This window comes from Streptomyces sp. SP18BB07 (assembly GCF_036322545.1).
In the GTDB taxonomy this organism is placed as follows: Bacteria; Actinomycetota; Actinomycetes; order Streptomycetales; family Streptomycetaceae; genus Streptomyces; species Streptomyces deccanensis.
In genome coordinates, this window is the sequence record NZ_JAQYWT010000348.1 from 1 (window position 1) to 115343 (window position 115343).

Below are 115343 nucleotides of genomic sequence, written 5' to 3' on the forward strand. Positions count from 1 at the left end.
CCACCCGGTCCACCAACCCCGGCGGATACACCCAGGTCAGAAGACCAAGACCCGATAAGTCAGACGCACTCGCAGCCACACCAACCACCCCCGGGACCCACTGCCAACCAGCCTACGCCCACGGCAAAAGCAACGGCATTGCCCCTAGGGCCGGCTCTCGGTCAGGTACATCCCGGCGGCCTGGTCGACCAGTTGTCGCAGGGCCGGGAGGTAGGTCTCGTCGCCGCCCAGTGCGTCGAGGACGCGGTGCGCGTCGTCACGGAACGCCGCGAGGTCCTTCTCGAAGCGCCGCAGCACGGCGGGGGCGAGCAGCAGGGAGCGGAGGCGCGCGCGGGCCTGTTCGGAGTCGCGCGCGGCGCGTCCGAGTTCCGCGATCCCGTCCCGGGAGCCGGGGGACGTCTCCTCCAGGGCGCAGGCGAGGAGGTAGGTGACCGTGCCGTTGCGCAGGTCCTCGTCACGGCCGGAGAGCAGGTCCTCCTGGTCGTTGAAGAGCTGCCAGAGGATCCCGAACACATCGCCGAACTCCCGCCACAGTTCGGTCCGTTCGGTCCCGGCGCCGGAGAGGATCGCGGCCATCGCCGTGATCATTCCGAAGGGGGCGCCGGACTTCCCGCGATAGGCGGCCACGACCGCGTCGCACGAGGCGTTCGCCAGGTCGCCGCGCAGATCGCGCAGTTGGCCCTCGACGGCGTCGATCCAGCAGTCGACGATCTCCCGGGTGAGGGCGTTGCGCACCGCGTCCGGCACCGACTGGGCCTGCACGACCCTGATGGGCAGGGCCTGTCCGCTGAGGACGGACGCCAGCAGTGCCTCGTCCGTGCCGAGCCCGGCGGGGGTGTGCGCGCCGTGGCCGTCGGCGAGGTCGTCGAGGTAGCAGGCGGAGGTCCACCACAGGACGTGCACGGCCGACAGGGGGACGGCCGGTCCCGGGGCCCCGGTCTCGGAGCCGTGCACCAGGAGCGGGAGCACGGACAGCGGGTATTTCATCTGCTGGTGGCCCAGCAGCCCGGATATGGATCTTCGGACCGCCGCGGACGACGGGCCGAGACCCTCCAGGGCGCCGGCGATCTCCGCGTCGATGTCCGACGCGACCTGTCTGTGCAGCTCCACATAGGAAAGTGTGGTCATCTGGCGTCCTCGTCCTCCGTCGCAAAGGGAACCGAAACCGCCGTCGCCACCAGCCCCCGCCGGACGGTCCAGCGTCCGTGGAAGAGACCGACACGACGGCCGTCCACCACCGGTCCTGGCACGAGGAGTTCGGCGCGCAGCCCGCCGGAGCGGCCGTCGGGGTCGACGGTCAGCTCGATGTCGGCCTCCGAGAAGTCCAGCCACCGCCCGGTGAGCGGGAACCACGCCTTGTAGACGGACTCCTTGGCGCTGAAGAGCAGCCGGTCCCAGTGGACCGAGGGGTGGTCGGCGGTCAGACGGCGCAGCCGCTCCTCCTCCGCGGGGAGGGCGATCGCCGTCAGGACGCCCTCGGGCAGGGCGTCGTGGGGTTCGGCGTCGATGCCGAGGGAGGCGAGATCGACGGCACGGACCAGGGCGGCGGCGGCGTACCCCTCGCAGTGGGTCATGCTGCCGGTCAGACCGTCCGGCCAGCCGGGAGCGCCGCGCTCGCCCGGCACTATCGCCCGCGGGGCGACCCCGAGCTTCTCCATGGCCCGCCGGGCGCAGGCACGAACGAGGGTGAACTCGCGGCGCCGCTTCGGCACCGCCCGGGCGATGACCGCCTCCTCCTCGGGGTACAGCTCGACCCCCTCGACGGCGGCGGCCGCTTCATGGGCGTGCGCCTCCACGACCACGACCGCTCCCGGGAGCAGTTCCTCGATCACCGGCTCCGACCTCCATCGGCAGAATGCGGCGCAGCCTGCCCGGGGGTTCCGGACGCGGTCGCCACTCGCGGGGGTATCCCACGGACACCTCTTCGAAGCGGACCCCGTCCAGCCAGGTGGTCCGCGGGATGTGCAGATGGCCGTAGACCATGACCTCGACGTTGAACCGCCGGTGCCAGTCGGCGGTCAGCTCCGTGCCGCACCACATGGCGAACTCGGGGTACCACAGGACGTCCGTCGGGTGCCGGTCGAGGGGGTAGTGGTTGACCAGCACCTTCGGCAGGTCGGCCGGCAGTTCGGCGAGCCTGCGTTCGGTCTCGGCGACGCGTGCGCGGCACCAGTCCTCGCGGCTCGGGTACGGGTCGGGGTACAGCACGTGTTCGTCGGTGCAGACCACTCCGGTGCCGTGCGCGTACTCCAGGCCCTCCGCCTTGGTGGCGCAGCCCTCGGGCAGGAACGAGTAGTCGTACAACAGGAACAGCGGCGCGATCACCACCGGGCCGCCGGGGCCCTCCCAGAGGGGGTAGGGGTCCTCTGGGGTGACCACGCCCAGCTCCCGGCAGAGGGCGACGAGATGGTCGTACCGTTCGACGCCCTTGTACGGGACGGTCTCGCTGGGGTGGGTCCACAGTTCGTGGTTGCCGGGGACCCAGACGACCTTGGCGAAGCGGTCGGCGAGTGTGCCGAGCGCCCAGCGGATGTCGGCGACCTTCTCGGAGACGTCGCCGGCCACGAGCAGCCAGTCGTCGTCGCTCTCCGGGCGCATCCGCTCGACCAGTGCGCGGTTCTCGGGATAGCCGATGTGCAGATCACTCACGGCCAGCACATTTCCGTGACGGCCGACCCTCGACTCCACCCGCGCTCCCTTCCGAACACCGAACATCAACACGAGAACACAGGTGCACACCTGCGGACAAGACCGACCTGCCGAGCCGTTGACCCTCTCTCCGGGGAGGCCGTCGGCACGTCCGGGCGCTCCGCCCGAAACGCCGTCGCACGAGGATTAACACGCGCGTGACAGAAACATGGGCCCCAGTGGCCGTATGATCCGTCCTACACCACCGCCACGCCCCTCCTTCGCGTACGGCGGTTCGGCGTACCTCCATCCCCCCTGGCCGGGCACGGCCTGCTTCGCCCTGCCCGCGAACCTTGGAAAGGCGGCCTGCATGGTCTCTCGCGTACGCGTCTGGCTCAACCGCACGTACGCGGAGAATGTCTTCTTCATGGATCAGCTGCGGCATAATCCGCACGCTCGTCCGGTGGACATCCATGCCACGCACGGCGACGCCGACTCCCCCGTACTGGCCGCCGCCGACACCGCCGACCTGGAGCCCGAGGGCCTCTCCCCCGCCGCGTACGTGGAGTACGCGCTGGACCAGTGCGCCAAGCGCGGCATCGACGTGTTCGTGCCCCGGCTGCACCAGGCGGCCCTCGCCGCGCACCGCGAGGAGTTCGCCGCCGTCGGTACGGCCCTGCTGGCGCCGGGCGCCGGGGCCATCGAGGTCTTCGAGGACAAGGTGACCGCGTACGAGGCGGTCCGGGAGCACGGGGTGCCGGTCCCGCCGTGGTTCCGGGTGACGAACGCCGACGAACTCATCGCCGCCGTGGAGGAGTTGGAGGCCGGGGGGCACAGGGCGTGCTTCAAGCCGGCCTCCGGGGCCGGTGGCGTGGGCTTCCGTGTCGTCACGCGCACCCCCTTCTCGCTCGATCACCTCAGCGGCTTCCCGAGCCCGTACGTCCAGCTCGACATGGTCGTGGAGGCGGTGCGGGCGGCCGAGGAGCCGGTCGACTGGATGGTGATGCCGCGGCTGGAGCAGCCGGAGGTGTCCGTCGACTGCCTCACCGGGCCCGACGGGCGGGTCCGGATGGCCGTGGGCCGTACCAAGAACGGCCGCCGGCGCGGATTCACGCTCCACCCCGCCTGGATCGAGCCGGCGCGGCGGATCGCGGAGCGGTTCGGGCTGCACTACCTGACGAACATCCAGTTCCGGATGTACGGCGACGAGCCGGTCCTCATGGACGTCAACACGCGTCCGGCGGGCGGGCTGCACCAGCTCGCGTTGTGCGGGATCAACGCGCCGTGGGCCGCTGTGCGGTTGGCGCTCGGCGAGGAGCCGGGGGAGGTGCTGCCGACGCGGTTGGGGCAGGACTACACGGTGGTGTCGGGGCCGCGGCCGGTGCGGCCGGTGTCGTTGCCGCATCAGGTGGCGGAGGTGCCGGTCGCCGAGGTGGCCGTTGCGGTGGATGCGCGGCCGGTGGCTGTCGCGCCGCCTGTGGCGTGCAAGCCGACCGCCGCGGACCGGCCGCTCGCCGTCTGAGCCCCTCGCCCCCGCCGCCCCATCCCCAGGGGCTGCGCGCCCCTTCGACCCCCGCGTCAAAGACTCGGGGCTCCGCCCCGGACCCCGTTCGCGCAGTTCCCCGCGCCCCTGAAAGGGGCGCGGGGAACTGCGCGAGAAGCCCCACCGGGCGGACGGCTGGGGGGCGAAGGGGCGGGGTCAGTAGCCCCAGGCCGTGGCCAACTCCTGGAGGCGGGGCGGGAGTTCCGCTGTCGGGTCCGCGGGGCGGGCCGGTTGGATGCGGCCGGACTTGATCGTGGTGGACCAGTCACCGAGTTGGGGGCGGAAGGCGCCATGGTCCTGCCTGCCGTAGTCGAGCATCCCCGCCTCCCACTCCACATCCAGGTACTCACAGATGCCCCGCGTGACCTTCTCCGGCTCCGCCGTGAGCTCCTCGTACCGGATCACGTGCACGGGAAGGTTCTGCCGCGCCTCCTCCAGCTTCTCGCTGTAGGCGAGGACCTCCGCGCGGATCGCCTCGTGGTCCGGGTCGGTGCGGCGGCTCGTGAGGGACTGCACCACCGCCCCGGGGTGACGCAGCAGCAGCAGGTAGCGGGCGTTCGGCCAACATCGGTGCAGCCGGGGCCAGATCAGCGTGTTGGGCGGGGTCTTGTCGACGATGACCTGCTTGCCGCTGCGGGTGAGCTCGTGGTGGAGGATGCGGTCCCACAGGACGTGCTCCAGCTCGGCCTTGTCGAGTTCGAGCGCCTTCATCGCGTCCGCGGTGAAGTCCCGGGAGAGATGGACGTGGACGGTCCGCAGGTGCATCTCGTGCGGGGCGCGGATCTGGCTGTGGCTGTTGAGGATGACCCGCAGCAGCGTCGAGCCGGAGCGCACCGAGGACAGGACGAACACGGGGGCGTCCACCAGCCGGGTCGCGCGCGGGGCGACGTACGGCGCCTCGGCGGGCGCGGCGTCGGTCCGGGGCGCGGGCACGGCGTTCAGCGGCTTGCGCGGCGGGCTCACCGCCTCGGCGATCAGCCTGCCACGGCGCCTGAGCCCCTTGCCGATCGCGGACATGCGCGGATCTCGCACGATGACACCTCACAACTTTCTTCGCACTGTCGCGTTGCCCCGTATCACAGGGGCAGTGGGCGAATTCCAGGTGTCGTGGAGGGAACGTACAGTGGTCGCGGCGGGCGGTGCACCCGCCGCGACCAGCCGATTTACCGGTTCCTCAATTCTTCGTGGGAAGAACCGCCAGCCGCAGCGTCTGCACCTCGAACGGGCGCAGCGTCACCGGGACGCCGTCGCCGTCCGTGGCCGCCTCCGACAGCGGGCGCTCCAGCAGGTCGGTGAGCTGGGCCCCGGCGAGCGGGAATCCGGTGCGCAGGACGCCCCGGGCCCGGCCGCCGCTCGACTCGTAGATGCGGACCACAACGTCGCCCGAGGCGTCGTCGGCGAGCTTGACCGCCTCGACGGTGACGCCCTCGCCCTCCACGGACACCACCGGTGAGGGTGCGCCCGCCGCGTCCGCGACGCGCAGCGGCAGGTTGAGGGCGTAGCCCTCGGCGACCGCGTCCTCGATGCTCGCGCCGGGGAGGAGCGAGTACGTGAGGCGGTGCCTGCCCTGGTCGGCCTCGGGGTCCGGGATGCGCGGGGCGCGGACCAGGCTGAGGCGGACCGTGGTGGTCGTACCGCCGTCCTCGCGGACCGTGCGGGAGACGTCGTGGCCGTACGTCGAGTCGTTGATGACCGCGACGCCGTAGCCGGGCTCGCCCACGTGCACCCAGCGGTGGCCGGAGACCTCGAAGCGGGCCGCCTCCCAGCTGGTGTTGGTGTGGGTGGGGCGCTGGATGTGGCCGAACTGGATCTCGGCGGAGGAGTGGGCGGCGCGGACGTCGATCGGGAAGCCGGCCTTGAGGAACTTCTCGGCCTCGTGCCAGTCGATGTCCGTCTCGAAGTCGATCCGGGGGCTGCCGGCGCGCAGGGTGATCGTCTGGGTGATGCGCGAGCCCTTGCCGAACGCGCGCTCGACGCGGATGGCCCCGAGGAGGGGGTCCTCCTCGACCACGGTGATCGCATCGGCGTCCAGCAGGTCCGTGTAGCGGTTCCTGTAGTGCTTGTCGACGTCCCAGGCGTCCCAGTAGTTCGGGAGGTCGGTGTGCAGGCGCAGCAGGTTGCCCTTGTCGCCGAGGACCTCGCGGTCGGCGACCAGGTCGCGGACCGAGGCGAGGGTGCCGTCCTCGGCGATCTCGACCCGGACCAGGCCGTTGTCGAGGACGCGGCCGGAGACGGTGACGGGGTGCGGGGGTTCGGCGGGGGTGAGGGGCGCGCTGCCGTTGGCGGGGACGGTGACGTACGCCGGGGCGCCGGCGGTCGAACGGACCACCTCGGCCCGGTCCCGCGGACTGGTGTTGAAGACGCGCGCGTCACCCGCGCCGAGCGCCGCGACCGCCTCGGCCGTCAGCTCCTCCAGCTCCTTGGCCACCCGCGCGTACTCCGCCTCCGCCTCGCGGTGCACCCAGGCGATCGAGGAGCCCGGCAGGATGTCGTGGAACTGGTGGAGGAGGACCGTCTTCCAGAGGCGGTCGAGCTTCTCGTACGGGTAGGTGTACTCCGGCGCGTGGAGCGCGGCCGTCGTCGCCCACAGCTCGGCCTCGCGCAGCTTGTGCTCGCTGCGGCGGTTGCCCTGCTTGGTGCGGGCCTGGGAGGTGTAGGTGGCGCGGTGGAGTTCGAGGTACAGCTCGCCGTTCCAGACGGGGGCGTCCTCGTACTCGGCGCGGGCCTTGGCGAAGAACTCGTCGGGGTGTTCGACGACGACCTTCGCCGAGCCCTCCAGGTCCGCGAGACGGCGGGCCCGCTCCATGATCTCGCGGGTGGGGCCGCCGCCGCCGTCGCCCCAGCCGAAGGGCGCCAGGGAACGCGTACCGGCGCCCTTCTCCTGGTAGTTGCGGACCGCGCGGTCCATCTCCTCGCCGCTGAAGCGGGCGTTGTAGGTGTCGACCGGCGGGAAGTGGGTGAAGATGCGGGTGCCGTCGATGCCCTCCCACCAGAAGGTGTGGTGGGGGAACCTGTTGGTCTGGTTCCAGGAGATCTTCTGGGTGAGGAACCAGTCGTTGCCGGCGAGCTTGGCGAGCTGCGGGTACGAGGCGTTGTAGCCGAAGGAGTCCGGCAGCCAGACGCCCTTGGTCTCGATGCCGAAGTGCTCGATGAAGAACCGCTTGCCGTGGACGAGTTGGCGGGCGATGGCCTCGCCGCCGGGCAGATTGCCGTCCGACTCGACCCACATGCCGCCCACCGGCACCCACTGGCCCTTGTCGACGGCCTTCTTGATCCGCTCCCACACCTGCGGGTAGTTGTCGCGCACCCACTCGTACTGCACGGCCTGGGAGCAGGCGAAGATGAAGTCCTCGTACTCGTCGGCCAGCGCGGTGACGTTGGAGAAGGTCCGGGAGGTCTTGCGCTTGGTCTCGCGGATCGGCCAGAGCCAGGCGGAGTCGATGTGGGCGTGGCCGACACCGGAGACGGTGTGGGCGCTGGCGTGGGCGGGCTTGGCGAGGACCGGGGCGAGGATCTCGCGGACGGCGGTGGCGCTGCCGGAGACGTCGTCGAGGTCGACGGCGTCCATGGCCCGGTCCAGGGCGTGCAGGATCTCGTGGCGGCGGGGCTCGTGCTCGCCGAGGTGGACCATCAGCTCGCGCAGCACCTGGAGGTCCAGGTCGAGGTGGAAGACCTCCTCGTCGAGGATCGCGATGTCGGCGCGCCGGAAGGTGTAGAGCGGCTTGTCGCCGGCGGTGAGGATGTCGCCGAGCGGCGTGATCTTGGAGAAGTTGTCGGCGAGGATGTCGGGGTTGGAGGCCGCCTCGACCAGGTAGTCGATGCTCTCGCCGCCCCGGACCGGGTTGCCGATCGGCACGTACTGGTTGAGCGGGTTGACCGCCTTCAGCGGGGTGCCGTCGGCGAGGTGGACCAGGGCCTCGGCCTGGTTGCCCGGCCAGTCGCCGACGAAGCCGAGGTCGATGACGGCCTCGACGCGGCGGCCCGCCCACTCGGCGGGGACCTGTCCGCGCATCCGGAACCAGGTGGTGCCCCACGGCGGTCCCCAGGGGGTGTCCATCGCGAACGGGGTGTACGAGGCGGCCGCGGCCTCCTCGAAGGGGACCGGTTCGCCCGGCGCCTGCCAGGCCTCTACCTCGAAGGGCACGGAAGCGGCGTAGATCGCGGGCTTGATGCGTTGGGTGTGGACGCGCTCTACGCGTTCCTCGATCCGGCGGCGTTCGTCATGCATGTGAGGTCTCCAGAGAGGGGGGCGGAGCAGAAAGCGGAGGGAGCGGGTGGGGAGGCCGAGGGCGGTAAGCGCTTTCCGGGCGGGAGCCTACTTCAGGTAGCCCAGGCCAGGGTGCACGGCCGTGTAGCCCTCGACCAGACGGCGGGCGACGTTGACCGAGTCCACCAGGGGGTGCAGGGCGAAGGCCTTCACGGCGGTCGTACGGGAACCCGCCTCGGCCGCCGCCAGGACCTCGCGCTCGACGGCCTTGACCGCGCAGACCAGGCCGGTGGCGTGGTCCGGCAGGGGCGCGACGGAGACCGGGTGGGCCCCGTTGGCGTCGACCAGGCAGGGCACCTCGATGACGGCCTCGGTGTCGAGGGTCGTGAGGGTGCCCTGGTTGCGGACGTTGAGGATGAGGGTGGTGCGCTCGTCGCGGGCGATGGCCCGCATCAGGGCGAGGGCGACCTTCTCGTAGCCCCCGGAGAGGTCGTCGGCGTCGCGTTCGCCGGCGCCGGCCGTCTCCCGGTTCTCCGACATGTAGGTGGCCTCGCGCTCGGCGCGGGTGCGGTCCCAGGCCTTGAGGGCGTGGGCGTCGGGGCGGCGCATCTCCTCGTAGAAATGGGCCTGTTGGTCCTTGAGGAAGGCGCCGCGGGTCTTCTCGACGGCCTGATAGGCGCGGACGGCCTCGCGGTTGAAGTAGTAGTAGTGCAGGTACTCGTTGGGGATCGCGCCGAGGGACTGGAGCCAGTCGACGCCGAAGAGCTTGCCCTCCTCGAACGAGCCGAGCAGGTCGCGGTCGGCGAGGAGGCGGGGCAGTTCGTCGCGGCCGGCGATGTGCAGACCGCGGACCCAGCCGAGGTGGTTGAGGCCGACGTAGTCGATCCAGGCCTCGGCGGGTTTCGCCGCCCCGAGGACGCGGGCGATGCGGCGGCCGAGGCCCACGGGTGAGTCGCAGATGCCGATGACGCGGTCGCCGAGGTGGCGGGACATGGCCTCGGTGACCAGACCGGCCGGGTTGGTGAAGTTGATGACCCAGGCGTCGGGGGCGAGGCGGGCCACGCGCCGGGCGATGTCCACGGCCACCGGGACGGTGCGCAGACCGTAGGCGATGCCGCCGGCGCCGACGGTCTCCTGGCCGAGGACGCCCTCGTCGAGGGCCACGCGCTCGTCGTTCGCGCGGCCCTCCAGACCGCCGACGCGGATCGCGGAGAAGATGAAGTCGGCGCCGGTGAGGGCCTCGTCGAGGTCGGTGGTGGCGGTCACCTCGGGGGCGTCGGGGACGTCCGCGGCCTGCTCGGCGAGGACGCGGGTGACGGCGGAGAGCCGCTCGGCGTCCAGGTCGTGCAGGACGACATGGGTGACCCGGCCCTCGGCGCGGTCCCCGAGGAGCGCCCCGTACACGAGGGGCACCCGGAATCCTCCGCCGCCCAGAATCGTCAGCTTCACGCAACTACCACCTTTGCCGATCGTGCGTTTGTGCGGGCCGTTCGGACACTGCTCGTCCGGGCCGTCCCGCCACCGTGCGCGGGAGGGGCCCGACACGTGTCAGCCTCCCCACCCCGGGGGCGGTCATGGCGTGACCACTTCGACCCCCGCCTCCTCCAACGACGCGCGGGTGCTCTGCTCCACCGGCCCGTTGGTGACGACGACGTGGAGGTCTCTGGGTCCGCAGACCTTCGCCATCCCCGTCCCGGGGAACTTCGCGGAGTCGGCGAGCAGGACGACCCTGTCGCTCGCCCTGATCATCGCGCGTTTGACGGGGACCTCGACGACGGTCGTGTCCATCACCTGTCCACCGGGGCGCACTCCACTCGTACCGAGGAAGAGCCAGTCGGCGTGGAGTTGACGGAGGTTGTCCTCGGTGAGGAAGCCGACGAGGGAACGGTACTCGCGGCGGACCATGCCGCCGAGCAGCACCAGTTCGATGCCCTCGTCGTCGGCCAGCTCCTCGTAGACCACCAGATTGCTGGTGATCACCGTGAGGCGGCGGCCGTGCAACTGCCGGGCCAGGCGGTAGGCGGTGGTCCCGATGTCGAGCAGCACGGACTGGCCGTCGTGGACCATCGACGCGGCCTTCGCCGCTATCGCGTCCTTCTCGGCCACCCGCACCTCGGCGACCTCGGCGAAGGGCTGGTCGCCCTCGTCCACGACCGCGCCGCCGTGCACCCGGGTGAGCAGCCCCTCCTCCTCCAGCCGGACGAGGTCACGCCGGATGGTGGCGGGGCTCACACCGAGCTGTTCGGACAGGTCGGTGACCGCCGCCGGCCCGCCAGATCGCAGGGCCCGCAGGATGAGTTGGTGTCGTCTCTCTGCCAGCACGCGCTGAACAGTACTCGTCATTCCCAATCAAATCCATGCTCACTTCTGCTCGACTCTTGCCAAACCTCTCGGAGGCGCGCACGATCTGTGCACCGAAATTGAAGACTTTTGAAGAGTGATCTTCGAAGGGCTTCGCATGTCTCGACGAGAGGGTGCACGCGTGGACGACGACCGGCCCGACGTGCTGCTGACCGGGCTGCTCTTCTACGACCTCGTGCTCACGGGGCTGGGCAGGCCGCCCACACCCGGCGAGGAGATCTGGACCGACGGCATGGGCTGCGGTCCGGGCGGCATCGCCAACCTGGCGGTGGCCACCGCCCGTTTCGGCCTGCGGACCTCGCTGGCCACGGTCTTCGGCGACGACTACTACGGCCAGTACTGCCGTGAGGTCCTCGCCGGGCAGGAGGGCATCGACCTCTCCCTCTCGCGCACCGCCGACGGCTGGCACACCCCCGTCACCGTCTCCCTCGCCCTCCCCCACTCTCGGCTTCGCTCGAGCGGGGGGACCCCCATCCACGACCGGGCCCTGGTCACCCACGGCCAGGAACCGCCGTACTCGCAGGACGTCCTGATGGGCGACCCGCCCGAGGCGCGCACGGCGCTCGTGCACATCGAGGCCGAGCCGCGCGAGTGGCTCGCCAAGGCCGCCGCGAACGGCACGCTCGTCTACGCGGACGTCGGCTGGGACCCCACCCAGCAGTGGTCGCGCGACCTGCTCGACCAACTCGCCCTGTGCCACGCCTTCCTCCCCAACGAGACCGAGGCGATGGCCTACACCCGCACCGACAGCGCGGTCGCCGCGCTCGGCACCCTGAGCGAGCTGGTACCGGTGGCCGTGGTGACCCGCGGCGGCGAGGGCGCGGTCGCGGTGGACCAGACGACCGGGGAGTACGCGGAGGTGCCGGCCCTGGACGTCGACGTGCTCGACGCGACGGGCGCCGGCGACGTCTTCGGCGCGAGCTTCGTCGCCGCCTCCCTCGGCGGCTGGCCCCTGACGGAACGGCTGCGGTTCGCCGTCCTGTCCGCCGGGCTCTCCGTGGGCCACCACGGCGGAGGCCTCGCCGCGCCCGGCTGGTACGGCGTCGAGCGCTGGTGGCGCTCGCTGACCGACCCCGAGCTGAAGAAGGCCTACGGCTTCCTCGCGGACCGCATCCCCGCCGACGTCGGCCCACCGGTGCACCACGCCCCGGTCACCCCGCCCGCGCGGCCCCACTGACCCCACGCACCAAAGCCCTGAAGTACCACGAACAGGAACAAACAGGAGTGACCCGTGGACCTTTCTCGTAGAGGCTTCCTCCAGGCCGCCGTGTTCACCGCGGCCGCCTCCGGCCTGACCGTCGCCTGCGGCGGCGGCTCCGATTCCGGCGGCACCAAGAACGGCAAGAACCTCACCATGTGGTACTGGGGCGGAGCCCTCAGCGACAAGGTGGTCGCCGAGGCCAAGACGCACTTCAAGAGCCAGATCAAGCTGACCAGTTCCTCCATCGGAGGCGACTTCAAGCAGAAGCTCACCACCACGCTCGCGGCGGGCGGCTCCTCCGTGCCGGACATCACCGGCATCAAGGGCGAGGACATCGCCTCGTTCCTGCCCAACGCGGACCGCTTCCTCGACCTGAACGACCTGGGCTTCAAGAAGCTCTCCTCCCAGTACCTGGAGTGGAAGACCAAGCTCGCCCAGACCGAGGACGGCAAGCAGATCGGCTTCCCGATCGACATCGGCCCCACCGCGCTCTTCTACCGCGCCGACCAGTTCGAGAAGGCGGGGCTGCCCTCCGACCCGGCGAAGGTCGCCGCCGAGGCCAAGACCTGGGACGACTACTTCGCGCTCGGCACCGAGTTGAAGAAGGCGCTGCCCGGGACCTTCCTCATCAACAACATGGGCTCGGTGTTCAGCATCGCGGTCGGCCAGGGCACCAAGCGGTTCATCGACCAGGACAACCACTTCATCGGCGACCAGGACCACATCCGCGCCGCGTGGGACCACGCGATCCGCGCCTACACGCTCGGCATCGACGCCAAGATCAACGACCAGAGCTGGAACGCCGCCATCGGCAAGAACCTGACCACCGAGGTCGGCGCCGCGTGGCACGCGCTGGACATCGAGTCGGCCGCGCCGAACACCAAGGGCAAGTGGCGGGTCTGCGCGACCCCCGGCGGACCGGCCAACCAGGGCGGCTCCTACCTGACCCTGCCCAAGCAGTGCCGGAATCCCGAAGAGGCGTTCAAGATCATCAGCTGGATCCTCAGCCCGGAGAACAACGCCAAGAGCTTCGCCGACGCCACCATCTTCCCCGCCTCCCCGGAGACGTACGCGATGCCGGCCATGACGGGCCCCGACGCCTTCTTCGGCGGGCAGAAGATCATCGAGGTCTTCGGTCCGGCCGCCGAGGCCATCCCCGTCAGCTACGAGGCGCCCGCCGACTCCGCGGTCATGGCCCCCTTCATGGCCGAGCTGACCAGCATCGAGGCCAAGGGCAAGAAGCCCGACGACGCCTGGAAGGACGCGGTCTCGCAGGCCAAGCAGATCGCCAGGCGACAGGGGGTGAACTGAGGTGTCGTCACCTCCGGTGACCGGTCCCGCCACGGTGCCCGAGCACCGTGGCGGGCCGGGCCCGGCCCGCTTCCGCCCGCGGCGCACCCCGCCCGCGGGCGTCGCTCGGCCCACACGTCGCGGGGTGCTGTCGTACTGGCGGCAGTACCTCGCGATCTCGCCCTTCTATCTGATCTTTCTCGGCTTCTCCTTCGTCCCCGTCTTCTATTCGCTGTACCTGTCCTTCCAGCGCTACGACGGGCTGGGCACCAAGCAGTTCGTGGGTCTGCAGCAGTTCGAGTTCCTCTGGAGCGACCCGGTCTTCTGGCTGTCCATCCGCAACACCCTGATCATCTGGGTCCTGTCCACCGTGCCCACGCTCTTCGGCGCGCTGGTGCTGGCGACGCTGCTGCACTCGGTGCGCCGCTTCAAGGGCTTCTACCGCATCGCCCTCTATGTGCCCAACGTGACGTCGATCGTCGCCGTGGCGATCTTCTTCGGCGCGGTGTTCAGCAACGACTTCGGTCTGGTCAACGCGATCCTGGGCACGGTCGGCATCTCCCCCGTGCCGTGGCTGAGCAACCCGTGGCTGATCAAGGTGGTCATCGCACTGCTGATGACATGGATGTGGACCGGCTACAACATGATCATCTATCTGGCCGGCCTCCAGGCCATCCCGCAGTCGGTCTACGAGGCGGCCAGGATGGACGGCGCCGGACCGATCCGCACGTTCTTCCAGATCACCATTCCGATCATGCGGCCGATCATCCTGTTCACCGTCGTCATCTCGACCATCAACGGTCTGCAGAGCTTCAGCGAACCCCAGGTGCTCTTCGCCAGCAACGCCGCCAACCAGAACCTCGGCGGGCCGGGCCAGGCGGGCCTGACCACCCTGCTGTACTTCTACCAATCGGCCTTCCTCGACAACGACTACGGCTACGGCGCGGCCATCGTGTGGGCCTTCTTCGTACTGATCATCGTGCTCGTCGTCATCAACTGGCGCATCGTGCAACGAGGGAGGAAGGCATGACGACCGCCACCACGCCCCGGCCGGCCACGGCCGCGAAGCCGAACCCGGGCGCCGGGCGGCCGCGCCGCCCCAAGGGCCTGTCCCCGCACCTCTTCCTGGTCCTGGCCGTCGTGATCTCGATCTTCCCGTTCGTGTGGACGATCGTGATGGCGACCAACACCACCCGGGACATCTACAAGAGCCCGCCGAAGCTGACCTTCGGCTCGCACCTGCTGGAGAACATCCGGGGTGTGCTCGACACGGTCGACTTCTTCGGGTCGATGCTCAACACGATCGTCATCGCGAGTGTCACCACGGTCCTGGTGCTGCTCGTCGACTCCCTGGCGGCCTTCGCCTTCGCCAAGTTCGAGTTCCCGGGGCGCAAGATCCTCTTCGCCACGCTCCTGGTGTTCATGATGCTGCCGCTGCAGCTGGCCGTCCTGCCGCAGTTCATCCTGATGTCGGAGATCGGCTGGGTCGGCATGCTCAAGGCGCTGGTCTGGCCCGCCCTCTCCAACGCCTTCGGCATCTTCTGGCTGCGCCAGTACATCGAGAACGGGGTGCCCGACGAACTGCTGGACGCGGCCCGCATCGACGGCGCCGGGTTCCTCCGGCAGTACTGGAACGTCGCGTTGCCGATGATCAGGCCCGCGATGTCCTTCCTCGCCATCTACGCCTTCGTCGGCGCCTGGAACGACTACGTCTGGCCGCTGATCGTGCTCACCAACCCCGAGCACGTCACGCTCCAGGTCGAGCTGGCCCAGCTCAACGTCGGCCACAGCACCGACTACAGCATGGTGATGGCCGGTGTGCTGATGGCCTCCCTCCCCCTGGTGATCGTCTTCGCCGTCTTCGCGCGGGGCTTCATCGCGGGGGCCACCGAGGGCGCGGTCCAGGGCAGTTGAACCGCGGTACGGCGGCAGGTGGGCCGGTGGCGGGACGGAGGAGCGCGGTGGTGGACACCGAGGGCGACGGGCGGCCGGGACGCGGCAGGGTGCTGGTGGTGGGCATGGACGGGGTGCGCTTCGACCGGCTCGCCCGCTCGGCGGCCACGGCACCGGTGCTGCACGCCCTGATGGCCGCGGGCGCCCACGGCCGCGGTCTGCTGCCCTACGGCGAGGTGGACGGCCAGGCCGAGGGCGGGCCGTCCACCAGCATGGCCTACACCGACTCCGGCCCCGGCTGGTCGAGCGTGCTGACCGGAGTGTGGCCCGACCGGCACGGAGTGACCGGCAACGACTTCGCGGGCGCCGACTACTCCCGTCACCCCGACTTCCTCAGCCGCGCCGTCGCCGCCCGCCCCGGTCTGCGTACGGTGGCCGCGGTGTCCTGGCCGGAGCTGGTCGATCGCGGTGCCCTGGGCTCCACGATCGGTGAACGCGTGCGGTACGACGGGGAGTCGGACGGCTACGAGACGGCGGACCGGCTCGTCGCCGACACCGCCGTGCGCCGGATCGCCGAGGACGACCCGGACGCGCTGTTCGTGTACTTCGGCGCCACCGACGAGGCCGGCCACGCCACGGGACCGCTCAGCCCGGCCTACGACCGGGCCCTGCTCGCCCAGGACTCCCACCTCGGGCGGCTGCTGGACGCGATCGCCGCCCGGCGCTCGGCCCCCGGCCGCGCGAACGAGCACTGGACGGTCCTGGTCACCACCGACCACGGCCATCTCGACACCGGCGGCCACGGCGGCGACACTCACGCCGAACGCGAGGTCTTCGTCATCCTCGCCGAGCTCGGAACGGCCGTAGGACCGGGGACGGCCGTAGAGCCGGGGACGGCCCCTGCGGAAGACGCGGGCAGCGCGACCGGCGAGCCCGGCGCCGGCGGTCCGGGCGGCGCGTCGGCGACGGCCGGCACAGGCGGCAAGCCCGGCACGGGCGGCAAGCCGGCGACCACCGGCGCGGGTGGCGAGTCCGCGACCACCGGCACAGGCGGCAAGCCCGGCACGGGCGGCAAGCCGGCGACCACCGGCGCGGGTGGCGAGTCCGCGACCACCAGCACAGGCGCCAAGCCCACGACCACCGGTGCGGGTGGCGAGGTCCGGGCGATCGGCGCGGTCACCACGACCCGCACGGGCGGAGCCGCCTGGACCCCCCGCGCCTCCCCAACCCTCCGCGCGCCCCGGGCCCTCGGCGGGACCCCGCTGGACTCCCCCCGCCTCATCGACATCGCGCCCACCGTCCTGGATCGCCTCGGGATCCCCCTCGATCCCGCCTGGGAGCTGCCGGGGCGTGTGCTGCCCCGGACGGTTCCCTCTCCCCCGCCCCTCCCGACTTCGGAACGGTCATGACCGACGCACTCTTCGCCCTGCGCCCCTGGACCTCGCCCGAGACGACCTCCTGGGGGCGGCTGCCCATGAACGCCGTGGACCGGCGTGCGGGGGCGGTGTCGCTGGACGGCCGGTGGCGGTTCCAGCTGCTGCCGTCGCCCGAGCGGGAGCCCGGGGCCGCCTGGTCCTCGGCCGAACTCCCCGGCTCCTGGGCCCTCGACCTGGCGGAGGACCCGCCGCAGTACACCAACGTCCGTATGCCGTGGGGCCAGTTCCCGCCGGACTGCCCGCCCGAGAACCCGACCGGGGTCTACGAGCGGGAGGTCGACATCCCCGCCGAGTGGGCCGGGCGCCGGATCGTCCTGCACGTCGGCGGCGCCGAGAGCGTGCTGCTCGTCCATGTGGACGGGCGGCCGGCCGGTGTCTCCAAGGACTCCCACCTGGCCGCCGAGTTCGACCTGTCCGGACTGGTCCGGGCCGGGGCGCGGGCCACCGTGCGGCTCACCGTGGTGAAGTGGTCGGACGCCTCGCACATCGAGGACCAGGACCAGTGGTGGCTGGGCGGCATCACCCGCCCGGTGCTGCTGTACGCCACCGATCCGCTCCATCTCGCGGACGTGACCGTGCGGGCCCACCGCGACGGGGAGCTGCGGGTGGACTGCCGGGTGCGCTCGGCGGCGGGGGCGGCGACGGGCGCGCTGCCGGCCGGGTGGTACGTCAGCGGGGACCTGGACGGTCTGGAGCTGTCCCAGGACCGCGAGTTCGACCGGCGGGGCGTCGAGGACGAGCGGGTCTCCGACTTCCTCGGCGAGGCCCGGCTGGGCACGGTCGTCCCCGACGTGCGCACCTGGAACGCCGAGACCCCCGAGCTGTACGAGCTCACCGTCCGGCTGCACCGCGCCGACGGCACCGTGGCCGACACCTCGCACCACCGGGTCGGCTTCCGCGACGTCGAGATCCGGGGCCGGGACCTGCTGGTCAACGGCGAGCGCGTCTACATCCGGGGCGTGAACCGGCACGACTTCCATCCGCTGACGGGACGGACGGTGTCGTACGAGGACATGCGCGCGGACCTGCTGACGCTGAAGCGGTTCGGCTTCAACGCGATCCGCACCTCCCACTACCCGGGCGACCCCGCCCTCTACGACCTCACCGACGAGCTGGGCTTCTACGTGGTGGACGAGGCGGACATCGAGTCGCACGACCACGCGCACGAGATCGCCGACGACCCGCGCTATCTGAACGCCTTCGTGGACCGCGTCTCCCGCATGGTCCTGCGGGACAAGAACCATCCGTCGGTGATCGTCTGGTCGCTGGGCAACGAGTCCGACTACGGGGCGAACCACGACGCGGCGGCGGGCTGGCTGCGCCGCCACGACCCGACCCGGCCGGTGCAGTACGAGGGCGCGGCGAAGCTGGACTGGGCGGCCACGGACGACGCCTCCGACATCGCCTGCCCGATGTACGCGCCCATCGAGGACTGTGTGGCGCATGCGCTGTCGGGCGAGCAGACCAGGCCGCTGATCCAGTGCGAGTACTCGCACGCCATGGGCAACAGCAACGGCACCCTCGCCGACACGTGGGCCGCCATCGAGGCAACCCCAGGTCTTCAGGGCGGGTTCATCTGGGAGTTCTGGGACCACGGCATCCTCCAGCGTGTGAACGACGGACGACCGGCCGGGCGTGGGGGCACCGGGCTGTACGAGAACGGAGTCGCCGGACCCGGTCTGCGCTGGGCCTACGGCGGCGACTTCGGCGAGACGATCCACGACGGCGCCTTCATCGCCGACGGTGTCGTTTTCCCCGACCGCACTCCCAAGCCGGTGATGTTCGAGCACCGGGAGATCGCCGCCCCGGTGCGGCTGTCCGTGGAGGGCGAGGGCACCTGGCGGGTGCTGCGGGTGCACAACCGGCAGCACTTCCGCGACCTTTCGTGGCTGGCCGCCGAGTGGGAGTTCGCGGCGGCCGACGGCGGCACGTGGACGGTGCCGGCCGAGCTGCCCGCCGTACCGCCCGGCGGTTCGGCGGTGATCGACCGGCCCGAGGTGGCGGGCGGGGCCGGCGAGATCTGGCTGACGCTGCGGGTGACGACGGCCGACGACGAGCCCTGGGCGCCGCGCGGCACCGAGGTGTGCTGCCCGCAGGTCCAGTGGTACCCGGCGGAGGAGGGCGAACCGGTGGTGGGCGCCGAGGAGGACCTCGGGCACATCCCGCCGCCGGAGACGGACCCGGACGGGCTGCTGCGGCACCCGCTGCTCGCCTCCCCGCCGCTGCTGAGCCTGTGGCGGGCGCCGACCGACAACGACGTCCTCGGCGGTATGGCCGAGCGCTGGCGCGACCTGGGTCTGGACCGCATGGAGCGCGAGCCGGTCGCCGTGGAGCGCAAGGGGTCCACCGTGCGGGTCCGCTCCCGCTGGACCACGGGTGCGGGCGTCGTCGAGCACGAGCAGGCGTTCACCGCGCTGGTGGACGGCCGGGTGCTCGTCGAGGAGACGGCCGTGCTGCCCGAGGAGCTGACGGACGTGGCCCGGGTCGGCACGGTGTTCGAGACCGTCGACGGTCTGGACGACCTCGCCTGGTACGGGCAGGGCCCCTGGGAGAGCTACCCGGACCGTGCGGCCGGGGCGCCCGTCGGCCACCACTCGGCCCCCGTGGACGCGTTGTTCACCCCTTATCTGCGGCCGCAGGAGAGCGGGGGCCGGCACGGCGTACGGCACTTCACGCTCTCCGGGGACGCCCATGACCTGGCGGTACGGCTGGACGGACCCCGGCAGGTCTCGGTCACCCGCCACCGCGCGGAGGACCTGGCGTCCGCCGCGCACCACGACGAGCTGGTGCCCCGGCCCGGTTGTGTGGTCCGCATCGACGCGGCGCACCGGGGGCTGGGCACCGCCTCGTGCGGTCCCGACACCTCACCGTCGTACCTCGTCCCCCCGGGCGTCCACCGCTGGTCGTGGACGCTGCGGGCGCTCTGAACCACGAACCCTTACGGAGTCACTGTGTGCACCTCGCACGAACCGGGGCAGGAGTCTGCCCAGGCCCGCTCGGGCAGACGTAACTTCCTGCGGGCCACGGCCCTGCTGGGCGCGGCGACGGCGGTCTCGCTGCCCGTCGTGGCGCAGGCGGCGCCGGAGCCCTTCAGGCCCGATCGCACGAGCCGTCGCTTCACGCTCGCCGTCATGCCCGACACCCAGTATCTGTTCGACGGGCCGAGCATCGACAAGGCGCCCGTCGAGGCGTCGCTGAAGTACCTCCTGGAGCACGGTGAGGAGGAGAACATCGTGTTCCTGTCGCATCTCGGGGACCTCACCCAGAACGGCACCGCGCAGGAGATGGGGGCGATCGGCCAGGCCTTCCGGCTCCTGGACCGCAAGGGCGTCGGCTACAGCGTCCTCGCGGGCAACCACGACGTGCGCTCGTCCACCGACGATCAGCGCGGCCCGACGCCCTACCTGGATGTCTTCGGGCCCGCCCGTTCCAAGGGCGGGCCGAACTTCGGCGGTGCCTCGCCCGACGGCTACAACTCCTTCCACCTCTTCGAGGCGGGCGGCCGGCAGTGGATGGTGCTGGCCCTGGACTGGCGGCTCTCCGCGAAGGGCTTCGCCTGGGCGAAGGACGTCCTGGCCCGGCACCCGAGGACCCCGGTCGTCCTCACCACGCACGAGCTGGTCGACGGGGACGACTCCCTGTCCTCGTACGGGCAGACGCTCTGGGACCGGCTGATCCAGGACCACGACCAGATCTTCCTCACCCTCAACGGGCACTACTGGCCGGCCGCGCGAGCGACCCGGAAGAACGCCGCCGACAACGATGTCCATCTGCACCTCACGAACTACCAGAACCGGTACTTCGGCGGCGCGGCGATGATCCGTCTCTACCGCTTCGACCTCGACCGGAACACCATCGACGTGGAGACGATCTCCCCGTGGATCCTGGGCCGGGCCGCGAAGGGGCTCAACGAACTGGAGCGGCAGGAGAGCGAACTCTCCGGCGACGCCGACCGGTTCACGGTCGAGATCGACTTCGAGAAGCGGTTCTCCGGTTTCGCGCCGGTGCCCGCCCGTGCGGCCCGTCCGGCGTCGAAGATGCTGATACCGGGCACGGTCGCCTACTGGCGGTTCGACGGTCAGCAGGACGGGGCGAAGGTCGGCGGCACGGTCCCGGACCGCTCAGGGCACGGCAACGACCTCACGCTGGTGACCGTCGGCGGCGGCGCCCTCACCTGGTCCGCCGACCACCACCCGGACCAGCCGGGCCACGGCAGCCTGGAGTTCCACGGCGGCAAGCCCCCGCTGACGGGCGCGTACCTGCGAACGGTCGACGGGGCGCCCCTCAACTCGGCCACGTTCAGGGACGGTTACACCATCGAGGCGTTCTACCGGCTGCCCGCCGACTGGAACCCCTCGAACCACGCCTGGGCGGGGCTCCTCGGCCGGACCGGCACGGGCGGCGCGGCGGGCAAGACCGCCGACGACCCGGACGAGCCGCTCGCCACGCTGTCGCTGTCGAACGACCGGGAGCCGCAGTGGGCGGTGCGCCCGCTCAACCAGCAGGGCATCGCGACCAACTGGGGTCAGGAGACCCCGCTGGAGACGTGGTGGCACCTCGCGGTCGTCAACGACGGCAGGCACACCACGCTCTACGTCCAGGGCTGCCCGGTCGTGCGCAACCCGAAGGCCACCGCCGTCGGGCTCACCTCCGTCGGCCTGCCCTGGATCCTCGGGGGCTACGAGTACGCCGGGAAGATCGACCAGATCCTGCACGGGCGCCTCGGTGACGTCCGCGTCGTCGAACGGGCACTGCCCGTCAAGTCGTTCATGAATCACTGAGACGCGAAGGAACCGCAGACCATGTCCGACCTGTCCGGCACACCCGAACAGCAGCTGCCCGCCTGGGCCGATCCGTCCGTCTCCGCCACCGACCTGGACGCGCAGGGGGTGTCGCGCCGTGGACTCCTGCGGGGCGCGGGCCTGTTCGGTGCCGCGTTCGCGATGGGCGCGACGGGCGCCCTGACGACTCCGGCCGCGGCCGGGTCCCGTCCGTACGGCGGTGAGGACCCGCGGCTCGCCTATCTCGTCGGCGACCATCACATCCACACCGTCTACAGCCACGACGCCAAGTACACGTTCTCCCAACTCGCTTCGGCGGGCGCGACGTACGGTCTCGACTGGATGGTGTTCACCGAGCACTCCAACTTCGGGCACGCCGACTTCGGGGCCGCGCTGGAGCACCAGGAGATCCTCCGGGCCCGTGCCGAGAACCCCCGCCAGCTGATCTTCCAGGGCCTGGAGTGGTACATCCCGGGCGCCGAGCACTGCACGGTCTTCACCACGCCCGGCCGGCACGAGGTCGACCTGCTCACCCGTTTCGAGAGCGCGTACGACGGCAAGCTGCTGGGCTACACGGACGGTTCCGTCGGCGGCGCGGACACCGCCCGCAACGAGGCGCACGCGGTCAAGGCGATCAAGTGGCTGGCGCAGCAGCGGCGTTCGGGCTACGTCGACGACGTGCTGGTCCTCGCCAACCACCCCTTGCGCCTCGGCATCGACTCCCCGCACGAGCTGCGCAACTGGCGCGACGCGGCGCCCGAGATCATGATCGGCATGGAGGGCGCGCCCGGCGCTCAGGGCGCGGCCATCCCCGGCTGGCGCGGGGCGACCTCGATGCGCGGCGAGTACGAGAACAAGCCATCGGCCCAGTCCTGGCCCGGTTATCCGGCGGAGGCGTACCTGACGTACGGCGGCTTCGACTGGTCGACGGCGACCGTGGGCGGGCTCTGGGACGCGATGCTGGCCGAGGGCAGGCTGTTCTCGATCACCACCAACTCCGACGCCCACCGGATCGTCTTCGACACCTGGAAGAACGGTGACTGGCCGGCCGGGCAGAACTTCGACAACACGGGCAAGCTGCCCGACCCGGTGAACACCGACACCCCGCAGCCGGGCAGCGACTTCTGGCCCGGCCAGTTCAGCCGCACCCACGTCGGCGTCACCCACCACGGATACCGCTCGGTGATGGCGGGCCTGCGCGCGGGCCGCGTCTGGCTCGACCACGGCCACCTTCTGGACGGCCTGGACGTCCGGGTCAAGCGCGACCGTGACCACGGCCGGGGTGTCACCCTGGGCGGCCGGCTGCGCGTCCGCAAGGGCGAGAGGCTCACGCTGACCGTGACGGTGACGACCGCGTCCCGCGCCAACCCGCAGGGGATCCTGCCGGAGTTGGCCCATGTGGACGTCATCCGGGGTGCGGTGCGCGGTCCGGTGACCGACCGGGACGTCTGGAAGGCCCCGGACACGAGGGTCGTGCACACCAAGGACGTGAGCGGTCGCAAGGGCACGTACACCCTGCGCGTCCCGGTCACGGCGGGCGACGAGTCCTTCTACCTCCGCCTGCGCGGCAGCGACGGCAAGCGGAACGGTGCCGGCTACCTGGGCGCGTCCGTGGACCCGCACGGCCCGATCCCCCACGAGCCGGGCAACGGCGACCCGTGGGAGGACACGTGGTTCTACTCGAACCCGATCTTCGTGGACGTGGTGGGAGGCTGAGCGAGAGCGCCCCTTCAGGGGCGCGGGGAACTGCGCGACCGGCCACGACGGACGCGCGGTTCCCCACACAGCCTTACGCGTAGAAGCGGGACAGGCTCTGCAGCACGGCCGCCGGCTTCGGCGCCCCCTCGATCTCGATCGTCCCGTCGACGGTGATCTGGACGCCGCCCGGCACGTCCTCCACCGACGCGAGCTTGCCGACGAGGCGGATCTTCGACCCCACCTTCACCGGCGACGGGAACCGCACCTTGTTCAGGCCGTAGTTGACCTTCGTCGAGACGCCCTCGACGTCGAGCAGCTCGGTGAAGAGCGGGATGAACAGCGACAGGGTCAGGTACCCGTGGGCGATCGGCGCGCCGAAGGGGCCCTCGGCCGCCTTCTCGGGGTCGACGTGGATCCACTGGTGGTCCCCGGTCGCGTCGGCGAAGGTGTCGATGCGCTCCTGGGTGACCTCGATCCACTCGCTGGTGCCGAGGTCGCTGCCGGCGAGCTTCTTGAGCTCGTCGATGCCGTTGACGGTGATGCTCATAGGGCGTTCCTTAGCTAAGAGTTGGTGCCGTAGCGCTTGCGCACCCGGGCCTTGAGGAGCTTTCCGGAGGCGGTGCGGGGCAGCTCGTCCGCGATCACCACCGACTTCGGGATCTTGTACTTGGCGAGCCGCCCGGCCAGCGAGGCCAGCACCTCGTCGGCGTCCAGGACGCAGCCCTCCCGGGGCACGACCACGGCTCGTGGCACCTCGCCCCACTTGTCGTCGGGGACGCCGATGACCGCGCACTCGACGATGTCGGGGTGGCCGAGGAGCTGGTCCTCGATCTCGGCGGGGTAGATGTTCTCGCCCCCGGAGATGATCATGTCCTTGATGCGGTCGACGATGAAGACATAGCCGTCCTCGTCGACCCGGGCCGCGTCCCCGCTGCGGAACCAGCCGTCGGCGAACACCGCGGCCGTCTCCTCCGGCAGACCCCAGTACCCGGGCATGACGTGCGGGCCGCGGACGACGACCTCGCCGGGCTCGTCGACGTCGACCGGGGTCATGTCGGGCCGTACGACCCGTACATCGCTGAAGAAGTGCGGGACGCCCGCCGACCCGGCCTTGCTCACGGCGTGCTCGGCGTCGAGGAAGAGCGTGCCGGGGGCCGCCTCCGTCATGCCGTAGCCCTGGAGGAAGGTGAGCCCGCGCTCCTGGAACCTGGCGATGAGCGGGGTCGGGACCGGGGAGCCGCCGCAGGAGAGCATCCTGAGCGAGGACAGGTCGGCGTCGGCCCAGCGCGGGTGCCGGGCGATCTGGTCGAACATGGTCGGCACGCCGAACATGAAGGTGATCCGGTGCCGTTCGATCAGGTCGAAGGTGGCCTCCGGCACGAAGGCCTCGACCAGGACGCAGGTGCCGCCCTTGAGCAACACGGGCAGGGTGAGCATGTTCAGCCCCGCCGTGTGGAACAACGGGGCGGAGACCAGGGCGCGTTCGTCGGTGATGACGTCCTGGTCGACGAGGACGTTGACGGCGTTCCAGGTGATGTTGCCGTGGGTGAGCATCGCGCCCTTGGGGCGGCCCGTGGTCCCCGAGGTGTACATGATGATGCAGGTGTCGTCGGCGGTGACCGGCTGGTCGATCGGCTCGGCGCCGGCTCCCGCGAGCAGCGCCTCGTACTCGGTGCCGATCTCCACGAACGTGCGCACGTCGGTCTCGCCGCCCGGCAGTCCGGCGACGAGTGCGGTGAACCCGGCGCCGTACACCAGTGCCTTGGCCCCGGAGTCCGCCAGCTGGTAGGCGATCTCGGGGCCCGCGAGGCGGGTGTTGAGCGGGACGAAGACCGCGCCGAGGGTGCCGGCGGCGAACAGCGTCTCCAGGTACGAGGGGTGGTTGGGCCCCAGGTAGGCGATGCGGTCGCCGCGGCGTACGCCGGAGGCGCGCAGGGCGTGGGCGAGGCGTGTGGTGCGCTCGTACAGCTCCCCGTAGGTGAGGCTCGTGTCGCCGTGGATCAGCGCGGTGCGCTGCGGGGTCTTGCGGGCCCGGCGGGCGGGCCACGACCCCAGTCCCTCATTGCGCATGTCTGTGCCCCTGTCCGTCGTTGCACATGGGGAGGTCCATCTGCGTCCTCTACGGTTTCGTCAGGCCGAGCAGGCGGGCGGCGTTCTCCTTGAGGATCTTCGGCTTGACCTCGTCCTTGATCGACAGCTTCTCGAAGTCGGCGAGCCAGCGGTCGGGGGTGAGGACGGGGTAGTCGGAGCCGAAGAGCACCTTGTCCTTGAGGAGGGTGTTCGCGTACTGCACGAGCTGCGGCGGGAAGTACTTCGGCGACCAGCCGGAGAGGTCGATGTGCACGCCCGGCTTGTGCGTGGCGACCGCCAGGGCCTCGTCCTGCCAGGGGAACGACGGGTGCGCCAGGATGATCTTGAGGTGCGGGAAGTCGGCGGCCACGTCGTCCACGTGCAGCGGGTTGGAGTACTTCAGGCGGATGCCGCCGCCACCAGGGACGCCGGCGCCGATGCCCGTCTGGCCGGTGTGGAAGAGCGCGATGGTGCCCGTCTCCTCGATGACCTCGTACAGGTCGTACGCCACCGAGCGGTCGTTGGGGAAGAAGCCCTGGATGCTGGGGTGGAACTTGAAGCCCTTGACCCCGTACTCCTCGACCAGCCGGCGGGCCTGCTTGACGCCGGCCTTGCCGCGGAAGGGGTCGATGGAGGCGAAGGGGATCAGGACGTCCGCGTTGGCGGCGGCGGCCTCGGCGACCTCCTCGTTGGGGACGGGCTGGGTGCCGGTCGCGGACTCGGCGTCCACCGTGAAGATCACGGCGGCCATCCTCCGCTCGCGGTAGTAGGCGGCCGTCTCCTCCAGGGTGGGCTTGCGCTTGCCCTCGACCTTGAAGTACGCGGAGGAGGCGTCGTGGAGGTCGTCGTCCAGGGAGGAGTTGCCCTTGGAGGACACCTCCGCGTGCGTGTGGACGTCGATCGCGACGAGTTCCTCGACGTTCATGGCCTCGCTCATCACGCCTCCGGGATCTTCGGGGCGGGGATGCCCACGGTCTGCGGCTCGGCGCCCAGCGAGGTCGGCCAGACATCGGCGAGGGCCTCGGGGGTCCAGCCGCCGTTCGCGTACGCCGTCTTGATCTCCTGCGGATGCGACCAGAGTGCCACCTTGTCGCCGCCGATGCCGATGGCCTGGCCGGTGACTCCGCGCGCCGCCTCGGAGGCGAGGAACGGGATCAGGGCCGCGCAGTCCTCGGGGGTGCCGAAGCCCTCGCCCTTGCGCAGGAAGTCCGGGAACGGCTTGCCCTCGCGCAGGGCCTCCACGTACGGGGCGAAGACCGGGATGGTCTCGGTCATGGCGGTGGCGGCGACCGGGATGATCGCGTTGACGGTGATGTTCGCGCGGCCGAGCTCCATCGCCCAGGTGCGGGCGAAGGCGGCGATGCCGGCCTTGGCGGCGGCGTAGTTCGTCTGGCCGAAGTTTCCGCGCTGGCCCGCCGGGGAGCCGACGAGGATCAGGGAGCCGCCCTCGCCCTGTTCGCGCATGCGGATCGCGGCGGCGCGGGCGCAGGTGAAGGTGCCCTTGAGGTGGGTGGTGATCACCGCGTCGAAGTCGTCGTCGGACATCTTCCACAGCACCTTGTCGCGGAGGATGCCCGCGTTGGTGACCAGGATGTCCAGCCGCCCGAACTCCTCCACCGCGCGGCCCACCAGACGGTCGGCGGCCTCGGTCGTGCCGACCGGGACCACCTCGGCCACGGCCTTGCCGCCCGCCTCGGTGATGGACTTCACGGCCGCCTCGGCCACGGCCTCGTCGATGTCGTTGACGACGACGGAGGCGCCGGCGGCGGCGAGGGCCTGTGCGTAGGCGAGGCCCAGGCCACGGCCACTGCCCGTGACGACGGCGACCTTGCCGGTGAGATCGATGCTGGACACGAGTGGGTCCCTTCGAGTGGCGGAGCGCTTCGAGGTCGGAGTGCGGCACCTCGGTGTCGCGGTGCGGCTTCGAAATCGAAGTTAAGAGCAATAGTTGTTGACGTCAATAGTTGTTGTTCCCCGGGCGGTGCGTCATGCTGGGGCGGTACGTACGCGCCGCCCCTGCTCGGGGCCTCGACCAGGGAGCCCGCCATCGCCCGCCAGCAGACGCAGGACGCCGCCTCGATCGACGCGCACGAGCCGTGGATGCGCGGGCTGCACGCGGACACGGGCTATCTGCTGTACCGCCTGGGGCTGCGTTCCGGGCAGCTGTTCAACTCGTCCCTCCAGGAGTCGGGGCTGAGGCTGCGGCACTACGCGCTGCTGCGCTTCCTCGCCACCTCCCCGGGCGCGCTCCAGCGCGAGCTGAGTGCGACGCTCGGCTACGACCCGAGCGCGATCGTCGGGCTGGTGGACGACCTGGAGAAGCTGGGATTCGCCGAGCGGCGCCCCTCACCCGACGACCGCCGCAGCCGTATCGTCGTGCTCACCGAGGACGGCCGGTCCTTCCTCCGGGACACCGACGAGGCCGGACAGCGGGTCTCCGACGAACTGGTGGAGCCCCTCGACGCCGCCGAGCGCGAGACGCTCCACGCGCTGCTGCAGAAGATCGCCGAGGCCGGACTGGGGTGACGCCACGATGCCGATGACCACCGACGCGCTCGCGGGAGCCGCCCGCTCCGCCCCCGACCGGCTGCTCGCCGTGCTGGCCGCCTTCGACCACGACCACCCGGCGCTCTCGCTGACCGACATCAGCCGCCGGGCCGGGCTGACCCTCACCACGGCCCACCGGCTGGTCGGCGCGCTCACCGAGTGGGGCGCGCTGGAGCGCGACGCGGGCGGGATCTACCACGTGGGGCTACGGCTGTGGGAGCTCGCGGCGCTCGCCCCGCGCGGGCTCGCCCTGCGCCAGATCGCGCTGCCGTACCTGGAGGACCTGTACGAGGCGACGCACGAGAACGTGCAGCTCGCGGTCCGCGACGGGGACGAGGTCGTCTACATCGAGTGGCTCTCCGGACGCTCCGCCGTCGGCGTCCACATCCGGGTCGGCGCACGCTGGCCCCTGCACGCCACGGGCGTGGGTCTCGCGCTCCTCGCCCACGGTGACACGGCCTCCCAGGAGGCCTACTGCCAGGGACCGTTGGCCTCCTTCACCCCGTACACCATCACGGACGGGCCCCGCTTGCGCCGCGTGCTCGCCGAAGTACGGCGCACGGGCGTGGCGGTGAGCAGCCGTCAGGTCACCGAGGACGCCCTGTCGGTGGCCGCGCCGGTGCGCGGGCCGGGCGGGGCCGTGGTGGCCGCCGTGTCGGTCGTGGTGCCGCAGGCGGGCGCCCAGGTACCGGTGTTGACGCCGGCGGTACGGGTGGCGGCACGCGGGATCTCGCGGGCCCTGGGCTGGCAGCCGGACGCGCCCCGTCGGGGGTCGCTGATCCCGGGCCGGGGGACGACCGCCTCCTGACGAGAAGGCCGGCCGCTCGGCGGGCATCTCGCCGCGCCGCTTCCGGCTCCCGAGGGGCCGGCGTGCGCCGTCCTGACCGTCCGCCTCCCGGCCGTCTACTTCCCGACCGACGCCTGCGCCACGTACGTCACCGCGGCCCCCGCGTGGGTGGCGGTGCCCCGGGCGGTGAGCCACCCCTGGCCGGCGTCGGCGGCGGGCGTGACCTCCCAGCGGGTGACGAACCGTCCGCCGGGGCGGATGCGGTCGGCGGTGACCGTGCCGCGTGCGCGCACCTGCCAGCCGTTGGGCGCGGCGAGGGCGAGGCGGGCGGCGGTCCAGGGGCGGGCGGAGCCGTTGGCGAAGGTCGTGGTGACGAGGAACTTGCCGCCCCGCCGGGTGACTTGGAGGGTGACGCCGTAGGGCTTGCGCCGGTAGTCGTCCACCCAGGAGGACCGCATCAGCCGGACCAGCGCGTCGGCCCGGGCGGGCCGGGCCGACGCCAGGTCGTTCCGCTCACCGGGGTCGCGGGCCAGGTCGTACAGCTCGACCTGCCATCGGTCGTCCGGCGCCGTCCGGTCCTGGCCGGGGGCGAACCGCACCGCCTTGAGGTCACCGCGCCGCACCGCCTCGGCCAGCCGTCGCGTCCGGCCGCCGTCGACCCGGTCGGCGCGCGGGGTGACGCCGCTGTGGTTGCGGTAGAAGTACAGGTGGCCGTGGCGGGCGGCCTCGGCGCCGTCGGCCCGCAGCAGGGAAGCCGCGGAGAGCCCGTCGATGTCCGAGGGGGCGGGCGCGCCCGCGAGTTCGGCGAGGGTCGGCAGCAGATCGATCAGCGGGGTCGGACGGTCGGTGGTACCGGCGGGGACGCGCTGCGGGGACCAGGCGATGAGGGGGACGCGGATGCCGCCCTCGTACAGGTTGCGCTTGTAGCCGCGCAGCGGGCCGTTGCCGTCGAAGAGGTCCGGGTCGGTGCCGCCCTCCTCGTGCGGGCCGTTGTCGCTGGTGACGAGGACGACGGTGCGCCGGTCGATGCCGTGCTCCCTGAGCCGGTCGACGAGGGCGCCGACCAGGGTGTCCAGACCGGTGACCTGCGCCGCGTGGGCCTTGTTCGGGCGGGTCCAGGGCTCGTCGGCGTACGCGCCGAGGTCCGGGGCGAGGCTCGGGGCGTGCGGCACGGTCGGGGCGAGGAACAGCAGGAACGGCTGGTCCTTGTGGGCGTCGACGAAGCCGAGGGCCCGCTCCTCGATGAGGTCGGGGGCGTAGACCTCGCGGGCGCCGTCCCGGTTCTCGGGGATCTCCTGCTTCTCGCCGTTGTCCCAGAGGTACGTCGGGTAGTACTCGTGCGCGTGCCTGTGCGTGAGATAGCCGTAGAACTGCTCGAAACCACGGGAGTTGGGGTGGCTCGGCTGGTTCGGGCGCTCCGGGCCGAAGCCCCACTTGCCGATGAGCGCGGTGCGGTAGCCGAGGGCCCGCAGCGCCTCGGCGAAGGTGAAGTCCCGCTCGGTCAGCGCGCCCTGGCCCCCCGGGCCCCAGGGGTTCTCGCGGACGGTGGCGTGGCCGCTGTGCAGCCCGGTGAGGAGGGAGCAGCGGGAGGGGGCGCAGACCGGGGCGGCGGCATAGGCGTCGGTGAAGCGCAGACCCTCGGCGGCCAGGGCGTCCAGGCGCGGGGTGTCGATCAGTTTCTGGCCGTAGGAGCCGAGTTCGCCGTAGCCGAGGTCGTCAGCGAGGACGACCACGAAGTTGGGGCGCTGCGAGGGGGTGCGGGCCGCGGGCACGACCGGCGCGGACGGCCGGCTGTCCTCGGGGTCGGCGTCTTCGTGGGCGCCGGCCTTGCGTCCCTCGTGCCCGACACAGCCGGCCGCCGCCCCGGTCGCGCCGACAGCGGCGGTCCCGGCGAGAAAACGGCGGCGGCTGGGCATGCGAACTCCTGGGTGATGATCGGCGGGTGGTCGTGGTCCGATGGTGGACGGGCACCCGGAGCAGAACCATGCACAGGGCATGAACAGCTTGTTGCGGCAGGTCGGCGGAAGTCGCGACGACCGACTGCGCGCCCCCGCCCCTGGAGAGGGGGGAATGCGGGGCTCTGGTTCCATGGTCCGCGGGTGATCTTGCCAGATGCCCGTGACATGCTGTTACCGCCCCCGGAGAAGTCCCGGGGCCGGTGACAGGTGATGCCGCCGATTCGGTTGTGCCGTGGGGCGTTCAGGCCGACAGGCCCTCGTAGGCGGCCGCGAGGATCATGAAGCCCCGCTCGTCGCCGAGACCCCCGTCGATCATCTGGTTCATCATGTACGCCACGGTCATCCGGGCGTCCAGGTCGACCACGACGAGCGAGCCGCCCCAACCGCCCCAGAAGCAGGTACGGGGGTTGGGCAGTTGCCCGCCGTTCAGGCCGTAACCCATGCCTTGACATGCTCCTCGCCCTGAAGGGCAGGGATTCTGGCCTTCTCGACTGGTTGCCGTGCCGCTACGCGGCACGGTTTCCGGTCGGGAATCCGTGGCTTCCTGTTTCTTCGCGCTGTGCCGGGATCGCTCCCGGTCTTACCGGCGCTCCGCAGGCCGATACCGCCAGTCCGGCGGCCGTCTTCACGTTGATCGCGGCATTGACGTCCCGGTCGTGGACCGCGCCGCAGGCGCCACACGTCCACTCCCGCACGTTCAAGGGCTTGGGCCCGTCCACCGCGCCGCAGGTCGAGCAGGTCTGCGAGGTCGGCTCGAACCGGCCGATCGTGACCAGAGTGCGGCCGTACCGCTGCGCCTTGTACTTCAGCATGCCGATGAACGAGGACCATCCGGCATCGTGCACGGACTTGGCCAGCCTGGTGCGCGCCAGTCCCGCCACCGACAGGTCCTCCACGGCGATCCCTTGGTTCTCGGAGATCAGCTTCGTGGAGAGCTGGTGGTGGAACTCACGGCGTGCGTCGGCGACCTTGGCATGAGCGCGGGCGACCTTCAGGCGGGCCTTGACCCGGTTCCTGGATCCCTTCTGTTTGCGGGACAGCTCGCGCTGAGTCTTCTTCAGCTTCTTCTCCGCCCGGCGCAGGAAGCGCGGGGAGTCGATCTTCGTGCCGTCGGACAGGACGGCGAAATGCGTGAGCCCCAGGTCGATGCCGATGGTCTGGTCGGACTCGGGCATCCGGGCGGCGTCGGCGGCGGGGTCGGTGTCGATGACGAAGGACGCGAAATACCGGCCGGCCGCGTCCATCACGACGGTGACCGAGGAGGGGGTGGCGGGCAGCGCGCGGGACCACTTCACCTTCACCGGACCGATCTTCGGCAGGTTCAGCCGGCCGCTGTCGGTGATGCTCCAGCGGGCGTTGGCGGTGAACCGGACCGACTGCCGGGCGTCCTTGCGGGACTTGAGGCGGGGTGCACCCAGTTTCGGGCCCTTGCGGGTGCCCTTGAGGGAGGCGGAGAAGTTGCGGTAGGCGGTCTCGGCGTCCCGCAGGGACTGCTGCAGGACGACGGCGGAGACCTCGCCCAGCCAGGACCGTTCCGCTGTGCGTTTCGCCTCGGTAACCAGCCTCCTCGACAGCTCTCCGGCCGTGGGGAACGGCTGCCCGGCCCAGCGGGCGTCCTCGCGGGCGCGGACCGCGTCGTTGAACACGACACGGGCGCACCCGAACGCCTTCGCCAACGCCCTCTGCTGGCCGGGGTCCGGGTACAGACGGAAGCTGTACCGGAGCTGCATGACGATCACATTAGGGAGGTCGCACACGCGTCACCAGAGAGAACGTGCGAACGAATCATCACCCTGACTTTCCCGCCCCCGCCGCCAGCGCAGCATCCGGCTCCGCCGGAACAACGCCGCGACGCTCCGCGTCACCGTCACCAGATTCGCATCACCCCCGGCGTGAACGCCGGGGCACTGCGAATGAATGCCCGTAGCGGGCCGCATCGGGCGGAGCCATCGAATGTGACCGGATCAACGGGGGATCCGACGCGGAACGCTCACCCGTCCGCTCCGGCTCTCCGGCGCCCCAGGTCGGGCGGCCCCGCGCCGATCGCCTAGGCTGATCCGTACGGGGCTGTCGTACGGACAAGAGCGCGAGGGGAAATGCCGCTGAGGGACGACGATCCCACCGTCATAGGCGGATACGTCCTGGAGGACCGGCTCGGCTCGGGCGGCATGGGGGTCGTCTATCGCGCCCGGTCCGCGTCGGGGCGACTGGTCGCGATCAAGCTGGTGCACGCGCAGTACCGCGACGACGAGGAGTTCCGCTCCCGGTTCCGTCAGGAGGTCGCGGCGGCACGGCGGGTGAGCGGGGCGTTCACGGCCGCCGTGGTGGACGCCGATCCCGAGGCGGCCAGGCCCTGGATGGCGACGCAGTACGTCCCGGGTCCGACCCTCTCCGATCTGGTGCGCGAGGAGGGGCCGCTGCGCGGCGCCCGGATCCGGGGCCTCGCGCTGGGGCTCGTCGAGGCGCTGCGCGACATCCACCGGGCGGGGGTCGTGCACCGGGACCTGAAACCGGCGAACGTCCTGATGGCCGAGGACGGCCCGCGCGTCATCGACTTCGGCATCTCGCGTGCCGGCGACAACCTGCCGCTCACCGTGACCGGACGGGTGATCGGCACGCCGCCGTTCATGTCACCGGAGCAGCTGCGCTCGCCGAGGGACGTGACCGAGGCGTCGGACGTGTTCTCGCTGGGGTCGCTGCTGGTGTACGCGGCCAGCGGGCACAGCCCGTTCAAGGCGGAGAGCCCCTATCTGGCGGGCTACCAGGTCATGTTCGAGGCCCCGAAGCTGGACACGGTGCCCGAACCGCTGCGCACCGTCGCCGAACGCTGCCTGGACAAGAACCCGACGGCCCGCCCGGACCTCACCGAACTGCACGGCCTGTTCCTGGAGTTCGTGACCTCCCCCGCCACGACCGGCGCCACGGCCACCGGCACGCCGGGCGCCGCGCCGACGCCGGTACCGGAGACGGGCACGGGCACGGGCACGGGCACGGGCGAAGAAGCGGATCTGGAGACCTACCCGGACAACGCCGGCCAGGCGGGCACCGGCCCACGGGACGCCGCTCGGGCCGACGACGCGACCGCGAGCGACCGGCAGCCGGAGCGTCGACCCACGGACGGCGGTTCACCGGACCGTCGCCCGGCCGGCGGACGCGGCCCCCGCCCGCGCCGCGGACGGCGGTTGCTGCTCGTCGGGCTCGGCGCCGCCCTGACCGTCTCCGCGCTGAGCGCCGCGCTGCTCCTCTACCCGGGGGCCGAGGACACCTCGACGGCGTCCGGCGACGGCGGCGCCGTCGACTACCGTTCCGCGTCGCTCCCCGAGGGCTGGCGGCCGTGGCAGACCCGGCTGCGGGCCGACAGCGGCCTTCCCGCCGACTACATCCCGGTCAACTACGACGATACGGGCTGCCGGACGGACGGCACGGACCTGTACTGCGGCGGTACGGGCTTCCTCGTCGCGAAGGTGGACGCCGCCACCGGCGAGACGGGATGGCGGTACGGCCAACTTCCGCAGACCGCCCGGCCCATCGGCGTACGGGACGGCCTGGTCTTCGTCTACACGGAACCCGACAGCACGCAGCGGCGCCTCGTGGCCCTGGACACCCGCACCGGGAAGGAGCGGTGGTCCCGGCCCATCAGCGCGAGCGAGGTGGCGCCCCTCTACGACGGCGGCGTGCTCACCCTCGCACCCGACCACTACGACGTCATCGCCTACGACACGGCGGGCAAGGAGCTGTGGCGGACGTCCGAACCCGCCGGGATCAACTGCGTCCCCTCGGTGCTCGGCGACGCCCCCTACGAACTGTGCTGGGAGGGCGACGACTTCCTCGACACCCAACCGTTCACGCTGGTACGCCTCGATCCGGACGACGGCACCCCGCGGGCACGCACCCCGCTGCCCAAGAAGTCGCTCGCCCTGGGCGCCGTCGACGGACGGCCGCTGTTCCTGAAGGCGGAGACCACCGAGGAGGTCTACCAGGCGGGGTACGAACGGCCGTACGACGCGTTTCTGCGGGTGGACCCGGACACCGGGAAGGTCACCCGGATCCCGCTGAAGCGCGCGCTGCGCGGCGCGGCGACGCTCGTGGACGGGGTCGTGTACTTCGTGCGGACCAGCGGCTCGGTCACCGCCGTGTCGGCGACGAGCGGCAAGGTGCTGTGGGAGCGGACCACCGACATGGAGAACCTGTCCGCTCCGGTGGTGTCGGCGGCCCGTGACGAGATCTACTTCGCCAACCGCTTCGGCCGGCTGCTGGCCCTGGACAGCAGAACGGGCGCCGAGGTGTGGCGCACGGACGCGCTCGACGACCCGGGGGACATCGCGACCGAGACCCCGCCCCGGGTGCTGCTCGTGGACGACGCGATCGTGGCCACGGCCGGGAACATGGCGTTCTCGGTGAACCCGGACGAGCCGATGACGACCGGGTCGACCGTGTCGACCTTCGGCGACTGACGGGCCGTCATGGCGCCGGACCGACGAGGCACACCGCGTCGGGCCGACGGAGGCCATCGCCCGGCGCGGCCGGTCTTCACATCGTGAACTCGTCGCTTCCGCAAGGACTTTCTCCGCTTTAACTCTTGACGCCCGCAGCGCCGGAGCGCACATTGACCGCACGCTCTTCTCTGAGAGCGCTCTCAGGACGGGACTCCACGGAGCGCTCCCCCACCCGCGCTTTTCACTCCGTACACCGAAGAGGCCGCCATGAGTGAAACACCCGGCACACCCGACACCGGAACACCCGTAGGACGTCGCCGCCCGCTCCGGCGCGCGTTCCTCGCCGTGGCCGCGGCGCTGGCGCTGGCCACGGCGTGGGCGACGACCGCGCAGGGCGCCGCCCCCACCCCGCCCGCCGGCTGGACGCAGGTCTTCGTCGACGACTTCAACGGCACCGCGGGCACCGGCGTCAACACCGCCAACTGGCAGTACGCAACCGGGACTTCGTACCCGGGCGGCCCCGCCAACTGGGGCACCGGCGAGGTCGAGACGATGACGAACAGCACCGCCAACGTCTCCCTCGACGGCAACGGCAATCTCCGCATCACCCCGATCCGGGACGCGGCCGGCCGCTGGACCTCGGGCCGGATCGAGACCAACCGCACCGACTTCCAGCCCCCGGCGGGCGGCAAGCTGCGGGTCGAGTCCCGGCTCCAGATGCCGAACGTCACCGGGACGGCCGCCGAGGGCTACTGGCCGGCGTTCTGGATGCTGGGCGCGCCCTACCGGGGCAACTACCAGAACTGGCCGAGCGTCGGCGAGCTGGACATCATGGAGAACGTGCACGGCCGCAACCAGGTCTGGGCCACCATGCACTGCGGCACCAACCCCGGCGGCCCGTGCAACGAGACGACCGGCATCGGCAACTCCACCGCGTGCCCCAACACGACCTGCCAGTCCGGGTTCCACACGTACACCATGGAGTGGGACCGCTCGGTGGCCCCGGAGACGATCCGGTTCTCCGTCGACGGCACCCAGTTCCACTCGGTCAACGCGAACCAGGTCGACGCGACCACCTGGACCAACGCCACCAACCACGGGTTCTTCATCATCCTGAACGTGGCCATGGGCGGCGCCTTCCCCGACGCGTTCGGCGGCGGCCTCGACGGCGACACCCGCTCCGGTGTCCCGATGGTCGTCGACTACGTGCAGGTGCTGTCGGCCGGCGGGGGCACCACCACTCCGCCGCCGACGGGGTCCCGGGACGCGTACAGCGCCATCCAGGCCGAGTCGTACAACGGTCAGAGCGGCACCCTCACCGAGACCACGACCGACAGCGGGGGCGGCCAGAACATCGGCGCCCTGGCCAACGGCGACTGGGCGCTCTTCCAGAACGTGAACTTCGGCTCCACGGCCGCGACGCAGTTCGTCGCCCGGGTGGCCTCCGGCGCCAGCTCGGGGGTGAGCGGCCTGGTCGAGGTCAGGCTCGACAGCCGGTCGAACGCGCCGGTCGGCAGTTTCTCGATCGCCAACACCGGCGGCTGGCAGTCCTGGCGGACGGTGCCCGCGAACATCAGCCGGGTGACCGGCACCCATGACGTCTATCTGACCTTCACCAGCGGTCAGGCGCAGGACTTCGTGAACGTGAACTGGTTCAACTTCGGCCGCTGACAGGCGGGTTGTGCGAGGGGCGGACTCCACGGCGGTGGAGTCCGCCCCTCGCCGCCTGTCATCGCATCTCCGCCCGGAACGCCACCGGTGCGGTCCCGGCGTGCAGGTGGAAGAACTTGGAGAAGTTCGCCGCGTCGGGGAAGCCGACGGCGGCGCCCACGCGGCCGATCGGCAGGTCCGTGTGGGCCAGCAGCCGCTTCGCCTCCAAGACGACCCGCTTGTCGATGAAGCCCTTCGGGGTCTCGCCGGTCGCCGCGCGGACCGCGCGGACGAGGGTGCGGCGGGAGTAGCCGAGGGCGTCGGCGTAGGCGCTGACGCTGTGGTTGACGGCGAAGTCCCGCTCGACGGCGTCCCGGAAGCGGGTGAAGGTGGAGTCGTCGAGCCGGTGCGCCTCCTCCGTGGCGCCGGCGGCGAGATGGGCGAGGCGCAGCAGGAAGGCCGTCAGGGAGTGCCGCAGGACGGCGGTGTGCAGGGCGGGCGGCAGGGTGACGGTGTCGACGTACTCGCGTTCCAGCTGGGTCAACGAGGCGCGCAGGCCCGCGAGTTGGGCCTCGTCGGGGCGGAGCAGCGGCGGCAGGTCGTAGCGGTAGAGGCCGGTCGTCTCGACGGTGGCGCGGGGCAGGAAGCCCGGTTGCATGGTGAGCACGGTCCCGCGGTACTCGGTGGCACGTGAGAAGCGATGCACCTGCCCCGGCCGGATCCACAGCAGCTCGCCCGCCCCCGCCTCGTGTTCGGTGAAGTCGATCATGTGGTGCACCGGGCCGCCGTCGAACAGCATCACCACGTGGAAGTCGATGCGGTGGACCCCTTCCAGGGGTATGTCCGCGTGCCAGGGGCCTCGGCCGTCCATCGGGCCGATCCGCATACCGACGCCGGAGAGGCCGCGGTCGACGGGGAACGGGAAGGTCTTGATCCGGTCACCGTCGGGGAAGTCTCTGTCCGTCATGTCCTCGCCGTCGCGTCGTCGGTGTCCCAGTTTCACCGAAGGCTGGCACACCACCACCTCGCCCCATAAAAGTCAGACTTTTACTTTTGAAGACGCCAGAGATTTTCCGCCGTCTCATCGAGGACTTCTTGAAGATGAACTGGACAGAACTCGACCGACGCGCCGTCGACACCGCCCGCCTGCTGGCCGCCGACGCCGTGCAGAAGGTCGGCAACGGGCACCCGGGCACGGCGATGAGCCTGGCGCCCGCCGCGTACACGCTCTTTCAGAAGGTGATGCGTCACGATCCCGCCGACCCGGAGTGGACCGGCCGCGACCGCTTCGTCCTCTCCCCCGGCCACACCTCGCTGACCCTCTACACCCAGCTGTACCTGGCCGGGTACGAGCTGGAGCTGGACGATCTCAAGGCGTTCCGGACGCACGGTTCGAAGACGCCGGGTCATCCGGAGTACGGGCACACCGCCGGGGTCGAGACCACGACGGGTCCGCTGGGCCAGGGGGTCGCCAACGCCGTCGGCATGGCGATGGCCGCCCGCTACGAGCGCGGTCTGTTCGACCCGGACGCCCCCGAGGGGACCTCGCCGTTCGACCACACCGTCTGGACGATCGTCTCCGACGGCGACCTGGAGGAGGGCATCTCCGCCGAGGCCTCGTCGCTGGCGGGCCATCAGAAGCTGGGCAATCTGGTCTTCCTGTACGACGACAACCACATCTCCATCGAGGGCGACACGGCCACCGCGTTCTCCGAGGACGTGCTGAAGCGGTACGAGGCGTACGGCTGGCACGTCCAGCGGATCGAGCCGGCGTTCAACGGCAACGTCGACGTGCACGCCCTGTACGACGCGCTGCTGGCAGCGCGGGAGGAGACCTCGCGTCCCTCGATCATCGCGATGCGCACGATCATCGCCTGGCCGGCCCCGGGCGCCCAGAACACCGAGGCCGCGCACGGCTCCGCGCTCGGCGAGGACGAGGTCGCGGCCACCAAGCGGGTCCTCGGCTTCGACGCGGACAAGACCTTCGACGTCGCCGACGACGTGCTCGCCCACACCCGCCGCGCCCTCGACCGGGGCGCCGAGGCGCACGCCGCCTGGGACAAGCGGATCGCCGAGTGGCGCGCCACCTCCCCCGAACGGGCCCGGCTCTTCGACCGGGTGGTCGCGGGCCGCCTGCCCGAGGACTGGGAGCGGGCGCTGCCCGACTTCGAGGAGGGCTCGTCCGTGGCGACCCGGGCCGCGTCCGGCAAGGTCCTCCAGGCGCTGGGCGCGGTGATCCCCGAGCTGTGGGGCGGCTCCGCCGACCTCGCCGGGTCGAACAACACCACCATCGACAAGACGTCGTCGTTCCTGCCGGCGGGCAACCCGCTCCCCGAGGCCGACCCGTACGGCCGCACGATCCACTTCGGCATCCGTGAGCACTCCATGGCCGCGGAGATGAACGGCATCGCGCTGCACGGCAACACCCGTGTCTACGGCGGCACGTTCCTGGTGTTCTCCGACTACATGCGCAACGCCGTGCGCCTGTCGGCGCTGATGCAGCTGCCGGTGACGTACGTGTGGACGCACGACTCCATCGGTCTCGGCGAGGACGGTCCCACCCATCAGCCGGTCGAGCACCTGGCCTCCCTGCGGGCCATCCCCGGACTGAACCTCGTCCGCCCGGCCGACGCCAACGAGACGGCGATCGCCTGGGCCGAGATCCTGAAGCGGCACACCACGAACCCGGCCCCGCACGGGCTGGCACTCACCCGCCAGGGCGTGCCCACGTACGCACCCGACTCCCGTGCGGCGAAGGGTGGTTACGTACGGGAGGAGTCCTCGACCGCGACCCCGGAGCTGATCCTGATCGCCACCGGCTCCGAGGTGCAGCTGGCCGTGGCCGCGCGGGAGCGGCTGGAGGCCGAGGGGGTCGGCACCCGGGTGGTATCGATGCCGTCGGTGGAGTGGTTCGAGGAACAGCCGCGCGCCTACCGCGAGAGCGTGCTGCCGCCGTCCGTGAAGGCCCGCGTGGCGGTCGAGGCGGGGATCGGTCTGACCTGGTACCGCTACGTCGGTGACCACGGCCGCATCGTCTCCCTCGAACACTTCGGCGCCTCCGCCGACGCGAAGACCCTGTTCGCCGAGTACGGCTTCACCGCCGAGAACGTCGTCGCCGTGGCGAAGGCCGTGCTCGCCCGCACGACGCGGCCCGACGCCGTCCACGGCTGAGAAACGCACCTGAAGGAAGATGATCACTGTGACCACCGAAGCGACCGTGGCGGCCGCCGACGGCCGGGGCTCCGACCGCCCGGACCTCGCGGTGAGCAAGTCCTCGAACAGCAAGGGAGTTGATGGGGAATGACCGCCGAGTGGCTCAACCCGCTCCGGGACGCGGGCGATCGCCGGCTCCCGAAGATCGCGGGCCCGTCCGGGCTCGTCATCTTCGGGGTGACCGGCGACCTGTCCCGCAAGAAGCTGATGCCGGCCGTGTACGACCTGGCCAACCGGGGTCTGCTGCCGCCGGGTTTCTCGCTGGTGGGGTTCGCCCGCCGGGACTGGGAGGACGAGGACTTCGCGCAGATCGTGCACGACGCGGTCCGCGAGCACGCCCGCACCGAGTTCCGCGAGGAGGTCTGGCAGCAGCTCGCCGAGGGGATGCGCTTCATCCCGGGCGACTTCGGTGACGACGACGCGTTCAAGCGGCTCCGCGAGGCCGTCGAGGAGCTGGACGGCTCGCGGGGCACCGGCGGCAACTTCGCCTTCTACCTCTCCGTGCCGCCGAGCATGTTCCCGAAGGTCGTCAAGCAGCTCAAGAAGCACGGTCTGGCCAGTCCGCCCGAGGGGTCCTGGCGGCGCGCGGTCATCGAGAAGCCGTTCGGTCACGACCTGGCCAGCGCCCGCGAGCTGAACGCGGTCCTGCACGAGGTGTTCGACCCCGAGCAGGTCTTCCGCATCGACCACTACCTCGGCAAGGAGACCGTCCAGAACATCCTGGCGCTCCGCTTCGCCAACCAGATGTACGAGCCCATCTGGAACCGGAGTTACGTCGACCACGTACAGATCACCATGGCCGAGGACATCGGCATCGGCGGTCGCGCCGGGTACTACGACGGCATCGGCTCGGCCCGCGACGTCATCCAGAACCACCTGCTCCAGCTGCTGGCCCTGACCGCCATGGAGGAACCGGCGGCCTTCGACGCCGAGTCGCTGCTGACCGAGAAGCTGAAGGCGCTCAAGGCCGTGCGGCTGCCGGAGGACCTGGGCCGGCACACCGTGCGCGGCCAGTACGCGGGCGGCTGGCAGGGCGGCGAGCAGGTGCTCGGCTATCTGGAGGAGGAGGGCATCGACCCGTCCTCCACCACCGACACCTACGCGGCGGTCAAGCTGGGCATCGACAACCGCCGTTGGGCGGGCGTCCCCTTCTACCTGCGCACCGGCAAGCGGCTCGGCCGCCGGGTCACCGAGATCGCGGTCGTCTTCCAGCGCGCCCCGCACTCGCCCTTCGACTCCACGGCCACCGAGGAGCTGGGGCAGAACGCGATCGTCATCCGGGTGCAACCGGACGAGGGGATGACCGTGCGCTTCGGTTCGAAGGTGCCGGGTACCTCGATGGAGATCCGGGACGTCACGATGGACTTCGCGTACGGCGAGTCGTTCACGGAGTCCAGCCCGGAGGCGTACGAACGGCTGATCCTTGATGTGCTGCTCGGCGACGCCAACCTCTTCCCCCGCCACCAGGAGGTGGAGGAGTCCTGGAAGATCCTCGACCCGATCGAGGAGTACTGGGCCAAGCACGGCAGGCCCGCGCAGTACGCCTCGGGCGGTTGGGGGCCCGCGGAAGCGGACGAGATGCTCGCACAAGACGGACGGAGCTGGCGCAGGCCATGAAGATCGACCTGACTGACACCACGGCAAGCAAGATCAACAAGGCCCTGGTGCAGGGCCGCCGGGCCATCGGCACGCCCGCCGTGGGCATGGTCCTCACGATGGTCATCGTGACGGACGAGGAGAACGCGTACGACTCGATCAAGGCCGCCGAGGAGGCCTCGCACGAGCACCCCTCGCGCACCCTGGTCGTCATCAAGCGGCACGCCCGCACCCCGAAGGACCGCACCAAGTCGCACCTGGACGCCGAGGTGCGGGTCGGCGCCGACGCGGGCACCGGCGAGACGGTCGTGCTGCGGACCTACGGCGAGGTGTCCGACCACGCCGACTCCGTGGTCCTGCCGCTGCTGCTGCCGGACGCGCCGGTGGTGGTGTGGTGGCCGGTGGACGCGCCGCGGAACCCGGCGAAGGACCCGCTGGGCGCGCTCGCCCAGCGCCGGATCACCGACATGTACGCCGTGGAGACCCCGCTCGCCGCGCTCGAACAGCGGGTCACGTCGTACACCCCCGGCGACACCGACCTCGCCTGGACGCGGCTCACGCCGTGGCGCTCCATGCTCGCGGCCGCCCTCGACCAGGCCAAGGAGACCATCACATCGGCCGCCGTGGAGAGCGAGGCGGACAACCCCAGCGCCGAGCTGCTGGCCCGCTGGCTGGAGGCCCGCCTGGGCGTGTCCGTCGAGCGCGTCCTGACTGCCGGACCGGTCGTCACGGGTGTGCGGCTCGGCACCGCGAAGGGCGAGGTCGTCATCGACCGCCCCGAGGGCCCGCTCGCCACGCTCACGCTGCCCGGCCAGCCGTCCCGCACCCTCGCCCTGAAGGTGCGCGCCACCTCCGAGTTGATCGCCGAGGAGCTGCGCCGCCTCGACGCCGACGAGATGTACGCCGTCGCCCTGCGCGGCGGCGGGGGCGACGGGCAGACCGCCGCCGATGACTGACACGCCTCTGCTCGACTCTCGTATGGAACAGGTGAACTGACATGGCAACGATGCAGCTGGGTCTCATCGGTCTCGGCAAGATGGGCGGCAACATGCGCGAGCGGATCCGCCGCGCCGGCCACACCGTCGTCGGCTACGACCGCAACCCCGAGGTGTCCGACGTGGGCAGCCTCGCCGAACTGGTCGAGCGCCTCGACGGGCCGCGTGTCGTGTGGACGATGGTCCCGGCGGGCGGTGCCACCCAGTCCGTCATCGACGAGCTGGCGGAGCTGCTGTCGCCGGGCGACACGGTCGTCGACGGCGGCAACTCCCGCTGGACGGACGACGAGAAGCACGCCGCCGAGCTGGGCGCCAAGGGCATCGGCTTCGTCGACGCGGGTGTCTCCGGGGGTGTGTGGGGTCTGCAGAACGGCTACGCCCTGATGGTCGGCGGCGACGAGGAGCATGTCGAGCGGCTCCAGCCGATCTTCGAGGCGCTCAAGCCGGAGGGGCCCTACGGCTATGTCCACGCCGGCAAGGTCGGTGCCGGCCACTTCTCCAAGATGGTCCACAACGGCATCGAGTACGCCATGATGCAGGCGTACGCCGAGGGCTGGGAGCTGCTGGAGAAGGTCGAGTCGGTCGACAGCGTCCGCGAGGTCTTCCGCTCCTGGCAGGAGGGGACCGTGGTCCGCTCGTGGCTGCTGGACCTCGCCGTCAACGCCCTCGACGAGGACGAGCACCTGCAGAAGCTGCGCGGCTACGCCGAGGATTCCGGTGAGGGCCGGTGGACCGTCGAGGCCGCCATCGACCACGCGGTGCCGCTGCCGGCGATCACCGCGTCGCTGTTCACCCGGTTCGCCTCGCGCCAGGACGACTCCCCCCAGATGAAGATGATCGCCGCACTGCGGAACCAGTTCGGCGGCCACGCGGTCGAGGCGACGGAGAAGTAGCGGCAGCTCCGGTCGGACGGTTCCCCCGCGCCCCTCGGGTGCGGGGGAACCGGACGTTTTCGAGCATTGTCGACAGATGTGTACATGGCGTGAACTGTCGCTGTGACCGGAACGCCTCCACCGGTAGCGTGCGGCCCCTGTCCCGTATGCACGGCGTGCGCATGAGCGCGCGTGCGTACGCGGCGCGTCCGTAGGGGGAAACGGCGATGGCAGAGACAGGGCGGCGCGATCAGCGGTACGAGCGCTACGACGGGGGCAGCCCCGAGGCCGAGCGGCTCGTGTTCGAGCGGTTGGCCCGGGAGCTGATGGAGGTCCAGGTCAGGAACCGGCGGGCCGGGGGCGGAGGGATCGCACGGGCGTTCCACGCGAAGGCTCCGCTGGGGGTGGAGAACGCCCGGCTGCGGTTCCACGACGATCTGCCGGTGGCGTTGCGGATCGGTTTCGCGCAGCCGGGCGCCGACTATCCGGCGACCGTCCGGCTGTCCAACGCGAGCGGGATCCGGCAGGGGGACGGTTCGCCGGATCTGCGGGGCGCGGCGGTGCGGGTGCGGGTGTCGGAGGGGGTGAGCCACGACCTGCTGGCGACCAGTTTCCCGGTGTCGCACGCGCGCGACGCCCGGGAGTTCGTGGCGTTCGCCAAGGCGATGGCGGGGGCACGCACTCCGTTGCGGAAGGCGTTCGGGCTGTTCCTGAAGCTGCCGTTGGCGGTGGGGCTCAAGGCGGCGGCACGGATGCGGCGCAATGTGACGGCTGCGACCCGACGGCCCGTCAACTCACTTGCCACCGAGACCTATTGGAGCCGGGGCGCGATTCTGTGGGGCGAGGCCGGGCCGGTGCGGTACCTGTTGCGGCCCGCGCCCGGTACACCGGCGGCGGCCGCGCCCGATCGCCGGGACCCGGACTTTTTGCACCGGGAGCTGACACGCCGGCTCGGGCAGGCGGACGTGGCGTTCGACCTGTGTGTGCAGCGGTACGTCGACGAGCGGCGCACACCGGTCGAGGACGCGGCGGTGGAGTGGAAGGACGCGGTGGCGCCGGCGGTGCCGATCGCCCGGCTCACGATCCCCGCACAGGAGTTGGACGGGGCCGAGGCGCGGGCGGCGGCGCGACGGATCGAGGACCTGACCTTCAACCCCTGGTACACGACCGATGATTTCCGGCCATTGGGCAATATCAACCGCGCGCGCAAGGCCGCGTACCGGGCGAGTGGTGCACACCGTCTCGGGGAGCGCTTCGTCACCGCGGAACCCTTGCGCAACAAGCTGCTCGGCCGTCTCGTGGGCCCCGCCCTCGGGCTGCTGAACCGTGCCGTGCCGTGGCACCGGCTGCCGTTGTCCCTGAGCCTGCTGAACCTGGTGTTCCTGAGGAGGGCGCTGCGCCGGCTGAACCTGATCGACACCGAGGTCCGCGAGGCCCCGCCGAAGGCCCAGCCCGTGCCGGAGCCGGTCCCGGAGAGGCTGCGCACGGAGCGGTCGTACGACGGGACGTACAACGATCTGTCGGAGCCGGCGATGGGCGCGGTGGGGGCCGCCTTCGGGCGGAATCTGAAGCCTGACTACCGGCCGGACACCTTCGACACACCGAATCCGGTGACGGTCAGCAGGCAACTGCTGTACCGGGAGAGCTTTGTGCCGGCGACCTCGCTCAATGTGCTGGCGGCGGCGTGGATCCAGTTCCAGGTGCACGACTGGGTGAACCACCGGCGGTACAGGACCGGCGACCGCAGTGTCGAGGTGCCACTGCCGCCCGGCTTCGACGGGCACTGGCAGAACGTGCCGGGCGGGCCGACCGAGCGGGTGATGCGGTTCGCCGAGAACGAGGGCCTGGAGGTGCCCGGCCGCCCGCCGATCCTGTTCGCCAACTCCGCCTCGCACTGGTGGGACGGCTCCGAGGTGTACGGCGAGAACGAGCGCACCGCGCGGTTCCTGCGCGAGCCGGACGGGGGCGCGAAACTCCGCCTGGAGGACGGCCATCTGCCGGGCGGGACGAACGGCGTCCCACTCACCGGCTTCAACGAGAGCTGGTGGATGGGGCTCAGCGCGATGCACACCCTCTTCGCGCGGGAGCACAACGCGGTCTGCGACGCGCTGCGCGCGGAGTACCCGTCGATGAGCGAGGAGAAGGTCTACCAGACGGCTCGGCTCGTGGTGTCCGCGCTGATCGCGAAGATCCACACCGTGGAATGGACGCCGGCGATCCTGAACACCGAGGCGATCGACCTGGCGCTGCGCACCAACTGGTCGGGCCCGCCGAGGAACTGGCTCAACCAGCTGGGGCTGTGGCTGTTCGAGGCGCACTCGCTGACCGGCATCCCGAAGACGCTGCCGGACCACCACACGGCGCCGTACTCGCTGACGGAGGACTTCACCACCGTCTACCGCATGCATCCGCTGATCCCGGACGAATTCGAGCTGCGGGAGCACCAGTTCGGGCGGCGGCTGGAGACGGTGGGCTTCCTCGACATCCAGGGCGGGGCGGCCGAGGCGCAGATCCGCAAGACGGGCCTCGCGAACGCGCTGTATTCGTTCGGCATCGCCCACCCCGGCGCGATCACCCTGCACAACTTCCCGCGCTCGCTCCAGCGTTTCGAGCGGGACGGGGAGATCATCGATCTGTCGGTCGTCGACCTGGTCCGGACACGCCGGCGGGGGGTGCCGCGCTACAACGACTTCCGGGCCGGGCTGCACCGGGGGCGGATCCGTTCCTTCGAGGAGCTGACCGGGAACCCCGAGACGCTGGCCCGGCTCAAGGACGTCTACCGGGACGTCGACGAGATCGACACCGTGGTCGGGCTGTTCGCGGAGAACCCGCCGGAGGGCTTCGGCTTCAGCGACACCGCCTTCCGGATCTTCGTCCTGATGGCCAGCCGGCGGCTGCAGAGCGACCGGTTCCTGACGGTCGACTACCGGCCGGAGGTCTACACACCGCTCGGCATCGACTGGGTCGAGCAGGGCGGCATGAACACGGTGCTCCAGCGCCACTGCCCGGAGCTGGCACCGCTCCTGCCCCGCGACGCGAGCGCCTTCGCGCCGTGGCGGACGGTGCCCACGACGGGCAACACCGGTACGAGCGACACCGGCACGGGCGACGGCGGTACGAGCGACGGCGGTACGAGCAACAGCGGTACGAGCGACGGCGGTTCAGCATGACGCCGTGACACGACGGCCCGGGGTGGCGTGACGCCCCGGGTCCGATCCACAACGGGGGAAACACGCATGACGTTCACCGACAACCACTCCGAGCTGCCCGGAAACCCGGAGCTCTCCGCGATACCCGGGGCGGGCGAACAGCTCGCGCTCCGGGAAGAGCCCGGCACGACCACGGGCGCCACCCACCCGGGGCTCGCCGACCTCTTCGACCGTCCGCTGCTGCGGACCGTGTGGCGCCGCCGCACCCACCGCGTGAGCCGGGGGGCCAGGGTGTCCGCCGGGACCATGACCTACACCTCCCGCAACGCGGCGCAGCCCCTGACCGAGCTGGAGGAGGCGGTGCTGATCGCGATCACCGGCACCACCGGCCTCACCATGCCCGACCGGCCCTTCGAGGACCCGAACGACGGCACCCCCATCATGTCCAAGCCGAATCTGACGATGGCGGGCCGTACGGCGGGCAGCCCGGACAACGCGCAGGGCACCCACTTCTTCCTCGTCAACGACTCGGGTACCTACTTCCTGCGCAGGCTCGCACCGGCACCGGACGAGCCGTTCGACGCCGAGACGCTGATGGCGCGGGCACGCGAGGCGAAGGTGAAGGTCCTGGACCACCGCCTCGACGTCGCACCGGACAAGCGGGACTTCCCTGCGTACCTGGACTCCAACCGCTTCCTGTCCAACCTGCCCGGAACGACGCTGCTGTTCCCGGTGGTCGACCTCTCCCACCAGTACGTGAACGCGCTGATGTATCTGCTCACCCAGCCGGACGGGGCCCGTCCGACCCTCGTGGACGACCGCAACTTCTACCGCGCCGCCGGGGTGCGCAAGTGGGTGCGGAACGGGTTTCTCAACGGGGACCTGAAGCTGCCGCTCGGCGCCCTCGGCCCCATGCGCACCCAGATCGAGGCGGATCTGCTGCTGCAGAACCTGATGCTCACGGCCGAGGCGATGGGTCTGGGCGCCTGGATCCACGCCACCATCAATCCGCAGATCGCCCTCGGCGACCCGAAGTTCTCCCGGGCGTACGGCAGGATGCTCGGTTTCGACTTCGTCACCCCGCGCTGGCGTCCGGCCGACATCTGGCGCTGGCACATCCCGCTGCCGAAGTACGCGAAGGTCCGCTCGCACCCGGTCCGGCTCCCCTCCCCCGACGGCGGCGCCCCGCTGATCGCCGCCGCGTGCCCGCCGGTTGTCGGGAGCATGTCGGAGGCGGTGGAGGGAATCGTCCGGGAGAAGTTCGGCCGCGGCGGCGTCTACACCGACCGGGACGTCTTCGCCCGGATCTACCGGGAGGACTACGGGCAGCGCTATCTCACCGAGGCCAGTGAGTACGAGGAGCGGGTGGTCGAGTGCGCCCGGGACATCTGCGAGTACATCCTCCGCACGCACGGCCGCTTCCCGGCCCACACGGACGCGATCCATGTCCCGGGCGTGTGGCTCCAGGTCCACCACGTGGAGAACGAGTACTACGAGCGGTTCTTCACGAACGGCCTCACGGACGCGCACCGCGCGCATGCCGGAGCCTGGGGCCACTAGGCGTGGTTGACAGGTACAAGCATCGCGGGTGAGATTCCCGTTGATGATGATCAACGATCTGACGGCGGCCGAGCGGCGGGTGTGGGACGCCTTTCCGCTCGGCGCGGCGGTGGACTTCGCGGCCGGGGACCTCACCACCGTCGAGGAGGGGGTCATCGCCGACGGCACCGACTGGGGTCCCGAACGGACCGTCCGGGCACGGGTGTTGCGGGCGTTGCTGCTGACCGCTCCCCAGGAGGAGGGCGAGGTCGCCGCCCTCAAGATCGAGGGTGCCCGGATCACCGGCCGGCTGGAACTGAAGTACGCGACGGTCGAGAGCGTCGTACGGCTGAGCGGCTGTCACTTCGACGAGGTCCCCGACTTCTCGGGCGCGCACTTCAACTATCTGAATCTGTCCAAGTCCACGCTGCCGGGCCTGCGTTCGGCGCGGGCGCGCGTCGACGGCGGGCTGCGGCTGACGGGGTGCCGGTTCCGGGGGCCGGTGAAGCTCACCGGGGCGCAGATCTCCGGGACCCTGTTCATGGAGCGCGCCGAGTTCACCGCCTCGGACGGGGAGCCCGCGCTGCGACTCAACCAGGCCGAGATCGGGGAGGAGTTGTGCGCTCCCGGGATGCGCGCGGACGGTGAGGTCCGGCTCGGCGGCGCCCATGTCGCCGGCAAGGTCGACCTGCGGCGCGCCCGGCTGCACCGGCCCGGCGGCACCGCCCTCGGCGCGGAGACCCTCGCCACCGAGTCCGATGTCGTCCTGCGCCACGCGGACGTGCGTGGACAGGTCGAGCTGCGTGGGGCACGCGTGGGCGGCTGGCTGGAGCTGTCCTACGCCCGGTTGTCCAACCCCGGCGGCACGGCGCTGCGGGTGAGCAGCAGTGTCATCAGCGAACTGTGGCTGCGCGAGGGCCCGCCGGTGGAGGGCGTCCTGAATCTGCGCCGCGCCCAGATAGAGGTGCTGTTCGTGGAGCCGGACAAGCTGCCGGACCAGGTCCTCCTGAACAGCCTCACCTACACCTCCCTGATCCCGCACGTGCCCGCCGAGCGGCGGCTGCCGATGCTGGAGCGGGACGGGGAGGGGTATCTGCCTTACTCCTACGAGCAGTTGACCGCCGCGTACCGCAGGATCGGCGACGACGACGCCGCCCGGCGTGTCCAGCTCGCCAAGCAGCGCCGGCATCGCGCCACGCTCCGCTGGCACGGGCAGCTCTGGGGGTACGCCCAGGACGCCACCGTCGGCTACGGCTTCCGTCCGCTGCGCGCGGCGATCTGGCTGCTGTCGCTGATGGCGGTGGGTTCGGTGGCGTACGCGGTGCGCGCGCCCAGCCCGCTCAAGGCGGACGAGGCACCGGAGTTCAACCCGGTCTTCTACACCCTCGACCTGCTCCTGCCGATCATCGACTTCGGGCAGGAGCGGGCCTACGCGCCCGAGGGCTGGTCGCAGTGGCTGTCGTACGTCCTCGTCATCACCGGCTGGATCCTGGCGACGACGGTCGTCACGGGGGTGACCCGCACGGTCAGCCGCCAGTAGCCTCCGGCTCCCCGTCCGTTCCCCTCATCCGACCGGTCGTCGCACGTGCTGGGCGGCGAGGCGCACGGGCGCGTTCTGCGCGCCGTAGCCCTGGTACCCGGCGTCGCGCTGGACGAGTTCCAAGAAGACGCGGCCGACGGTCTCGGTGTAGCAGTGGCGGAACGCTCCGTCCGCGTCGCGGTCGTAGAGGATGCCGAGTTCCCGGTACGTCTCCAGCTCGCCGTCGGCGAACTCGAACCGCGCGGCCAGGTCGTCGTGGTAGTTCGCGGGGACGGCCAGCAGCCGGCCCCCGGCCGCGCGGAAGGCGCGGGCCGCGGCGACGACGTCGTCCGTGGTGAGGGCGATGTGCTGGGCGCGGGCCGCCTCGTCGGTCGGGGCGGGGCCGACGCTGAGGGCGATCCGGACGCTGCCGTCGTCGTTGGTCACCGGACGGCTGCGGAACAGGCCGTACGGGTCGGCGACGTCGATGCTGTCGCTGGCGTGGAGGCCGAGCACCGTGCGGTGGAAGAGGGCCGCCTCGTCGAACTGGTGCCAGGGCTGGGTGAGGGCGAGATGGTCGACGCGACGGACGTGACGCGCGGGCTCGGGGTGTGCCACGGGACGGAAGTCCCCGGTCCAGCTGGGGAGTCCGGGGCGGTCCGTGGCACAGAAGAAGAGTTCGGTGCCGTCGGGCGCGGCGACCGCGTCGAGCGGCGCGTCCTCGGCGGCCCGGCGGCGCGGCAGCACCGGCGCGAGCAGGGCCTCGGCGCGGCGGGCGGCGCCGGCCGGGTCAGGCGATTCGAGTCCGACGGCAGCGAGTTGGGTGCCGTCGCGCCGGGCGGCCGGGCCGGTGTTGACCAGCACCCGTGCCTCGCCCTGCTGCCACAGGTCGACCGGCTTGCTGCGGTGGCGTGCCGTGCGGGCGAAGCCGAGCGCGCCGAGCAGCGCGGCCACGGGTTCGGCGTCGGGGGTGACCAGTTCGGCGAAGGCGACGCCGGTGGGCACCACCCGCTCCGGCAGCGCGGCGATACCGGCCGCCTCCTGGAGCATCAGCAGCGAACGGTGGGCGTCCACGGCGGTGGGGCCCGCCTCGGCCTGCCGGAAGACGTCGTTGAAGACCTCCAGCGACAACGGCCCGTCGTATCCGGCCGCCCGCACATGTCGGACCAGCCCGGTGACGTCGAGGCCGCCCTGCCCGGGGAAACAGCGGTAGTGGCGGCTCCACTGCAGTACGTCCATCGCCATCAGCGGGGCGTCGGCGAGCTGGAGGAAGAAGATCTTCTCACCCGGGATGTCCTCGATGCCCTTGGGATCGGAGCCCCGGGCCAGGATGTGGAAGCTGTCCAGGCAGGTCCCGAGCGCGGGGTGGTCGGCCGCCTCCACGATGCGCCACGCGTGGTCGTACGTACTCACGTGCCGGCCCCACGCCAACGCCTCGTAGGCGACCCGGATGCCGAACTCCTCGGCGAGCGCCGCCAGTTGGCGCAGATGGTACGCGGCGAGCGCGTCGTCGTCCTCGGCGAGCGGATGGACGCTGGAACAGACGAGGACGGTGTCGCAGCCGAGCCGCCCCATCAGCTCGAACTTGTGCCGGGCCCGCCGCAGGTTCCCCGCGAACACCTCCGGCGGCACGGCCTCGATGTCCCGCATCGGCTGGTAGAGATCGATGCTCAGCCCGAGATCCGCACAGCGGGCCCGCACCTCCTCCGGCGTGAGCGGACTGGCCAGCAGATCGTTCTCGAAGATCTCCACCCCGTCGAACCCGGCCCGCGCGGCAGCGGCGAGCTTCTCGGTGAGCGACCCACTGAGGGAGACGGTGGCGATGGATGTACGCATGGGCAACTCCTTGCAACAAGGTCACGCCCCTGTAAGGGGCGCGGGGAACTGCGCGACCAGCCACGACGGGACCCGCGGCCGACACACCGGACCGGCCGTCGCGGCGCTTAGTTACGCGCTCCGGCGACCCCGGCCAACTCACCGATGTCCGCCAACATCCGCGAAGTGTCCGGCTCGCACCCGGTGAACAACCGAAACGCGTCGGCCGCCTGGAACACCGCCATCCCACCCCCGTCCAGCGTGGCGCAGCCCAGCCCCCGCGCGACCCGCAACAGCTCGGTCTCCAACGGCCGGTACACCACCTCCGCCACCCACAGCCCGGGACGCAGCAGCTCCGCAGCGAACGGCAGCCCGGGGTGGGCGGCCATCCCCGTCGGCGTCGCGTGGACGACCCCGTCGGCCGCCCCCAGCAGCACCGGCAGCGCGTCCGGCGTCGCCGCGGCGGCCCGACCCGGGCCGAAGTGGCGGTTGAGGGAGGTGGCGAGGTCGGTCGCCCGCTCGGGCATCGCGTCGACGACGGTGACGTGCTCCGCGCCGAGCGTGAGCGTGGCGTGGGCGACCGCCGCGCCCGCGCCACCGGCGCCCAGCTGGACCACCTTCTCCAGCGGGACGTCGGGCAGCCCGCGCGCGAAGGACGCGGCGAAGCCGGTGACGTCCGTGTTGTGCCCGACGGCGCGGCCGTCCTCGAAGACGACCGTGTTGACCGCGCCGAGCGCGGCGGCCTGCGGGGCGAGCCCGTCGAGGTGCTCGATGACCAGTTGCTTGCACGGGTGGGTGATGTTCAGCCCGTCGAAGCCCAGGTCACGGGCGGCGCGCACCAGGTCCCCCACCGCCTCCGGCCCGACGCCGAGGTCGTCGACGTCGATCAGCCGGTACAGATAGCGCAGGCCCTGCCGGTCGGCCTCCCGCTCGTGCAGGGCGGGACTGAGGGACGGCCCGATGCCGGACCCGATGAGGCCGACGAGATACGAGTCCTTGGCCACGGCGGCCCTCCCGCGAGATCTAATGTACGAACTAGTACGTTAGTAATAGCAGCCGCTCCCTCCCGAGGGAAGACCGTCGTCGCAGCTCCTAGAATCACGGGCACCGGCCGCACTCGCCCGAAGGAACCCGATGACCAGCGTCGAAGAACCGGCACGACCGAACGGGCGCATCCGTGACGCCGCCCGCACCAAGGCCGAGATCCTCTCCGTCGCGACCACGGAGTTCGCCCGTTCGGGGTTCGCCGGGGCCCGGGTCGACGAGATCGCCGCCCGCACCCGCACCACCAAGCGGATGATCTACTACTACTTCGGCGGCAAGGAGCAACTGTTCACCGCCGTGCTGGAGCGGGCGTACTCGGTGATCCGGCAGCAGGAACAGGAGCTGGACGTCGAGCACCTGGACCCGGTGGCGGCCATCCGCAGGCTCGCCGAGGTGACGTTCGACCACCATGAGGCGCACCCCGACTTCATCCGCCTGGTCAGCATCGAGAACATCCACGAGGCCGAGCACATCGCCTCCTCCGAGATGCTCGCCAAGATCGGCTCGCCGGCGCTGGACGTGATCCGCCGGATCCTGGAGTCGGGCCAGGAGTCGGGGCTGTTCACCGCCGACGTCGACGCCGTCGACCTGCACGCGATGATCAGCGCGTTCTGCTTCTTCCGGGTCGCCAACCGGCACACCTTCGGCGCCCTCTTCGGCCGCGACCTGATCGACGCCGGACGCCGCGACCACTACCGCCAGATGCTCGGCGACATGGTGATCGCCTACCTGACGGCGGACCGCGCGGCGGACTGAGGCCCGCGGGGCGGGGCGCACGGGCAGGGCGCACGGTCTCGGTCGGGTCTCGGCCGGAAGATCCTCCGGCGCCACCTCTTGACACCCGGGAAACGTCGGCGCAACATCCGTAGCCAACCGCTACTAACTATCCAGTGCGTTAATTAGCCGGGTAGCACCCGGCACGGCCGCCCCGTCACCCCAGGGGCCGGCTCCTCCCCCCGCTGTGATTCGCCCCGCCTCGCCTTGCCTTCCTCCGCTTCACCCCCCTCTCATGGGGGAGATCCCTCGAAGGAGCCACGCCGTGTCCGTCCCCGCCGCACCTCCCGGCCAGCCCAAGAAGGCCGCCACGGCCGCCTGGATCGGCAGCGCCCTGGAGTACTACGACTTCTTCATCTACGGCAGCGCCGCCGCCCTGATCTTCCCGACGGTCTTCTTCGACGAGTCCGACCCGGCCACCGCGACCCTGCTCTCGCTGGCCACGTTCGGTGTCGCGTACGCGGCGCGGCCGATCGGCGCGCTGTTCCTCGGGCACTACGGCGACCGCGTGGGCCGCAAGAAGATCATGGTCTTCACACTGATCCTGATGGGCCTGTCGACGTTCCTGATCGGCTGCCTGCCCACCCGCGACCAGGTCGGCACCCTCGCCCCCGTCCTGCTGGTGATCTGCCGCGTCCTGCAAGGCATATCGGCGGCCGGTGAGCAGGCCAGCGCGAACTCGATGACGCTGGAACACGCGCCGTCGGAGCGCCGCGGCTTCTTCACCAGCTTCACCCTGAGCGGCACCCAGGGCGGGCAGCTCCTCGCCACCCTGGTCTTCATCCCGATCGCCGCGCTCCCCGAGGACCAGCTGCTCTCCTGGGGCTGGCGCGTCCCGTTCTGGATGAGCATCGCCGTCGCCGTCGTCGGCTACGTCATCCGCCGCACCCTGGACGAGACCCCCGCCTTCACCCAGCAGACCGAGTCCGAGGGCGTCGCCAAGCTGCCGCTGGCGATCCTGCTGCGCGAGCACTGGGCGGACGTGCTCCGGGTGATCGCGGGCGCGCTGGTCGCCTCGGTCTCCACGATCTTCACCGTGTGGGCGCTGGCGTACGGCACGAGCGAGTCGGTCGGCCTGTCCCGTTCGTCGATGCTGTGGGTGGGCGCGCTCGCCAACCTGGTCGCGCTCGCCGCGATCCCGCTGTGGGCCACCCTCTCCGACCGCATCGGCCGTCGCCCGGTGTTCCTGATCGGCGCGGCCGGCAGTGCGGTGATGATGTTCGTCTATCTGTGGGCGATCTCCACCGGCGCCTACCCGCTGGTCCTGGTCCTCGGCATCGTCACCTTCGGTGTCGTCTACAGCGCCGCGAACGGCATCTGGCCCTCCTTCTACGGCGAGATGTTCTCCACCCGGGTCCGGCTGTCCGGCATGGCCATCGGCACCCAGATCGGCTTCGCCGTCGCCGGTTTCGCCGTCACCTTCGCCGCGCAGATCGCCGGTCCGGACGGCGACGACTGGTTCGCCGTGGCCCTCTTCACCGCCGCCCTGTGCGTCCCGCCGGTCCTCGCCGCCCTCACCGCCCGCGAGACGCACAAGATCCCGACCGAACTCCTCGGCACCCGCACGCCGCACGAGAAGAACGACCGGGAGCGCGTCGCGGCCTGAGCCACGCCCCGGTCCCGCCCCGAGTCCCCGGGCGCCCTCACGGGTGCCCGGGGACTCCCGCGTGGGCGCCGGGGGCTCCCGCACGGCGCGAGTGCGCCCCCGGGCGAGGGCACGCGCAGCCCAGCGGGGATGATGATCGCACCGCCGCGACCATGCGGCGCCGTACCGGGGGGATGACGTGCAGCGCGGCGAGGACCCTTACAGAGCCACCCCGCCTCCCTGGCAGGGATGGCCTCCGGCCGAGACGAGCCGACGGCGCTGGCGGATCGCCCTGCTCGTCCCGGTCGCCGGCGCGGCGGGGTGCGGCGTGCTGTTCCTGCTCGGGATCGGTATCTCCTTCGGGCTGGTGATCCTGAGTGGTCTCGCGCTCCCCGTACCCGGCGGCAAGCCCCTGACCATGAGCACGGCCGAGATCACGGGCACGTGGGTGGACGAGGGGGGCGGGCGTCTGGTGCTGAAGGAGGACGGGACGTTCACCTCGACCGAGATCTGCGGCGACTTCGACGACAACGACGACCACGGCTTCGACGACGTCGTCGCCCCGAACCCCGGCACGGGCACCTGGGAACGGGACACCCGCAACGGCGTCGGCACGGACGACCCCGTCTCGACGGTCCGCCTCACCTTCACACCGGGCGGGGTATGGGGCGAGTACGAGACGCGAGGCACGAAGAAGAACCCCGACCTGTGGACGTACATCGGCGACCCCGACGAGAAGAGACTGTGCATGCTCGAACGCGCGGAGACCTCCGGCTGAGGTGCCCGGCGGTGCCGGCCGACCGACGCCGGTCGGCGGCGGGCTCAGCCGCGGTGCAGGACCCGCAGACGATGCGGTGCCGCCGGATCCCGGTCGACGACCTGGACCGGCGCCTCGGCCCACTGCCACACACCGACGCCCGGTACCCGGGAGAAGCTGATCCGGCCGCGCGTTCCCTCGACCGTGACGTGCGGCCAGGACGCGGCGACGCTCGCCCGGTCCGTGCCGTACGAGCGCATGGCCTCGGCGAGGACCGCGACCGTGTCGTAGCCCTCGAAGGCGACGAAGGAGGGCGCTTCGCCCAGCCGATCGCTGAGGGCCGTCCCGACCCGTGAGCCGAGGGGACCGACCCGGTCGAGGTCGTAGCTCAGGAACGGCACTCCGGCACCGTCGTCCCCCAGTGAGGTCACCCAACTGGCGAGCTCCGGCTGCCCGGCCGGAGCGCCGATCAACACCTCGGCGAGCCGGCGGTCACGGCGGACGGCCCGGACGATCGGCACCGCCGGGTGGGGATGGCCGACCAGCAGGAGCAGGGCCGTCGCGCGCTGGTCGGCGAGCGCGTCGCACACACCGGCGGGGGTGAGCGCGCCGCTGTCGATCTCGTCGACGGTGCCGCCGTACGCGGCGAGGTGGTCCCGCAGGATGCGGGTCCCGGCCGTCCAGTAGACGCTCGGCTGGGTGACCACGGCGATACGGCTGTGGCCCGCGCCGAGGAGGTGGTCCGCGTAGATCCGCCAGCCCCGGGACTGCGGCGGCGAGAGACGCGCGACCCGGTCCGTCGGCTGGTCGGTGAGGGCGTCGAGGACCGCGGAGGAGCAGAGGTACGGAAGGCCGAGGGCGTCGGCCCGGCCTGCGACCGCGCGGGCGACGACGCTGTGGTACTCCCCGACCAGGGCGGCCACCCCGAGGTGTGCCAGTTCGTCCACGGCCGCCGAGGCCCGCAGCGGGTCGGCGGCGGTGTCCCTGACCACCAGTTGGAGCGGCCGCCCGGCGACACCGCCGGCGTCGTTCACCTCCGCCACGCCCAGGTCGAGACCGGCGACAAGGTGCCGGCCCGCCTCGGCCCAGCCGGGCCGGGTCAAGGGGGCGAGGGCGCCGATCAGGATCGGTCCGCCGGTGTCGTCCGTGTGCCGGTCCGGGCCGGGCTCGCCTGTGATCATGCGGGTCATTGCATCCACCGTCCGCGCCGACGGGCAACCCAATATCGCGGTAGACACTGTCTACTACCTCCTGGTAGACAGTGTCTATGGAAGAACGGAACACGGGGCTGCGGTCCCGACTGGTCGACGTCGGGGTCGAGTTGGTGACGGCGGAGGGCGTGCAGGCCCTGTCGCTGCGGGAGATCGCACGGCGGGCCGGGGTGTCGCACGGGGCCCCGCGCCGCTACTTCCCCACGCACTTGGAGCTGCTGTCGGCCATCGCACGCCGGGGGTTCGAGGAGTTGGCGGGCCGGGGGCTCGCGGCGCTCGGGGACGGCACGGCGGGTCCGCGGGAGCAGATCGCGACGCTGGGGCGCGTGTACCTGGACTTCGCGCTGACCAACCGGGGCATGCACGAGCTGATGTTCCGTCACGATCTGTTGGAGAGCAACGAGTTGGGCCTTCGGGACGCCAGTCTCCCGATCTTCGCGCTGCTGGTGGAGCTCGTCGGGCGGGCCCGGCCCGACGCCGACGCGCGGCTCGTCGCGGGCGCGCTGCTGGCGAACCTCTACGGCATCGCGCAGCTGTGGACGTGGGGCAGCCTCCAACTCACCACGGGGGCCGACGACTTCGCACCCCTGCTCCACACCGCGCTGGACGCGCACCTGGGGAGCGAGGGGCGGTGACGGCGCCGACGACGGAGGCCACGGTCGACCGGCACGGGCCCGTGCCCGCGTCGCACCGCCGCCTCACCCTCACGAGCAGCGTGCTCGGCGCCGTCCTCGTCGCCCTCGACGGAACGGTGCTGACCATCGCCCAGCCGGCCCTGCGGCGCGACCTGGACGCCTCGCTCACCGAGGTGCAGTGGACCAGCACCGGATATCTGATCGCGGTGGCCGGGCTGCTGGTGTTCGCGGGGCGGCTGGGTGACCGGTTCGGGCATCGGCGGGTGTTCGCCTGGGGTGTGCTGGGGTTCGGCGCGGCCTCCGCCGGCATCGGGTTCGCGCCCAGTGTGGGCTGGGTGATCGGGCTGCGGGTGGTCCAGGGCGTCTTCGGCGCCCTGCTGCAGCCCGCCACACTCGGGATGCTGCGGGCCGCCTTCCCGCCCGACCGGCTGGCCATGCCCATCGCGCTGCGGACCAGTGCCATCGGGGTGGCGGTGGCGGCCGGTCCGCTGGTCGGCGGTGTGCTCGTCGACCGGCTGGGCTGGCGGGCGGTGTTCTTCCTCAACGTCGTACCGGCGCTGATCATGGGTCTGCTGGCGCTGGCGGTGCGCGCCCCACTCGCGCGGAACACGACGCGGGCACCGCACCCCCGGCTCGACCTGCCCGGCGCAGCGCTGCTCGGCGTGACCCTGGCCGCTCTCGTGCACACACTGGTCGGGGTGCCGGAGCACGGCTGGACGGCCACCGGTGTGCTCGGCGTGCTGATCGCCGCCGCGTCCGCCCTCGCCCTCGTACGGCACGAGCGGCGTACCCCCGACCCGCTGCTGCCGTCCGCCGTACTCGGTTCGGCGCCGGTGCGCGCGGCACTCGGGGTGCTGGTGACCGCCTCCGCGGCGATGCTGGGCGCGTTGTTCGTGTGCAGCTTCGTCCTCCAGGACGTGCTCGGCCTGGACCCGCTGCGCACCAGCCTCGTCGCGCTGCCCGGCGGCGTGCTGATGGTGCTCGGGGCGCCGCTGTCGGCCGTCCTGCTGCGCCGGTGGGGCGCCCGCCCGACGGCCCTCACGGGGACCGTGCTGCTCACCGCGGGTGTGCTGGCGCTGTCCCGGCTCGGCCCCGGGTCGTCGACGGTGCTGGTCGGGGGCGGGTTCCTGCTGCTGGGGGCCGGTTTCGGCGCGCTGATGGTCACCGCGACCGCCGTCGTCGTACGGCATGCGCCGCCGGAGGTGGCCGGGGTGGCGGGCGGGCTCCAGCAGACCGCGATGAACGTCGGCCCGGCGCTCGGGGTGGCGGCCGCGACCACCCTCATGCCGCTCGGCACCGGCCCGGCGCTGCTGCTCCTGGCCGCGGTGGCCGCGCTGGGTGCGCCTCTCGCCCTGCGAATGCCCCGACCCGCCCGCCCCGCGAGGGATGGAACGCGATCAGTACGGAACGATGAGGACAAGGAGCGTGAAGGCGACAAGCATGATCGCGAGCCGTGACCCGGGCCACCGGAGGAGAACCACCATGGAACGACTGCGCCGAGAGGTCGAACCGCGCGAGGCCGGCCTCGACCCGAAGACCCTGGCCCGCCTGGACGAGTACCTCGCCCTCCAGGTCGACGAGGGCCGCCTGCCCGGCTACCTCCTCTCCCTCGCCCGCGGCGGCCGCGTCGCCCATCTGACGACATACGGAGCGCGCGACCGCGCGGCAGGGCTGCCCGTGGAAACGGACACCCTGTGGCGGGTGTACTCCATGACCAAGCCCGTCACGTCCGTCGCCGCGCTGATACTGGTCGAGGAAGGACGGTTGTCGCTCGACGACCCGGTCTCCCGCCACCTCCCGGAGTTCGCCGAACCCCGTGTGTACGAGTCCGGCGAGGGCGCCGACGTCCGGACCCGCCCGGCGGAGCGGCCGCTCCTCGTCCGGCATCTGATGACCCACACCTCGGGGCTGACCTTCGGCTTCTACTACGACCACCCGGTGGACGCGCTCTACCGCGACGCGGGCCTGGAGAGCTCGGTACGGCCGGGCGCCACGCTGGCGCAGACGATCGGGGAGTACGCGCGCCTGCCCCTGCAGTTCGAGCCGGGTACCCAGTGGAACTACTCCGTCTCCACCAACGTCCTCGGCCGGATCGTCGAGGTGGTCTCGGGCCAGGACCTCGACGTGTTCTTCGCCGAACGGATCCTCGGCCCGCTCGGCATGACCGACGCGGGTTTCCAGGTGACCCCCGAACAGGCGGAGCGGCTCGCCGAGTTGTACGGGGAGCAGGAGGACGGCTCGATCGCGCCCGTGCCCGGTCTCCCGGTGCGCGGCCGGCCGCGCTTCCTGTCCGGCAGCGGCGGGATGGTCGCCACCGCCCGGGACTACCACCGGTTCGCCGAGTTCCTGCGGCGGCGCGGTGAACTCGACGGTGTACGGCTGCTGTCCGCCGAGTCCGTCGACATGATGGCCACGAACCAGCTGCCGGGCGGTGTCGACATCCACACGTACGGCAGCGCGTTCCACCGGCAGCCGGGGAATGTGGGCGTCGGTTTCGGGCTCGGGGTGTCCGTCGTCATCGACCCCGCGGTGACGGAATCCCCGTCCTCCCTGGGGACGTTCGGCTGGACCGGGGCCGCGACGACCATCTTCTGGGTGGATCCTCTGCGTGACCTGACAGTGCAGTTCATGACGCAGGTGCGGCGGCGGTCGTCGTTCTCGGTGTATCCCGAGTTGAAGCGGATGGTGCACGAGGCCGTGCTCTAGGTGTGCCGACCGGCCTCCATGCGCGTCCGTGCACCCCGCCGTCGTGGGAACGGCGGCGGGGTGCGCACGGTTCACGGACCTGTCGGCGAGCGGCCCGCGCACGAACCAGCGGTTTCGGCCTCGTCTCCCCCGCGTGACGGGGCGCGAGCCCGCTCCGGGCGGGAAGGCCGTCGGACGCCGGTCACTTGGCCAGGAAGGCCAGCAGGGCCTCAGTGACTTCCCGGGCGTGGGTCCACAGCAGGCCGTGCGGCGCGCCGTCGATGACGACGTAGTCGGACTGCGGAAGCGCCTGGTGGAAGGGGGTGCCGGTGGCCTCGATGGGCAGGATGCGGTCGGCGGTGCCGTGCAGGATGAGCGCCGGGACGTCGATCTTGGGCAGGTCGGCGCGGAAATCGGTGGACCAGGTCGCCACGCACGCCAGGGAGGCGTACGCGGAGGCTCCCGCGGCGACGTTCCAGCTGTTACGGACGGCTTCCTCGCTGATGCGGGTGCCGAGGTTCTCGTCGAGGTTGTAGAAGTCCTCGTAGAACGCGGTGAAGTAGGCGTAGCGATCGGCGGTGACGGCCTCTTCGATGCCCTTGAAGACAGTGCCGTCGACACCGCCGGGATTGTCGTCGGTCTTGAGGAGGAAGGGTTCGAGGGAGGCGAGGAAGGCGGCCTTGGCTATCCGGGCGGAGCCGTAGGTGCCCAGGTAGCGGCCGACCTCGCCGGTTCCCATGGAGAAGCCGACCAGGACGACGTCGTCGAGGTCGAGGGTTTCGAGGACCGTGTTCAGGTCGGCGGCGAAGGTGTCGTAGTCGTAGCCGGTGGTGGGCCGGCTGGAGCGGCCGAAACCGCGCCGGTCGTACGTGATCACGCGATAGCCGGCCGACAGCAGAGCGGCGGACTGCTTCTCCCAGGAGTGGCCGTCGAGCGGGTAGCCGTGGATCAGCACGACCGGCTGCCCGGTGCCGTGGTCCTCGTAGTACAGCTCGATGCTGGTGGAGTTCTCCTGGCCTACGGTGATGAACGCCATGGTTCTGCTGCCTTTCGATGAGAGATGTCGATGAGAAATGCGATGGGTGGTGAAGTGACCGGGTGGGTTCGGCGGTGAAGTGCCCCGCTGGGCATGGCTTCGGAGTTCTCCGAGGCCGGCGGGGGCGGTCGTGTCGCTCAGCGGACCGTGCCGGCGGCGCGCTCCACGATGCGGGCGACGGCGTCGGGGCGGGACACCGGCACCGCGTGCGACGCGTCGATGACCGTGGTGCGGGCTCCGGCACGGGCCGACATGTAACGCTGGGCGGCCGCAGGGATGTTGAGGTCCTGTGTGGTCACCAGGGACCAGGAGGGGATCGTCTTCCAGGCGGCCTTCGTCGACTTCTCCTCCAGGGCGGCGGCGGCGATCGGACGCTGTCCTGCCGCCATGAGCCTGGCCTTGTCCGCCGGCACGTCGGCGGCGAACTGACCGCGGAACTTCTCCGCCCGGATGTACACGTCCGCGCCCTGACCGCCGTCGGGCAGCGTGTAGTCGACGGACTCAATCGCCTGGCCGAGGGTGCTGCCGGGGAACTTGTTCGTCAGCCCGAGCGAGCTCTCGCCGGTGTCGGGCAGGAACGCGGCGATGTAGACCAGCGCCTTCACCTTGTCCTCCAGGCCCGCGGCGGCCTGGCTGATGACGGTACCGCCGTAGGAATGGCCGACCAGGACCACGGGCCCGTCGATGTGGTCGACGACGCTGCGCAGGTAGGCGGCATCGGTCGCCGGACCGCGCAGCGGGTTGGCGGCGGACACCACGGGGTAGCCCGCACGCTGCAGCCGCGTGACGACACCGTCCCAGCTCGCGGCGTCGGCGAACGCCCCGTGCTCCAGCACGATCGTGGGCCGTTCCGGGCGGACGGGCGCCGCACCGGCCGCACCGGCCGCACCGGCCGCACCGGCCGCACCGGGCAGGGTGACGGCGGCCACGGTCAGGCCTACGGCCGCTGCGACAGCGAGCAGGGCGGATCTGCGGTTGCGAAGGGGGGTGCGCATGCGTGAACGACCTTTTTCGTTGGCCGTCGGCCCTGACCGGACCCACGGCGAAATGGGGCGGTGCGTTCGAGAGACGAAGCACCGGGTTCCTTGATGGACAACTGAGTTGGTGTGTGCGGTCCGCGCCGAGTGGCAGGTGCGGAGCGGAGGGAGGTGGGCGACGCGGCGCAGCGGCAAGAAGAGCGGCTGTCCGGCTGCGGCCCCACCCGGGCCTGGAACACCACCGACCCCGGCGCCGGGGTGGAGTGTCCTGCGTCCTGTCCTACGACCACAGGACCGGTCCGGTTCACCGCGGGTACGGCGCTGTTCGTTCGCGGACGTCGCACGGCGGTGCGGGGCGGACCGGGCCGCCCTCAGGCCGTGCTCAGGCCTTGCTCAGGCCTTGCTCAGGCCGTGGAGTCCAGGACTTCGTAGACCTGCCTCAGGTAGCTGTGGGTGCGCTCCGAGCCGAGGATGCCGTCGCCCAGCCGGTTCATCGTGTACGAGAAGGTGACGCGCCGGTCGAGATCCATCATGACGATCGATCCGCCCCGGCCGACCCAGAAGCAGACCCTCCCCGTGGGCATGTGGGGCATCGTCCTCGCGTCGGACAGCGCGAAACCGATGCCCCAGCGCACGGGGACACCCAGAAACAGGTCGACTCCGTCGGCCTGCACGTCGAGAACCTTGTCCACCGTGTCCGCTGAGAGGAGCCGGTGGCCGTTCACCTCGCCGCGCCGCGAGATCACTGAGAGGGCACGGGCCATACCCCGGGCGTTGCCGTGTCCGTTGACGGCTCCGAGTTCCGCACGGCGCCACTGCGGGGTGTCGACGTGCTCGTCCCGGGCGGGGCTGCCGAGCAGCGTTCTGGTGAAGATCCCCTCGGGATCCAGGCCGGCGGGTACGCCGGAGAGCTGCGACGGGGCCACCAGTTCGGCGATACGCGGCCAGTCGGCCTGCCGCGCACCGATCTGCACGTCCGCCTGTGACGGCTTGGCGATCTCGGTGTCGACGAACTCGGTCAGGGTCCGGCCGCTGACCCGCCGGACAAGCTCTCCTATCAGCTGCCCCTGCGTCTGCACGTGGTAGCCCGAGGCGCTGCCCGGCTCCCACCAGGGCGCCTGCTCTGCCAGTCGGGCGCTCGCGGTCGGCCAGTCGTACAGGTCGTCCATGGTGAAGGGCTGCTGCCAGCCCGAGAGCCCCGAGGTGTGGGCCAGGACGTGCCGCACCTCGATGTCCTGCTTGCCCTGGGCGGCGAATGCGGGCCAGTAGTGCGCGACCGGGCGGTGGAGATCGAGTGCGCCCCGGTCGACGAGGACGAGGGCCGCCAGACTGCTGAGGGTCTTGGTGGTCGACCACAGGCTGACCAACGTGTCCTGACGCCAGGGGACGGTCCGCGCCGCGTCGGTGTGTCCACCCCACAGATCGACTTCCATGACTCCGTCGATGTCGACGGCGATCGACGCCCCCAGTTCCTCGCCGGACTCCAGGTGCGCTGCCAGCGCTGCTCGGACCGGTTCGAACCGCGCGGTGCTCGTTCCCTCGACCGTGACCATGACTTCTCCCCACTCGTGACGACAACCGTTCGGTCACACAACGGCAGGGACCCCACGCCGGTTCATACCGCGTCGCGGCGGGACAGCCAGCCGTCCGGAAGGGACAGGCAGCCGTCCGGCGCAGGGCATTCGCAGCATCACGTCACACGGCGCCGACCGCGCCGTCATCGCGCGAGTGGGCCGCTGCTAGTGTCCTGTCCGGTTATGCGGGCAGGGACGACGGGGTCCTCGCCGCTCCGGACACCCGCACCGGCCATCCCCTCTCGGCGGACAGCCCACCGCGACGAAAGCGCGCGGATGTCCAGGTGGGCCGGCGCCCGGTTTCCGTCACCGCGGGAGCGGTCGCGCACCTGTCCGCGGGCCATGGTCATGGGTGTGCCCCCGATGGTGGCGCCGTCGAGCGGGATTTCCGGATGGATGCGATGACAGCTGTGGGTCAGGGGCTCGACTTCGGTCTGCTGGGTCCGCTGGTGGTACGGCGGGCGGGCGCGGTCCTCGATCCGGGTCGGCGCAGGCAACGTCTGCTGCTGATCCGCCTGCTGCTCGCCGACGGCCGGGCGGTCGCGCCCCGGACGCTGTGCGAGGAACTGTGGCCGCAGCAACCGGGACGGACCCCGGGCGGAGCGTTGAACTCCCTGCACGCCCACGTCAGCAAGCTGCGCGCGGTCCTGGAACCCCAGCACCTGCGGGGGGATGCCGCGTTCGAACTGCTGGTCACCGAGCCCCTGGGCTACGCCCTGCGGGTGCCGCCCGAGAGCCGTGACACCGTACGCTTCGAGCGGTCCCTTGCCCGGGCCCGCCTTTTCATGGACCAGGGCCGGTCCGACCGCGTCGTCGAAGAGGCCCGGAACGCCCTGGAGTTATGGCGTGGCACCGCGTTCGCCGACGCGGCGCACCACCTGTTCGCCACCCAGGAGACAGCCCGCCTGGAAGAACTGCGGCAGACCGCACGCGAGATCCGCACCACCGCACTGCTCATGCAGGGGCGGATCACCGAAGCCCTCGACGCGGCACAGGAGTTGACCGCGGCGCATCCCCTGCGGGAAACCGGCTGGGCCCTGCTGCTGCGCGCCCTGTACCTCGCCGGCCGGCACCCCGAAGCGCTTCAGCGCTACACCGAACTGCGCCGGCACCTCGCCGACGAACTCGGCCTCGAACCAGGCCCGCCCCTGCGTGCCCTGCACCAGGGCATCCTCCACCACGACCTGCCACCCCTGCACTCAGCAGGCCAGTTGAACGGAGTCGGCGCGGCATCCGCCTCCGGCGGCTGCACCGAGCAGGGCCGCGAACCGACCGGGCCGGCCAGGTCCGGTGGGCGGGACGAGGGCGAGCCAGGTGCGCCCGCCGACCAGGCCGCCGGCGACGCGGCAGACCGGTCCGCGGCACGTCCCGCCCCGGCCGCGGAGGAGGAAGCCACGCCGGCGCCCCTGGCGCCTCCGGCTCAACTGCCGGGCAGCCTCCCGGTGTTCGCGGGGCGGGCCGCCGAGGGGGCGTGGCTGTCGGCCGTGAGCGGTGCACCGGACCGGCCCGGACCGACGGCTGCCTCCGTCGTCGTCATCAGCGGTACTCCCGGTGTCGGCAAGACCACCTTCGCCGTCCATCACGCCCACCGCGTCGCCTCGTCCTTCCCCGACGGACAGCTCTTCGTCAACCTGTGCGGCTTCCACCCCCACGCACCCGCCGTGGACCCCGGCGCCGCTCTGCACGGCTTTCTCACCGCCCTCGGCGTTCCCGCTCAGCGCATCCCGGAAGACACCCCGGCCCGCAGCACGCTCTTCCGCAGCCTCCTCGCCGACCGGCGGATCATCCTGGTCCTGGACAACGCCCGCGACGAGCAGCAAGTGCGCCCCCTGCTTCCGGCGGGGGCGGGCTGCCTCACCTTGGTCACGAGCCGCAACCGGCTTCCCGGCCTGATCACCACCGACGGCGCCAAACCCCTCATACTTCCGCTGCCCTCGCAGACCGAGGCCCACCAAGCCCTCGAACGACGTCTGGGAAGCGAGAGACTGGCCGCCGAGCCGGCCGCCACCACCGAGATCATCCGCCTGTGCGGACGGCTCCCCCTGGCCCTGGCCGTGGTCGCCGCCCGCGCCGAACTCGAACCGTCCTTCCCCCTGCACGCCATCGTCGACGACCTGCGGCACACTCCCGGCGACCTCGACGCGTTCACCGGCTTCGACAGCAGCACCGACGTGCGCGCCGTCTTCTCCTGGTCCTACCGGTCCCTGGACGAGGACGCCGCCCGGCTCTTCCGCTTCCTGGCCCTGCACCCAGGCCCCCACATCACGGCGCCCGCCGCCGCCGGCCTCGTCGGCCTCCCCCTCGCCCGGACCCGCCGCGCACTCGCCGTCCTGACCGGTTCCTGCCTCCTGGAACAGCCGCTGCCCGGCCGCTACAGCCTGCACGACCTCCTCCGCGCCTACGCAGGCGAACTCACCCAGATCCACGACACCGCCCAGGAACGCCACGACGCCACCCTGCGGGTCCTGGACCACTACATGTTCACCGCCTACGCGGCCAACCAGCTCCTCAAGCAGGACACGACGGCCGAACTCGACCTCGGGGTGCCAGGCCCGGGCGTCACCCCGGAGAAGTTCACCGGCGCCCAGCAGGCAACCCGGTGGTTCACCGCCGAGCACCGGGTACTGGCCGGCCTGCTGCACTGCGCCGTGAGCCAGGAGCTCGACCACCACACCACCGGACTGGCCTGGTCGCTCAAGGAACATCTCCAGCGCCAGGAGTTCTGGCCCGAAGCCATCACCGCGCTGACCCCCGCCCTCGAAGTGGCCCGGCGCCAGGGCAACCGGCTCGAAGAGGGCCGGTGCCTGCGCCATCTCGGCAGCATCCACGCCTATCTCGGCCATCAGGAAGAAGCCCTCCAGCACCTGCGACGCGCCACCGCGATCTTCGAGCAGCTCGACGCGACCGGCGATCAGGCGCGAGCCCACTACGTCATGGCGTGCGCGCTGTTCCTGTTCGGCCGGATCCAGGAGGCCGTGACGTTCTCCGAGCGGGGACTGGAGCTGTCCCGGGCGACCGGTGAGGAGTTGTGGCTGGCCGAGTGCCTTCTCGAACTCGCCTGGTTCCACTGCAACCTGGGGCAGCTGGAGAAGAGCCTCCAGTACAGCGAGGAGGGCATCGCCCTGTTCCAGCGCCTGGACGCGCCGTGGCAGCTGGCCCAGGGGTGGGACATCGTGGGCCACATCCTCCGTGCGCTCGGCCGTCACGAGGAATCGGTGGCCACCTACCAGCGGGCGACGCGGGCGTTCGAGGAACTGGGCGACCACAGGAACGCCATCGGCACCCTGATGCGACTCGGGGACACCCGGCTGGTCCAGGGCGACCGGGAGGGCGCACGAGCGGACTGGGTCAAGGCCCTCGAGAACGCCGACGAGCGGGGCATGCGCCACAGCGCCCAGCAGGTCCGCGACCGGCTCACCGCCCTGGACATGGATGCGGACCCCTTGCCGGCCGTGCCGGAGAGGGCGGCCGGAAGCCATCGTCTGCCGGTTCCGCACAGCGGTGGTCCCGCGCACCAGGACCCCGGCCGGCACCGCACCGGACAGCAGGACGCGGCGAAGCCGTGACCCGATCACAGGTGCTGTTCCTTCCCGTCCTGTGAACGCCCGGGACAGGGCGGCGGTTCACGACAAGAAGACGACAAGGTTCGGCCAAGGGCCCCCCACGAGTGTTGAGCCACTCGACCGCGCATGCGGGAGAGCAGGCCACAAACACTTGAACAGGAACGGGCACCACCCATGAACGGAATCATGGAAGCGAGGACCACCACCCTCGCTCCGCCTCCGGCGCACCCCCGGCACGTCCCATCGGACACCGACTGCGATGCCTTCGTGCGAGAGGTCTACGACCGGTACGGGCCTCCGCTCGTCCGGTACGCCACGCGGCTGCTCGACGGAGACTGGCACAAGGCGGAGGACATCCTCCAGGAGACCGCGACCCGCGCCTGGAAGCACGGTCGTTTCCGGTGCAACCGCGGCGACCACATCAGGCCTTGGCTGTTCACCGTGGCGAGGAACCTCGTGATCGACCACCATCGGGCCCGGCGCAACCGGCCGTTGGAGCTCATGCCGGTCGAGGACCTGGACGCGTCCTGGGACAGCACGGAATCGACGATCACCACCCATGCGGTGCGTAAGGCCCTGCGGGAACTGAACGAGCAGCAGCGGACCGTCATCCGCCTCATGTACCACCTGGAGTGCAGCGTGGCCCAGACGGCCGAGCACCTCGGTGTCCCGCCCGGCACCGTGAAGAGCCGCGCCTTCTACGCCGTGCGGGCACTGCGCAAGGCGCTGGAGAAGCAGGGTGTTCTCGCGGCGCCGCGGCGAGACCGTCCGATGCGTACCGAAGAGGCGGCGTGACGCGACCACCCGCTGCGGCAAGCCCGGATACTGTCAGCCGAAGTCGCAGGCCATGACGACGCACCACAAACCAACCAACGATCAACCAACAACCAACCCACTTTGCGGACGCGACCTAAAACCTGGCGACGCTCGCCCTGAAGTCCACACCCACCCGCGCCAGTTCGGTCAGCCAGGCCTCCGCGCGCTCGCCCGTCTCCGCCGCCCTGCTCAGGCCCGGTGGCAGGGAGCCGTCCAATATGTGTCCCACGCCGAGGGCCAGGGGGCGGGACACCAGGCGAGCCATCGCGCTCTCCTCCTCGGTGCCGACGGCGTCGAGGAGGTAGCGGCCGGACCACTGCTCGCCCGCGTCGGTGCGCACGTCGAGGGAGACGGCGAGGACGACCCGGTCGCGGTCGGCGTCGGTGGTCGGGTGGCGGGCCGCGAGGTCGCGGGCCAGCTCCGCGATGCGCCCGTCGTCGCCGCGTTCGAGTTCCGCGAAGACCGGCGCCCAGGCGGTGAGCCAGCCGTCGAGACGGAGGGTGCCGCGCACGAAGGTCCTCGGTGTCCAGGCCGACGGCAGGCCGTACTGGGCGACGAAGGGGACGCTGTCGCGGTTGGGGTAGGCCTCGAAGGCCTCGCCGTCGACGACGTGGGCGCGGGTGGCCGTCCAGGGGCGGTCGGCCGTCGTCACGGCGCCGTCCTCGATGTAGCGGGCCGGTGAGCGCAGGGCGCTCAGGACTCCGGCCGGGGCCCAGCTGAAGCGGTACCGGAAGTCGTTGGGGACGGCCGGGACGCCGCCGCAGTACGAGGTGAGGGTGTACGTGGCGGGGGTCTCGGGCCCGATCGCCCGGGTCGCACGGTCGATCAGGCTGTGCGCGAAGAGGTGGTCCACGCCCGGGTCCAGGCCCGCCTCGGTGAGGACGGTGACGCCCGCCGCCTCGGCCGCCGGTACCTGCTCCAGGACCGCGTCCGAGACATAGCTGGAGCAGGCGAAGTGGGCCCGCGCCCCGACGCAGGCGGCGAGCAGCGGCGCGTGGTCCGGTGCCGGGAGCATGGAGACCACCACGTCTCCCGGCGCGAGGTCCGCCACGAGCGCGGGCAGTGTGTACGCACGGGGCTCGGCCCTGCCCGTCAGACCGCGTGCGGCCAGCGCCTGCTCGGCGCGCTCCTCGGTGCGGTGCCACAGCCGCACCCGGGCGGCCGTGTCGCACAGCGCCGCCAGGCCGCTGCCCGTGGACAGTCCGGCACCGACCCAGTGGACGGTGCCGCTCGCGGGGACCACCTCGGTCATCGGGCAACTACCCTTCTGTGAGGCCCAGTTCGGCGCTCGCCCGCCGGAATCGGTCAAGGCAGCGCCCCCACGCCCCACCCGTCTCGAAGTCCAGCAGCTGCGGCAGCAGCGCGGCCGAGAAGTCGGTGCTCGCCTCGCGGGGCAGCAGGGAGGGCAGGTTGTCGATGGCGATGAGATCGAGCGGGGGGTGCTCGCGCAGCCGGCGGACCGGGTGGTCCCACTCGGTGGTCGTGTCGTAGACGGGCAGGACGTTCATGGGTGAGCCGACGTCGACCGTGACGTCCGAGAGGGTGCGCAGCCGGCGGTCCGGTCCGTCGAGGTCCTTGTCCGTCAGGAACGGCGGGACCGGACTGGTCGTCAGGACGGTGTTGACCAGCAACTCGTGGGCCAGCAGGGCCGGTCGGTCCAGGTCACGGGTCTCGGCCAGGTCCCAGCAGGTCGGCTCGACGCCCGCCTCACCGAGCGCGGCCCGCGCGCCCCGGCCGCTGCGCCCCAGCGCGCCGATCACCAGCGCGGTCAAGTCACCCCTGGACGCCCGGAGTTCGGCCTCCATCTCCTCCTTGGTCGTGGGGACGAGCGGAGCCCGCAGTGCGCCCCGGTGGTGGAGCACGGCCAGGGCCGCGCCCAGATAGCCCGCCCAGAAGCCGAAGGCGGCGAGCCGACGGCCCTGGTCGTCCACCAGATACTCCAGGTCCAGCAGCGCCCCGCCCCCGGCCGCGAACCTGCGCAGCAGCGCCTCGGCGCCGGGCTGGCCCTTGTAGGCGTGCCCGAAGAAGACATGACGATGAGTCAATTCAGCAGGCATGTCCGGCAGTTCCTTGAGGCCCACGATCACCGCGCGCGCCGACGCCGACACCCACGAGCCCGGCTCTGCGACCTGGCAGCCGGCCTGCTCGTACTCCTCCCGGGGGAAGATCCGCTGAGGGGAGTCCTCGACGGTGATCCGTACGCCGCTCTCGACCAGCCGCCGGGCGTCGGACGGCACGATCGGGGTGCGGCGTTCGGTGGTGCGGGTCTCGTGGCGGAGCCACAAGTGCAGATCGGTCATACGAGGTTGGCCTCCGGGCGCAGCGCGTCGGCCGTGAACCGGTCGACGTTCAAGGGGCTGATGTCGACGAAGGGTACGCGGCCCAGGTACAGGTCGCGGACCACCTCGCCGACCGCCGGGCCCTGGAGGAAACCGTGGCCGGAGAACCCGGTCGCGTACAGGAAGCGGGAGCAGGAACCGGCCTCGCCGATCAGGGCGTTGTGGTCCGGGGTGATCTCGTACAGGCCCGCCCAGCCGCCCGTGCGGCGCAGGTCCAGGAGGGAGGGGGCGCGGCGCTGCATGGCCTCGTACAGGCGGGGGATCCAGCGGTCGTGGGTGTCGGTGGCGAAGCCGGGGCGTTCGTCGGGGTCGGACATGCCGACGAGGAGGCCGGGGCCCTCGGTGTGGAAGTAGAGGCTGCTGGTGAAGTCGATCGTCATGGGGAGGTTCGGCGGGAGTCCGGGCACCGGCTCCGTCACGGCGATCTGGCGGCGCAGGGGTTCCACCGGGAGGTCGACGCCGACCATGGCGCCGACGGACCGGGACCAGGCGCCGGCCGCGCACACGACCGTGTCGGTGACGATCCGGCCCTTGCTCGTGACCACGGCCGTGATCGTGTCCCGCCAGGTCTCGATGCCGAGGACCTCGCAGTTGCGCAGCACGGTCGCCCCGTGACGGCGGGCCCCGGCGGCGTAGCCGTGGACCACCGACTCGGGAGTGCAGTGCCCGTCGTCGGGCGAGAACGCGGCGGCCAGCAGGCCCTCGGTGGAGATCAGCGGGGAGAGCCGCCGGGCCTCTTCGGGGTCCACCATGCGGCTGGGCACGCCCAGGTCGTTCTGGAGCTGGACGCCCGCCTCGAACTGGGCGACCTCGTCGGGGGTCGTCAGGAGGAAGAGATAGCCGACGCGGTGCAGGCCGATGTCGTGGCCCAGTTCCTGCCGGAAGCGGCCGAACGCCTCCAGGCTCCGGGCGCCGAGCTGGATGTTGAGTTCGTCGGAGAACTGCGCGCGGACCCCGCCGGCGGCCCTCGCCGTCGATCCGGAGGCCAGTTCGTCGCGTTCGACGAGGACGACGTCGTCCACTCCGGCGGCGGCCAGGTGGTAGGCGATGCTCGTCCCGATGACACCTCCGCCGATGACGACGACCCGTGCGCTGCGGATCACGAACGCTCCCTTCGTCCGACCGTGGTCGCGATGCCCGACGGTGTCAGGTCTTCCACCCGGGGCGAACGTTCATGCGGGGCGCCGGTGGACTTGCCCGAAGGGGCAGCGCGCGCGGGCCTCCGGCGGGCGCGGCGGCCGGTGTCGGAGTCGCCTCCGAGGCGGCCGCCGCGCGGATCCCGGCGCTCAGGACGAGTGGACCACCGCGTCCAGGTGCGGCAGGTAGTGGTCGAGCCGCTCCCGCTTGGTGCGCAGGTAGGTGATGTTGTCCTCGCACGGGGTGATGAGCAGCGGCACCTGCTCGGAGACCTTGATGCCGTGGCGCAGCAGCGCCTCCCGCTTGCGCGGGTTGTTCGACATCAGCCGGACCGACCGTACGCCGAGATCGTGCAGCATCTCGGCCGCCACCCGGTAGTCGCGGGCGTCCACCGGCAGACCGAGGGCGAGGTTGGCCTCGACGGTGTCCAGGCCCTCCGCCTGGAGCTTCATCGCCTGGAGCTTGGCGAGCAGGCCGATGCCGCGACCCTCGTGGCCGCGCAGATAGACGAGGACGCCCCGCCCCTCGGCGACTATCGTCCGCAGCGCGCTGTCGAGCTGTTCGCCGCATTCGCAGTGCTGCGAGCCGAACGCGTCACCGGTCAGGCACTCCGAGTGCAGCCGGATGAGAATTCCCTCACCGCCGCTGATGTCGCCGTACACCAGCGCCACTTGTTCTTCGCCGCGGTCCTGGTCGAGATAACCTACGGCCTCGAAGTCGCCGTAGGTGGTGGGCAGGGGCGCGTTCACCACACGTACGGCGCCGGAGGACTGGGCATTCGTGCCGAGTACACCAACATTTTCTGTCATGATCTGGTTCCTATCTGGTGAGTCCTGACGTCATGCGAAAATGACGGAGCATCAGCAGAGACGAAAGGCCGTGAAGAGATGAGCAGTTCGAGTCTTGTACCGACGGACACCACCGCGGACGTCCGGGCGCGGGGGGCGGCGGCGGGCCGGCAGGTCGCGGTGCTTCCGGTCGGCAGCTACGAGCAGCACGGTCCGTATCTGCCCCTGGCCACCGACACGCTGGTCGCCTGCGCGATAGCCCGGGAGATAGCCGCCGCGTACCCGGTGCACCTCCTGCCGCCCGTGACCATCGCCTGCTCGCACGAGCACGCGGCCTGGCCCGGCACCGTCAGCATCTCCGCGACGACGCTGCACGCGATGGTGCGGGACATCGCCGCGTCCCTGCGCGGGTCGGGCGTCGAGGCGCTGGTGGTGGTGAACGGACACGGTGGGAATTATGTGCTGGGAAATGTCGTTCAGGAATCCACCGCGGCGGGACATCGAATGGCGCTTTTCCCGGCGATGGAGGACTGGGACGCCGCGCGCGAACGGGCGGGCGTACAGACCTCGTTGCTCAGTGATATGCATGCGGGAGAAATTGAGACCTCCATACTTCTGCATTGCCATCCCGAATTGGTCCGTCCCGGTCACGAGACCACCGATTTCCTTGCCGACGACCGCCGTCATCTCCTCTCCCTCGGTATGTCGGCCTACACCGATTCCGGTGTGATCGGCCGTCCGTCCCTGGCGTCCGCCGCGAAGGGGAAGGAGTTGCTGGCAGGGTTCGTGGAATCCTTCGGGGCGTACTTCTCGTTGGTCACCGCGGACGACTGACGGCGGGCTCGCAGGGAGCCGTACCAGCGTCCGACGAGCACGAGCGCGCCCGGCAGGGCGGCCGCGAAGCTGAGCACACCGTAGACGACGGCCACGGTCAGCCCCTGCGAGGCGCCCAGTCCGGCGGCGCCGAACGACCAGGCGGTGACGCCCTCCCGGGGGCCCCAGCCGCCGACGTTGAGCGGCAGGCTCATCGCGATCAGGGCCAGCAGCGCGAGGGGCAGCAGTTCCCGCGCGCTCGCGGCGGAGCCGGCGACATGGGCGGCGAGCAGGAACGTCGCCACGTATCCGGCCAGGACCGCCACGGACGAGATCAGCACGGCGGGCCCGCTGTCGCGGTGCAGCAGCACGCCGCGCGCCTCGGTGAGGACGGCCCTGATCCTGCGGCCCCGGCCCCCTCCGGACGCGCTCGGCCTGCGGCCCATGCGGACCGCCGCCCAGATCGCCAGCGCGCCCAGCGCGGCGAGTGCCGTCACTCCGGCCGCGTGGCGGGTCTGCTCCAGCACCGGGGACGGCAGCACCAGCAGGACCGTTACGCCCACGACTGCCAGCACCAACTGGCCCGCGGTGCGCTCGATCACCACCGCGCGCACGCCCCGGCCCATGTCGCCGGAGCTCTGTCCGTGCCGCACCGCGCGGTGCACGTCGCCGAGGACACCGCCGGGCAGCGCCGCGTTGAGGAAGAGCGCCCGGTAGTAGTCCGCGACGGCCGGACCGAGCGGCAGCCGGAGCCCGAGCGACCGCGTCACCGCGCACCAGCGCCACGCGCTGAACACCGTGGTCAGCACGCCGATGCCGACGGCCGCCGCGAGCGTCCCGGCGTCGATCCGCCGCAACCCGTCGACGAACACGCCGGTACCCATCCGCCAGAACACGACCACGAGGATCACCGTCCCGGCGAGGGTGCCGAAGTGGGTACGCAGGGCGCGGACGAACGGGGAGGCGGGTCGGGAGGTGAGGGGGCGTTCCGGTGCCGCGGAGGGCGCCGGGGTTGCCTCGGAGGACGCAGGGGTTGCCTGGGGGGACGCCGGGGCTGCCTGGGGGGACGCCGGGGCTGCCTGGGAGAGGGCCGCTGCGGCCCCGACCCGGCTCCGGCCACCGGCCGTGTTGTCGGCCACGGGCACCGCGCCGGCCACGTCCGCGACATCCACCGTGCCGGCCCCGTCCACCGCGTCGGGCGCGGCCGGGGGCGTCGCCGCTCGGTCGGCCCCGTTCGTGTCGGAGGCGGTCGCCGAGGCCGTGGCCTCCGGCGGGCGCGTGTCCGCTGCCGTCGTCGTGGGCGGTGGTTCGGGTGAGCGTGTGCCGGGTGTGAGCGCGCGGACCCGCGCCCGCGCGGCCGGTGTGCCCGCCTTCACTCGGGCGCGAACTCCGCGCGGGCGTACGCGTATGCGGTCGCCCGTCGTCGGTGGATGGGTCTCGACCGTCTCCTCCACCGGTGCCGTCATGAGGCTCCGCCCGTCGGCCGGGGCAGCGCCAGGAGGTCGCTGTGGTGGACGACGACGCGGAGTTCACCGGCGGCGTTGGCCGCGAGGCGGTCGCGGAGGTAGGCGTCGGCGCGCCCGGCGAGTTCGGGGCGCTGCTCGCAGGCGGCCCCGACCCAGCCCCGCAGCCACTCCTCGGTCAGCGCGGTGTGCCGTGTGTCGAGCTGCCAGGGGCTCGGGTTGACCCGGACCGTGGCACCCCGCTGGGCGAACGCCTCGCACGCCGTGGTGATCGCGTCCGGACCGAGCAGATCACTCGCGCGCTGGTGGGCGTTGAACGCCTCGGCGATCTCGGCGTCCATGGGGTGCGCGGGGACGAGGTCCACGCGGCCCACGACCGAGAGCGTCAGCAGCGCGGGGACTCCGGCGCCCGCGCAGGCCGCCGCGAGCGCCTCGATCTCCTCGCGGGTGAGGACGTCGAGCAGCGCGGACGCCGTCACCAGCGAGGCACCGTCGAGGTCGGCCGCCGTCAGCCGGCCGATGTCACCGCGCCGCGTGGTGACCGTGACCGGGCTGCCGTCCGCGGCGGCGCGCGGCGCCCGCGCGACGGCCAGCCGCAGCAGGTTCGGGTCCTGGTCGTGCAGCACCCACCGCTGGGCGCCGTCCAGTCGGGGCGCGAGCCAGCGGCCCATGGAGCCGGTGCCGCAGCCGAGGTCGTGCACGGTCAGCCCGGTGGCACGACCGGGCAGGTTCGCGAGGCGGATCCGCAGCGGGTCCAGCAGATCCACCGCACGGGCGTCCGCGTCGGCGCTCTCGCGCAACTCCAGCCACTGCGGCGCGTACTGGTGGTCCTCGGGCGCCGGTGTGTCTCCCCCGCGTCCCGCCATGCTCAGCACCCCGCCGACGGGGGCCCCGGCGGCGACACCGGCCGGCCCGGCCGCCGCGGACGTACCCGAAGAGCCCGTCGCGCCCGTCGGCAGCGATCCGCCCGTCGACAGGGGTCCGCCCGCGGACATGGTCATATCGGCAGAAGTGGTCATGCGGCCCTCCGAGGTTCGTGCCGCAGCCTGCCCAGCACATGGGCGAGGCTGCGGGCCGTGGTCGCCCACCCGTCCAGTGCGGCCCGGCGCCCGCGCGCCGCCGCCTTCAGCCGGCGCCGTACGTCGGCCTCCCCGAACCAGCCGCGCAGCTCCGCCGCGATGGCCGCGGGGTTCTCCGGCGGGACGAGGATGCCGGGCACCCCGCCGTCGGGGGCGCGGCCGACGGCCTCGGGGAGACCGCCGACGTCCGTGGCGAGAACGGGGATGCCGCGCGCGAGGGCTTCGGTGACCGCCATGCCGTACGTCTCGGCGTAGGAGGTGAGGACCATCAGGTCGGCGGCGGCGTAGCTGGCGTCGAGTTCCGCGCCGGCCTGCGGTCCGGCCAGGTGGAAGCGGTCCTCCAGGCCGAACTTCGCGATCAGCGAGCGGATGTGGTCGACGTACTCCGGGTCCTGGTCGAGGCCGCCGACCAGGACGCAGCTCCAGCGCAGTTCGGTGACGGTCGCGAGGGCCTCCACCAGCCGGTGCTGCCCCTTGCGCGGGGTGACCGCGGCCACGCACAGCAGCCGGGAGACGCCGTCGGTGCCGGAGGCGAGGGGCGCGATGTCGGCGCCGGGGGCGGCCACATGGACCCGCTCGGGGGCGAGCCCGTGGTGGGACACGAGTCTGCGGACCGCCCATTCGCTGGTCGCGATCACGGCGGACACACCCCGCAGGGTGGTGCGCTCCTTGGCGTCGAGTTCGGCGGCGAGTTCGGGCTCCAGGCCGGTCTCGTCGCCGAGCGGCAGATGCACCAGCACGGCCAGGCAGAGCCGTTCGGCCTCGGGGAGGATGATCTCGGGGACGCCGCAGGCGACCAGCCCGTCCAGCAGGACGACCGTACCGTCGGGGAGTTCGCTCAGCGTGCGGGCGAGTTCGGCGCGGGCCGTCTCGTCCGGGCGCGGCCAGCTGCCGTCGATCGCGTGCTTGTGCACCTGCCAGCCGAAGCCGGGCAGGTCGAGGCAGATCCGCCGGTCGTAGGCGTTGCCGCCGCTGGGCCGGGTGGGGTCGTCGACGCCGCCCGGCATCACGAAGTGCACGGAACGCAGCGACATGGGGATGATCGCGGCGTTCTTCAGCGCCGCGTTCTGCACGGGCACATAGCCGAGCCTCACTTGCTCTTCCCCGTTCGCCTGAGCCCCGCCCTTCACCTGGGCGCCGTTCACACGGGCCGCGGCACCGGCTGCCTGGGCGGTGGTGCCGACGGCCGCCCGGTCGATGGTCACGTCGGTCACAGGGCACGCTCGTAACTCGCCCAGGCGATGTGCGACTCGTGCAGGGTGACCGTGAGGCTCGCGATGCCCTTGGCGTTCTCCCCGAGGGCGCCCTTGTGGATCCGCTCGGCGAGCCGGTCCGCGATCACCTTGGCCAGGAACTCCGTGGAGGTGTTGGTGTTGGCGAAGGCGGGCTCGTTGTCGAGGTTGCGGTAGTTCAACTCGCTCACCACGGCACCGAGCTCCTGGGTGGCCAGCCCGATGTCTACGACGATGTTGTCGTCGTCCAGTTCGGCGCGCCGGAAGGTGGCGTCCACGAGGAACGTGGCGCCGTGCAGGCGCTGCGCGGGTCCGAAGACCTCCCCGCGGAAGCTGTGGGCGATCATGATGTGATCGCGAACGGTGATGCTGAACAACGGACGACCCTCCAGTGCGGTACGTCTGCCCCCGGGCCGGGGCATGCCGTGTAGTACGGCTGCTCCCTACCCGTTGTTCAGCCGAGTTTTCCGGTTTCTTCGGAGGTCAGCGTTTCGTTCGGGCAGTTCAGGGGCGGGTGGGGCGAACCGGAACGCTCAACTCAGGGGCTCACTCGACGTCGTAGCGCACCCGGTGGCACATCCCGGGCAGCTCTCCGCTCGCGAGCTTCGGCAGGACGTCCGGGAGTTCCTCGAAGGCGCACTCCCCGGTGACGAGGGCGTCGAAGCGCGCGTCGGCGAGGAGTTCGAGGGCGAGCGCCAGCCGGTCCGCGTACGTACGTCCGACGCGTCCGGCCGGGGAGACGGTTCCCACCTGGCTGCTGCGGACGGTGAGCCGGCGTGAGTGGAAGGCCTCGCCGAGCGGCAGGGCGATGCGGCGGTCGCCGTACCAGCTCAGCTCGATGACCGTGCCCTCGTCGGCGAGGAGTTCGAGGGAGCGCACGAGGCCCTGTTCGCTGGCGCTGGCGTGCACGACGAGGTCGCACTCGCCCAGCGCCTCCTCGGGCAGCGCGAAGTCCACACCGAGGGCGCGGGCGATGTCGGCGCGCGCCGGGTCCGCGTCGACGAGCTGGACGCGCACGCCCGGGTAGCGCGCCAGGAGCGCGGCGACCGAACAGCCGACCATGCCGCCGCCCACGACGGCGATCCGGTCCCCGATGAGGGGCGCCGCGTCCCAGAGGGCGTTGACGGCGGTCTCCACGGTCCCGGCCAGCACGGCACGCGCCGCCGGAACCGACTCCGGCACGACGGTGACGGCGCTCACCGGAACGACGTAGCGGCTCTGGTGCGGATACAGACAGAAGACGGTCCGGCCGAGCAGTGCGTCGGGCCCCTCTTCCACCCGACCGACGCTGAGATAGCCGTACTTCACGGGAGCGGGAAAGTCGCCCTCCTGGAAGGGCGCGCGCATGGCCGCGCGCTGGTTCTCGGGCACTCGGCCGCGGAACACGAGCGTCTCGGTGCCCCGGCTGACTCCTGAGTACAGCGCGCGGACCAGGACCTCGCCGTCGGCGGGCGTCGCGAGGGTCTCCTCGCGGATCTCACCCTCCCCGGGGGAGCGTAGCCAGAAGGCATTGGCTGTCGGTTTCATGTGCGTCTCCGTGAACGGTCGAGCGGTTCGCCACGTACGCAGCGGTGGAAGTTCGCGGACACGGTACGCGGCGATGATCCACTTGTCACACGTTCGGAAGGTATGCGGTGGCCCTGATCAACACATACGACGGCCGGCTGTTGCTCTCGGAGACGACCGTGGGCGCGGGCGCCCAGGTGCTGCTCCTCGCCTTCCTGGGCACGGCGATCGGACTGGGCCCGGCGGGCTGGCTGACCGGGCTGGCCTTCGGGCTCGCCACCTGGGCGGTCCTCAACCGCGCCCTGCTGCGCACCCGGACCCGAACCTTCGGCCCCGCGAACCGCGTCACGCTCGGCAGGGCGATACTCGTCGGCGCCGTCACCGCGCTGGTCGCCGACTCCTTCCAGAGCTCGCCGCCGGTCTCGCTCTTCGTCGGTCTGACCGCCGTGGCGCTGATCCTGGACGGCGTCGACGGCAAGGTGGCCCGTCGGACGGGGACGTCGACCGCGCTGGGCGCCCGCTTCGACATGGAGGTCGACGCGTTCCTGATCCTGGTGCTGAGCGTGTACGTCTCCATGTCGATGGGCCCGTGGGTGCTGCTGATCGGTCTCATGCGGTACGTCTTCGTGGCCGCCGCCAAGGTCGCCCCGTGGCTGAACAACTCCCTGCCGCACAGCATGGCCCGCAAGACGGTCGCCGCCGTCCAGGGCGTGTTCCTGCTGGTCGCCGCCTCCGGTCTGCTGCCGTACGCGGCGGGCTTCGGCTTCGTCGCGCTGGCCCTGGGCTCGCTGCTCTGGTCGTTCGGACGGGACATCGTCTGGCTGTTCCGCAACCGCGAGGGCGTCGCCGGGCCGACGGCCACAACGGCGGCCACGGTCACGGCCACCGTGCACGAGACGGTGACCGTGACCATCGACCCGGCCGTCGAGCGCCGGGCGGCCGAGCTCGTCACGAGCTGAGCCGGACAGGACCCACGCCGAAACTTCAGCCGACCGTGAGGACGATCTTTCCGGTCGTCCGGTCGGTCTCCCCCAGGGCGTGTGCCTTGGCCGCCTCGGCGAGCGGGAAGGTCGCGTCGACATGGGCCCGCAGCTTCCCCTGCTCGACGAGTGCCGCGATGGCCCGCATCCCCGCGTGGTCGGCCTCGACCAGCAGCTTCTCCAGCCGTGCGCCCCGCGCGGCGGCCCTCGCGGCGTCCTCCTCCCCGCCGACCGGCAGGATCGAGACGAGGGTGCCGCCCTCCCCGAGCACGTCCACGGATCGCGTGCGGACGTCCCCGGCGAGGGTGTCCAGCACGACGTCCACCTCCTCCCCGGCCACCTCCACGAAGTCCGTGGTCCGGTAGTCGATCAGCTCGTCCGCGCCCAGCTCGCGCAGCAACTCGTGCTTGCCGGCACTGGCCGTACCGATGACGTACGCGCCCCGCGCCTTCGCGATCTGCACGGCGAGATGGCCCACTCCCCCGGCGGCGGCGTGGATCAGGACCCGCTGCCCCGCCCGGACGTCGGCGGTGTCGACGAGCGCCTGGTACGCGGTGAGCGCGGCCAGCGGCAGCGCACCCGCCTGGACGTGGTCGATGTTCGACGGCTTGTGGGCGAAGGCCCGGGCGGGCGCCTTGGCGTACTCGGCGTACGCGCCCGCGCCGTACGGGTACGGCAGCATGCCGAACACCTCGTCGCCGGGCTTGAACAGGGTGACCCCGAGGCCGACCTCCTCGACGACGCCCGAGACGTCCCAGCCCAGCACCGGCAGCGGCTCGGGGTGCCACAGTCCGAAGGAGCGGTTCTTCCAGTCGGTCGGGTTGACGCCGGCCGCGTGCACCCGGACGAGGATCTCGCTCATCCTCGGCACGGGACGGGGCAGTTCGGCCTCCCTCAGCACCTCCGGTCCCCCGAAGGCGTCCTGGGTCATCGCTCGCATGGTGGTCTCGTCGCGGCTGGTGTCGTGCGCGGTGGTTTCGGTCATGCGGTCCAGCCTGCTGGGAACCGACGATCACGACAATGGCACGATGGCCATCATTCGATGAGATCGTGCCACACTGGTCGGATGAGCCGCATGACCGGTCGTACGACCTCCCCGCACCGTGTGGTGGTCCTCGCGCTCGACGGGGTCTACCCCTTCGAACTCGGCGTCCCGAGCCGTATCTTCGACGCGACCGAGGGGCTGTACGAGGTGCTGACCTGCACCGTCGACGGGCGCCCGGTGCGTTCAGCGGCCGACTTCGCCATCGCCGTCGAGCACGGCCCCGAGGCGCTGTCCACGGCCGACACCGTGATCGTTCCGTCGTTCGGCGTCTCCCCGGCGGCGGCCCGGCTGGTCTCCACCGAACTGCCGGAGCCCGTGGCGGCGGCCCTGGCACGGATCCGGCCCGGCACCCGGGTGGTGTCCATCTGCACGGGCGCCTTCGTCCTCGCCGCGGCCGGTCTCCTCAACGGCAGGCCCGCGACGACGCACTGGGCGCTGGCCGAGCTGTTCCGGAGCCGCTTCCCGCAGGTCGACCTGGACCCGGACGTCCTGTTCGTCGACGACGGCGACATCCTGACCTCGGCCGGCGCCGCCTCCGGCATCGACCTCTGTCTGCATCTCGTGCGCCGGGACCACGGCAGCGAGGTCGCCAACCGGGTCGCTCGCCGCTGCGTGGTGCCGCCGTGGCGGGAGGGCGGCCAGGCCCAGTACATCGAACAGCCCGTCCCCCAGGATCCGGCCAGCGGCACCGCGGCCACCCGGCAGTGGGCCCTCGAACACCTCGACGCGCCCCTCGCCCTGGCCGACCTCGCCCGGCACGCCCGGATGAGCCTGCGCACCTTCACCCGCCGCTTCAACGACGAGGTCGGCGTGAGCCCCGGCCGCTGGCTCGTCCAGCAGCGGGTGGCCCGCGCCCGTCATCTCCTGGAGTCCACCGACCTCCCGGTCGACGAGATCGCCGGCCACGTCGGCTTCGCCACCGGCACGTCGCTGCGCCAGCATCTGCACGCGACGATCGGCGTGTCCCCGCTGACGTATCGGCGTACGTTCCGCGCCACGGCCGAGGTGCCCGCCCCGGCCGGCCGGTGACCACCGGCCGGCGACCGCTAGCCGGTGACCGCTCCCGCCCCCGGTGGCATGTTGTACGGCGTCACCACCTGGATCGCCGACGGCAGGAACGGGCCCTCGTCGGGGAGGGCCTGATGGGCACGCATGATCGTCTGACAGGCGCGGCGCACGTCCTGGCGGAGGTCGTGGTGGAGCACGGCGGAGAGCCGATGCTCGCGCAGCAGCCGGGTGTTGTCGTGGTCGAGGTCGTGGGCGACGAAGACATGCGGCGCACGGCCGAGCGCGGCGAAGGCGTCGAGCGTGGCGGTGTTGCCGCCGCCGATGGAGTAGACGGCGGCGATCTCCGGCTCCCGCTCCAGCGCGTCGAGGACGAGGTCGCGCTGGGTCGCGTCGAGGCCGTCGCTGTCGGTGACCTCCACGAGGGTCCGCTGCGGCGCGACCGCCCGCATCACCCCGCGGAACCCCATCTCGCGCTCCTCCTCGTTGCGGTAGAAGCTGCGGCTGATCGTCACCAGTACGGCGCCCGGCCGGTCGCCGAGCCATTGCCGGAGCAGATACGCGGCGGTCGCCCCGGCGGCCCGGTTGTCGATGCCGACGTACGCGCCGCGCGGGCTGCCCGGCAGGTCCGTCACGAAGGTGACCACCGGGATCCCGGCCGCGACCAGCCGTTCGACGGCGGCGGTGACCTCGGGGACGTCCGGCGCCTTGAGGATCACGCCCTGCGAGCCGCGCCGCCCGATCCGGTCCAGCACCCGCACCATCTCCGCGGCCGACCCCGTCTCCCGGAAGTGGAAGCGGGACCGTACGACCGCCGGGTGCAGGGACGGCAGCTCGGCCTCCAGGGCCTCCCGGACGGCGGTGGAGAACCGCTCCGGGGTCTGCATCACGATGTCGACCATGAACGTACGGCCGCCGATGCGCACCTGCGTCCGCTGCCGGTCCAGGTCCCGCACGGCCTGGTGCACCTCGCGGGCGGTGCTCTCGCGCACCCCTCCCCGGTCGTTGAGGACCCGGTCGACCGTGGCCTGGCTCAGCCCGGCCTGCCGGGCGATCTCACGGATCGTGTAGGGGTGCGCCATGCGGTGTGTCCTGGATCTCGACGGTGGGCCCGGTGAGCCGGATGAGGGGTTTTTGATGGTCCGCTGCGGGTTGTACGAGGGGCCCGCCGCCCCAAGACTGACAGAGGCGGAGGCGCTGTGAAAGGCCCTACGACCAGGACCGCCACAGGCCCCGGCACGGCCCGCCGGAGCCCGTCGAAAGGAATCACCCTCACATGGCACTACTGGAGGACAAGGTCGTCCTCGTCAACGGCGGCAGCCAGGGCGTCGGCGCGGGCGTCGTCCGGGCGGCCCTGCGGGAGGGCGCGACCGTCGTGTTCACGGGGCGCCGCGCCGAGGTCGGCGAGCGGTTCGCGGCGGAGACCGGCGCGACGTTCGTCCGGGCCGACCTGGCGGACCCCTCGCAGGTGCGCGACGCCGTGGAGCGGGCGATCACCGCGCACGGCCGGGTCGACAGCCTCGTCAACGCGGCCGGCCTGACCTCACGCGGCTCGCTCCTCGACACCTCGCCCGAACTCTTCGACGCGCACATCGCGATCAACCTGCGGGCCCCCTTCTTCGCCATGCAGGCCGTGGTCGAGCACCTGGTGGCCCGTGCGGCGCCGGGCACGATCGTCAACATCGGCTCGAACTGCGCGCACGGCGGCCCGCCGTTCCTGGCCCCGTACTCCGCCGCGAAGGCCGGCCTCGCGGGCCTCACCCGTAACGCCGCCCACGCCCACCGCTGGGACCGGATCCGGATCAACGACCTCAACATCGGCTGGACGGAGACCGAGGGCGAGGACGCGATCCAGCGCGAGTTCCACGACGCGGGCGACGACTGGCGGGAACGGGCCGCCGAGCGCCTCCCGATGGGCAAGCTCGGCCAGGTCGACGAGATCGCCGACTTCGTGGTCTTCCTCCTCTCCGACCGCAGCGGCGTGGTCACCGGCTCGGTGATCGACTGGGACCAGAACGTCGTAGGCGCCCAGGACTGACCGCCCCACCCGCCTTCCCCCTCACTTCCCCCTCACTTCCCCCCGCTTCTCCTGCTTCTCCTGCTTCTCCTGCTTCTCCTGCTTCTCCTGCTTCTCCTGCTTCTCCTGCTTCTCCTGCTTCTTCAGCACATCCGAAAGGGACTCTCGATCATGCGCATTGGCATCCTGGGGCTGGGCCGCATCGGCGCCTTCCACGCCGGGACTCTCGCCGGGCTGGACGTCGTGGAGGAGCTGGTGGTCTCCGACCCGCTGGCCGCCGCGGCGCAGGCGGCCGGCGAGAAGTTCGGCGCGACCGTGGCCGACTCGCCCGAGGCGGTGTTCGCCTCCGGGATCGACGGTGTCGTGATCACCGCCGCCACCGACGCGCACCCGGGGCTGATCCTGGCCGCCGTCGAGGCGGGCATCCCGGTGTTCTGCGAGAAGCCGGTGGCGAAGACGGTCGAGGAGAGCCTCACCGTCCTGCGCGCCGTGCGCGAGAGCGGCATCGAGGCCCAGATCGGCTTCAACCGCCGCTTCGACGCGGGCTGTGTGGCCGCCCGCGAGGCCGTCCTCAGCGGTGAGCTGGGCGCGCTGCACACCGTACGGTCGACCACCCTCGACCCCGCCCCGCCGCCGGCGGCCTACGTCGCGGTGTCGGGCGGCATCTTCCGGGACTGCGCGGTGCACGACTTCGACGTGGTGCGCTGGGTGACGGGCCGTGAGGTCGTCGAGGTGTACGCGACGGGCGGCAACAAGGGCGCGGAGTACATCAAGGAGGCGGGTGACGTCGACACGGCGTCCGCGCTGCTCACCTTCGACGACGGCACCATCGGCGTCATCTCCAACACCCGTCACAACGCCCGGGGTTACGACGTCCGTCTGGAGGTCCACGGCATGAAGGACAGCGTCGCCGCCGGCCTCGACGCCCAGCTCCCGCTGCGCTCCGCCGAGCCCGGCGTCACCTTCCCCTCCGGTGTGCCGCACAACTTCTTCATGGACCGCTTCGCCCCCGCCTACCGCGCCGAACTCACCGCGTTCACCGAGGTCGTCGCCGGCACCCGCACCTCCCCCTGCACGGTCGCCGACGCCCTGGAGGCCAGCTGGATCGCCGAGGCGGCGACCCTGTCGGTGGCGGAGCACCGGCCGGTACGACTGGAGGAGTTGCGCAAGGACGCCGCCTGAGCGGCCCGAACGAAACGTCGGACGCGGGTCAGGCGCTGCGGCGGGTGACCAGACGGGTGGGCAGGATCAGCGGGGTGGGGTCCTGCCCGTGGACGAGCGCGACGAGCATGCGCGCCATCTCCCGTCCGAGCGCCGCTATGGGCTGGTGGACGGTGGTGAGCGGCGGATCGGCGATCCCGGCCACGGCCAGGTCGTCGAAACCGACCACGGCGACGTCGGAGGGCACCTGCCGCCCGGCCTCGCGCAGAGTGCGCAGCGCCCCCGCCGCCATGTTGTCGCCGGCGGCGAACACCCCGTCCAGGTCGGGATGTTCCGCCAGTGCAGCGGCCATGGCCGCTGCTCCGCCGGGCTCGGTGAAATCCCCTGCCCGCGGCGGGAAGGGATCGAGGCCGGCGGCCAGCATGGCGTCCCGATAGCCGCGGTACCTGGCACGCCCCGCCTCGGTGTCCAGGCGCCCGCAGATCGTGGCGATGCGCGTCCTGCCGCGTGCGAGCAGATAAGCGGTCGCCTCGCGGGCACCGCCGGTGTTGTCGACGTCCACGTACCAGCGGGGAGCGGGCCCTACGGGACGCCCGCCGAACACCACGGGGATGTCCGCCTCCTCGGCCGTCCGGGCCAGCGGATCGCCTTCGCGCAGCGCCATCATCATGACGCCGTCGGCGCCCTTGCAGCGGATCAGTTCCGCCACCCGCTCGCGGCCCCGGTCGGAGGCGGCCAGGCACAGCATCAGATGCAGGTCGGCCTCCTCCAGCGCCGCCGACGCCCCCACGATCACCTGGGCGAAGAACGGATCCGCGAAGATCGACGGTTCCTCTCCCGACACGACCAGGGCGGCGGCTCGCGTCTGACGGGTGGCCAGGGCGCGGGCGCTCGGATTGGGTACGTAGCCGAGTCGCCGGACGGCCCGCTCGACCGCCTCGCGTTTGCCGCGGCTGACGTGCGGTGCGTTGTTGAGGACGCGCGAGGCCACGGAGCGGGAGACACCCGCGAGTTCGGCCACGGCGTCGAGCGTGGGCTGCCGACGCGGTGGATCGCCCGCCAAGACCATGCGCCTCTCCCCCCGGCCGAAAACGCCGAAACCGCCGAAGTCTGGGAGCGCTTCCGGTCAAAGGGACCGTAGAGCCTCGAACTCGCCCTGTACAGAGGGCGATTCACACCTCGGCTCTTGACAGTCCTACCAGTCAGCCACACGATACCGACCACACCCCCTAGCTCCTCAGCGCCACAGGCACTACTGGGAGCGCTCCCAATGGGAGCGCTCCCAACCCTTCGGCACGTCGAACCACCGCACTTCCTCAGCGCGTCGCACGCTCGGGACGAGAACGTGCGACGCATCCCCGCCAGGAATTCCGAGGTGATGTCATGCGCCGCAGGCTCCGCGCCCTGATGGCAGCGCTCTGCTCGCTGCCGCTCGCGCTCGCCGCCGCTCCGTCCGCCCATGCCGCCGACCCGACCAGCATGACCAGCGGGTTCTATGTGGACCCCGACAACAGCGCGAAGCGGTGGGCCGCCGCCAACCCCGGTGACGGCCGGGCGTCCGCGATCAACGCCTCCATCGCCAACACCCCGATGGCCCGCTGGTTCGGCGCGTGGAGCGGCTCGATCGGCACTGCCACGGGCTCGTTCACGGGCGCCGCGGACAGCCGGGACAAGCTGCCCGTTCTCGTCGCGTACAACATCTACAACCGCGACTACTGCGGCGGGCACTCCGCGGGCGGGGCCTCCTCGCCGTCCGCCTACGCGAGCTGGATCTCCCAGTTCGCCGGCGGCATCGGCAACCGCCCGGCCCTGGTGATCCTGGAGCCGGACTCCCTCGGGGACTACGGCTGCATGAACCAGGCGCAGATCGCCGAACGGCAGAGCATGCTCAGCGGTGCCCTCTCCCAGTTCAGCCGTCAGGCGCCCAACACCTGGGTCTACATGGACGCCGGCAACCCCGCCTGGACGGACGCCGCGACCATGGCCAAGCGACTGCACGAGGCGGGCCTGCGGCAGGCCCACGGCTTCTCGCTGAACATCTCCAACTACCTCACCACGGGCGAGAACACCGCCTACGGCAACGCGGTGAACAGCCAGCTCAGTGCCCGCTACGGCTACACCAAGCCGTTCGTCGTGGACACCAGCCGCAACGGCAACGGCTCCAACGGCCAGTGGTGCAACCCCTCGGGCCGCCGTATCGGCCCCGCCACCCAGATGGGCGGCGGCGCCGAGATGCTGCTGTGGATCAAGGTGCCGGGCGAGTCGGACGGCAACTGCGGTGTGGGATCCGGCTCCTCGGCCGGTCAGTTCCTGCCCGAGGTCGCCTACAAGATGATCTACGGCTACTGACCACGCCCCCCACCCACTGATCCAGGACTCCCGTGGCCCGGTCCGCTGCCCCGCGACCGGGCCACGGGCTCGCCGTCAGCCGGTGGAGGTCTCGGCGTCAGCCGGGAGAGGTCTCCTCCAGCCTCTCGAAGAAGAACTCGTGCTTCAGGAACGAGACGTCGTACTCGTGGCCGGGCCGGGGCGGCAGGAGCTGCGACGCCTGGAAGAGGCGCCACCCGTCGAGCCCCGTCGGGTAGGGCGGCTCGTCGCTGTCCCCCGCCGTCGGACGGGTCCGGCCGGTCCCGTCGTACCGGGACCAGCCCACGACCGGGGAGTCGAGTGCCGAGGTCGACAGATACAGGACCAGGACCTGTTGCCTCATGCGTGACTCCTCATCGCGGGCTGGTTGCTGACGCGCGTGACCCAGTACTCGACGTCGAACGACTCGTCACCGGTCAGGGCCCGCCACAGCAGGACCCGGTTGTAGATCTCCAGGCGGCCGGTGGCCTGCTCGTACCACGGGAAGGAGGTGTCCAGCTCCGCCGTGACGGCCGGGTCGTGCAGGTCGCCGGTGTCCCAGAGGCGCACCTGGGGCACGGTCGGGTTGAGGCGCAGTTTGTACATGAAGCGACGGCGCGCGGTGTCGTTGCGGCGGCCGCCGTGCCAGATGCCGTGGTGCACGAGGACGACCGTGCCGGCCGGGCAGGTCAGCCGGGTCTGCCCCCGCAGGTTCTGGACGCGGCCGATGTCCGTCTCGTTGATCCGGCGCAGATGGCTGCCGGGCACGCTGAGGGTGCCGCCCATCTCGGCGGTCACCTCGTGCGGGTAGTACATGAGCTGGATGTCGAACGCGTCCGGCCGTGCGTCGATGATCGCGTCCGCGTGGAGGTCCTGCGCGTGACCCTCGTGGGGCTCGCGGACGTGCACGGCGTGGTGGTCGACGGTCGGTTCGGGTCCGACCAGACTCTCCACGGCACCGGCGACGACCGGCAGTTCGAGCAGCGCGTGGACGAAGGTGTCGGGCGGGAACGCCGCGCTCAGCGGGGTGCCGTACGGCACTCCCGGCAGGCCCTCGGCCAGCGCGGCGACAGCCCGTTCGTTGATGTTCCGCGGCACCACCCCGTCCAGGCGCAGGAATCCCTGCGCGACGAAGCGGGCCACCTGAACCGAGCTCAGGAGGTGCTTGCTGGTTGGCATACGACGAACGTACGGACCCCGCCCGGCCCTGTAGTGGGCTGAAATCTCCCTGTGGTGGTCCATTTCCGTGACCTGTGCGGCCGGTGGGCGCCCCGAACGGGAGGCGCCCACCGCCGTGGTCTACGCGATGAGGTCCGCCGGTCGGCGTCCTTCGTGTCCCACGAACCCCACGAACCGCGACCACTCCTCGCGTCCTACCGCGAAGTGAGGAAGCGCCAGGTCCTTGGAGTCCCGTACGCACACGGCCCGCCGGGTGACGGCGACTTCGACGCAGTCGTCACCCTGGCTGCCGCTGTAGCTTGACTTGAACCACGCCAGTTCCGTCGTGCTCATAGGTCCAGATCCCCTCGGAGTCGCTCCAGCAGCACCCGCGAATCCCTGGCATTCAGGGCCTGCGAGCGCAGTGTGTCATAGCGCTGCTGGAGCAGGCTCACCTCTTTCGAGTCGGAGATCAGACGGCCGTTCTGCTGTCCCTCGGAGTACGCGAGCCGCTGCCCCTGCGGCGTCTCCAGCAGTCGCACCGGTCCGTCGAGGCACGCGTGCAACCCGGCCTCCAGCGGCACGATCTGGAGCGTCACATTGCGCGGCGCGCTCAGCTCCAACACGTGGTCGAGCAGCCGCCGCATCCGCGCGTCGTCCCCGAACCGCCGCCGGAACACATGCTCCTCGACGATGAAGCTGAACGGTGTCGTCGGCCGCTCGAACAGCATCCGCTGACGCTCCATCCGGCGGTCCATGAAGCTGTCCAGCTGGTCGTCCGGTGTCACCGGGACGGTCCCCTCGAAGACCGCCCGCGCGTAGTCCCTGGACTGCAACAGCCCGGGGACCAGCCTGCATTCGTACGTGCACAGGCTCACCGCGACCCGCTCCAGCCGGGCCCACTGGCGGAACCAGGCCGCCAGGCCCACGTCCCCCCGCCCTCGCGTCACATACTGTGACGACTTGCGCAACGCCCCGGTGTTCCCCAGCAGTTCGTCGGCCCGCCGCACGTAGTTCGCGTCCGGCATCCGGCGTCCCTGCTCCACCGATTCCACCGTGTGCCGGGAGAAGCGGACGAGATCCGCGAACTCCGCCCGGCTGTAACCCGCGTGCTCGCGCAGCGCCTGTGTCACGGCGCCCCACGTCCGCAGGCTGTCCGAGGGGTCGGGTTCGCGGTCCACCGCAGTCCCCTCGTCGGCCACTGCCTCGTCGTAGTCGTTGCCCATGCCGCCGCCCGTCATCCGCGGCCACCTCCGGTCTTCGTGCGCTGTGCCCCCATGCCCCGACGGCACCCACAGTGACGGGAGGACGTGCGTACTGTCCACAGAATGTGCCCGTACGCTGACGCAGCGTACGGGCCGGGTGACGCTCGTACCGCTGGCCGCCCCCCAACGGCCACCGGGACGAGGCTGTCAGGTGACGGGGGGCACGTCCTTGCAGTCGGGTACGCCCGCCAGCCAGGCCGGTCCCTTGATGTAGATGTTGGTGACCCAGGCCCGGTAGTCCGGAAGGTAGGACCAGACGTCGTTCTCGTAGCCCTCCGCCCTGACCATTTCCGCGTGCTTCTGGCAGTACACGCGGATGGTGGTCGAGTACGGGAAGGCGTAGACGCGGTCGGCCCCGAGGCTGGGCTGGGCCTTGGTCCAGACGCCGGTGCCCCACGTCTGGTGGATGTGGCCGGTCGGTTCGCCGGTGTTGACGCGGACGGCGCCGAAGTAGGTGCTGCCCAGGCGGACGTCACTGACCATCAGCTTGGTGCCGGACTGCCTGGCCTCGACCATCTTGCCGGCGCCGAGGTAGATGGCGATGTGCTGCATGTCCTTGGAGTCCTTGCCGTAGGCGAGGAGATCGCCGGGCAGCAGCGGGGCGAGACCCTGGGCGGCGGTGAAGCGGGCGGCGGCGCGGTGCGTGTAGAACTGCTGGCTGGCGACGCCGTTGAGGATGTCCGTGCCACCGGTGGCCTGGGCGTACGCGTACCGGACGAGGCCGGAGCAGTCGAACCCGCGCCGCTCGGGGTCGTGCTCGCTGGCCGGGTCGCTGGGGTCGACCTGCCCGTAGGTGGCCCCGGGGTTCGCGCCGTGGCCGCCGCCCCAGGTGTACCAGGTGCCGGCCGCGACCTCGGCGCACGCGGCGGCGATCGCCCGCTCGGCGGCCGCGGACGCGCCGGGGGCGAGGGGGCGGCAGTCGCCGGCGGCGGGAGCGGCGGGTGCCGCCTGGGCGGTGGCGGACGTGGCCACCGGCGCCCAGAGGAGGACGGCCAGGAGTGCGATCAGTGTGCGTGTGATCAGTGTGCGTGTGATCAGTGTGCGGTTGAGTCCGGTCCGGCTCACCATGCCGGGACCCCCGATTCCTGTTTGACGTGGATCATGTGGTCGTTGCGGTCGTGCGGTGCGGTCCTGCGGTCGTGCAGCAGATTGCCGTTCCGCGGCCCCGTCGTGGAGGCATGAGGTGTCGCCCCCTTCGATCGGGCAACCCGGGAAACACCTGGGAAACCCCCTGTGAGCAGGGCGGCTGGTCACTCAGCGGCGTCCGCACGGCGGTCCTGCGGACACCGGTGTTCCCGGCAGCAGGCTGCCGCGTTCCGCAGGGCCGAGCCCGGCGCTGACGCGGCAGATCTTCTCCAGGCGTGCCCCGGGGTCGAGGTCCCACAGCCGTACCGTCCCGTCGGTGCTGCTGCTGGCCACCGTCCGCCCGTCGGGCGCGAAGTCCACGCCCCACACGGCGTTGCTGTGGCCGGACAGCGTCGCCCAGGGCTGCCGCGCCCGCATGTCCCACAGCCGCACCGTGCGGTCGTTGCCACTGCTGGCGAGCATGCGGCCGTCCGGTGAGAAGGCGAGGCCCCGGGCGGAGCCTGTGTGTCCGGTGAGGGTTGCCTCGAAACGACGGGTGCGCACGTCCCACAGGCGTACGGCGCCGTCGTTGCCACTGCTGGCGAGGGTACGGCCGTCCGGGCTGAACGCGACACTCCGCACCGCGCCGGTGTGGCCGGTGAGTTCGGCCAGGTCCCGGTGCGAGGCGACGTCCCAGAGCCGTACGGTCAGGTCGTCGCCGGCGCTCGCCAGGGTGCGGCCGTCCGGGCTGAAGGCGACGGCGTTGGCGTAGTCCTCGTGTCCTTCGAGGACGGCGATGTCGCGTCGTGCGGCGACGTCCCAGAGGCGGACCGTACGGTCGGCGCCGGCCGAGGCGAGGGTCCTGCCGTTCGGCGCGAAGGCCACCGAGAAGACCTCACCGGTGTGACCGGTGAGCCGCGCCAGGAACGTGCGCCCGGCCACGTCCCACAGGCGGATCGTGCCGTCGGAGCTCGCTGAGGCGAGGGTTCTGCCGTCAGGGGAGAAAGCCACCGAGAAGACCGTCTCGGCGTGACCGGTGAGCCTCTTGAGGAGGCGGTGCGTGCGTACGTCCCAGAGCCGCACCGTGTGGTCGGTGTCGGCGGTGGCCAGCAGCTTCCCGTCGGGGCTGTAGGCCGCCTGCCAGACCTCCGTGAACGGACGTGCCGTCAGCACCGGCCCGCCCAGGTCCCACAGGACTACGGACTGGTCGAAGCCGGCCGTGGCCAGCCGGGTCCCGTCGGAGGTCACGGCGACCCCCATGACGTAGTCGGTGTGTCCGGCGAGCACGGCGGTCTGCCGGCCGCCGCGCACGTCCCACAGGCGGGTCGTGCCGTCGCCGACCGCGCCGATCACCGCCGTGCCGTCGGGCGTGTAGGCGACGGCGTTGATGTCGTCGCTGCTCCCGGTGAACACCGCTGTCTGCTCGCCCTCGCGCACGTCCCACAGCCGCACGGTCCGGTCGATGCCGCCGGAGACGACCTGCCGTCCGTCCGGGGAGAACGCCGCGCCCAGCACCTCGTCGGTGTGCCCTTCGAGCACGTGGAGCCGTTTCGCGCGGTCGGTGTCCCACAGGCGTACGGTCCGGTCGGCGCCGGCGGAGACGATTTTCGTGCCGTCGGGCGCGTACGCCAGCGCGTTGAGGGTGCCCTTGTGACCGGTGAGCGTGGCCGTGCGCCGGGGCGTCTGCCCGGTGTTCCAGAGTTCGACGCCGTCGCCGGTCGCGACGGCGAGCTTGCCGCCGCGCGGGTCGAAGGCCACCGCCCGGCCGCCCTTCGTGCTGGTCGCGAGGACGCCCGCGCGACGGCGTTCGGTGACGTCCCAGAGGGTCACGGGGCCGTCCGTCGACGTCGCCGCGAGGGTGCGTCCGTCGGGGCTGAAGGCGACCGAGCGGACCCGGCCGGGAACGGTGAAGGTGGCCAGCGTCCGGTGGTCGCCGGTCGCGCGGCGCACGATGACGGTGCCGTCGGAGCTGGCCGTCGCCAGGGTGCGGTCGTCGGGGGCGAAGGCCACCGCGTTGACCGGGCCCCGGTAGCCGCCGAGCCGGGCGGAGAAGGGCTGGGCCTGGGTGCTCAGGAGCGCGCCGCGCGCCTCGATGGTGGTGTCGGCCCGGTAGGCCTCCTCCGCGAGCAGCATCGACGCCTCCGGCCGGCCCCCGGCGAGGGACGCGGACCGCACGGCCAGAGCCTGGGAGCGGGCGGCACGCTCCTGGTCGAGGGCGCCCTCGCGCTGCTGGTAGGCGAGGCCGCCGGCGGTCACGGCGAGCCCGAGCAGGACGACGAGCGTGGCCAGCATGGACTGCCGCAGCCGGACCTGCCGTCCGGCCTGTCGGCGGCGGCCGTCCTCCTCCGCCTGACTTGCCCTCAGAAAGGCCTCCTCGCCGGGGCCGAGGCGGCTCCAGCCGTCGGACTCGTCGGCCCAGGCCCGTACGGTCTCCAGCCGGGTGCCCCGGTAGAGGGCGGACGGGTCGCGTCTCTCGCGCTCCCATTCGGCGGCGGCGTGGGCGAGTTGCTGGTGCAGGAGGAGGCCGGCGCGGTCGGCGTGGATCCAGTCGCGCAGCCGTGGCCAGGCGTGCAGCAGGGCCTCGTGGGTGATCTGGACCGTGTCGCTGTCCAGGGTGATGAGCCGGGCGCGGACGAACGCGTCGAGCGCGGCCGCCGCACCGTCGGCGTCGCCGAGCTGTGCCATCAGGGCGGTCCTGCTGGTCCGGCGGCGGGTCGCTCCGGCGCCGTCCGCGACGACCACCAGCCGGGACAGGATGCGGCGGATCGTCCGCTGCTCGGCCGGGTACAGCCGGGCGAACACGTTCTCGGCGGTGCGGGCGATGGCTCCCTGGATGCCGCCGGCGCGTTCGTACCCGTCGACAGTGAGGGCGCTGTCCGTGCGGCGCTGCCAGGTGGCGAGCAGTGCGTGGGAGACGAGGGGGAGCGCGCCGGACGGCGTCTCGTCGGCGCCGATCCCGGTGGGGTGCGCGGGGCCCGTCCCGGTGGGGAGCGCGGCACGGGACCCCGTGGCGTGCGCGGCGCCCCGCAGCGGTGTCTCCGGTTCGTCGCGCAGTCCGGCGTCGCGCAGGAGGAGCGGGACGAGGCCGGGTTCGAGGGTGACACCGGCGAGTTCGGCGGGCCGGGTGATGGACTCCCGCAGTTCCGCCACGGACATGGGCGCCAGGACGAAGAGTCCGTCGGTGAGTACCGGGGTCAGTTCGGGCAGGCCCAGACAGCTGCCGGTGAAGTCGGCGCGGACGCCGAGCACCACCACGGCCGGGGCGCGTGTGTCGTCGCCCGGTCCGGTGGTCGCGAGGGCGCACAACACCCGGACGTAGGCACGGCGTTCCTCGTCGTCGGGGCAGAGCGTGAACAGTTCCTCGAACTGGTCCACGATCAGGACGGGGCGCGGGGGCGGGGGTCTGCGGTCCCCCGGGGCCGTCGGCGGTTCGTCCGGGGCCGTGGGCGACGCGTCCGCCATCGCGCGTACGGCGGCGAGCAGGGCGGCGGGGTTCTCCCGCACCGCCTCCACGGTGACGCCGAGGTCGCCGCCGACCGCTTTGGCGGTGCGTTCCAGCAGTTCGTCGAGGGGGCGGGAGGTGGGGGTGAGCAGGACCACCGGCCAGCGGTCGGCGCCCGGCATGGGGAAGTCGCCGCGCTTCAGGGCGGGCACGAGGCCCGCGTTGAGCAGGGACGTCTTGCCCGCGCCCGACGGGGCCACCAGCATCAGCGGTCCGCTGCCGACCCGTTCGAAGACCCGTTCCACCAGGGCGGCCGTCGCGTGCTCCCGTCCGAAGAACCACTCCGCGTCCTGCGGGGTGAACGCCGACAGGCCGCGGTAGGGGCATGTCTCGTCGGACTGCCGTTCGGAGGTCGCCTCGCCTTCAGCCCTCGCCTCACCGTCGCCGCGCGCCGCCTGCTCCACCAGTCGTAGCAACTCGCCGTCGGCACGCAGCACTTGGTCGCAGAGTCGGGCGACGTCGAGGGTCGCCCGCTTCGTACCTGTCTCGATCTTGCTGAGGTAGCCCTTGCTGTAGTGGGTCTGCCGGGCGAGGTCGGTGAGGGAGAGGCCGCGTTCCTGCCGCCGTCGTCTCAGTTGTGCGGGGAAGGACGACGTGGTCGGCGCGTCCCGGTCTCGTTCGTTGCGATGGTCCGTAGCAGGTCCGTGCTGCGGGTCCCCCAAGGTGTCCCCCAAGGCAGGTGCGTCCCATGAGACGGCGGATGCCAAAGGTTACTGTCGGGGCGTTGAGGGCAGCCAAGCCTTTCACCCGGAGTGGCGAAAACACGAACGTCCGGAACCGAGGGCCGACGCGGTTCCGGACGATCGCGGCTCGGGTCGGTGGGAGTCAGGTCAGGATGACCACACAGGAGCTGCTGTTGGCCCACCGATGTGAACTGATGTTGTTGTCCACCGGCGCGCCGTTGCTGAACCGGCTGTGCGCCAGGTTGTCGGCATACATCTCGCCCGGCAGGAGACAGGCGTGGCCGGCACCCCCTTGGGCGTGATCGAAGAACTGAGCGACGCTGAAGGTGCCTGCGTAGCCGCGGTTCATGACGGACGAGGCCCTGTCGTCGGCGTCGGGCCCCCAGTCGCCGCCGGGAGGGACGGGCAGCGGGGAGCCCGAGCAGTCCGGGCCGTCCCAGGCGTAGATCTTGCCGTCGCGCGGACCCCACTTGCTGTCGCAGCCGGGGCCGGCGACGGCGTCGTCGGCCGCCTGCGCGGCCGTGGTGGGCACGGCGAGGCCGAGTGCGGCGAGCCCGAGGACCGCCGCCGTGACGGTGAGCTTGCGCATCGTGCGTTCCCCCTTGCGGTGGAGTGTGACGTGCCGTTGAGCGGGGGCGGGGCCACCCGGGGTGGTCAGTCCCGGGCCGCCCGCGCCGATCGGACGGATCAGGTCAGGAAGGCCCCACAGGCGCTCCGGTTGACCCACCGGTGCGAGGTGATGTGGTCGTTCACGATGCCGCCGGTGTTGAACCGGTTGTCGGTCAGGTTGTCGGCGTACAGCTCGCCCGGCGCGAGGCAGGCGTGACCGCCGCCGTAGTTGTCGTTCTCGTAGAACGCGACGTGGTCGAGGCTGCCGACGTAGCCGCGGTTCATGACGGAGGTGGCCTTGTCGTTGGCGGCGGCACCCCAGTTGGCGCTGTTCCCCGGGGTGGCGATCAGCTGGGCACCCCCGCAGTCCAGGTCCTGCCAGGCGTACATGTAGCCGTTGCGGGCGCCCCACTTGCTGTCGCAGCCGGGGCCGGCGACGGCGCTGTCGGCCGCCTGGGAGGTGGTGGCGGGTACGACGACGCCCAGGGCGGTGAGCCCGAGAAGCGCTGCCGTGACGGTGAACTTGCGCATGGTGTTTCCCCTCGTTTTTCGTCGGTGTGCGTGGGTGGTGCAGGGCGATGAACACGGCCGGGAGCACGAGATGCTCAGTCGCGCTCCGGAACGATGCGCACCGCCCGGTCATAGGCCTGCTGACCGAGGCGTCGGTACGTGTCGACGTCCTTGCCGTACCGGTCGCGCAGGCGGTCCTCGTAATACGTCTCCCGGGCCGAGGCCACGGTCCGCAGGGATGTCTCGCGGGCGCAGGTGGCGTCCGCGACGGCGGTCCTCCGCTCGGCGGCGAACGCCTCGTCGGCGCGGGCCTCACCCAGCCGGCTGGTGTTGACCAGGATGGCGTCGCGGGCCGCCTGAGGGTCTTCGTAGGACTGGCCCGCCTTCTTCATGCACCGGGACCATGCCTCGATGGCGGCGGTGAGCTGACGATCTTTCATCAGGTCGTCGGCATAGAGGCCGTTGAGGCTCGTGGCGACCTTGCCGGTGCGGAACCATACGGCGGGGTCGCCGTAGAGCTCGCGCTCAGCCTCCTCCGTGCACCCGCCGATGCGCTTGCGGATCTCGCCGCTGCTCCCCGGCAGCGACGCGGTGAGGGTGCGGGCGTCATCGCCCCCGTCGAGGGCGATGTCGAAGGCGGCGCGCCGGGACGGGGAGAGACCTGCGCGGTAGGTGCCGATGGGGTTTCGCTCATGGACGCGCCGACTCTTCGCATCGATCCGACCGCCGTACCCGTACGTACGCGCCCACTCCACGTCGTCCTGGACGTAGCGCACCGGGCGGCTCTCGCGCAGGGTCAGGGTGCGGTCCTCCCCGTACTCGAAGCCCTTGCGGTTCATGCACTGCTTCGTCAGGCGCTGCTGGGCGTCGTTGACGCGCAACTCCTGCTGCCAGGTCAGCGGCAGAGGGCGGGCCTGACGGGCAGCCGTGGTGGCCGAACCGGGCTTGCTCGCGTCGGTGTTCTCGGTGCATCCGATCGCGCCGGCCGCCACGACCGTCACGACTGCCCACAGAGACATGAGCGTGCGCCTCATGGGCCCTCCCCCCTCGGCCTCGCCGGTCCTGATCGCTACCTGCTGACGAAGCCAGAGTTGCCTCGCCGGAACACCGGGGTCGACCGGTTTCCTGTTGCCCTCCGGTGCGGTGGCCGGGAAACCGGCGACGACCAGGGGAAACAGAGGACGGGAGGCAACGCCGGAGGCGTGACCGGCTCATGCGGGACTCATGGTCGGCCCGAAGCGGAACCTCTTCTCGCAGAAAGCCCGGCTCAATCCATTGACGCGCACATGCCCCCCTCTTATCTTCTGACCGAAGTTCCGCACGATGTGCGACATACCGAACAAAACAACATCCTCACGCCTCAGGGCAGTTCACGCAGAAATGGGACGAGCGTTGAACAGAACCCTCAGGGCGGTCCTCGCCCTCCTCACCTCGGTGGTCGCCCTTCTGGGGCTCACCACCGCCTTCGCCGGCGCGGCCGGAGCCGCCCACCCGCCGGCGGGACAGGCGACGCGGTACACCATGACCGCGTTCACCAACAGCAGCGAGTCGAACATGTACGTCTACGACTCGCCGGACGCGACCGGGTTCACCCTCCGCAAGGGCCCCGCGTACACCCCGCCCTCCGGCCTCATCCGTGACCCGAGCATCTTCAAGCACACGGACGGCTACTACTACCTGACCTACACCACCCGCACCTGGTCGGCGCTCTCCACCACCATCGGCTTCGCCCGCTCCACCGACCGCCTCAACTGGACCTTCCTCTACGACTACACGGTCCCGATCAGCGGTCTGCAGCGCGCCTGGGCGCCGGAGTGGTTCGTCGACACCAACGGCAGCGTCAACATCATCCTGTCCGCGTCGATCGCCGCCGAGGGCGAGTACATCTTCAAGCCGTACAAGCTGACGGCGACGAACTCCGCCCTCACCGCGTGGTCGGCGCCCACCCAGCTTTCCGGCATCGGCCCGAACTACATCGACACCTTCATCGTCAAGATCGGCTCCACCTACCACGCGTTCACCAAGAACGAGACGACGAAGTACATCGAGTACGGAACCGCCTCCAGCCTCACCGGCCCGTACACCATCACGAAGACGGGCAACTGGGCGGGCTTCGGCTCGGGTATGGAGGGCCCGGCGCTGGTCCAGCTCGACAACGGCGGCTGGCGTATCTACTACGACGCCTACGGCGCCGGGCAGTACTGGTACAGCGACAGCTACGACAACTTCGCCACCTGGTCGACCCCGACGCAGCTCCCGGGCCTCACCGGCTTCGTACGCCATCTGACGGTCCTCAAGGAGACGGTCTCCGGAGGAGTCACCCTCCCCACCAACACCACCCGCTCCCTGCAGTCCGTCAACTTCCCGGGCCGCTACGCCGTCGCCCGCACCGACAACCTCGGCTACGTCGACCCGGTGACGTCCTCCAGCACCACCGCCGTCAAGCAGAGCGCGACCTTCACCGTCGTACCCGGCCTCGCCGACGCCAACTGCTACTCCTTCCGCAACTCCGCCGGCCGCTATCTGCGGCACTGGGACTACCGGATCCGCTTCGACACGGACGACGGCACGACGGTCTTCGACAAGGACGCGACGTACTGCGCCCGCCCGGGCACGACCTCCGGCTCGGTCCGCCTGGAGTCGTACAACTACCCGGGCCGCTACATCCGCCACTACAACTACGAACTACGCCTGGACATTTACCAGGCCACAGACACCTTCAGATCAGACAGCTCCTTCACCGCGGTGAGCCCCTGGTCCTGACGCCGAGGAGGTCCCCGCGCCCCGTCAGGGGCGCGGGGAACTGCGCGAGAAGCCCCACCGGACGGACGCTTGGGGGGTCAAAGGGGCGCAGCCCCTTGGTGGGGGCACCTCCCGCTCGAGCGAAGCCGAGAGTGGGGGAGGGACGGGTAGGGGCGGCGGGGGCGACGAAACCCCCACGCACCCCCACCCACCGACTCACCCCTCACTCACCACCGCACCCGGCGCCCGCACATACCCCGCCGGCCGAGCCGTGAACGTCCCCCGCCCCCGCGTCCGACTACGCAACCGCGTCGCATACCCGAACAGCTCCGCCAACGGCACGACCGCGGTCACGACCACCGACCCACCCCGCGCCACGGAGTCCGACACCCGCCCCCGCCGCGCGGCGAGATCCCCGAGCACCCCACCCACGGCATCCGAGGGCACGGTCACGGTGACATCGGCGACAGGCTCCAGCAGCCCCATCACCCCCACCCGCATGGCCTCCCGCAGAGCGAACCGCCCCGCCGTGCGGAACGCCATCTCCGACGAGTCCTTGGAGTGGGTCGCCCCGTCGACCAACGTGACGCTCACCCCGGTCACCGGATGCCCACCGAGCGGCCCCTCGGTGAGGGCGTCCCGGCAGCCGGCCTCGACCGCGCGGACGTACTCCTGCGGCACCCGGCCGCCGACGACGGCCGAACGGAACACGAAGCCCGTCGCGGCCCCGTCGCCCTCCGCCTCCAGAGGTGCCACGTCCAGCACGACATGCGCGAACTGCCCCGCCCCGCCGTCCTGTTTGACGTGCCGGTACACCAGCCCCGCCACGCCCTGGACGATGGTCTCGCGATAGGCCACCCGGGGCCGGCCGACGGCGACGTCGAGCCCCTGGCTCTGCCTGACCTTCTCCACGGCGACCTCCAGATGCAGTTCACCCATGCCGGACAGCAGGGTCTGCCCGGTCTCGGGGTCGGTCCGTACGACCAGCGAGGGATCCTCCTCGGCGAGCCGAGCGAGGGCCGTGGCGAGCCGGTCGGTGTCGGTGCTGCGGCGTGCCTCGACGGCCACCGACACCACCGGGTCGGCGACGGACGGCGGTTCGAGGAGCAGCGGCGCCGCCGGATCGCACAGCGTCGTCCCCGCGCGGGCGGACTTCAGCCCGACCACCGCGACGATGTCCCCGGCCACGGCCCGCTCCAGCTCGGCGTGCCGGTCGGCCTGGACCCGCAGGATCCGGCCGATCCGCTCGGTGCGCCGCGTCCCGGCGTCCAGCACGGTGTCCCCCTTCCGGATCGTGCCCGAGTACAGCCTCACGTACGTCAGCCGTCCCGTGGCCGTGGCGCTCACCTTGAACGCCAGGGCCGCGACCGGCGCCTCGGCCTCGGCGGCCCGCTCCTGCTCCGTACCGTCGTGCGTGCCGCGCACGGCCGGCACGTCCAGGGGCGACGGCAGATACGCCACCACCGCGTCGAGCAGCGGTTCGATGCCACGGTTGCGGTAGGCGGAGCCGCAGAGCACGACCACTCCCTCACCGGTGCGGGTGAGGTCGCGCAGCGCGGCGGCCAACGTCCGCGCGGAGAGCGTGCCCTGCGCGCAGAACTCCTCCAGCGCCGTCGGATGCAGCTCCGCCACGGCCTCCTCCAGCCGCCGCCGTCGCCGCCCGGCCTCGTCCCTCAGCTCGTCAGGGACCGGGCCCTCCACGGCCGTATCGGACCCGTCCGCCCACACCAGCGCCCGCATGCGCGGCAGATCCACCACTCCGACGAACCCGTCCTCCGTACCGATCGGCGACTGCACCACCAGCGGCGCCGGATGGAGCCGCTGCCGGATCGACTCGACGGCCGTGTCGAGGTCGGCGCCCGCGCGGTCCAGCTTGTTGACGAAGGCGATACGCGGTACGCCGTGCCGGTCGGCCTGCCGCCACACCGACTCGCTCTGCGGCTCGACGCCCGCGACGGCGTCGAACACCGCGATCGCGCCGTCGAGCACCCTGAGCGAACGCTCCACCTCGTCGGCGAAGTCGACGTGGCCTGGGGTGTCGATGAGGTTGATCCGATGCCCGTCCCAGGCACAACTGACGGCCGCCGCGAAGATGGTGATCCCCCGATCACGCTCCTGCGGATCGAAATCGGTGACGGTCGTCCCGTCGTGGACCTCGCCCCGCTTGTGCGTGGTCCCGGTGGCGTACAGGAACCGCTCGGTGACGGTGGTCTTGCCGGCGTCGACATGGGCGAGGATGCCCAGGTTGCGGACGGCGTTCAGAGGGTTGGCGATGTTGGTGACGTGGCTGCGCATGGCCCGTGGCCTTTCAGCTGAGCTGTTTCAGGGCAGCGCGATTCCCGTGCGAGGGCGCCATGCGAAGACGTCAGGCGTACGTCACGGGCTCCGGTACCGGCCGCGCAGCGGGCACCGGCCGGACGAGGACACGAGGATCACCTCGTACAGGGAACGGGGAACGACGACAGCGGTGCGGTCACACATGGCCGGGCCCCCCTCGTCTCGTCGTTCGGTGGGGCGAGTCTAGAGAGATCGACGGGGCCGGGGCATCGCATTTTTCCGGAGGCCCGGCCACCCCGACGGCGACGAAAAACCCCACCGACCGGAAACGGTCGACGGGGTCGATTCGATCTATGTGGTTGTTCTCTGTGGTTCTGTGGTGTCCGAGGGGGGACTTGAACCCCCACGCCCGATAAAGGGCACTAGCACCTCAAGCTAGCGCGTCTGCCATTCCGCCACCCGGACCAGGTGTCTGCCGCCTGGCCGGGAGTGTTCCCGGCGGCGACATGGACAACAATACCAAGGTTTCGGGGTGCCCTTCACCTGCATATCCGGGCCCCGGGCGGGGTCGTGCGGGCCCCTGCGAGCAGGGCCGCACGACCTCACCTCGGGTGATCGGACGGTCACTTTCCGGCCGGGGCCGGCGTGGGTCAGGCGACGGACGGCATGAGGTGGTACTCGGGGAAGTTGCCCGGCAGCCGCTCCCCCGCCGGGCCCCGGGTGACCGCCTTGACGAGCAGGTCGCCGCCGACGAAGGCGCCCCGCCAGGAGGCGCCGAAGCCGCCGAAGAGCTCGTCGCGGTCGCCGCGAGAGCGGGGCCTGCCGTGGCCGACCTTGAACGCCCGGATCTGGGGTGCGAGCCGCTCGTAGGTCGCCCGGTCGTCGGTGGACAGGGTGGCGACGAGCGCGCCGTTCGAGGCGTTCATCGCGGCGAGCAGCTCGGCCTCGGTGTCGACCAGGACGATCGTGTCGACCGGGCCGAAGGGTTCCGCGTGGTGGAGCGGGGAGGACGGCGGCGGGTCGAGGAGGGTGACGGGCTGGACGTACGCGCCGGTGTCCTGGCCGGGCAGGAAGCGCGCGTCGGCGAGCCGGCCCCGGTGCAGCGGGACGGCGCCCCGGTCGACGGCCTCGGCGACCTGGTCGGTCAGTTCCTTGGCCTTGGCCGCGTTGATGACGGGTCCGAAGTCCAGCGTCGGGTAGGGGTCGTCGGGGTGCTCCACGGCCAGCGGGTGGCCCACCCTGAGGGTGCGGACCGCCGGGAGGTACGCCGCGAGGAACTCGTCGAACAGCTCGCGCTGGACGACGAAGCGCGGGTACGCCGTGCAGCGCTGTTTGCCGTAGTCGAAGAGTTTGGGGACGACAGCGGTGAGGGTCTCCCAGTCGGTGTGGTTCCAGATGCCCCAGGTGTTGAGGCCCTCCTGTTCCAGGACATGGCGTTTGCCGAGGTCGGCGACGGCGGTGGCCACGGCGGCGCCGGTGTCGCGGCCGCCGACGAAGGAGACGCAGCCGATCTCGGGGGCGCGGACGAGTGCCTCGGACAGTTCACGTCCGCTGCCGCTGACGAGGGTGACGGGGACGCCTTCGCGGGCGGCGAGCGCGGCGGCGAGGGTGAGGCAGGCGACGCCTCCGTCGGTGGGGGTCTTGGCGATGACCGCGTTCCCGGCGAGCGCCTGGACCAGCATGGCGTGGACCAGCACGCTCATCGGGTAGTTCCAGCTGGCGATGTTGGAGACCGGGCCGTCGAGCGGCACGCGCCCGTCGACCATGAGCTCGATGCCGTCGACGTACCAGCGGACGCCGTCGATGGCCCGGTCCACGTCGGCCTGCGCCAGCCGCCAGGGCTTGCCGATCTCCCAGACGAGGAGCAGGGCGAGCAGTTCGCGGTGCTGGGCGAGGGCGTCGAGGGTGGCGGCGACCCGGGCGCGGCGTTCGTCGAGGGGGACGTGGCGCCACGCGCGGTGCTGGTCGAGGGAGGCCCGAACCGCCCGGTGCGCGGTGGCGCCGTCCAGGCGGGGCGGGCCGGCGATGGGGCTGCCGTCGACGGGGCTGGTGGCGGGCAGCGCCCGGCCGTCGGCCTGCCAGGACCCGTTCCAGAGGTTGAGGACCCGGTCGTCCCGGAAGGCCTCGGGGGCGACCGCGAGGCAGCGCCGCCAGGCGTCGGTCCAGGCGGTGCCGGACTTCAGGGTGAGGGTGGCAGGGGTGAGGGTGGATGGTGCCATGGGTGTCTCCGCTCTCGGTGCACAGTCGGGGGCGGGAGGTGCGCCGGCCCCGTCCAGGGCCGGGCGAGCAGGTGCGGTGCGCGCGGAACGTCAGGTTTCGGTCTCCAGGGCGGCGAGCACCAGGCGGGCCGTCTCCGTGGGAGTGCTGCCGACCCTCACGCCGACCGCTTCCAGGGCTTCCTTCTTCGCCTGTGCCGTGCCGGAGGAGCCGGAGACGATCGCGCCGGCGTGGCCCATCGTCTTGCCCTCGGGCGCGGTGAATCCGGCGATGTAGCCGACGACGGGCTTGGTGACGTGGTCGCGGACGTACGCGGCGGCCCGTTCCTCGGCGTCGCCGCCGATCTCGCCGATGAGGACGATCAGTTCGGTGTCGGGGTCGTCCTGGAAGGCGGCCAGGCAGTCGATGTGGGTGGTGCCGACGACGGGGTCGCCGCCGATGCCGACGCAGGTGGAGAAGCCGATGTCGCGGAGTTCGTACATCAGTTGGTAGGTGAGGGTGCCGGACTTGGAGACCAGGCCGATGCGTCCCGGCTTGGTGATGTCGGCGGGGATGATGCCCGCGTTGGACTGGCCCGGGGTGATCAGTCCGGGGCAGTTGGGTCCGACGATCCGGGTCCCTTTGGCCCGCGCGTACGCCGTGAAGGCGACGGAGTCGTGGACGGGGATGCCCTCGGTGATGACGACGGCGAGGCCGATGCCGGCGTCGGCGGCCTCGACGACGGCCGCCTTGGCGAAGGCGGGCGGGACGAAGACGACGGTGACGTCGGCACCGGTGACCTCGATGCCCTCGGCGACCGAACCGAAGACGGGGACGGCACGCTCGTCGAAGTCGACGGTGCGGCCCGCCTTGCGGGGGTTGACGCCGCCGACGACGTTCGTGCCGGCCGCGAGCATGCGGCGGGTGTGCTTCATGCCCTCGCCGCCGGTCATGCCCTGGACGAGGACCTTGCTCTCCTTGGTGAGGTAGATGGCCATGTCCGGGCTCCTCAGTTCGCGTGGGCGAGGTCGGCGGCGCGGCGCGCGGCGCCGTCCATGGTGGTGGCCTGGTGGACGAGGGGGTGGTCGCGGTCGTCGAGGATCGCCCGGCCGCGCACGGCGTTGTTGCCGTCGAGGCGGACGACGAGCGGTTTGGTCAACTGGACGCTGTCCAGGGCCCGCACGATGCCGTCGGCGACCGCGTCGCAGGCGGTGATCCCGCCGAAGACGTTGACGAGGACGGACTTGACGTCCGGGTCGGAGAGGATGACGGAGAGGCCGTCGGCCATGATCTGGGCGGAGGCGCCGCCGCCGATGTCGAGGAAGTTGGCCGGGCGCGCGCCGCAGCCCGCGACGACGTCGAGGGTGGACATGACCAGTCCGGCGCCGTTGCCGATGACGCCGACCTCGCCGTCCAGCTTCACGTAGTTGAGGCCCTTGGCGGCGGCCGCCGCCTCCAGCGGGTCGTCGTGCGCGAAGCCCTCGTCACCCCAACGGGGCTGGCGGAAGCTCGCGTTGTCGTCGAGGGTGACCTTGCCGTCGAGGGCGAGGATCCGGCCCTGTTCGGTGCGGACGAGGGGGTTCACCTCGACGAGGAGGGCGTCCTCGCGGGTCAGCACCTCCCAGAGCCGCATCAGGATGTCGACGGTCTGCGGCGGCAGACCGGCCGCCTCGGCGATCTCGGACGCCTTCGCGGAGGTGACGCCCTCGACGGGGTCGATCGGAATGCGGGCCACGGCTTCCGGCCGGGTCGCCGCCACCTCCTCGATGTCCATGCCGCCCTCGGCCGAGGCGATCGCGAGGAAGCGGCCGGCGGCGCGGTCGAGGACGTACGAGACGTAGAACTCGCTCTCGATCGCAACGGGTTCGGCGACCATCACCGTGCGGACGATGTGGCCCTTGATGTCCATGCCGAGGATCTGCCGTGCGGTCAGTTCGGTGGCGGCGGGGTCGGCGGCGAGCTTCACCCCGCCCGCCTTGCCGCGTCCACCGGTCTTCACCTGGGCCTTGACGACGACGCGCCCGCCGAATCGGCGGGCGATCTCGCGTGCCTCCTTGGGCGAGTCCGTGACCTCGGCGCGTGGCACCGAGATGCCGTGTTCCTCGAAGAGTTGCCTTGCCTGGTGCTCGAACAGGTCCATTCCGGCTCCTGACTCAAAAGTGCCGCACGCCCCCTGGACACCACCCACCGGATGCGGGATAACAAGCTTCATACAGTATTCGTCGACTGTATGCAATCAATCGCGAGCACGCTCCAATCCCCTACGAAGGGACAGGACTTCGCCATGCCCGACGGCAACAGCCAGGACCTCATTTCCGGTGGTCACCTCGTCGCGAAGGCACTCAAAGCGGAGGGTGTGGAGGTCATCTACACCCTGTGCGGCGGCCACATCATCGACATCTACGACGGCTGCGTCGACGAGGGCATCGAGGTCGTCGACGTCCGCCACGAACAGGTCGCCGCCCACGCCGCCGACGGCTACGCCCGCATCACCGGCAAGCCCGGCTGCGCGGTCGTCACCGCCGGCCCCGGTACGACCGACGCCGTGACCGGTGTCGCCAACGCCTTCCGCGCGGAGTCCCCGATGCTGCTGATCGGCGGTCAGGGCGCGCACACGCAGCACAAGATGGGGTCCCTGCAGGACCTGCCGCACGTCGACATGATGACGCCGATCACCAAGTTCGCGGCGACCGTCCCGGACACGGCCCGCGCCGCCGACATGGTGTCGATGGCGTTCCGCGAGTGCTACCACGGCGCCCCGGGGCCCTCCTTCCTGGAGATCCCGCGCGACGTCCTCGACGCCAAGGTGCCCGTGGAGAAGGCGCGCGTCCCGAAGGCGGGCGCCTACCGGGCCTCGACCCGCTCCGCCGGTGACCCCGAGGCGATCGAGAAGCTCGCCGACCTGCTGGTGCACGCCGAGAAGCCCGCGATCCTGCTGGGCAGCCAGGTATGGACGACCCGGGGAACCGAGTCCGCGATCGAGCTGGTGCGCACGCTCAACATCCCGGCGTACATGAACGGCGCGGGGCGCGGCACCCTGCCGCCCGGCGACCCGCACCACTTCCAGCTCTCCCGCCGGTACGCGTTCTCCAACGCCGATGTCATCGTGATCGTCGGTACGCCCTTCGACTTCCGCATGGGCTACGGCAAGCGGCTGTCGCCGGACGCGACCGTCGTGCAGATCGACCTCGACTACCGGACCGTCGGCAAGAACCGCGACATCGACCTCGGGATCGTCGGCGACGCGGGCCTCGTGCTCAAGTCCGTGACCGAGGCGGCCTCCGGACGCATCAACGGGGGCGCGTCGAAGCGCAAGGAGTGGCTCGACGAACTGCGCGCCGCCGAGCAGACCGCCATCGAGAAGCGGCTCCCCAGCCTGAAGTCGGACGCCTCGCCGATCCACCCGTACCGGCTGGTCAGCGAGATCAACGACTTCCTCACCGAGGACTCCATCTACATCGGCGACGGCGGCGACATCGTCACCTTCTCCGGGCAGGTCGTGCAGCCCAAGTCACCCGGGCACTGGATGGACCCGGGCCCCCTCGGCACGCTCGGCGTCGGTGTCCCCTTCGTGCTCGCCGCGAAGAAGGCGCGGCCCGACAAGGAGGTGGTGGCCCTCTTCGGGGACGGCGCCTTCTCCCTCACCGGCTGGGACTTCGAGACTCTCGTCCGCTACGACCTCCCCTTCGTCGGGATCATCGGCAACAACTCCTCCATGAACCAGATCCGTTACGGCCAGGCCCAGAAGTACGGCCTGGAGCGCGAGCGGATCGGCAACACCCTCGGCGACGTCCACTACGACAAGTTCGCCCAGATGCTGGGCGGTTACGGCGAGGAGGTCCGCGACCCCGCCGACATCGGCCCCGCGCTCCGGCGCGCCCGGGAGTCCGGCAAGCCGTCGCTCATCAACGTCTGGGTCGACCCGGACGCGTACGCCCCCGGAACCATGAACCAGACGATGTACAAGTGAGGTGCCCCCGATGACCCCCACCGCAGCAACGTCCGGCGCAGGCACGTCGACCAAGGCTCTCGAAGGCATCCGCGTCCTCGACATGACGCACGTCCAGTCCGGCCCGTCCGCCACCCAACTGCTCGCCTGGCTCGGCGCGGACGTGGTGAAGCTGGAGGCGCCGACCGGGGACATCACGCGCAAGCAGCTGCGCGACCTCCCGGACGTCGACTCCCTCTACTTCACGATGCTCAACTGCAACAAGCGGAGCATCACCCTCAACACCAAGACCGAGCGCGGCAAGGAGATCCTCACCGAGCTGATCCGGCGCTCCGACGTCATGGTCGAGAACTTCGGCCCGGGCGCGGTCGACCGCATGGGCTTCACCTGGGACCGCATCCAGGAGATCAATCCGCGTATCGTCTATGCCTCCATCAAGGGGTTCGGGGACGGTCCGTACACCAACTTCAAGGCGTACGAGGTGGTCGCGCAGGCCATGGGCGGGTCCATGGCGACGACCGGCTTCGAGGACGGACCGCCGCTGGCGACGGGGGCCCAGATCGGGGACTCGGGCACGGGCATCCACGCCGTGGCGGGGATCCTCGCGGCGCTCTACCAGCGGGAGAGCACCGGGCGCGGGCAGCGGGTCAACGTGGCCATGCAGCACGCCGTCCTCAACCTCTGTCGGGTGAAGCTGAGGGACCAGCAGCGGCTGGCACACGGCCCGCTCCGTGAATATCCCAACGAGGACTTCGGCGACGAGGTTCCCAGGTCCGGGAACGCGTCCGGCGGCGGTCAGCCCGGCTGGGCCGTGAAGTGCGCGCCGGGCGGCCCGAACGACTACGTGTACGTCATCGTGCAGCCCGTCGGCTGGCAGCCCATCAGCGAACTCATCGGCCGGCCCGAACTGGCGGACGACCCCGAGTGGGCGACTCCGGAGGCCCGTCTCCCCAAGCTCAACAAGATGTTCCAGCTGATCGAGGAGTGGTCGTCCACCCTGCCCAAGTGGGAGGTGCTGGAGCGGCTCAACGCCCACAACATCCCGTGCGGGCCGATCCTCTCCACCAAGGAGATCATCGAGGACGAGTCGCTGGTCTCCAACGAGATGGTCGTCACCGTGCCGCACCCCGAGCGCGGCGAGTTCGTGACCGTCGGCAGCCCGCTGAAGCTGTCCGACTCCCCGGTGGACGTGGTCAGTTCACCGCTGCTCGGTGAGCACAACGAAGAGGTCTACGTCGGCGAGCTGGGGCTCGGCGACGAGGAGCTGCGCCTGCTCAAGTCGAACGGAGTGATCTGATTGATGGCCGAAGACCGGGTGCTGAGGGTGCGGGGCCTCCTCGACGCCGTGCGGGCCGAGGGCCGGAGTGCGCTGACCGCTCCCGAGGGCAAGGTGATCGCCGACGCGTACGGGATCGCCGTACCCGGCGAGGAGCTGGCGCGGGACGTCGACGAGGCGGTGTCGTACGCGGCGCGCTTCGGCGGGCCGGTCGTGATGAAGATCGTGTCGCCGGACATCCTGCACAAGACCGACGCGGGCGGGGTGATCGTCGGAGTGGAGGGCGCCGGTGACGTACGGGCCGCGTTCCACACGATCGTCGACAACGCGCGCGCGTACGCGCCCGCCGCCCGGATCGAGGGCGTCCAGGTGCAGGAGCTGCTGCCGAAGGGGCAGGAGGTCATCGTCGGCGCGGTGACGGACCCGACGTTCGGGAAGGTGGTCGCGTTCGGGCTCGGCGGGGTGCTGGTGGAGGTCCTCAAGGACGTGACGTTCCGGCTCGCGCCGGTCGACGCGGACGAGGCGCTCTCCATGCTGGACTCGATCCGCGCGGCCGAGATCCTGCGCGGGGTGCGCGGGGCGGCCCCCGTCGACCGGTGGGCGATCGCCGAGCAGATCCGCCGGGTCTCCGAACTCGTCGCGGACTTCCCGGAGATCGCCGAGGTGGACCTCAACCCGGTGATCGCGACCCCGGAGGGGGCGGTCGCGGCGGACATCCGGGTGATCCTCGCGGAGTCGGTGCCGAAGCCGAGGCGCAGGTACTCGCGCGAGGAGATCCTCACGTCGATGCGCCGGCTGATGCAGCCCGCGTCGGTGGCCGTGGTCGGCGCCTCCAACGAGCAGGGCAAGATCGGCAACTCGGTGATGCGCAACCTCGTCGACGGTGGTTTCGCGGGCGAGATCCATCCGGTGAACCCCAAGGCCGATGACATTCTGGGCCGCAAGGCGTACAAGAGTGTCACGGACGTTCCCGGTGAGGTGGATGTGGCGGTCTTCGCGATCCCCGCCAAGTTCGTGGCCGCGGCGCTGGAGGAGGTGGGTCGCAAGGGCATCCCCAACGCCGTGCTGATCCCGTCGGGCTTCGCGGAGACCGGGGAGCACGAACTCCAGGACGAGATCGTGGCGATCGCCGAGCGGCACGGCGTCCGGCTGCTCGGGCCGAACATCTACGGCTACTACTCGACCTGGCAGGACCTCTGCGCCACGTTCTGCACGCCGTACGACGTCAAGGGCGGGGTGGCTCTGACCTCGCAGTCCGGTGGCATCGGGATGGCCATCCTGGGCTTCGCGCGGACCACGAAGACGGGCGTGTCGGCGATCGTCGGGCTCGGCAACAAGTCGGACCTGGACGAGGACGACCTGCTGACCTGGTTCGGCGAGGACCCGCACACCGAGTGCATCGCCATGCACCTGGAGGACCTGAAGGACGGGCGGGCCTTCGTGGAGGCCGCACGGGCGACCGTCCCGAAGAAGCCGGTGGTGGTCCTGAAGGCGGGCCGTACGGCGGCCGGGGCGAAGGCGGCGGGCTCGCACACGGGCGCGCTGGCGGGCGACGACGCCGTGTACGAGGACATCCTCAGGCAGGCGGGTGTCATCAGGGCGCCGGGGCTGAACGACATGCTGGAGTACGCGCGCGCGTTGCCGGTGCTGCCGGCTCCGCAGGGCGACAACGTCGTGATCATCACGGGCGCGGGCGGCAGCGGCGTACTGCTGTCGGACGCGGTGACCGACAACGGGCTGCACCTGATGGAGATCCCGCCGGACCTGGACGCGTCCTTCCGGAAGTTCATCCCGCCCTTCGGGGCCGCGGGCAACCCGGTCGACATCACCGGCGGCGAGCCTCCGTCGACGTACGAGGCGACGATCCGACTGGGCCTGGAGGACCCGCGCATCCACGCGCTCGTCCTCGGCTACTGGCACACCATCGTCACTCCCCCGATGGTCTTCGCGGAGCTCACCGCGCGCGTGGTGGCCGAGTTCCGGGAGCGGGGCATCGAGAAGCCGGTCGTGGCGTCGCTCGCGGGTGACGTCGAGGTGGAGGAAGCCTGCCAGTACCTCTTCGAGCGGGGCGTCGTGGCGTACCCGTACACGACCGAGAAGCCGGTGGCCGTTCTCGGCGCGAAGTACCGGTGGGCGCGGGCGGCGGGGCTGTTGGGGAGGCGGTCGATGAGCTGAGCGACTGCTCGAACCACGGGGCCCGCGGACGACCGCTCGCCGCGGGCCCCGGCGCAAAGAAGCACGGACAGGGGGCGCTGGCCAGACTTCTTCCACGCGGAGGGTTCGATCGACATGGCAACAACTGACATCTCCACACCCGTCCCCTACCGGGAGGTGACGGACGCAGGCGGCCGGATGTACCGGATCGGCGAGTCCGACCTGGACATCATGGGGCGCAAACGCAAGTGGATGGTCATCCTGCCGTGGGTGGGCATGATGGGCATCAGCTCGGCGGAGTACGCGTTCGCGTCCGCCGAGGAGACCCTGCACACGGCGCACAGCTGGAGCAACCAGCACATCTTCTGGATGCTGGGCGTCTGGGTGTTCTTCCAGGCCGCGGTGGCCTTCCCGGCCGGGAAGCTGCGTGAGAGCGGCAAACTGCCCGCCCGCTGGGCGATGATGCTGGGCGCCGTCGGCACCCTCCTCGGGTACGTGTCCCTCGCGTTCGCTCCGCACGTCGTCGTCGCGTACGTCGGGTTCGGCATGTTCAGCGGTATGGGCGCCGGCATGGTGTACGCGACCTGCGTCAACATGGTCGGCAAGTGGTACCCGGAGCGCAAGGGCGGCAAGACCGGCTTCGTCAACGGCGGTTTCGCCTACGGTTCGGTGCCCTTCGTGTTCATCTTCACCGGGTACATGGACCTGACGAACTTCCGCTGGGTGCTCGTCTCGGTCGGTGTGTTCCTCGCGGCGGTCGTCGCCGTGGCGGGCTGGTTCTTCCAGGACCCGCCGAAGAACTGGTGGCCGGCCGAGGTCGACCCGCTGCGCAAGCCGGACGACCCGCGCGCGCGGCGCGCACTGGAGAAGAACCCGCCGGCCGTGAAGCAGTACACGCCGAGCGAGGCCTGGCGCACGGGCCGGGTGGCGCTGATGTGGTTCTGTCTGCTGTGCACCTCGGGTGTGAACATCTTCGGCATCGCCTTCCAGGTGCCGTTCGGCAACGAGGCGGGTTTCGCGGGCGGGATCGTGGCCACCGCCATGTCCCTGAAGGCGATCGTCAACGGCACGGGACGCGGCGTCATCGGTTGGCTCTCCGACCGCTACGGCCGCAAGCAGTGCCTGATCTTCGTCTGCATCGTGCTGGGCCTGTCCCAGTACGGCATCCTGTGGTCCGGCAACATCGGCAACCTGCCGCTCTTCCTGGTGTTCTCCAGCATCTCCGGCTTCGGCGGCGGCGCCATCTTCCCGATGTTCGCGGCGATGACCGCGGACTACTTCGGCGAGAACAACAACGCCTCCAACTACGGTCTGGTCTACAGCTCCAAGCTGGTGTCCGGTCTGCTCGGCTCCGGTATGGGCGCCGTGGTCGTGGGCGCCTGGGACTACGCGGGCGCCTTCGTGCTCGCCGGTTCCATCTCGCTGTTCGCCGGTTGCGTGGCGGTCTTCCTGCACCCGCCGGGTCGGCCCCGCTCCCGGCACATCGCTCCCAACCCCCGTCCGCTCGGTGACGAAGTGGCCTGACACGTGGCTCTGACGCCTCCGCGTACGGCAGCAGGCGGCCGCCCCGTGGTCTCGCACCACGGGGCGGCCGCCTGCTGCCGTTGTCGTCCGGTCCGGTGCGGTCAGCACTTCTCCCGCAGCGAGTGCAGGTGCTCGCTGGAGCGGCGGGCGAAGGTGAAGGACTCGGCGGGGTTGTCGTGCTCGGCCTGCCAGTGGTGGGCCAGGCGGTGGCCCTTCAACCGGGTGACGGCCGAGATGAACTTCTGGTAGTCGATGTCGCCGTCGCCGACGTCGACCATGCGGTAGCCGTACGGGTTCGACGGATCGCTGTCGCCGTCCTTGACGTGGAAGAGCGGGTAGCGGTTCGGGCGGCGCAGGACGTAGTCGAGGGGCTCGAAGGGCGCGGGGGTGCCGTCGGGCCGCTTCGAGAACCGGAACTGCGCCACGTACGCCCAGAAGATGTCCATCTCCAGGAAGACCAGGTCGGGGTCGGTCTCCCGGAGCAGCACGTCGTAGAGGCGGACCTTGGGGTTGTCGGTGGCGAAGGAGAACTCCTCGGAGTGGTTGTGCTGGTAGAACTTCATGCCCCGCGCCCTGGCCGCCGCGCCGTAGGTGTTGAACTCGTGGGCGGCCCGCTTCATCGCGTCGACGGTCATGCCGTAGCGGAAGGGACCGGCGGCGGTACCGATGTGCTTGAGGCCCAGGGCCTGGGCGTCGTCGAGGACCTTGGTGAGGTTCTGGGCGAAGGTGTACGCGTTCGGGTCGCTCGCGTAGTAGCCGACGTGGCTGCCGATCGGGGTGAGGCCGTGGTTGCGGGCCAGACGCTTCAGCTGGGCGAGGGTGATGGGGCCCGCCGAGCCCTGGGTGTAGCCGGCGAACTCGACCTCGTCGTAGCCGTACTTCTCCAGTTCGGCGAAGACGGGGGCGAAGCCGAGGGTGGAGACCTTGTCGCGCAGGCTGTAGAGCTGGATGCCGAGGCGGCCGGGCGGGAGGACGGGGCGGCCCCGGCCCTTGCCCGCTGCTCCGGTGGCGGTCGCGGCCTCGGTGCCCGCGGCCTGTGCCGGGGCGGCCGCGCCCAGCAGGGCGGCGACCGTGGCGCCGGCGGCCACGCCGAGCATGCCTCGTCTGCTGAGGCGGTGGGTGAGTTCGGGATCCGGCTGGTGGGTGCGGCTCATGCCTGGAACTCCTCTGCGTGGAAGGGCGTTGTCAGTGGTGAGTGCTTCACTTGTGACCAGTCAGGACCCGTGGGTCCTGGGCACCGGTCAGGACAGACCGGCAAGTCGGAGCAGGAGTGCTTTCACATCGGTGGCCGCGACTCGGTCACCGACGGCTCGGGGGGTGGAGCAGATGATGAGCGGACCGTCGTCGTCGCTCGCGGGAAGGCGGCCGTGGCTGCCTCGAATAGGCGAGGGGTCCAGCGGCACGACCGCCATGCGGTAGCGCAGCCCGAGTTTCTTGCGGGCCAGTGCCGTAGCCGCCTTGAACTTCACCAGCGGGTCGAGCGGGTCCATGAACAGCTCGACCGGGTCGTAGCCGGGTTTGCGATGGATCTCGACGGTGCGTGCGAAGTCGGGCGCGCGGTCGTCGTCGAGCCAGTAGTAGTACGTGAACCAGGCGTCCGGCTCCGCGACGGCGACGAACTCGCCGGAGCGCGGATGGTCGAGGTGGTGAGCCTTCTTGCCCTCGTCGTCGAGGAGTTGATCGATCCCGGGCAGGTCCGCGAGGGCTTCCCGGGTGGCGTCCAGGTCCTCGGGGCGGCGTACGTACACATGGGCGATCTGGTGGTCGGCGACGGCGAAGGCCCGTGAGGCCATCGGGTCGAGGTACTCCATGCCGTCCTGGGTGTGCACGTCGAGCAGGCCGGCGCGGCGCAGGGCGCGGTTGATGTCGACGGGGCGGTGCGCGCGGGTGATGCCGTACTCGGAGAGCGCGACGACGGTCCGGCCTTCCGCGCGGGCGTCGTCGAGCAGGGGCGCCAGGGCCCGGTCGAGGGCGGCGGCCGCCTTCAGGGAGCGCGGGTCGTCGGGGCCGTAGCGCTGCAGGTCGTAGTCGAGGTGGGGGAGGTAGCAGAGCGCCAGGTCGGGGCGGCGGGTGCGGACGATGTGGCGGGTAGCGTCGATGATCCAGCGGCTGGAGACCAGGTCGGCGCCCGGTCCCCAGAAGTGGAACAGGGGGAACGTGCCGAGTTCCGCGGTGAGTTCGTCGTGCAGGGCCGGCGGCCGGGTGTAGCAGTCGGGTTCCTTGCGGCCGTCGGAGTAGTAGATCGGACGGGGGGTGACGGTGATGTCGGTGTCGGCGCCCATGGCGTACCACCAGCAGATGTTGGCGACCGTGTAGCCGGGGTGGGCGCGGCGGGCGGCGTCCCAGAGTTTGTCCCCGGCGACGAGACCGTTGTGCTGGCGCCACAGCAGGACGTCGCCGAGTTCGCGGAAGTACCAGCCGTTGCCCACGATGCCGTGCTCGGCGGGGAGCGTGCCGGTGAGGAAGGTGGACTGGGCGGCGCAGGTGACGGCGGGCAGGACGGTGCCGAGCGGGGCACGGGAGCCGGACTGTCCGAGGGCCTTCAGGTGAGGCATGTGGTCGAGGAGACGGGGGGTGAGGCCGACGACGTCCAGGACGAGAAGGGGGGTGGGGCCGGCGTCGGGTCGCGAAGGGACGGCTGCCTCGGGGTTCATGGCAGCTCCTTGAGGCCGAGGTCGGTCAAGAGGTCCCGCGCCAGGGCGAGTTCGGCGGCGATGCCGTCGGCGAGCTGGGCGCGGGTGCTGGGGCGCAGTTCGGGCGGCAGGGCCTGCCAGGTGTAGGTCTCGACCTCCAGATGGCGGGTGAGGGGGTGGGCGCCGCCGACCAGGTGGGCCAGGGCGGCCTTGAGGACCGGGAGGGTGGAGGTGAGGGGTGCGGCGGGAGCCGCGTGGAGCGGGACGTGGAAGTGGGCGCGCCAGGGGGAGGCGTCGGGCAGCGCCTCGCCCCTGAGGGCCTCGCCCAGGTCGTCGGTGCCGCGCAGTCCTGCGGCGGTGGCGGTGCGGGTCTGGTGCAGGAAGCGGGGCTCGTCGAAGGCGGCGAGGGCTTCGCGGACCTCGGGGAGGTGGGGGTGTTCGGCGTGCAGGGCGGCCGAGAGCTGGGATTTGACGACGGGGACGCCGGCTCGGGTGAGCGCGTCCAGGGCGGTGTGCGGGTCTTCGAAGGAGGTGGCGAGGTGGCAGGTGTCGACGCAGATGCCGATGCGGTCGTGGCCGATGTCGGTCAGGGGGCCGATGGCGTCGGCGGTGGTCTCGACGGTGCAGCCCGGTTCGGGCTCCAGACCGATGCGGATGGAGCGGCCGGTCAGCTCGGCGACGACGTCGAGGCGTTCGGCGAGGGTGCGCAGGGCCGTGCGGGACCGGGCGGCGCGCTGCTCGTCGTAGGCGGTGCGCCAGGCCAGGGGCAGGGTGGAGACGGTGCCCTCGGTGACGTCGTCCGGGAGGAGCCGGGCGAGCACCCGGGCGAGGGAGGTGGTGTGGTCGAGGCGCTCGGGATCGGCCCAGTCCGGCTTGTAGACGCGGTACTTGACCTCTTCGGCACCGAAGCCCTGATAGGGGAAGCCGTTGAGCGTGACCACTTCGAGGCCACGCCGGTCGAGTTCGGCACGCAGGCCGCGCAGCGCGGACGGGTCGGTGACCAGGGCAGCGGCGGCGTCCCTGGCCAGCCACAGGCCGATGCCGAGGC

Annotated in this window: 86 protein-coding genes, 1 tRNA gene and 2 pseudogenes (1 of these 89 running past the window's edge); 39 read left to right on the plus strand and 50 right to left on the minus strand. The window is 71.4% G+C overall.

The features are described 5' to 3' along the window. Positions 1–144: 144 nt before the first annotated feature. From PUR53_RS33665 to PUR53_RS33675, 3 genes are read right to left on the minus strand one after another with little or no spacing between them, the layout of a single operon-like run. Complete coding sequence (locus tag PUR53_RS33665; protein WP_329910766.1) at positions 145–1128, minus strand: polyprenyl synthetase family protein; 984 nt, start codon at positions 1126–1128, stop codon at positions 145–147. Continuing rightward, positions 1125–1832, minus strand: a complete 708-nt coding sequence (locus tag PUR53_RS33670) for a 4'-phosphopantetheinyl transferase family protein (protein ID WP_329896868.1) — start codon at positions 1830–1832, stop codon at positions 1125–1127. Before PUR53_RS33670 ends, PUR53_RS33665 begins: the two co-directional genes overlap by 4 nt. After that, positions 1777–2715 (minus strand): metallophosphoesterase family protein, encoded by a 939-nt coding sequence (locus PUR53_RS33675; protein WP_443080391.1) that lies wholly within the window; start codon positions 2713–2715, stop codon positions 1777–1779. The genes PUR53_RS33670 and PUR53_RS33675 overlap by 56 nt, the downstream gene beginning before the upstream one ends. Positions 2716–2998: 283 nt before the next feature. On the opposite strand from PUR53_RS33675, the gene PUR53_RS33680 reads away from it, so the two are divergent. Continuing rightward, on the plus strand, positions 2999–4150 hold the full coding sequence (locus tag PUR53_RS33680) for an ATP-grasp domain-containing protein (RefSeq protein ID WP_329896870.1): 1152 nt from the start codon (positions 2999–3001) through the stop codon (positions 4148–4150). A 177-nt stretch (positions 4151–4327) separates the two neighbouring features. Here PUR53_RS33680 and PUR53_RS33685 read toward each other — a convergent pair whose 3' ends face one another. From PUR53_RS33685 to PUR53_RS33700, 4 genes are all read right to left on the minus strand, one after another. Further along, complete coding sequence (locus PUR53_RS33685; protein ID WP_329896871.1) at positions 4328–5203, minus strand: sulfotransferase family protein; 876 nt, start codon at positions 5201–5203, stop codon at positions 4328–4330. A 142-nt stretch (positions 5204–5345) separates the two neighbouring features. Beyond that, on the minus strand, positions 5346–8399 hold the full coding sequence (locus tag PUR53_RS33690; RefSeq protein ID WP_329896872.1) for an alpha-mannosidase: 3054 nt from the start codon (positions 8397–8399) through the stop codon (positions 5346–5348). A gap of 87 nt (positions 8400–8486) precedes the next feature. After that, a complete protein-coding gene (locus tag PUR53_RS33695) occupies positions 8487–9827 on the minus strand; it encodes a 6-phospho-beta-glucosidase (RefSeq protein ID WP_329896873.1) in 1341 nt (446 codons plus the stop codon). Positions 9828–9950: 123 nt separating this feature from the next. Continuing rightward, a complete protein-coding gene (locus tag PUR53_RS33700; protein ID WP_329896874.1) occupies positions 9951–10700 on the minus strand; it encodes a DeoR/GlpR family DNA-binding transcription regulator in 750 nt (249 codons plus the stop codon). Between the two features lie 160 nt (positions 10701–10860). Between PUR53_RS33700 and PUR53_RS33705 the strand changes: the two genes are divergently transcribed. From PUR53_RS33705 to PUR53_RS33740, 8 genes and pseudogenes are all read left to right on the plus strand, one after another. Next, positions 10861–11916, plus strand: a complete 1056-nt coding sequence (locus PUR53_RS33705; protein ID WP_329910767.1) for a carbohydrate kinase family protein — start codon at positions 10861–10863, stop codon at positions 11914–11916. Positions 11917–11970: 54 nt separating this feature from the next. Further along, a complete protein-coding gene (locus tag PUR53_RS33710; RefSeq protein WP_329910768.1) occupies positions 11971–13251 on the plus strand; it encodes an ABC transporter substrate-binding protein in 1281 nt (426 codons plus the stop codon). A 124-nt stretch (positions 13252–13375) separates the two neighbouring features. After that, positions 13376–14260, plus strand: a complete 885-nt coding sequence (locus PUR53_RS33715) for a carbohydrate ABC transporter permease (protein ID WP_329896987.1) — start codon at positions 13376–13378, stop codon at positions 14258–14260. After that, the gene (locus PUR53_RS33720; RefSeq protein ID WP_329910769.1) at positions 14257–15144 is read left to right on the plus strand and encodes a carbohydrate ABC transporter permease; all 888 of its coding nucleotides are present in this window, start codon (positions 14257–14259) and stop codon (positions 15142–15144) included. Before PUR53_RS33715 ends, PUR53_RS33720 begins: the two co-directional genes overlap by 4 nt. Positions 15145–15194: 50 nt before the next feature. Next, positions 15195–15992 (plus strand): annotated as a pseudogene (locus PUR53_RS48390) (alkaline phosphatase family protein); the annotation flags it as partial. A gap of 536 nt (positions 15993–16528) precedes the next feature. After that, on the plus strand, positions 16529–19486 hold the full coding sequence (locus PUR53_RS33730; RefSeq protein ID WP_329910771.1) for a glycoside hydrolase family 2 TIM barrel-domain containing protein: 2958 nt from the start codon (positions 16529–16531) through the stop codon (positions 19484–19486). A 24-nt stretch (positions 19487–19510) separates the two neighbouring features. Beyond that, positions 19511–21340 carry a LamG-like jellyroll fold domain-containing protein gene (locus PUR53_RS33735; protein WP_329910772.1) on the plus strand — a complete coding sequence of 610 codons (1830 nt, stop codon included), beginning with the start codon at positions 19511–19513 and terminating at the stop codon, positions 21338–21340. Between the two features lie 21 nt (positions 21341–21361). Beyond that, positions 21362–23056 carry a PHP domain-containing protein gene (locus PUR53_RS33740; protein ID WP_329910773.1) on the plus strand — a complete coding sequence of 565 codons (1695 nt, stop codon included), beginning with the start codon at positions 21362–21364 and terminating at the stop codon, positions 23054–23056. A 73-nt stretch (positions 23057–23129) separates the two neighbouring features. Here the strand turns inward: PUR53_RS33740 and PUR53_RS33745 are convergent, their stop codons facing one another. From PUR53_RS33745 to PUR53_RS33760, 4 genes are read right to left on the minus strand one after another with little or no spacing between them, the layout of a single operon-like run. Continuing rightward, entirely contained in the window at positions 23130–23585 is a 456-nt protein-coding gene (locus PUR53_RS33745) for a MaoC family dehydratase (RefSeq protein WP_239758770.1), read from the minus strand. 14 nt (positions 23586–23599) lie between these two features. Then, positions 23600–25108 (minus strand): o-succinylbenzoate--CoA ligase, encoded by a 1509-nt coding sequence (gene menE / locus PUR53_RS33750; RefSeq protein WP_329896882.1) that lies wholly within the window; start codon positions 25106–25108, stop codon positions 23600–23602. Between the two features lie 49 nt (positions 25109–25157). Continuing rightward, a complete protein-coding gene (locus PUR53_RS33755) occupies positions 25158–26033 on the minus strand; it encodes an amidohydrolase family protein (protein ID WP_329896988.1) in 876 nt (291 codons plus the stop codon). Between the two features lie 11 nt (positions 26034–26044). After that, positions 26045–26962: an SDR family NAD(P)-dependent oxidoreductase gene (locus PUR53_RS33760; RefSeq protein ID WP_275593202.1), complete on the minus strand. Its 918-nt coding sequence runs from the start codon at positions 26960–26962 to the stop codon at positions 26045–26047. A 246-nt stretch (positions 26963–27208) separates the two neighbouring features. Here PUR53_RS33760 and PUR53_RS33765 point away from each other — a divergent pair, with 246 nt between their 5' ends. Continuing rightward, positions 27209–27634, plus strand: coding sequence for a MarR family winged helix-turn-helix transcriptional regulator (locus PUR53_RS33765; RefSeq protein WP_329896883.1), 426 nt, complete (start codon positions 27209–27211; stop codon positions 27632–27634). Positions 27635–27641: 7 nt separating this feature from the next. Continuing rightward, complete coding sequence (locus PUR53_RS33770; protein ID WP_329896884.1) at positions 27642–28463, plus strand: IclR family transcriptional regulator; 822 nt, start codon at positions 27642–27644, stop codon at positions 28461–28463. A 95-nt stretch (positions 28464–28558) separates the two neighbouring features. Here the strand turns inward: PUR53_RS33770 and PUR53_RS33775 are convergent, their stop codons facing one another. The 3 genes from PUR53_RS33775 to PUR53_RS33785 all read right to left on the minus strand — a co-directional run bounded on the left by PUR53_RS33775 (position 28559) and on the right by PUR53_RS33785 (position 32130). After that, positions 28559–30358 (minus strand): sulfatase-like hydrolase/transferase, encoded by a 1800-nt coding sequence (locus tag PUR53_RS33775; protein ID WP_329910774.1) that lies wholly within the window; start codon positions 30356–30358, stop codon positions 28559–28561. 283 nt (positions 30359–30641) lie between these two features. After that, complete coding sequence (locus PUR53_RS33780; protein WP_329896886.1) at positions 30642–30842, minus strand: hypothetical protein; 201 nt, start codon at positions 30840–30842, stop codon at positions 30642–30644. Between the two features lie 64 nt (positions 30843–30906). After that, the gene (locus PUR53_RS33785; RefSeq protein ID WP_329910775.1) at positions 30907–32130 is read right to left on the minus strand and encodes an RNA-guided endonuclease InsQ/TnpB family protein; all 1224 of its coding nucleotides are present in this window, start codon (positions 32128–32130) and stop codon (positions 30907–30909) included. A 366-nt stretch (positions 32131–32496) separates the two neighbouring features. On the opposite strand from PUR53_RS33785, the gene PUR53_RS33790 reads away from it, so the two are divergent. After that, positions 32497–34854 (plus strand): protein kinase domain-containing protein, encoded by a 2358-nt coding sequence (locus tag PUR53_RS33790; RefSeq protein ID WP_329910776.1) that lies wholly within the window; start codon positions 32497–32499, stop codon positions 34852–34854. 249 nt (positions 34855–35103) lie between these two features. Then, positions 35104–36507, plus strand: a complete 1404-nt coding sequence (locus PUR53_RS33795) for a glycoside hydrolase family 16 protein (RefSeq protein ID WP_329896889.1) — start codon at positions 35104–35106, stop codon at positions 36505–36507. 58 nt (positions 36508–36565) lie between these two features. On the opposite strand, the gene PUR53_RS33800 is transcribed toward PUR53_RS33795, so the two are convergent. Then, positions 36566–37453: a helix-turn-helix domain-containing protein gene (locus PUR53_RS33800; RefSeq protein ID WP_329910777.1), complete on the minus strand. Its 888-nt coding sequence runs from the start codon at positions 37451–37453 to the stop codon at positions 36566–36568. 134 nt (positions 37454–37587) lie between these two features. Between PUR53_RS33800 and tkt the strand changes: the two genes are divergently transcribed. The 7 genes from tkt (at position 37588) to PUR53_RS33835 (ending at position 49390) form a co-directional block, all read left to right on the plus strand. Next, positions 37588–39657, plus strand: a complete 2070-nt coding sequence (tkt, locus tag PUR53_RS33805; protein ID WP_329896891.1) for a transketolase — start codon at positions 37588–37590, stop codon at positions 39655–39657. A gap of 129 nt (positions 39658–39786) precedes the next feature. After that, positions 39787–41316, plus strand: coding sequence for a glucose-6-phosphate dehydrogenase (zwf, locus tag PUR53_RS33810; protein ID WP_329896892.1), 1530 nt, complete (start codon positions 39787–39789; stop codon positions 41314–41316). Continuing rightward, positions 41313–42251, plus strand: a complete 939-nt coding sequence (opcA, locus tag PUR53_RS33815; protein WP_329896893.1) for a glucose-6-phosphate dehydrogenase assembly protein OpcA — start codon at positions 41313–41315, stop codon at positions 42249–42251. The genes zwf and opcA overlap by 4 nt, the downstream gene beginning before the upstream one ends. A gap of 50 nt (positions 42252–42301) precedes the next feature. After that, positions 42302–43183: a phosphogluconate dehydrogenase (NAD(+)-dependent, decarboxylating) gene (gnd, locus tag PUR53_RS33820; RefSeq protein WP_329896989.1), complete on the plus strand. Its 882-nt coding sequence runs from the start codon at positions 42302–42304 to the stop codon at positions 43181–43183. Positions 43184–43389: 206 nt separating this feature from the next. Further along, positions 43390–46332 carry a peroxidase family protein gene (locus PUR53_RS33825; RefSeq protein WP_329910778.1) on the plus strand — a complete coding sequence of 981 codons (2943 nt, stop codon included), beginning with the start codon at positions 43390–43392 and terminating at the stop codon, positions 46330–46332. Positions 46333–46398: 66 nt separating this feature from the next. Continuing rightward, a complete protein-coding gene (locus PUR53_RS33830) occupies positions 46399–47871 on the plus strand; it encodes a hypothetical protein (RefSeq protein WP_329910779.1) in 1473 nt (490 codons plus the stop codon). A 43-nt stretch (positions 47872–47914) separates the two neighbouring features. Further along, positions 47915–49390: a pentapeptide repeat-containing protein gene (locus tag PUR53_RS33835; protein ID WP_329910780.1), complete on the plus strand. Its 1476-nt coding sequence runs from the start codon at positions 47915–47917 to the stop codon at positions 49388–49390. 24 nt (positions 49391–49414) lie between these two features. On the opposite strand, the gene PUR53_RS33840 is transcribed toward PUR53_RS33835, so the two are convergent. Next, on the minus strand, positions 49415–51205 hold the full coding sequence (locus PUR53_RS33840) for a sugar phosphate isomerase/epimerase and 4-hydroxyphenylpyruvate domain-containing protein (protein ID WP_329910781.1): 1791 nt from the start codon (positions 51203–51205) through the stop codon (positions 49415–49417). A 107-nt stretch (positions 51206–51312) separates the two neighbouring features. Continuing rightward, positions 51313–52188: a shikimate dehydrogenase gene (locus tag PUR53_RS33845; RefSeq protein ID WP_329910782.1), complete on the minus strand. Its 876-nt coding sequence runs from the start codon at positions 52186–52188 to the stop codon at positions 51313–51315. A gap of 130 nt (positions 52189–52318) precedes the next feature. Between PUR53_RS33845 and PUR53_RS33850 the strand changes: the two genes are divergently transcribed. The 3 genes from PUR53_RS33850 (at position 52319) to PUR53_RS33860 (ending at position 55365) form a co-directional block, all read left to right on the plus strand. Further along, positions 52319–52984: a TetR/AcrR family transcriptional regulator gene (locus tag PUR53_RS33850; protein WP_239758741.1), complete on the plus strand. Its 666-nt coding sequence runs from the start codon at positions 52319–52321 to the stop codon at positions 52982–52984. Positions 52985–53267: 283 nt separating this feature from the next. Beyond that, positions 53268–54608: an MFS transporter gene (locus PUR53_RS33855; RefSeq protein WP_329896899.1), complete on the plus strand. Its 1341-nt coding sequence runs from the start codon at positions 53268–53270 to the stop codon at positions 54606–54608. Between the two features lie 178 nt (positions 54609–54786). Next, positions 54787–55365 carry a hypothetical protein gene (locus PUR53_RS33860; protein WP_329896900.1) on the plus strand — a complete coding sequence of 193 codons (579 nt, stop codon included), beginning with the start codon at positions 54787–54789 and terminating at the stop codon, positions 55363–55365. 44 nt (positions 55366–55409) lie between these two features. On the opposite strand, the gene PUR53_RS33865 is transcribed toward PUR53_RS33860, so the two are convergent. Further along, a complete protein-coding gene (locus tag PUR53_RS33865; RefSeq protein ID WP_329896990.1) occupies positions 55410–56525 on the minus strand; it encodes an ABC transporter substrate-binding protein in 1116 nt (371 codons plus the stop codon). 86 nt (positions 56526–56611) lie between these two features. Between PUR53_RS33865 and PUR53_RS33870 the strand changes: the two genes are divergently transcribed. Genes PUR53_RS33870 through PUR53_RS33880 form a run of 3 tightly spaced genes read left to right on the plus strand, consistent with a single transcriptional unit; the run spans position 56612 to position 59896 of the window. Next, the gene (locus PUR53_RS33870) at positions 56612–57190 is read left to right on the plus strand and encodes a TetR/AcrR family transcriptional regulator (RefSeq protein ID WP_329910783.1); all 579 of its coding nucleotides are present in this window, start codon (positions 56612–56614) and stop codon (positions 57188–57190) included. Beyond that, positions 57187–58647 (plus strand): MFS transporter, encoded by a 1461-nt coding sequence (locus PUR53_RS33875; protein ID WP_329896902.1) that lies wholly within the window; start codon positions 57187–57189, stop codon positions 58645–58647. The genes PUR53_RS33870 and PUR53_RS33875 overlap by 4 nt, the downstream gene beginning before the upstream one ends. Before the next feature lie 25 nt (positions 58648–58672). Beyond that, on the plus strand, positions 58673–59896 hold the full coding sequence (locus PUR53_RS33880) for a serine hydrolase domain-containing protein (protein ID WP_329896903.1): 1224 nt from the start codon (positions 58673–58675) through the stop codon (positions 59894–59896). A 181-nt stretch (positions 59897–60077) separates the two neighbouring features. Here the strand turns inward: PUR53_RS33880 and PUR53_RS33885 are convergent, their stop codons facing one another. The 3 genes from PUR53_RS33885 to PUR53_RS33895 all read right to left on the minus strand — a co-directional run bounded on the left by PUR53_RS33885 (position 60078) and on the right by PUR53_RS33895 (position 63441). Continuing rightward, on the minus strand, positions 60078–60911 hold the full coding sequence (locus PUR53_RS33885; RefSeq protein ID WP_329896904.1) for an alpha/beta fold hydrolase: 834 nt from the start codon (positions 60909–60911) through the stop codon (positions 60078–60080). Positions 60912–61048: 137 nt separating this feature from the next. Then, positions 61049–61906 (minus strand): alpha/beta fold hydrolase, encoded by an 858-nt coding sequence (locus tag PUR53_RS33890; protein WP_329910784.1) that lies wholly within the window; start codon positions 61904–61906, stop codon positions 61049–61051. A 386-nt stretch (positions 61907–62292) separates the two neighbouring features. Continuing rightward, positions 62293–63441, minus strand: a complete 1149-nt coding sequence (locus PUR53_RS33895; RefSeq protein WP_329896906.1) for a serine hydrolase domain-containing protein — start codon at positions 63439–63441, stop codon at positions 62293–62295. A gap of 422 nt (positions 63442–63863) precedes the next feature. On the opposite strand from PUR53_RS33895, the gene PUR53_RS33900 reads away from it, so the two are divergent. Together PUR53_RS33900 and PUR53_RS33905 are read left to right on the plus strand one after the other, a co-directional pair. Continuing rightward, a complete protein-coding gene (locus PUR53_RS33900; RefSeq protein ID WP_329896907.1) occupies positions 63864–67028 on the plus strand; it encodes an AfsR/SARP family transcriptional regulator in 3165 nt (1054 codons plus the stop codon). A gap of 171 nt (positions 67029–67199) precedes the next feature. Further along, complete coding sequence (locus tag PUR53_RS33905) at positions 67200–67820, plus strand: sigma-70 family RNA polymerase sigma factor (RefSeq protein ID WP_329910785.1); 621 nt, start codon at positions 67200–67202, stop codon at positions 67818–67820. 115 nt (positions 67821–67935) lie between these two features. Here the strand turns inward: PUR53_RS33905 and PUR53_RS33910 are convergent, their stop codons facing one another. The 4 genes from PUR53_RS33910 to ribA all read right to left on the minus strand — a co-directional run bounded on the left by PUR53_RS33910 (position 67936) and on the right by ribA (position 72126). Further along, positions 67936–69093, minus strand: coding sequence for a saccharopine dehydrogenase family protein (locus PUR53_RS33910; protein ID WP_329896909.1), 1158 nt, complete (start codon positions 69091–69093; stop codon positions 67936–67938). Positions 69094–69100: 7 nt separating this feature from the next. After that, positions 69101–70141, minus strand: coding sequence for a saccharopine dehydrogenase (locus tag PUR53_RS33915; protein ID WP_329896910.1), 1041 nt, complete (start codon positions 70139–70141; stop codon positions 69101–69103). Next, entirely contained in the window at positions 70138–71283 is a 1146-nt protein-coding gene (locus PUR53_RS33920) for an NAD(P)/FAD-dependent oxidoreductase (RefSeq protein ID WP_329896911.1), read from the minus strand. The genes PUR53_RS33915 and PUR53_RS33920 overlap by 4 nt, the downstream gene beginning before the upstream one ends. Before the next feature lie 183 nt (positions 71284–71466). Continuing rightward, positions 71467–72126 carry a GTP cyclohydrolase II gene (ribA, locus tag PUR53_RS33925; protein ID WP_329896912.1) on the minus strand — a complete coding sequence of 220 codons (660 nt, stop codon included), beginning with the start codon at positions 72124–72126 and terminating at the stop codon, positions 71467–71469. 78 nt (positions 72127–72204) lie between these two features. Between ribA and PUR53_RS33930 the strand changes: the two genes are divergently transcribed. Continuing rightward, entirely contained in the window at positions 72205–72939 is a 735-nt protein-coding gene (locus tag PUR53_RS33930) for a creatininase family protein (protein WP_329896913.1), read from the plus strand. Positions 72940–73052: 113 nt separating this feature from the next. Here the strand turns inward: PUR53_RS33930 and PUR53_RS33935 are convergent. The 5 genes and pseudogenes from PUR53_RS33935 to PUR53_RS33955 form a co-directional block, all read right to left on the minus strand. Next, a pseudogene (locus PUR53_RS33935) lies at positions 73053–74384 on the minus strand (lysylphosphatidylglycerol synthase transmembrane domain-containing protein); the annotation flags it as partial. Further along, positions 74381–75400, minus strand: a complete 1020-nt coding sequence (locus tag PUR53_RS33940) for a methyltransferase domain-containing protein (protein ID WP_329910786.1) — start codon at positions 75398–75400, stop codon at positions 74381–74383. The pseudogene PUR53_RS33935 and the gene PUR53_RS33940, both read right to left, overlap by 4 nt. Beyond that, positions 75397–76674 (minus strand): glycosyltransferase family 4 protein, encoded by a 1278-nt coding sequence (locus tag PUR53_RS33945; protein WP_329896915.1) that lies wholly within the window; start codon positions 76672–76674, stop codon positions 75397–75399. The genes PUR53_RS33940 and PUR53_RS33945 overlap by 4 nt, the downstream gene beginning before the upstream one ends. Beyond that, positions 76671–77069 (minus strand): 6-pyruvoyl trahydropterin synthase family protein, encoded by a 399-nt coding sequence (locus PUR53_RS33950; protein ID WP_215454295.1) that lies wholly within the window; start codon positions 77067–77069, stop codon positions 76671–76673. The genes PUR53_RS33945 and PUR53_RS33950 overlap by 4 nt, the downstream gene beginning before the upstream one ends. Positions 77070–77238: 169 nt before the next feature. After that, positions 77239–78219, minus strand: coding sequence for a zinc-dependent alcohol dehydrogenase (locus PUR53_RS33955; RefSeq protein WP_329896916.1), 981 nt, complete (start codon positions 78217–78219; stop codon positions 77239–77241). Between the two features lie 107 nt (positions 78220–78326). Here PUR53_RS33955 and PUR53_RS33960 point away from each other — a divergent pair, with 107 nt between their 5' ends. After that, positions 78327–79157 carry a CDP-alcohol phosphatidyltransferase family protein gene (locus tag PUR53_RS33960; protein WP_329910787.1) on the plus strand — a complete coding sequence of 277 codons (831 nt, stop codon included), beginning with the start codon at positions 78327–78329 and terminating at the stop codon, positions 79155–79157. A gap of 25 nt (positions 79158–79182) precedes the next feature. Here the strand turns inward: PUR53_RS33960 and PUR53_RS33965 are convergent, their stop codons facing one another. Next, positions 79183–80163: an NADP-dependent oxidoreductase gene (locus PUR53_RS33965; RefSeq protein WP_329910788.1), complete on the minus strand. Its 981-nt coding sequence runs from the start codon at positions 80161–80163 to the stop codon at positions 79183–79185. 81 nt (positions 80164–80244) lie between these two features. Between PUR53_RS33965 and PUR53_RS33970 the strand changes: the two genes are divergently transcribed. Continuing rightward, entirely contained in the window at positions 80245–81252 is a 1008-nt protein-coding gene (locus PUR53_RS33970; RefSeq protein WP_329910789.1) for a GlxA family transcriptional regulator, read from the plus strand. 17 nt (positions 81253–81269) lie between these two features. Here PUR53_RS33970 and PUR53_RS33975 read toward each other — a convergent pair whose 3' ends face one another. Beyond that, positions 81270–82310, minus strand: coding sequence for a LacI family DNA-binding transcriptional regulator (locus PUR53_RS33975; protein ID WP_329910790.1), 1041 nt, complete (start codon positions 82308–82310; stop codon positions 81270–81272). Positions 82311–82504: 194 nt separating this feature from the next. Between PUR53_RS33975 and PUR53_RS33980 the strand changes: the two genes are divergently transcribed. Together PUR53_RS33980 and PUR53_RS33985 are read left to right on the plus strand one after the other, a co-directional pair. Next, positions 82505–83266 carry an SDR family oxidoreductase gene (locus PUR53_RS33980; RefSeq protein WP_329910791.1) on the plus strand — a complete coding sequence of 254 codons (762 nt, stop codon included), beginning with the start codon at positions 82505–82507 and terminating at the stop codon, positions 83264–83266. A 150-nt stretch (positions 83267–83416) separates the two neighbouring features. Continuing rightward, positions 83417–84427 (plus strand): Gfo/Idh/MocA family protein, encoded by a 1011-nt coding sequence (locus tag PUR53_RS33985; protein WP_329910792.1) that lies wholly within the window; start codon positions 83417–83419, stop codon positions 84425–84427. A 28-nt stretch (positions 84428–84455) separates the two neighbouring features. Here the strand turns inward: PUR53_RS33985 and PUR53_RS33990 are convergent, their stop codons facing one another. Next, positions 84456–85475: a LacI family DNA-binding transcriptional regulator gene (locus PUR53_RS33990; protein ID WP_329910793.1), complete on the minus strand. Its 1020-nt coding sequence runs from the start codon at positions 85473–85475 to the stop codon at positions 84456–84458. A gap of 314 nt (positions 85476–85789) precedes the next feature. On the opposite strand from PUR53_RS33990, the gene PUR53_RS33995 reads away from it, so the two are divergent. Next, positions 85790–86755: a glycoside hydrolase family 6 protein gene (locus PUR53_RS33995; protein ID WP_329910794.1), complete on the plus strand. Its 966-nt coding sequence runs from the start codon at positions 85790–85792 to the stop codon at positions 86753–86755. 97 nt (positions 86756–86852) lie between these two features. Here PUR53_RS33995 and PUR53_RS34000 read toward each other — a convergent pair whose 3' ends face one another. The 9 genes from PUR53_RS34000 to PUR53_RS34040 form a co-directional block, all read right to left on the minus strand. Then, positions 86853–87116, minus strand: coding sequence for a hypothetical protein (locus PUR53_RS34000; RefSeq protein ID WP_329910795.1), 264 nt, complete (start codon positions 87114–87116; stop codon positions 86853–86855). Then, positions 87113–87931, minus strand: coding sequence for a phytanoyl-CoA dioxygenase family protein (locus PUR53_RS34005; RefSeq protein ID WP_329910796.1), 819 nt, complete (start codon positions 87929–87931; stop codon positions 87113–87115). The genes PUR53_RS34000 and PUR53_RS34005 overlap by 4 nt, the downstream gene beginning before the upstream one ends. 120 nt (positions 87932–88051) lie before the next feature. After that, positions 88052–88264, minus strand: a complete 213-nt coding sequence (locus PUR53_RS34010) for a DUF397 domain-containing protein (RefSeq protein ID WP_329910797.1) — start codon at positions 88262–88264, stop codon at positions 88052–88054. Next, positions 88261–89151: a helix-turn-helix domain-containing protein gene (locus PUR53_RS34015; RefSeq protein ID WP_329910798.1), complete on the minus strand. Its 891-nt coding sequence runs from the start codon at positions 89149–89151 to the stop codon at positions 88261–88263. Before PUR53_RS34015 ends, PUR53_RS34010 begins: the two co-directional genes overlap by 4 nt. A gap of 171 nt (positions 89152–89322) precedes the next feature. After that, positions 89323–90243: a C40 family peptidase gene (locus tag PUR53_RS34020; RefSeq protein ID WP_329910799.1), complete on the minus strand. Its 921-nt coding sequence runs from the start codon at positions 90241–90243 to the stop codon at positions 89323–89325. A gap of 186 nt (positions 90244–90429) precedes the next feature. Beyond that, positions 90430–94404, minus strand: a complete 3975-nt coding sequence (locus PUR53_RS34025) for an nSTAND1 domain-containing NTPase (RefSeq protein ID WP_329910823.1) — start codon at positions 94402–94404, stop codon at positions 90430–90432. Between the two features lie 163 nt (positions 94405–94567). Then, positions 94568–95014, minus strand: coding sequence for a hypothetical protein (locus tag PUR53_RS34030; protein WP_329910800.1), 447 nt, complete (start codon positions 95012–95014; stop codon positions 94568–94570). A 98-nt stretch (positions 95015–95112) separates the two neighbouring features. Further along, complete coding sequence (locus PUR53_RS34035; RefSeq protein WP_329896949.1) at positions 95113–95565, minus strand: peptidase inhibitor family I36 protein; 453 nt, start codon at positions 95563–95565, stop codon at positions 95113–95115. Positions 95566–95639: 74 nt separating this feature from the next. Beyond that, the gene (locus PUR53_RS34040) at positions 95640–96563 is read right to left on the minus strand and encodes a hypothetical protein (RefSeq protein ID WP_329910801.1); all 924 of its coding nucleotides are present in this window, start codon (positions 96561–96563) and stop codon (positions 95640–95642) included. Positions 96564–96936: 373 nt separating this feature from the next. Here PUR53_RS34040 and PUR53_RS34045 point away from each other — a divergent pair, with 373 nt between their 5' ends. Next, entirely contained in the window at positions 96937–98307 is a 1371-nt protein-coding gene (locus PUR53_RS34045; RefSeq protein WP_329896951.1) for a glycoside hydrolase family 43 protein, read from the plus strand. 195 nt (positions 98308–98502) lie between these two features. On the opposite strand, the gene fusA is transcribed toward PUR53_RS34045, so the two are convergent. From fusA to sucC, 5 genes are all read right to left on the minus strand, one after another. Further along, positions 98503–100581 carry an elongation factor G gene (gene fusA, locus PUR53_RS34050; protein WP_329910802.1) on the minus strand — a complete coding sequence of 693 codons (2079 nt, stop codon included), beginning with the start codon at positions 100579–100581 and terminating at the stop codon, positions 98503–98505. A gap of 359 nt (positions 100582–100940) precedes the next feature. Next, positions 100941–101028: transfer RNA gene (locus PUR53_RS34055), tRNA-Leu, on the minus strand. A gap of 185 nt (positions 101029–101213) precedes the next feature. After that, positions 101214–102782 (minus strand): aldehyde dehydrogenase family protein, encoded by a 1569-nt coding sequence (locus PUR53_RS34060; RefSeq protein ID WP_329910803.1) that lies wholly within the window; start codon positions 102780–102782, stop codon positions 101214–101216. A 90-nt stretch (positions 102783–102872) separates the two neighbouring features. Further along, positions 102873–103757: a succinate--CoA ligase subunit alpha gene (gene sucD / locus PUR53_RS34065; protein ID WP_329896954.1), complete on the minus strand. Its 885-nt coding sequence runs from the start codon at positions 103755–103757 to the stop codon at positions 102873–102875. 11 nt (positions 103758–103768) lie between these two features. Continuing rightward, entirely contained in the window at positions 103769–104899 is a 1131-nt protein-coding gene (sucC, locus tag PUR53_RS34070; protein ID WP_329910804.1) for an ADP-forming succinate--CoA ligase subunit beta, read from the minus strand. A gap of 144 nt (positions 104900–105043) precedes the next feature. Here sucC and PUR53_RS34075 point away from each other — a divergent pair, with 144 nt between their 5' ends. The 4 genes from PUR53_RS34075 (at position 105044) to PUR53_RS34090 (ending at position 111662) form a co-directional block, all read left to right on the plus strand. Beyond that, positions 105044–106729, plus strand: a complete 1686-nt coding sequence (locus PUR53_RS34075; RefSeq protein ID WP_329896956.1) for a thiamine pyrophosphate-binding protein — start codon at positions 105044–105046, stop codon at positions 106727–106729. A 10-nt stretch (positions 106730–106739) separates the two neighbouring features. Then, positions 106740–108005, plus strand: a complete 1266-nt coding sequence (frc, locus tag PUR53_RS34080) for a formyl-CoA transferase (protein WP_329896957.1) — start codon at positions 106740–106742, stop codon at positions 108003–108005. Positions 108006–108008: 3 nt separating this feature from the next. Beyond that, positions 108009–110159 carry an acetate--CoA ligase family protein gene (locus PUR53_RS34085; RefSeq protein ID WP_329910805.1) on the plus strand — a complete coding sequence of 717 codons (2151 nt, stop codon included), beginning with the start codon at positions 108009–108011 and terminating at the stop codon, positions 110157–110159. 114 nt (positions 110160–110273) lie between these two features. Further along, positions 110274–111662 carry an OFA family MFS transporter gene (locus tag PUR53_RS34090; protein WP_329910806.1) on the plus strand — a complete coding sequence of 463 codons (1389 nt, stop codon included), beginning with the start codon at positions 110274–110276 and terminating at the stop codon, positions 111660–111662. A 101-nt stretch (positions 111663–111763) separates the two neighbouring features. On the opposite strand, the gene PUR53_RS34095 is transcribed toward PUR53_RS34090, so the two are convergent. From PUR53_RS34095 to eboE, 3 genes are all read right to left on the minus strand, one after another. Further along, on the minus strand, positions 111764–112816 hold the full coding sequence (locus PUR53_RS34095) for a sugar phosphate isomerase/epimerase family protein (protein ID WP_329896960.1): 1053 nt from the start codon (positions 112814–112816) through the stop codon (positions 111764–111766). A gap of 87 nt (positions 112817–112903) precedes the next feature. After that, positions 112904–114316 carry a nucleotide pyrophosphatase/phosphodiesterase family protein gene (locus PUR53_RS34100; protein ID WP_329910807.1) on the minus strand — a complete coding sequence of 471 codons (1413 nt, stop codon included), beginning with the start codon at positions 114314–114316 and terminating at the stop codon, positions 112904–112906. After that, on the minus strand, positions 114313–115343 hold the 3' portion of the coding sequence (eboE, locus tag PUR53_RS34105) for a metabolite traffic protein EboE (RefSeq protein WP_329910808.1). 139 nt of this gene lie beyond the right edge of the window; 1031 of the gene's 1170 nt are visible here — the last part of the coding sequence; the start codon falls outside the window, past its right edge; its stop codon occupies positions 114313–114315. The genes PUR53_RS34100 and eboE overlap by 4 nt, the downstream gene beginning before the upstream one ends.

Excerpts from the sequence above, each read along its gene's own strand:
- PUR53_RS33665 (WP_329910766.1), bottom strand. The coding sequence starts at position 1,128 with ATGACCACACTTTCCTATGTGGAGCTGCACAGACAGGTCGCGTCGGAC.
- PUR53_RS33675 (WP_443080391.1), bottom strand. The coding sequence starts at position 2,715 with ATGTTCGGTGTTCGGAAGGGAGCGCGGGTGGAGTCGAGGGTCGGCCGT.
- PUR53_RS33680 (WP_329896870.1), top strand. The coding sequence starts at position 2,999 with ATGGTCTCTCGCGTACGCGTCTGGCTCAACCGCACGTACGCGGAGAAT.
- PUR53_RS33690 (WP_329896872.1), bottom strand. The coding sequence starts at position 8,399 with ATGCATGACGAACGCCGCCGGATCGAGGAACGCGTAGAGCGCGTCCAC.
- PUR53_RS33720 (WP_329910769.1), top strand. The coding sequence starts at position 14,257 with ATGACGACCGCCACCACGCCCCGGCCGGCCACGGCCGCGAAGCCGAAC.
- PUR53_RS33730 (WP_329910771.1), top strand. The coding sequence starts at position 16,529 with ATGACCGACGCACTCTTCGCCCTGCGCCCCTGGACCTCGCCCGAGACG.
- PUR53_RS33740 (WP_329910773.1), top strand. The coding sequence starts at position 21,362 with ATGTCCGACCTGTCCGGCACACCCGAACAGCAGCTGCCCGCCTGGGCC.
- PUR53_RS33745 (WP_239758770.1), bottom strand. The coding sequence starts at position 23,585 with ATGAGCATCACCGTCAACGGCATCGACGAGCTCAAGAAGCTCGCCGGC.
- menE (WP_329896882.1), bottom strand. The coding sequence starts at position 25,108 with ATGCGCAATGAGGGACTGGGGTCGTGGCCCGCCCGCCGGGCCCGCAAG.
- PUR53_RS33755 (WP_329896988.1), bottom strand. The coding sequence starts at position 26,033 with ATGAACGTCGAGGAACTCGTCGCGATCGACGTCCACACGCACGCGGAG.
- PUR53_RS33765 (WP_329896883.1), top strand. The coding sequence starts at position 27,209 with ATGCGCGGGCTGCACGCGGACACGGGCTATCTGCTGTACCGCCTGGGG.
- PUR53_RS33770 (WP_329896884.1), top strand. The coding sequence starts at position 27,642 with ATGCCGATGACCACCGACGCGCTCGCGGGAGCCGCCCGCTCCGCCCCC.
- PUR53_RS33775 (WP_329910774.1), bottom strand. The coding sequence starts at position 30,358 with ATGCCCAGCCGCCGCCGTTTTCTCGCCGGGACCGCCGCTGTCGGCGCG.
- PUR53_RS33780 (WP_329896886.1), bottom strand. The coding sequence starts at position 30,842 with ATGGGTTACGGCCTGAACGGCGGGCAACTGCCCAACCCCCGTACCTGC.
- PUR53_RS33785 (WP_329910775.1), bottom strand. The coding sequence starts at position 32,130 with ATGCAGCTCCGGTACAGCTTCCGTCTGTACCCGGACCCCGGCCAGCAG.
- PUR53_RS33790 (WP_329910776.1), top strand. The coding sequence starts at position 32,497 with ATGCCGCTGAGGGACGACGATCCCACCGTCATAGGCGGATACGTCCTG.
- PUR53_RS33795 (WP_329896889.1), top strand. The coding sequence starts at position 35,104 with ATGAGTGAAACACCCGGCACACCCGACACCGGAACACCCGTAGGACGT.
- PUR53_RS33800 (WP_329910777.1), bottom strand. The coding sequence starts at position 37,453 with ATGACGGACAGAGACTTCCCCGACGGTGACCGGATCAAGACCTTCCCG.
- tkt (WP_329896891.1), top strand. The coding sequence starts at position 37,588 with ATGAACTGGACAGAACTCGACCGACGCGCCGTCGACACCGCCCGCCTG.
- zwf (WP_329896892.1), top strand. The coding sequence starts at position 39,787 with ATGACCGCCGAGTGGCTCAACCCGCTCCGGGACGCGGGCGATCGCCGG.
- opcA (WP_329896893.1), top strand. The coding sequence starts at position 41,313 with ATGAAGATCGACCTGACTGACACCACGGCAAGCAAGATCAACAAGGCC.
- gnd (WP_329896989.1), top strand. The coding sequence starts at position 42,302 with ATGCAGCTGGGTCTCATCGGTCTCGGCAAGATGGGCGGCAACATGCGC.
- PUR53_RS33825 (WP_329910778.1), top strand. The coding sequence starts at position 43,390 with ATGGCAGAGACAGGGCGGCGCGATCAGCGGTACGAGCGCTACGACGGG.
- PUR53_RS33830 (WP_329910779.1), top strand. The coding sequence starts at position 46,399 with ATGACGTTCACCGACAACCACTCCGAGCTGCCCGGAAACCCGGAGCTC.
- PUR53_RS33835 (WP_329910780.1), top strand. The coding sequence starts at position 47,915 with ATGATGATCAACGATCTGACGGCGGCCGAGCGGCGGGTGTGGGACGCC.
- PUR53_RS33840 (WP_329910781.1), bottom strand. The coding sequence starts at position 51,205 with ATGCGTACATCCATCGCCACCGTCTCCCTCAGTGGGTCGCTCACCGAG.
- PUR53_RS33850 (WP_239758741.1), top strand. The coding sequence starts at position 52,319 with ATGACCAGCGTCGAAGAACCGGCACGACCGAACGGGCGCATCCGTGAC.
- PUR53_RS33865 (WP_329896990.1), bottom strand. The coding sequence starts at position 56,525 with ATGATCACAGGCGAGCCCGGCCCGGACCGGCACACGGACGACACCGGC.
- PUR53_RS33870 (WP_329910783.1), top strand. The coding sequence starts at position 56,612 with ATGGAAGAACGGAACACGGGGCTGCGGTCCCGACTGGTCGACGTCGGG.
- PUR53_RS33880 (WP_329896903.1), top strand. The coding sequence starts at position 58,673 with ATGGAACGACTGCGCCGAGAGGTCGAACCGCGCGAGGCCGGCCTCGAC.
- PUR53_RS33885 (WP_329896904.1), bottom strand. The coding sequence starts at position 60,911 with ATGGCGTTCATCACCGTAGGCCAGGAGAACTCCACCAGCATCGAGCTG.
- PUR53_RS33890 (WP_329910784.1), bottom strand. The coding sequence starts at position 61,906 with ATGCGCACCCCCCTTCGCAACCGCAGATCCGCCCTGCTCGCTGTCGCA.
- PUR53_RS33895 (WP_329896906.1), bottom strand. The coding sequence starts at position 63,441 with ATGGTCACGGTCGAGGGAACGAGCACCGCGCGGTTCGAACCGGTCCGA.
- PUR53_RS33900 (WP_329896907.1), top strand. The coding sequence starts at position 63,864 with ATGACAGCTGTGGGTCAGGGGCTCGACTTCGGTCTGCTGGGTCCGCTG.
- PUR53_RS33905 (WP_329910785.1), top strand. The coding sequence starts at position 67,200 with ATGAACGGAATCATGGAAGCGAGGACCACCACCCTCGCTCCGCCTCCG.
- PUR53_RS33910 (WP_329896909.1), bottom strand. The coding sequence starts at position 69,093 with ATGACCGAGGTGGTCCCCGCGAGCGGCACCGTCCACTGGGTCGGTGCC.
- PUR53_RS33915 (WP_329896910.1), bottom strand. The coding sequence starts at position 70,141 with ATGACCGATCTGCACTTGTGGCTCCGCCACGAGACCCGCACCACCGAA.
- ribA (WP_329896912.1), bottom strand. The coding sequence starts at position 72,126 with ATGACAGAAAATGTTGGTGTACTCGGCACGAATGCCCAGTCCTCCGGC.
- PUR53_RS33930 (WP_329896913.1), top strand. The coding sequence starts at position 72,205 with ATGAGCAGTTCGAGTCTTGTACCGACGGACACCACCGCGGACGTCCGG.
- PUR53_RS33940 (WP_329910786.1), bottom strand. The coding sequence starts at position 75,400 with ATGACCACTTCTGCCGATATGACCATGTCCGCGGGCGGACCCCTGTCG.
- PUR53_RS33955 (WP_329896916.1), bottom strand. The coding sequence starts at position 78,219 with ATGAAACCGACAGCCAATGCCTTCTGGCTACGCTCCCCCGGGGAGGGT.
- PUR53_RS33965 (WP_329910788.1), bottom strand. The coding sequence starts at position 80,163 with ATGACCGAAACCACCGCGCACGACACCAGCCGCGACGAGACCACCATG.
- PUR53_RS33970 (WP_329910789.1), top strand. The coding sequence starts at position 80,245 with ATGAGCCGCATGACCGGTCGTACGACCTCCCCGCACCGTGTGGTGGTC.
- PUR53_RS33975 (WP_329910790.1), bottom strand. The coding sequence starts at position 82,310 with ATGGCGCACCCCTACACGATCCGTGAGATCGCCCGGCAGGCCGGGCTG.
- PUR53_RS33980 (WP_329910791.1), top strand. The coding sequence starts at position 82,505 with ATGGCACTACTGGAGGACAAGGTCGTCCTCGTCAACGGCGGCAGCCAG.
- PUR53_RS33985 (WP_329910792.1), top strand. The coding sequence starts at position 83,417 with ATGCGCATTGGCATCCTGGGGCTGGGCCGCATCGGCGCCTTCCACGCC.
- PUR53_RS33990 (WP_329910793.1), bottom strand. The coding sequence starts at position 85,475 with ATGGTCTTGGCGGGCGATCCACCGCGTCGGCAGCCCACGCTCGACGCC.
- PUR53_RS33995 (WP_329910794.1), top strand. The coding sequence starts at position 85,790 with ATGCGCCGCAGGCTCCGCGCCCTGATGGCAGCGCTCTGCTCGCTGCCG.
- PUR53_RS34000 (WP_329910795.1), bottom strand. The coding sequence starts at position 87,116 with ATGAGGCAACAGGTCCTGGTCCTGTATCTGTCGACCTCGGCACTCGAC.
- PUR53_RS34005 (WP_329910796.1), bottom strand. The coding sequence starts at position 87,931 with ATGCCAACCAGCAAGCACCTCCTGAGCTCGGTTCAGGTGGCCCGCTTC.
- PUR53_RS34010 (WP_329910797.1), bottom strand. The coding sequence starts at position 88,264 with ATGAGCACGACGGAACTGGCGTGGTTCAAGTCAAGCTACAGCGGCAGC.
- PUR53_RS34015 (WP_329910798.1), bottom strand. The coding sequence starts at position 89,151 with ATGACGGGCGGCGGCATGGGCAACGACTACGACGAGGCAGTGGCCGAC.
- PUR53_RS34020 (WP_329910799.1), bottom strand. The coding sequence starts at position 90,243 with ATGGTGAGCCGGACCGGACTCAACCGCACACTGATCACACGCACACTG.
- PUR53_RS34030 (WP_329910800.1), bottom strand. The coding sequence starts at position 95,014 with ATGCGCAAGCTCACCGTCACGGCGGCGGTCCTCGGGCTCGCCGCACTC.
- PUR53_RS34035 (WP_329896949.1), bottom strand. The coding sequence starts at position 95,565 with ATGCGCAAGTTCACCGTCACGGCAGCGCTTCTCGGGCTCACCGCCCTG.
- PUR53_RS34040 (WP_329910801.1), bottom strand. The coding sequence starts at position 96,563 with ATGTCTCTGTGGGCAGTCGTGACGGTCGTGGCGGCCGGCGCGATCGGA.
- fusA (WP_329910802.1), bottom strand. The coding sequence starts at position 100,581 with ATGCGCAGCCACGTCACCAACATCGCCAACCCTCTGAACGCCGTCCGC.
- PUR53_RS34060 (WP_329910803.1), bottom strand. The coding sequence starts at position 102,782 with ATGGCACCATCCACCCTCACCCCTGCCACCCTCACCCTGAAGTCCGGC.
- sucD (WP_329896954.1), bottom strand. The coding sequence starts at position 103,757 with ATGGCCATCTACCTCACCAAGGAGAGCAAGGTCCTCGTCCAGGGCATG.
- sucC (WP_329910804.1), bottom strand. The coding sequence starts at position 104,899 with ATGGACCTGTTCGAGCACCAGGCAAGGCAACTCTTCGAGGAACACGGC.
- PUR53_RS34075 (WP_329896956.1), top strand. The coding sequence starts at position 105,044 with ATGCCCGACGGCAACAGCCAGGACCTCATTTCCGGTGGTCACCTCGTC.
- frc (WP_329896957.1), top strand. The coding sequence starts at position 106,740 with ATGACCCCCACCGCAGCAACGTCCGGCGCAGGCACGTCGACCAAGGCT.
- PUR53_RS34085 (WP_329910805.1), top strand. The coding sequence starts at position 108,009 with ATGGCCGAAGACCGGGTGCTGAGGGTGCGGGGCCTCCTCGACGCCGTG.
- PUR53_RS34090 (WP_329910806.1), top strand. The coding sequence starts at position 110,274 with ATGGCAACAACTGACATCTCCACACCCGTCCCCTACCGGGAGGTGACG.
- PUR53_RS34095 (WP_329896960.1), bottom strand. The coding sequence starts at position 112,816 with ATGAGCCGCACCCACCAGCCGGATCCCGAACTCACCCACCGCCTCAGC.
- PUR53_RS34100 (WP_329910807.1), bottom strand. The coding sequence starts at position 114,316 with ATGAACCCCGAGGCAGCCGTCCCTTCGCGACCCGACGCCGGCCCCACC.